This is a genomic window from Pseudomonas putida (assembly GCF_028682175.1).
Lineage (GTDB): Bacteria > Pseudomonadota > Gammaproteobacteria > Pseudomonadales > Pseudomonadaceae > Aquipseudomonas > Aquipseudomonas putida_AD.
In genome coordinates, this window is record NZ_JANHKS010000017.1 from 1 (window position 1) to 111,914 (window position 111,914).

A 111,914-nucleotide genomic window follows, 5' to 3' on the forward strand; every position below is an offset into this window, starting at 1 on the left:
CGATCTGGTTCGGGGTCAGGCACAGATACCCGACCCACCCGATACAGGTGGGTCTACAAGCCCGCTATCAGAGGTTGAACACCGTCACCAGCTTGGTGTTCAGGTACGCCTCGATGGCCTCGGTGCCGCCTTCGGAGCCGTAGCCGGAATCCTTGATCCCGCCGAACGGCACTTCGACAAGGCCAATGCCCTGGTGGTTGATCGACAGCATGCCCGCTTCGATGCGCGTGCTGAGGATGTGCGCGGTTTTCATCGAGGTGGTGAACGCATAGGAAGCCAGGCCGAATGGCACGCGGTTGGATTCCTTGACCGCGTCTTGGACCGTGTCGAACGGCACGATCAGCGCCAGCGGGCCAAAGGGTTCTTCGCTCATGGCGCGCATGTCGGTGGTCAGGCCACTGAGCACGGTCGGTTCGAAGAAGTAGCCAGGGCCGTCGATCGCCTTGCCACCGGTTTCCAGCTTCGCGCCCTTCTCGCAGGCATCCTTGACCAGCGCCGCCAGTGCCGGAGCACGGCGCTCGTTGGCCAGCGGGCCCATGGTCACGCCCTGCTCCAGACCGTTGCCCACGTTCACTTCACGGGCCAGACCGACGAACTGCTCGACGAACCGCTCATACACGCCACGTTGAACCAGGATACGGGTCGGCGACACGCACACCTGGCCTGCGTTACGGAACTTGGCGCCTGCCAGAGTACGGGCGGCCAGGTCGATGTCGGCGTCGTCGAACACCAGTGCCGGCGCATGACCGCCCAGCTCCATGGTGGCGCGCTTCATGTGCTGACCGGCCAGCGCGGCCAGTTGCTTGCCCACCGGGGTGGAGCCGGTGAAGGTCACTTTCTTGATGGTCGGATGGGCGATCAGGTAGCTGGAAATCTGCGCCGGGTCGCCGAACACCAGGCCGATCACACCGGCCGGAACGCCCGCATCGATGAACGCGCGGATCAGCTCTGCTGGGGACGCCGGGGTTTCTTCCGGGGCCTTGACGATGATCGAGCAACCGGCGGCCAGTGCCGACGACAGCTTGCGCACCACCTGGTTGATCGGGAAGTTCCAAGGCGTGAAGGCAGCCACTGGACCTACCGGCTCCTTGATGACTTTCTGCTCGACCGAAACATTGCGCGAGGGCACCAGGCGGCCATAGGCGCGACGGCCCTCTTCGGCCAGCCAGTCGACGATGTCGGCGGCGGACAGGGTTTCCATGCGCGCTTCGGCCAGTGGCTTGCCCTGCTCCTGCGTCATGATGCGAGCGATCTGGTCGGCGCGTTCACGCAGCAGGTTGGCGGCTTTTTGCATGATCTTGTAGCGATCGTAGGCCGGGGTGCTGCGCCAGGTTTCGAAACCGCGCTCGGCGGCGGCCAGCGCCTGGTCCAGGTCGGCAACGGAGGCATGGGCCACGGTGCCCAGGGTTTCGCCGGTGGCCGGGTTGAGCACGGCGATGGTGCGGCCATCTTCACTGGCGCGCCATTGGCCGTCGATGTACAGCTGAACGTCTGGGTACATAAAGAAGCTCCGAATGCGCCTGTCGCAGGCAGGAGAAGGAAGAAAAAGCGTAGGCCGGGCAATTTACTGGCGTATGCCGATAACGGTCAAGGACCTTTATATGATGACTGACCAGCTCGCCTCGGCAGAACTTCAGCAGAACTGCATCAACTGCTGCGCATAGGCGCGCAACACGTCGCGTTGCATGGCGAACCGGGCGTACTTGCCTTCGCGCAGGGTGTTGATCAGCCCGGCTCGCTCCAGCTCCTTGGTGTGGTGGGACACCGTGGCGGCACTGACCGGGTGCACCTTGAGCAGTTCGGCGCAAGGCACCGGCTCCGTGGACGCGCTGATCTGCAGCAGAATCTGATAGCGCCTGCTGTCCGCCAGCGCCCGGGAAATCAGCGCGATTTGCAGGTCTGTCAATGGAAATGGCTCTACAGTGCTCATCAAGATCGATACACCCCGTTTGAAACCTCCTTGTAGAGTCTGAATGCGGACGCGGCCCGAAACCGTGCGTCAGGTTGGACGCCCGAGTGCGGCTCAGGTTCAGTGCGACAGAATAAGCGGGTATCGCAGACCCGCGAAGCATTTTCTGGCATTCTGCGCGGCCTTTTCCTACGGCCCTGCTTCTCGCTCATGGCATCTTTTTGTACACAATCTGCAAATGAATTGTTTTTCAATGTGTCGACATGTTGTAGAGTCGCAAAACCTGACCCAGTAGACAGCTTTTGTATACAGGTCAGGCCAGCGTCAACTGCAAAGCCCACGACCGAATAAAAACAACAGGCAGGCTAACCATGACCACAGCTCACAGCACGCCCCCGACGCACCCTGCGTCCCGCAAGACAGACCTGATCTACGGCCTCAACGACCGACCGCACTTCACGGCGGCGATCTTCGCCGCGCTGCAACATGTTCTCGCGTCCTTCGTCGGCATCATCACCCCTACCCTGATCGTCGGCAGCGTTCTGGGGCTGGACAGTGAAGTGCCCTGCCTCATCAGCATGGCGCTGTTCGTCTCAGGCCTGGGCACCTTCGTCCAGGCCAAGCGTTTCGGACCCATCGGCTCGGGACTGTTGTGTCTGCAAGGCACCAGCTTCTCGTTTCTGAGCGTGATCCTCAGCGCCGGATTTCTGGTCAAGAGCCGCGGCGGCGGCACCGAGGAAATCCTCTCGACCATCTTCGGCGTGTGCTTCTGCGCGGCGTTCATCGAAGTCGCCCTGAGCCAGTTCATCGGCAAGCTGCGCAAGCTGATTACCCCGGTGGTGACCGGCACCATCATCACCCTGATGGGCCTGTCGCTGCTCAAGGTGGCGATGACTGACATGGCCGGCGGCTTCGGCGCCACCGACCTGGGCTCGGCCACCAACCTGGGGCTGGCCGGCCTTGTACTGGCTACCATCGTGATCCTCAATCGTTTCAATATTCCGTTGCTGCGCCTCTCGGCGATCATCATCGGCCTGACCTTGGGCTTCTTCGTGGCCTGGTATCTGGGCCGGGTGGATTTCGCCAAGATGCCGAATGTGCCGGTGATGAGCATTCCGGTGCCGTTCAAGTACGGTTTCTCGTTCGATCTGCTGGCCTTCATTCCGATTGCGGTGATTTTCCTGGTCTCGCCGCTGGAAGCTGCGGGCGACCTGACCGCCAACTCGATGATTTCCCAACAGCCGGTGAGCGGCCCGGTGTATATCCGCCGGATCAAATCGGGCTTGCTGGCCGACGGCCTCAACTCGGCGATGGCCGCCACCTTCAACAGCCTGCCGATGGTGACCTTCGCCCAGAACAACGGGGTGATTCAGCTCACGGGCGTGGCCAGCCGCTACGTGGCGTTCTTCATTGCCGGCATCCTGGTGTTGCTGGGGCTGTTCCCGATCATCGGCGCGGTGCTGCAATTGATGCCCAAACCGGTACTGGGCGGCGCCACGCTGATCATGTTCGGCACCGTGGCCGTGGCGGGGATCAAGATTCTGTCCGAGGCCGGCCTGCATCGGCGCAACATGCTGATCGTGGCGATCTCTTTGGGGATGGGCCTGGGCGTGGCGGCGGTGCCTGAGGTATTGCGCGAACTGCCCAAGGCGCTGCACAACATCTTCGAATCGCCCATCACGGTGGGCGCCTTCTGCGCGATCATCCTCAATATCTTCCTGCCCGAGGAATACCAGGATGAAGAGGAAGTCACCGAGTTCGACCCCGAGGCTTCCACCGTCAAGGTCCTGCAAGACCCGCAACAGCCGGGCGACGGCGAACCTCTGTCGGCGCGCGCGGTCGCAGAGTTGAACCGCTAGGCTCAATGGCAGGGGCGCAATCGCGCCTCTGCCACGCCTTGGCAACCGGAGCGCCGTCAATGCCGCGACACCCCTTCCGCACCCTGTGTACCTGTGTGCTGCTTCTGGCCCTGAGCGCCTGTGCGCTTTTTCCCAATCGCGATCCGTTGAACATCAACGTGGTGGGCATCGAGCCGCTGCAAGGGCAGGACCTGGAAGTGCGCTTCGCCGTGAAACTGCGCCTGCAGAACCCCAACGACGTGGACATCCAGTACGACGGCGTGGCACTGAACCTGGACGTCAACGGCAAGCTGCTGGCCTCCGGCGTTAGCGACCAGAAAGGCACCATCGGGCGTTTTTCCGAAGGCGTCCTCACCGTGCCGGTGACCGTTTCGGCGTTTGCCGCATTGCGTCAGGCAGTCGGGCTGACAGAACGCCAGAGCCTGGACAACCTGCCCTATGAACTGCACGGCAAGCTCGCGGGCGGGTTGTTTGGCACCATGCGTTTCTATGACAGCGGAACCCTGAGCCTGCCGCAGCCGGCGAGTGGGGAGTGGTGATCCGAGGCTTGGCGACAGACTCCCCCGTCCCTGCGGGATGGTGATCTGACACCTGGCGACAGGCTCCCTCGTCCCTGTGGGAGCGGGCTTGCCCGCGAAAGCGGCGGGTCAGACAACATCGGAGCGTCAGGCACGCCGCTTTCGCGGGCGAGCCCGCTCCCACGGCCTTCGGCCAGAAGCGCTCCCGTGGCAGAGGTTGGAAACCTATCAGTCCTTGACGAACCGCACCCCGGGCTTGGCCCGCTCATCTACCACCAATTCGAATACATCCGGCCGCGCGTAGTGGCCGACCACGTCAAAATCGTAGCGGGCGCGCACAAGTTCGTCGGTGTCGATCTCGGCGGTCAGCAGGCCGCGCTCGCCCAGCAGCGGCCCCGCCAGCACCTCGCCCATGGGGCTTACAATTACACTGCCGCCATTAATGAGCGGACGTTCGGCAGGCCAGTTGGCAACGTCGAGGCCCAGCGCCTGCGGCGAGTCCTGAACCTGGCAGGCGCTGATCAGAAACACCCGGCCTTCCTGGGCAATGTGGCGCATGGTGCACTGCCACATCTCCCGCTCGTCCACCGTCGGCGCACACCAGATCTGCACGCCCTTGGCGTACATCGCCGTGCGCAGCAGGGGCATCTGGTTTTCCCAGCAGACGGCAGCGCCGATCCGCCCGGCCTTCGCGTCGATGACCGGCAAGGTCGAACCGTCACCCTTGCCCCAGATCAGCCGCTCGGTGCCGGTGGGCATCAGCTTGCGGTGCTTGGCGACCAGCCCGCCGTCCGGCTCGAAGAACAGCACGGTGCAGAACAGGCTGCTGCCTGAACGCTCGATCACACCAATTACCAGGCTGGCTCCGGTACGCGCCGACAGCTCGCCGAGGGCGTCGGTTTCGGCACCCGGCACATCGATTGCGTTTTCAAAATAGCGAGCGAAAGCATCGCGCCCTTCAGGCAGGCGATAACCCAGTTGAGTGCCGAACGTCTCGCCCTTGGGGTAGCCGCCGAGCAAGGCTTCGGGCATCACCACAACACTGGCGCCCGCCTCGCGAATGGCCGACTCGTAAGACAGGATCTGCGCCAGGGTCTCGGCCTTGCCGCCGGGTAAGGCGCCGATCTGCAACGCAGCAACGATGGACTTGCTCATCAGGGGTACTCCTTGTGATGTGAATGCGGGATCTGTTGCCAATTCTCCGCCTCACCCTCAACATGAATAAACCCCTCGCCAGTTGTGAATGATATGAGCAGCATGAATATCGCCAGCGTCGACCTCAATCTGCTTAAAGTCTTCGAAGCCCTGCACGATGAGGCCAGCGCCAGCCGCGCGGCATTGCGCCTGGGCGTCACGCAATCGGCGGTCAGCGCCTCGTTGCGCCGACTGCGCGAGGTGTACGACGATCAACTGTTCGTGCGCACAGGCCGTGGGCTGGCGCCGACCCTGCGGGCCAACCAGCTCAAGCCGGTGGTCTCTGACGCGCTGAACAAGTGCCGGCAAAGCCTGGCGATGGTCGAGCCCGAGGGCAGTCATTTCGAAGGACGCTCGGTGGCGTTGGGCTGGTCGGATGATTTCGAGATCGCGTTCGGCAGGCGCCTCATGGCAGCGGTGCGGCACAGCGCGCCGGGGTTGCGCCTGATCTTTCGCCAGACCCACAGCCAGATCGTCGGCACGGCACTGATGGAGCGCAGCATCGACCTGGCGGTGGCATCGGGAGGATTCGCCGAACGGCTGCTGAGCCGCAGGGTGCTGGGGGAAGGCGGCTATCTGTGCCTGGCGGACCCGGCCAGCCTGGCGCCCGGCCAGCGCACATTGAGCCTTGAGGAGTTCATCGCCCGAGAGCAGATTCTGGTGTCGTCGGGCGGCTTCATCGGCATGGTCGACGAAGGCCTGTCGAGCCTGGGCCTGAGCCGCACGGTCTGCGCCTCGACCACCCATTTCGCGGCCTTGCCCTACCTGCTCAAGGGCACCGACGCGATTTCGACCATTCCGTCACACGCCGCGCAAGCGGTGGCGCAGATTGCCGGGCTGGCCCTGCTCGAATGCCCCCTGCCGATGCCGCGCTATCCTGTCGAGCTGGGCTGGCGCACCTCCACCCAACTGGACTCGGCGGTGCTCAAGGTGCGCGAGGCGATACAGGGGCTGTTCTGAATCAGCCGCGGGCGGCGGCCACCAGGCGGTTCACTTCGGCGCGCACCATGTTGGCGTACTCGGGCGGCGACATGGCGTCCAGCTCGGACCGCACCCACTCCGACCATTTGCCCTTGCGCTTGCTGCGCTCGCCCATCAGCCGGGCGGCTTCACCCTTGGACTTGCCCAGGTTGCTCTGCCACAGCTCGAACAGACGGGACTTTTCGTCCTCGATCTCTGCGCGCTCGGCAAGGGACTTGTTGGCCAGGTTGAAACTCATGACGTCTACCTCGATGTGCAAAAACAGAACGCTCGCTCGCCGTTGACTGACGATCGAAAAGCGACAGCATCTTACACCCGGGCGGACAGAAGCTTGCCTTCATTCGTCGCACTTTTTTCCTCGGGCTTGAAATGCCCTGCAACTTTTTCGAAGCGCCAGGACTCCATTGCTCACTGCCATTCTCAACTGAAAGGAAATAGCCATGGCTCGTAAAACCGCTTCCCAGACCGCCGCCGAACAGATCAAGGATCAGGCATTCAGCGAACTGGCGGCCCTGATCGAAGAGTCCGACAAACTGCTCAAGGACAGCGCCGCGCTGGTCGGCGAAGAGGCAGAAACCATGCGTGCGCAGTTGAGCCTGAAACTCAAGCAGGCGCTGGATTCGGTGGGCAGCGTGCGTGATCGCACCAAGCCTGCGGTCGAAGCTACCGAAACCTACATCGGCGGCCACCCATGGCAGACTGTGGCGATCTCGGCCGGCTTCGGCCTGGTGGTCGGTTTGTTGCTGGGCCGTCGTTGATACGACCCCGGACCATCCCTGTAGGAGCGCGCTTGCCCGCGAAGGCGGTGTGTCAGGTTACCAGTACATGGCTGACACACCGCCGTCGCGGGCAAGCGCGCTCCTACAAGTTACGGCGACCGGCCGGACAAGTAACGGTAATTGGTCGGACGATGATCCCCGGCGGAAGATTACGGCTTGGGCGGGATCACTTCCAGCTGCGACAAGCGATGCCCCTTGACCAGGGCGGCGTCGATGTCGGTCTTGGATTTTTCAGCGGCGTCCTTCGAGTCGAACGGACCGATCATCACCACTTCCTTGCCATCGACCTTGACCACATACATGGGGTAATGGTGCTCGACCAGCCAGTAGCTCATGTCGCTCAGGGCTTCTTTCAAATGAACGCGAATGGTCCACTGATCCGAGGCCGGGGTCGGTGCTTCCGCGACCGAGTCAGCGGCTGACACCTTGGGCGTCGGCGCTGGTTTTCCAGCATCGCAGCCTGCCAGCATCAACACCGCCACCATCATTGCCATCTTGCGCACGTCTGTCGCTCCTCATTTGAAGTGGCGCAAGTCTACCATCGCAGGTCATTTCAAGTTGTAACACGGCTGTGTAGCGGGCAGCGGACACCCGCCGACCGCCAGCCCTTGCGCCCTACACCTGCGACTTTCCGACGCGGGCAGTGACCACTGAATCGACGCGCTTGTCCCCCTTGGCCGAGCCTTCATTCATGGCGGCAATTTCACGGGCCGCCTGGGCCTTGTCGAACGAGCCGTCCCACTTGGCGATGGCAATCGTGCCGATGCCGTTACCGATCAGGTTGGTGACGGCTCGCGCCTCGTTGAGGAAGCGATCGACGCCGAGCAACAGCACCAGGCCGATCATCGGGATACCGTGGAACACCGACAGCGTCGCTGCCAGCGTCACGAAGCCGGCCCCGGCCACGCCCGCCGAGCCTTTGGAGGTCAGCAGCAACACGCCCAGCACCGTCAGTTGATCCCACAGGGTCAGTGGGGTGTTGGTGGCCTGGGCGACGAAAATCGCCGCCATGGTCAGGTAGATGCAGGTGCCGTCCGAGTTGAAGGTGTAACCGGTGGGCAGGACCATGCCGACCACGGATTTTTCGCAGCCCAGCTTCTCGAGCTTGACCATCATGCGCGGCAGCACCGCCTCGGTTGAGCAGGTACCGAGGGTGACCAGGATTTCATCCTTGAAGTAGCGCAGAAACTGCATCAGCGGCAGCCCCGACCAGCGCGCCACGGCGCCCAGGATCACCACGATGAAGATCAGTGTCGTGGCATACAGCGCCACCAGCAGTTGCCCCAGCGACAACAGCGTACCGATGCCGTACTTGCCGATGGTGAACGCCATGCCGGCCCCCGCACCCAGCGGAGCCAGGCGCATGACCATCGCCACCACCCGAAACAGGCTTTGCAGCAGCATGTCGATGACGTTGACCAGCGGTTTGACCGGCTCGCCGATCTGCACCAGCGCCACGCCCATCAGCACCGAGACCAGAATCACCTGCAGCATCGCACCCTTGGCAAAGGCGTCGAACAGCGTGGTGGGGATGATGTTCATGAAGAACTCGACCACCCCGCCCTGGGCCGCCGCAGCCTGGGTGTAGCCAGTGATCGCGCTGCCGTTGATGGTGTTGATGTCGATGTTCATGCCCACGCCGGGCTTGAGAATGTTGACCACCACCAGGCCGATCACCAGCGCCAGGGTCGAGAGGATTTCGAAATAGATCAGCGCCTTGGCACCGATGCGCCCCACTTCCTTGACGCTGCCCATCTTGGCGATGCCCACCACTACTGTGCCGAAAATGATCGGCGCCAGCAGCATCTTGATGAGTTTGATGAAGCCGTCGGCGAGGGGTTGCAGCTTGGCGCCAATATCGGGAAGAAAGAAGCCGACCGCACCGCCGATGACGATGCCGATCAGTACCTGAACGTAGAGCTGGCTGTACCAGCGTGTCGAAGCCTGTTCCATGGGATGCCTCACTGTTGTTTTTGTATGAGGGGAAAGGACTGGAGTAACCGAGAACTGATCTGTAGGAGTGAGCTTGCTCGCGATAGCGTTGTGTCAGTCGGCATATTCAGGGCAGACAGACCGCGATCGCGAGCAAGCTCACTCCTACAGGGGCGAGCAGGACCTAGGCGCCCTCACCCAACTCGCGCATCACCGCATACAGCGCCGACTTGGCTTCGAAGCCCACGCCCGGAATGTCCGGCAGGCCGACGTAGCCGTTCTCGACGCGTATGCCATCGGCAAAGCCGCCAAACGGCTGGAACACGTCGGGGTAGGATTCGTTGCCGCCCAGGTGCAGGCCGGCGGCGATGTTCAGCGACATCTGGTGACCGCCGTGGGGCACCACGCGGCGCGACGACCAGCCCAGTTCCTGCATCACATCCAGAGTGCGCAGGTACTCCACTAGCCCGTAGGAAAGTGCGCAGTCGAACTGCAGGAAGTCGCGGTCCGGGCGCATGCCGCCGTGGCGCAGCAGGTTGCGTGCGTCCTGATGGGAAAACAGGTTTTCGCCGGTGGCCATCGGCAGGTCGTAGTGGTTGGCCAGCTCTGCTTGCAGCGCGTAGTCCAGCGGATCACCCACTTCCTCGTACCAGAACAGGTTGTAGGGGCGAATCGCTTCGGCGTAGGCGATGCCGGTCTTGAGGTCGAAACGGCCGTTGGCGTCCACCGCCAGACGCTGACCGTCGCCCACCACTTCCAGCACCGCTTCGATACGGCGCAGGTCTTCGGCCAGCGGCACGGCGCCGATCTTCATCTTCACCACGTCGTAGCCACGGTCCAGATAGCTCTGCATTTCGGCCTTGAGTTTGCTCTGGTCCTTGCCGGGGTAGTAGTAACCGCCTGCGGCATACACCCAGACCTTGTCATCGGCCACGCCCTTGCGATAACGGTCAGCCAGCAGGCGATACAGCGGCTTGCCTTCGATCTTCGCAACCGCGTCCCACACCGCCATGTCGATGGTGCCCACAGCCACCGAACGCTCGCCGTGACCGCCAGGTTTTTCGTTGGTCATCAGGGTTTTCCAGATGGCGAACGGGTCCAGATTATTGTGTTCCTGGTCGATCAGCGATTCAGGGTCGGCTTCCAGCACCCGGGCCAGGAAACGGTCGCGCATCAGGGCGCCCTGGCCGTAGCGGCCATTGGAATTGAAGCCGTAGCCGATCACCGGTTTGCCGTCGCGAATCACATCCGTGACCACCGCCACCACCGAGCAGGTCATCTTGGAAAAGTCGATGTAGGCGTTGGCAATGGGCGAGGCAATGGAGACGGTTTTCTCGCGAATGTCGACGATGCGCATGGGTCACTCCTGTTATTTTCGAAAGAGGTGCAGCGATTGACGGGGCCACTCTAGGGCTGGACCTTTGCGCGCGGCCAATGCTAAAAACGCGGCACTCAATGCGCGGATGGCATCACGATGGAATTGGTTTGGCTGGAAGATTTCAACGCCCTGGCACAAAGCGGCAACTTCTCCCGTGCCGCCGAATTGCGCCATGTCACCCAGCCGGCTTTCAGCCGCAGGATCCGCGCGCTGGAGACCTGGGTCGGTGTCGATCTGTTCGAGCGCACGACTCAGGGCGCGACCCTGACCGAGGCCGGCAGGCACATGCTCGGCAGTGCCCAGGAGATGACCCGGCGCCTGTATCAAATGCGCCAGGAAGCCCGGGAAGTGGCCGGGAAGCAGGCGCGTTCGCTGCATTTCGCGGCCACCCACTCCCTTTCGTTCACGTTTTTCCCGGGCTGGGTGCGAGCGGCCGAACGGACCAGCCCCATCGAAGCGATCCGGCTGCATTCGGACAATATGCGGGTCTGCGAGCAGATGTTGCTGGGCGGCGAGGTACAGTTTTTGCTGTGTCACCAGCACCCGGAAGTGCCGCCGCAGTTTCCCGCCGAATCCTTTCATTCCAAGGTGGTGGGCAGCGATTTACTGATGCCATTGCAGGGGCAGCAGGTGCAGGCGATTGCCGCCGACACGCCGCTTTCACTGCTGGGCTACACCGCTGAATCGGGCCTGGGCCGCATCGTCTCGGCACGCCTGCGCAAGGAGCCTCAGCCGCCGAACGTGCACACGGTGTTCACCTCCCATTTGGCGGCGGTGTTGTTGTCGATGGCACTTGAAGGCAAAGGCATCGCCTGGCTGCCCAGGACCCTGGCTGAACCTGAAATCAGCAGCGGTAAACTGGTCCGGGCGCTGGATGAGCATTGGGACATTCCAGTGGAAATCCGCCTGTTCAGACCGACCATGGCGTTGAGTGATTTCGCCGAGGATTTCTGGGCCAGGCTCTAGTCGGCTGGCCGCGGGTCGATCTTGCGCACGCCCCCGCCGGCAAGCCGTGCTGCTACGGGCGGGGTCGGGCCTCATTCCTGTAGGAGCGCGCTTGCCCGCGACGGCGATCTTATGGGCGTCGGGTCACTTCATGAAACCTTCCATGAAATCCGCCACGCCCATGGCGATCTTGCGTCGCCAGGCCGGTGTCGCGGGGTCCGCCAGGGTCTGGTCTTCGCTGACGAAGCTGCGGATGATCGCGTTATAGCCCAGCCAGCGGCAGGGTTCCGGCTCCCAGGCTTTCAGGGCCTTGAGGCCACCTTCGCGAATCACCCAGGGCTGGTGAACCAGCGGCGTGTCGCGCTCAAGAATCAGGTCCGCCAGGGTGCGTCCGCCCAGGTTGCTCGCCGCCACACCCTCCCCGCCGTAACCGCCGGCCAGGGCAATCCCGCTTGACCGGTCACACAGCATGTGAGGGTGAAACCGCCGGGACATCCCCAGGTTGCCGCCCCATGAATGCGTAATACGGACCTTCTTCAACTGCGGGAACAACTCGCCGAACAGGTAGCGCCGCAGTTCGACTTCGCTGGTGCTCAGATCGAAGTTTTCCCGCAGGCGGCCCCCAAACTGATAGCCGCCACGGGCGCCGAAGATCAGCCGATTGTCCATCGAGCGCTGGCCGTAGGTGACCTGCCTGCTGCTCTCACCAAACGCTTGCCCCTGGTTCAGGCCGATTTCATCCCAGACGCTCGCAGGCAAGGGTTCGGTCGCGACAATCAGGCTCTGCACCGGCAATTGATAGCGGGCCAGAGCGGGCATACTGGCCGCATACCCCTCCACCGCAGGCACCACCCAACGGCAGCGAATCCGGCCATGGGCGGTTGTGACCTGCCCGGCCTGCCAGTCGGTGGCCGGGGTATTTTCATAGATCGGCACGCCCAGCGCCTCGACCGCCCGCGCCAGGCCTCGGACCAGTCTGGCCGGCTGAATGGTCGCCAGGTGGGAGAAATGAATGGCGCCATAGGCACGGGCAATCCGCAGCTGCGAACTCAATTGCTCAGGAGTGAGCCAGCGATAGTCGGCCTCGGTCAGTCCCTGTTTGTAGAGCTTGTCCAGATAGGCCCGCAGGCTGGCTTCCTGCTCGGGGTAACGCGCCGCGCAGTACAATGCGCCGCCTTTGCGATAATCACAGTCGATGCCCTCGCGGTCGATGACACTCTTGACCTCGTCGGGGATGCCGAACAGCAGGTCGTAGGAGGCGCGGCGATCCTCTGCCGTGAACCCCGCGAGCATCCGGTCATCGCCCAGCAGGTTGCCCATGACCCAGCCGCCGTTGCGCCCCGAGGCGCCAAAGCCTGCGGTCTGCGCCTCGACAATGGCGACGTTCAACTGCGGGGCGTGGCGCTTGAGATAGTAGGCCGTCCACAACCCGGTGTACCCGGCGCCGATGATCGCCACATCGACATCCAGGTCCTGTTGCAGCGATGCCCTGGGCGTCAGCGGCTCGTCCAGCTGGTCCATCCATAAACTGTTCAAACGCCATGCAGACATCACCCTACCCCACCGACCCTGGCTCAAGGCATCGATCCTAGTCGGTGCGGCGAGCGGATGTCCAATGTGCATCGGACGGAGCGCGCGGGGCCACAGCGCGGTACACTTGTCTGTCCCCGACCACACACACCGCAACAGCTCAACCACGGGCAGGGTGCGAAAACGTGCTTTGATTCACCAATACCGACAACTTGGCATCGAACCGGATGATGGCAATGTGGTCAATGTCTCAATCGAACCTATCAGCGTGCTGTCCATGTATCCAACGCCTCCACCAGTAGACGATCCCGCCCAGTGGATCATCTGCGAGCACTGCGACTCGCTCTATGAGGCCCCCCCCCTGAGCAAGGGCGAATCGGCCTATTGCCTGCGCTGCGCTGCGGTGCTCGATCGCGGCCATCGCATGAGCATCGAGCAGATGCTGGCGCTGAGCATCGCCGCCGGCATCCTGTTCATCTTCGCCAATGTGTTTCCGGTGATCAGCATCAGCATGAAAGGCCTGTACAACGAGGTCACGCTCTGGGGCTCGGTCGAGGCACTGGCCCAGGGGCAGATCACCCTGATCGCGCTGGTCGCGGGGCTGGCGATCATCCTGGCCCCGGCGCTGCAGATCGCCCTGCTGTTCTGGGTGCTGGTGCACGCCCATCGCAACGAGATCGCTCCAGGCTTCAAGACCTGCATGCGCACCCTGGAGCACCTGCGCCCCTGGAGCATGCTGGAGGTGTGTCTGCTGGGGATCCTGGTGGCCATCATCAAGCTGGCGGGCATGCTCGACGTGCATCCCGGCGTCGGGCTGTGGGCCATGGCGATGCTGATGGTGCTGATCGTGCTGATCGCCGGCAAGGACATCAGAAGGCTGTGGGACGAGCTGGGGGTGCAGCCCGAATGAACGGCATCCCTTTCGCCCGCGAGCGCAACGTGACCCTTTGCCATGTGTGCGGCTATGTCTGCCCGCAAGATACCCATGTCTGCCCGCGCTGCGAATCGGCGGTGCACACGCGCAAACCCAACAGCATGGTGCGCACCTGGGCGTTCCTGATCGCCGGGCTGATCTTCTATATTCCAGCCAATACCCTGCCCGTGATGTTCACCACCCTGCTGGGCCGGTCCAGTGAGAACACCATCATGAGCGGTGTGATCGAGTTCGCCGAGGGCGGCTCGTGGGACATTGCCATCCTGATTTTCATCGCCAGCGTGCTGGTGCCGTGCATCAAGTTCCTGGTGCTGGGCATGCTGCTCTACACCTGCCAGCGCCGCAGCCAGTGGGCCATGCGCGAGCGCTCCAGGCTTTATCGCTTCATCGAGCTGATCGGCTACTGGTCGATGCTCGATGTGCTGGTGGTCGCGCTGGTCGCGGCGCTGGTCCAGTTCCGCGGCTTGAGCACCATCGAGCCGCGGCTGGGCATCCTGTTTTTTGGTTTGGTGGTGGTGATGACGATGTTTGCCGCCATGAGTTTCGATCCCCGGTTGATCTGGGATGCAGAGGTTGAAGATGTCTGAGAACACCCTACCCCCGTCGGCGCAGGCCCCTGGGCGACCGCAAGTCAAGGCCCGCAAGGCGCGTATTTCCCTGGTCTGGCTGGTACCGATCGTGGCCGGGGTGATCGGCCTGTCGATGGTCATCCACGACTTCCTCAACGTCGGCCCCAAGGTGGTGGTCAGCTTCCTGACCGCCGAAGGCCTCGAAGCCAAGAAGACCCAGGTCAAGTACAAGAACGTGGTCATCGGCACCGTTTCCGATATCGCCCTGAGCGACGACCGTACTCACGTACTGGCCACCATCGATCTGAATCAGTCGGCCACCCCCTTCACCCGCGCCGACACGCAATACTGGGTGGTGCGCCCGCGCATCGGTGCCCACGGTGTTTCCGGGGTCGATACCCTGCTGTCCGGGGCCTTCATCGGCGCCGACGCGGGCAGCTCCGAGGAAACCAAAAAGGACTTCACCGGCCTTGAGACCCCGCCGCCGGTGACCTTTGGCGAAAAGGGCAAGCGCTTCATCCTGCACACCGATGACCTGGGGTCGCTGGACATCGGCTCGCCCATTTACTTCCGTCGCATCCAGGTAGGCCAGGTGGTGGCCTACGAACTGGCAAAAGACGGCAAGGGCGTGGACATCGAGATCTTCGTCAACTCGCCAAATGATCAGTACGTGCTGACCGACTCGCGCTTCTGGAACGCCAGCGGCGTGGACGTCAGCATCGGTGCGGCCGGTCTGAAGGTATCGACGCAGTCGCTGACCTCGATCATCTCCGGCGGCATCGCATTTCGCGAACCCAAGTACAGCCCGGACGCCAAGCCTGCCGACAGCAACGCCGAGTTCAAGCTGTTCGAAGACCAGGCCACCGCCCTGGCGCCGCCCGACGGCGATCCCAAATACATCCGCATGCGCTTCAACCAGTCCCTGCGCGGCCTGGTGGTCAATGCCCCGGTGGACTTCCTGGGGGTGAACATCGGCCGCGTGGTCTCGGTGGACCTGGACTACGACCCGGCCACCCGCACCTTCCCCGGCGTGGTCGGCGCGGTGATCTACCCGCAACGCCTGGGCGCGGCCAACGACAAACTGCGCGAGCAGGCCGGTGGCGGCGACGAAGAGGAACAGACCTCGAGAATCCTGGGCGGCTTTGTCGAGCGCGGTCTGCGGGCACAGATTCGTACCGGCAACCTGCTGACCGGCCAGCTTTACGTGGCCATGGATTTCGACCCCAAGGCACCGAAAATCGCCTATAACGCCAAGGCTCGTCCGCTGGAGATTCCAACCGTGGGCGGCAGCTTCGACAAGCTGCAGGAACAGTTGCAGGCCTTCGTCGACAAGCTCGGCAAGATTCCGATCGACGACCTGGCGAACAACCTCAATGGCAGCCTGATCGAACTGCAGAAGACCATGAAGAACGTCAACGGCCAGGTCCTGCCACAAGTCACCGGCACCCTGGCGCAGGCTCAGAAGACCATCGGCACGGCCAACGCTACGCTGTCGGATGATTCCCCGGCGCGGCTGCAACTGGGCCAGGCCATGGAAGAAGTCCAGCGCACCGCGCGCTCGGTCCGGGTCCTCACCGACTTCCTCAGCCGCCATCCCGAATCACTGATCCGCGGTCGATCCGGCGATGCTGCGCCCGGCTCGTACAAAGGTTCGTCCTCTTCCCGTGAAATTGCTCCGGAGCCTGCACAATGACCGTGCGTAACCACCTGCTGGCCCTGGCGTGCGCTCTGGGCCTTGGCGCCTGTTCGTCCACGCCCACCCATTACTATACTTTGATAGCCCCTGCGACCCAGACCCAGGCCACTCACGCACAGGCGCCGTTCCAGTTCGAAATGCAGCCGGTGCTGATGGCCGTTCAGGTCGATCAGCCCCCGTTGGTCGTGCGCCAGGGCGACGGCAGCCTGGCCATTCTGGAGAACGATCGCTGGGGCGCACCACTGGGCGATGAGTTCCATGACGCACTAACGGGAGAATTAGAACGTCGTTTCGGAGTTCGAGATCTGGCAGGATTACCCAAACAGAACGAACTACCTGTATTGTCCATTCGTACCGATGTTCGGCGCTTCGAATCGATCATCGGCCAATATGCGATGATCGATGTAGTCTGGAACTTGAGTATTCGCTCTAATCAAAACAATGGCCAACGCCAGACCCTGACGTGCAGTAGCGTGGTGCGCCAACCTGCGGGGCCGGGCATCGAAAATCTGGTGCTGGCCCACCAGAAAGCGCTTTCGTCGCTGGCGGGCATCATTGCCAAAACCGCGACCGACTGGGGCCGGCAGCCGGGCACCCGCTGCCCTTCGTGATGTTACTCAATAACTTATTGACACTCAAACGAGTGTCAATAAAGTATCTAATTGAATGAATAGTCTTTCTATTTAGATATAAACATCGAGAAAGCATGAATAAAGCTGCACATGTACGCGAACGAGTATAATTTACACCTCACCGCTGCCATACGCCCGTTTCATAAAAAAACCCTCCAAACGTTTGTATACATCAGGATCCAATCGAATACTTACACTTGTCTTGGAGCCGATAGACGGCTTTAATGCACCAATTCATGGCATATTCATGAAGTTGATTAATTAAACGTCCATACATCTTTAGCGTGATTGTAAATCGTGCGTGCTGCCGGCTTTTTGCGGGCGACACCGCCTGCAACACTGCCAGCGGGGAGAAACACATGACAGGGATTGGCCCGAGACTTCGCGAAGAACGCACTCGCCTGAAACTGTCGCAAAGCGCACTGGGCACCCTTGGTGGCGTCGAGACCAATGCCCAGGGCAACTATGAAAGCGGTGCCCGCTCTCCGAAAGCCGACTACCTGTTGCGAATCGCCGAAGCTGGCGTCGATATCTATTACGTATTGACCGGCACCCGCTCACGTCCCGGAGACACCATCGCCCAGGCGCTCATGCCGCCCCACGGAGCGTCCACGAATGAGCACATGAGCAAGGTCACGCATCAGCTGCATCGTAACCTGCACGGACTGATCGAGGCCCTGTTCCAGATCACGATTCTGATCGAATCCCAGGCAAACGACATTGACGACCATGCCGTGAAGACGGAACTCGATACCTTCCGCAACGAAGCCCAGGCCCTGGCCCAGGCGTCCATCCGGCTGATTTTCGAAACCTCACGGCTCAGCTGACCTCCCCTGCGTGCCCGGTGTACACCGCGCATTGCCTGCGGCATGATCCGGCTTCATCAGAACAACAACCGGACAGTGCCGCGCCCATGACTCCCCATGACCTGACCCAGCTCACCGCCAGCGAAGCCGCCCGCCTGCTGCAGACCCGGACGCTCAGCGCCGAGGCGCTGCTGGGCGCGTGCCTGGAGCGCATCGAGGCGCGCGAACCACAGGTTCTGGCGTGGCGCCAGTACGATGGGGCTAGCGCGATGGCGCAGGCACGGGCGCTGGATCGCGGCCCGTTGCGCGGCCCTCTGCACGGTTTGCCGCTGGGGGTGAAGGATCTGTTCGACACTCGGGATTTTCCCTCCGGCTACGGCTCGCCGATCTACCAGACGCACTGGCCGGATCATGACGCCGCAGCCGTCGCCCTGTGCCGGGACGCCGGCGCGCTCGTGCTGGGCAAGACCGTCACCAGCGAATTCGCGACCTTCAGCCCTGGCCCGACGCGCAATCCGCACAACCCGGATCACACACCCGGCGGTTCATCCAGCGGCTCGGCGGCCGCCGTCGGTGCGCACATGGTGCCGTTGGCGTTGGGGACGCAGACCGCAGCTTCGGTGATTCGGCCTGCGGCCTATTGTGGCGTGGTGGGTTTCAAACCCAGCTTCGGCCTGATCTCCCGCGCCGGGGTCAAGAGCCTGAGCGAATCGCTGGACACCGTGGGTGGATTCGGTCGCTGTGTGGATGACGTGGCCCTGCTGACGTCGGTGATGGCCAACGCGCCGCAGTGGCGTCAGTTGCCCGTTGATCGTAAGCCGCGTATCGGCGTGTGTCGCTCACCCTATTGGGACAAGGCCAGTGCGTCGGCGCAACAGGCGTTCGAATCCACGGTGCGGACGCTGGCAGCCAAAGGGGTGCACATGGTCGATGTGACCCTGGCCGATTCAGTGGCAGCCCTGGTCGAGGTGCACGATCAGGTGATGTGTGGCGAGGCATTCAAGGCGCTGGCCGATGAGCGTCTGAATCATGGCGAGCTGTTGAGCGACAGACTGGTCGCGATGCTTGAGCGTGGGTCGCGCGTGACCTTTGGACAGAGTGTGCAGCACCGGGCACAGGTGGCGTCGGCGCGGCATCAGTTGGGGCGGGGCTTTGCCGATTATGACCTGCTGCTCACACCCAGCGCCTGCGGCGAGGCCGACCTTGGGCTGGAGCGCACGGGGGATCCACTGTTCTCGCGGATCTGGAGCCTGCTGGGTTTGCCGAGCCTGAATCTGCCCGTTGGGGTTGGCGATCAGGGCTTGCCCCTGGGGATTCAACTCATCGGCCCGATGATGAGCGACACCGCGATGCTTGGGTTCTGCAGGTGGGTCGAGCAGAGCCTCGCCGCGTGATGTCAGCAACCTGACCCTAATCTGAAACCGCCCCCGCCGGCAAGCCGTGCTGCTACAGGACCGAGGTGAAACGCAAACCCCGGCAACACCGAATGACAATGTAGCAGCCGGGCTTGCCCGCGGGGACGATATTGAAACCGCCACCGCCAGCAAGCCGTGCTGCTACGGGTCAGGCGTCAGCGACGCTTCAACCGGTCGATGATCACCGCCAGCAACAGAATCGTCCCGCGAATCACGTACTGATAGAAGGTATCGATGTTTTTCAGGTTCATGGCGTTCTCGATGATCGCCAGGATCAACACCCCCGCGATCACATGACGAATCATCCCGATCCCGCCACTGAGCGATACCCCGCCCAGCACGCACGCGGAAATCACCGTCAGTTCGAAGCCCTGCCCGATCATCGGTTGCCCGGATGTCATCCGCGAGGCCAGGACCACGCCCGCCAGCGCGCCGATCAGGCCGTGCACCGCGAAGATGATGATCTTGGTGCGGTCCACGTGCACACCCGCCAGCAATGCAGCTTCCTGGTTGCCGCCGATCGCCAGCGAGTTGCGCCCGTAGGTGGTGTAGTTCAGCAACCAGCCAAAGAACACGAAGCAGACGATGGTGATCAGGATCGGCACCGGCACGCCGAACAACTGGCCATTACCAAATACGAAGAAGCCTTCATCACCCACCCCCACCGCTTTACCGTTGGAAAAGATGTAGGCCAGACCGCGCACGATCTGCATGGTCGCCAGGGTGGTAATCAACGCGTTGATCCGCAGCTTGGCGATCACGATGCCGTTGATCAGCCCCACCACCAGCCCCATGGCCAGGGCCGCAGAGACCCCGAAAAACACACTGTCGGTGTCACGAATCACGATCCCGGCGATCACCCCCGAGCAGGCCAGCACCGAGCCGACCGAGAGGTCGAAATGCCCGGACGCGAGACAGAACAGCATGGTGCAGGCAGCGATGCCGACCGTGGAAATGGCCAACCCAAGCCCGCGCATGTTCAGCGGAGACATGAAGTTGTCGATCAGCAAGGCACAGAGCACAAAGATGCCCAGTGCGGCGAGAAGCATGGCCCAGTCGTCGAAGAATCGACGCATGTTCATGCCCTGGCGGGGAGCCGTCAGGCTGGTTTCGGTAGACATACGCACCTCGTTTTTATTTTTCACTGTCTTGACCCGGTGTCAGCCGCGAGTGCGCGGCAGTGCCAGTTGCAACAACCGTTGTTCGTTGGCCTCGTCACGAGAAAGCTCGCCAGTGATGGCGCCTTCGCTCATGACCAGAATCCGGTCGGAAATGCCCATGACTTCCATCAGATCGCTGGACACCACTATCACCGCGATCCCCTCGGCGGCCAGGTTATGGATGATCTGATAGATCTCGGACTTGGCGCCGATGTCGATGCCGCGGGTCGGCTCGTCCAGCAACAGCACCTTCATCGGCATCGACAGCCAGCGACCCAGAATGGCCTTTTGCTGATTGCCGCCGGACAGGAACATGATCTGCTGCTCGGGTGATGGCGTCTTGACGTTCATCGAGCGGATCTGGGTCTTCGCGTTGTCCCGCTCCCAGCGCCCCTGGATCAGGCAACCCAGGTGCACATGCCGTGGGCGGGCGCCGATGTTGATGTTCTCGGCCACGCTGGAAAGCGGCACGATGCCCTCTTTCTTGCGGTCCTCGGGGCACAGCAACACCCCGGCGGCGATGGCGTCGCGCGGGGACCGGAGGTTCAGCGGCTTGCCGTCCAGTTGCAGGGTGCCGGCCTGGCTCCTGGTCAATCCGGAGAGGATGCGAAACAGCTCGGTGCGCCCAGCGCCGACCAGGCCGAAAAAGCCCAGCACTTCGCCTTTATCCACCGCGAAACTCACCGGCTCCTGCAAGCCAGGCCCCAACAGACCGGTGACACGCAGGCTTGGGCCCTGGTGCTGGCGCGGGCGGTAGTTGTAGATGTCCTGAATGTCGCGGCCGACCATGCAGGTCACCAGACGGTCGTGGTCCAGGTCGGCCATGTCCTCGAAAGTGCGTACGAAACGTCCGTCCTTGAAGACGGTAACTGCATCGCAGACGCGAAAGATTTCTTCCATGCGGTGGGAGACATACAGAATCACCCGACCCTCGTCCCGCAGCTTGACGATGATCGCCATCAGGCGGTCGATCTCGCGCGCCGAGAGGCTGCTGGTGGGTTCGTCGAACGCGATGACGTGGGCATTGCGCGACATGGCCTTGGCGATTTCCACCAGTTGCCGTTGTCCGAGGGACAGATCGCCCAGGCGCGTGCCCGGATCGATTTCATCGGCCAGGCCTTTGAGCAGTTCGCGCGCGCGACGCATCATGGCCCGCCGATTCACCAGCCCGAAACGATTGGGCATGTGCCCCAGCAGCAGGTTCTCCGCCACCGACATTTCCGGCACCAGGTGCAGTTCCTGGTGAATCACCGCGACACCGGCGGCAATGCTGTCAGCCGTGGACTTGAACGCCAGGTGTTGATCGCCGATCTGCAGGTCGCCGCTGTTGGGCTGGTACGAGCCGCCGAGAATCTTGAGCAGCGTCGATTTGCCCGCGCCGTTCTCGCCCATCAGCGCATGAACACTGCCGGGCCTGGCTTCGAAATTGATGTCGGACAGCGCCTTGACCCCCGGAAAGGTCTTGCCGATCCCGTTGAAACGCAGGCTGCCGCCCGCCTGTTGTTGCTGTACCTGTGGTGCAGAAGCCTGTTGCATGAACCACCTCCCACTCGCTCCACCCTGGGGTGAAGCGAGGCCTTGCAGATTGTCGCCAGGGATTACTTGTACAGACCGATCTTGGTCAGCACGTCCTTGAAGTTCTCACGGGTGATAAGCGTCACGTCGTCCATGGCGGTGTATTTAGGCGGCTCCTTGCCAGTGGTGACCCACTCGTACATCTGCAGGGCGGTGTTGTAGCCCTCTTTGTCCGGGCTTGGGAGCATCGAGCCGAAGAAGCCGCTCTTCGGCTTTTTCAGTTCGTCGATGGCGTCGGTGCCGTTGATGCCGATCCCGATCACGTTGTCCGGGGAAAAGCCTGCACCGGCGGTAGCACGCACGCCACCGAGAACGGTGTTGTCGTTCATGCCGCCGACGATCAGGTTTTTCGCGCCGCTTGGCAGTTTAGGCAAGGCCGCGTTGGTGGCGTCCATGCTGCCTGGTACATCGAGGGTTTTCTGCGGGGTAAAGAGGATGTGATCTTCCGGCAGGCCGGCTTTCTTCAGGGCATCGACCGAACCGTCTGTGCGCTTCTTGCCGGTGTCCAGTTCGTTGTAGGTGTTGATGATCGCGTAGGTTTCCTTCCAGTCCCACTTGCGATTCTGCGCCTCGGTCGCCATGGCAGCGCCCTGCTTCTGGCCCACTTCAAACGCGGCCATGCCCAGGTACGGCACGTCTTCCATGAACTTGCCCTTGGCGTCGACGAAGCGGTCGTCCACGGCCATGACCTTCAGATCGTTGGCCTTGGCCTTGGCGACGATGGCCGGGCCGAGGGACACGTCAGGCGGGCAGATGACAAAACCCTTGGCGCCGTTGGCAGCCAGGTTGTCGATGGCGGTGAGGGTTTTCTCGCCGTCGGGAACGGCGATCTTGATGACTTCGAAACCGTGATCCTTGCCGGCCTTTTCAGCGAACTGCCATTCGGTCTGGAACCATGGCTCTTCGGCCTGTTTGACCAGAAAGCCAATCTTGACCTTGTCGGCAGCGATGGCGCCGCCGCTCATTCCAACGATAGCGGTGGCAACAGCAGCACAGCACAGGGAGCGAATCCCGTGGCGACTCAACATAGCTAACTCCTTATTTTTATTGACTAGCTACAGCGTCCAGCAGTGAGTGTCGTGGCGACCGGAAAGCGTGAGGGCCTGACGGTCGTTTCGACTGAAAACAGTCATATCATATTATCAATGCAGTCTATGTAACCGAGTGTCACACTGCCCGTGACACTCGCTTGCAGTCCGAAATCCTCAGCCGGCGAAGCGCTGGCATGCCAGCCCCTGAATGCCGGTTTCAACGCTCAACACACAGCCATCGAGTTCAAGCGCTCCGCTGGAAGGCCTGGCGCTGGTGACGAACAGAATGGTCATGTCGGGACCACCGAACACGCAACTGGTGGGGTGACTGAGCGGCACTTCGACTATCCGGTCTATGCTGCCGTCAGGCGCGAAACGAATGATGCAATGCCCACCCCAGCGGGCATTCCAGACATAGCCCTGGGCATCCATCGCCGAGCCATCGGGCACGCCGCGCACATGCTGTGCTGCCCAGATGCGCCGCTCGCCCAGAGAGCCATCGGTCAGTATCGGGTAGCGGTAGATCACACCGTCAAGGCTGTCTGCGGTCAGCAGCGCGCTGTCGTCATCGGCCCAGAGCAGGGTGTTGACGATGCCCTGCCCGCCCAGCAGCGGGGTTGACTGGCCACGGGCATCGACCCTGAACAGCCCGCCGGAGCGGCGTTCCAGCGGTACGTCGCCGCCCTTGGCATCCAGATTGTTCTGCATGCTGCCCAGCCACAACCGCCCCTGGCTGTCGCAGCGGGCTTCGTTGGCGCGGTTGCCCGGCACCGGATCGGCCTCGCAGAACAGCGCCAGACCAGGCGCATCGGCGCTGGATTCAAGGTTGAGGCGGTACACGCCACTGGCCAGGGTGACCAGCGCATCGCCTTGAGTGGTGGGGATGAATGCCGAGACAGGCTCGTTGAATTGCCAGTGCCGCACCTGCCCCTGATGCAGGCGCAGGGCGCGAAACCCGGCGATGTCGACCCAGTACAGGCTCTGCCGGGATTGATCCCAGAACGGCCCTTCGGCCAATTTGAAACGCTGGTCACAGACCGCAAGCCACTTCATGCCAATGTCCTGTTTTTATTCTTGTCCAGGGCCGCAGCCCTTCTTGAACAGCTTTTGTCGCTCAGTCGCTCAGCGAGCGGGAAATCACCTCGCAGGCGTTCTCGATCAGGCTCATGCAGGCCCAGACCCCTCGCGCTGCATCCCGGCTGGCGATGGCGTCCGCCAGGTCCTTGTGCAGCGGTAGCGTGCGTCCCAATTCGCCCGGCACCGCCGAGGAAACCTCGAAAGAGATCGCCAGCAGCGCACCCAGCGCCGGCAGCATCTGCTCGATGAACTGGTTATGGCTGGCCGCCAGCACCGCCTCGTGGAAACGCTGGTCGGCATGGTTGTAATCGCCCATGTCCGCCACGCTGTCCGCCAGCAGGCCATACGCCGCCTGAACCTCGGCGATCTGCGCAGGGGTTGCCCGCTCACACGCCCAACGCACCGCCATCGGTTCGATGGCCCGACGCAGATCCAGCAGGTCCATCACAAAACTCTTTGGCAAACCCTTGGCTGCCAACCAGCCGACCACCTGCGGATCGAACAGGTTCCAACTGCGCACCGGTAACACCCGCGTCCCGACCTTCGGGCCGACTTCCAGCATGCCCTTGGCCACCAGCGTCTTGATGGCCTCGCGGATCACCGTACGACTGACCCCGAACTCCTCGCCCAACGCCGCTTCAACCTTCAGTGCCTGCCCCGGCGGCACACTGCCTTGAGCAATCCAGGCGCCGAGACGGTCTACGGTCGAGGCGTGAAAACTGTTGCTCATGCCCTACCCCTTTTTGCGGTGCTTTCCGCAGATCGAGGCTAATCATCATATGATTGACTGTCAAACGGCTGTACAAGTGGCGAAAGCTGGTCTACACCTGATTCGCGACTGAAGTCGAGCTTCAGTTGAGCTAAATAGTATTACAATTTATTTTTAAATCGAGTGTTTTTGATCTATAAAACAGAAATACCGTCACAGGAAGCCAAAATAGTATTACCAATGCAGGAATGAGCCTGCTCTCGATGGGGTCCGAGCCTGTAAACGGAGCCGACTGAACGAACGCCATCGCGAGCAAGCTCACTCCTACAGCCGTCGCTGCTCAATAACAAAAAAGGAAGGACGCAATGAGGAAGACGCTTATCCCTGCTATCGGACTGACCCTGCTGGCCGCCGCCCTGCAAGCCAACGGCGCAACGGGCCTCACCAGCGAACACGCAGCGTTCGGCAAGATGCCGGACGGCACCACGGTCGAGAAATACACCCTGCGCAACAGCCTGGGGATGCAGGCCACGGTGATCACCTATGGCGGCACGCTGCAGTCGTTGCTGGTACCGGACAAGAATGGCAAGACAGAAGACGTGGTGCTCGGTTTCGATGATCTGGATGGCTACCTCAAGGGCACGTCCTACTTTGGTGCCACGATTGGCCGTTTCGGCAACCGTCTGGCGGACGGCAAGTTCAGCCTGGACGGCAAATCCTATCAGGTGCCGCAGAACGACAAGACCAACGCCTTGCACGGCGGCACCAAGGGCTTCGACAAGCAGATCTGGAAGGCCGAACAGGTCAAGGACAAGGGCTGGGTCGGGGTCAAGCTGACCTATGTCTCGGCGGACGGCGAGATGGGCTTTCCCGGTACGCTGAAAACCGAGGTGACCTACAGCCTCAACGAGAAGAACGAACTGCGCATCCAGTACCACGCCACGACCGACAAACCGACGGTGCTCAACCTGACCAACCACAGTTACTTCAACCTGGCGGGTGCGGGTAACGGCGATATTCTGGATCAGGTGGCCATCGTTCACGCCAGCCATTACACGCCGGTCAACGAGAAGCTGATTCCAACCGGCGAGATCGCACCGGTGGCAGGCACGCCGATGGACTTCCTAAAGCCCGTGGCCTTTGGCAAGCGCATCCGCGAAGACCACCAGCAGCTGAAATTCGCCGAGCCTACCCAGGGCGGTTATGACCATAACTGGGTGCTGGACACCAAGGGCAAGGTGGCGGCGCTTGCTGCGGACGTGAGCGATCCGAAATCAGGGCGTCGTCTGCAACTCTTTACCAGCGAGCCGGGAGTACAGCTGTATACCGGCAACTTCCTGGATGGCACGGTCAAAGGCAAGGGCGGCAAGATCTATCCGCATTGGGGGGCATTCACGCTGGAGACGCAGCACTATCCGGACTCGCCAAACCAGAAGAACTTCCCGTCCACGCGGCTGGATCCGGGCAAGGCGTATAGCCAGACGACCGTGTTCAAGTTTTTGACCAAGTAAGGGCGTAGCAGTTGATCGTCTTGATCGTTCCCACGCTCTGCGTGGGAATGGCTTGTGCGACGCTCAGCGTCTTTGGGTGACTTTGGGATCGGGTGTATATCCGGTTTCGCAGGGGTTTTTGGCTTAGGGTTTCGCCCCTTACGGGCGACCTACTTTCTTTCGGGAAAGTAGGCAAACCATTTGCTCCTGGCTGGGGTCCTTCGGACTTCCCTCGACTCCGGCGCCGTTCCGGGGGCACGCTGTGATGGGCCGTCCCTGGCCCGCACAGCTTTCGCGGCTTCCTGCCGCTCATCCCCCTCCACGACGCCTGCGCTCGGCCTGGCGCCTTTACGTCGCGTTCGGCGGCGCCTGTGCCATCGCGTTCGAAGATCAAGATCAAAATCTAAAACACGCCACCTTCCCCTAGCAGTCCGGCTTGCCGGCGTCGGCGATATTGAGGCCGCTCCCGCCGGCAAGCCGTGCTGCTACGAGGCTTGGGGCAGCGTGGCCGACCATCCATTTGCCTGCATCTGCAACGCTTGCCCCCTTCGTCTGTACCAATACCCACCGTTTGCACCCCAACGGATCAATTCGAGTGAATTTTCCTGGCCCTGGCGACTCAGTGAAGTGTGAGCGACTGATAGGGAGGTTTACGAGAGTGGGACAGTACAAGCATTTCAGAATCGATTATCTGCTGCATGGAAAATACAAAAGCTTCTATATCAGCGCCGAAGCCATGGACAGCGCTTCTGCATGGCATTGGGCGTCAGTGGACGCAGGCTTTGGCCAGATCCCCAAATATCGTTCTGACAAGGTGCCTAAGGTCAGCAAACCCAAGGCCGAGCAACTGGGCCTCACGGATGTAGAGTGGGCCGAATCCTGAGCTGCGCTCGGAAAAACCCATGACGCCGATCAGCCTGGCGGAACAGTTTTCTGACAATTGACCGCCTGTATCGAGGCCATGGAAAGAGCTGTTCATTAATCGACCATATTGACCAAGCCCTTGCACCCAAGGGCTTACAGACAGTTATCCACAGAGATATTCACTATTTCCGTGGACAACTTTCTGAACCCTTTCCCGTTGACTATCAACGTCATATGGCGCTAGCACCCCTCCCTTCCTTTCGATCCTCCCATTTTTTTCGCACTGCCTGCGACGGATTTTTCCAGCGCCTGCGTTGAACCCTTCAGCTGCACTCATTTTCGCGTGCAGGCATGAAGGAGTTGTCATGAGAGTCCCACGATCTCTGGCCAGATTAGGTTACGCCCTGCTCATCCCGGTCGCACTCGCGGCACTGGCGAGCACCCCCTCCTACGCGCAGGAAATCATCATTCGCCAGGCGCCACCCCCCATGCGCATGGAGCCGGTTCCGGGCGGGCGGCCCGGATATGCCTGGGACCGCGGTCACTGGCGCTGGGAGGGCCGGGGCTATGTCTGGGCGCCCGGGCACTGGCAGCGCGTGCGACCCAATGCGCGCTGGCAGCCGGGCCACTGGGTGGCGCGCGGTCCGAACTGGTACTGGATAGAAGGTCGCTGGGTGCGGTGAACCATTGGCGGGGATGCGGTCAGTAGTAACAAGATATTTCAACGCCCTCCCCGCCAGCCTTGAACATGGCGTGGCTGCCCCAGTAACCGGACCGAGACACGCCATATTGAACGAAACTGATCCGGACCTTGAGTTGTTGGCCCGCGTCGGCAACAACGAACCGGAGGCCGTCAAGGAGATGGTGTCACGCAAGCTCCCTCGCCTTCTCGCCTTGGCCAGCCGCGTGTTGGGCGATGCCGAAGAAGCCAGGGATGTCGCCCAGGAAAGCTTTCTCAGGTTGTGGAAACATGCGGCGGGCTGGCGCACCGGCCAGGCGCGCTTCGACACCTGGCTGCACCGCGTCGTGTTGAACCTGTGCTACGACCGCCTGCGCAGCCGCAAGGGCATGCCGCTGCTCGAAGACGACTTCCTCGCCGAAGTCCCGGACAGCGCGCCGCTACCCGAGGAGCAGTTGCAAACCCAGGCGCAGCACGCACAAATGGCCGCAGCACTGGCCGCCTTGCCGGACCGCCAGCGTGAGGCCATCGTTTTGCAGTATTACCAGGAATTGCCCAACACCGAAGCCGCAGCGCTGATGCAGATCAGCGTCGAGGCGCTGGAAAGTCTTTTGTCACGAGGCCGGCGCAACTTGCGCACTTATTTAGCCGAGTCAGACCTTGCCCCGCAGCAGCGCAAGGCCAGCCCAGGGAGAGGAAAACCATGACGCCTGAACGCTTTGCCCATCTGGCCGACGCCTACGGGGCGGACCTGCGACACTGGCCGGCAGCCGAACAGGAAGATGCCCGTCGCCTGCTGGCTTCGGGGGAAACAAGCGTGCATGAAACGCTGCGGCAGGCGGCCTGGCTCGACCGGCAACTGGACACTCATCGCGCGGCCACCCCTGATCCGTTGCTGGTTCGCGCAGTGCTGGCAGCGGCCTTCACCCCGGCCTCGTCATCGTTCTGGCGTCGGCATTGGGAATGGCTGTCGAGCCTTGGCATCGTTGGCGTGGGCCTTGCCGGTGCAGCCGCGGGAATGCTGGTGGTTTCCCTCAGCCTGCCGCTCACCAGCACCCCCGAGGTATTGCCCAGCATCTTCGACCATGGCGATGTCGAGCTCTTCCAGGGCCTGGATGCCGAGGAGAACGATCAATGAGCCAGGCCCCCGCTCGCTTCAAAACCCTGCTGATCGCCTCGGTGCTGACCAACGTTTTCCTGATCGGCGGCCTTGCGGGCGGCTGGTATCAATGGTCCAACCGCCCGCACCCTCCCCGCAGCGTGGTGCAACACGGGCTGCATCAGGCGCTGGCGCAACTGCCCGAAGCCCGTCGCCATCAGTTGCGCCGCCTGCTGCGTGAAACCCGCGCGCAAAACCAGGCGCTGATCGTCGCCAGCCGTCAGGCCCACGCCGATGTCGTGCAGCGCCTGCAATCTGCAGCGCTGGATCGCGATGCGCTGGACGCCGACCTGGACCGCGCCCGCACCGCCGACATCAGCCTGCGCACCCGCGTTGACGCCACTCTGGCCGACTTCGCCGCCACCTTGCCGGCCGATGAACGCCAGAAACTGGCCGAGGCGATGGTCAACCGGCGTCAGGCGCTGCCACGCAACGCGATGAAAGAGTAAAAACCGGCGACGGATTCTGCGCCATGCAACGTTAAATCCCTGTACGCCCCACCAATCAGGTGCGGGCCAGGTCGACACAAGGATTTCCCATGTTGCGATTCACCAAGGCCGCCCTGCTGGCCACCGCCTTCACCCTCACATTGTCCGGCTGTGTCGTCGAGCCGGTTCACCCGCGCCGCCCACCGCCGCCTGTAGAGGTCGTGCCCGTGATGCCCGCCCCCGGCGCACAATGGGTGCCGGGACACTACCGCTGGGCTGGCAATCAATGGCTGTGGATGCCGGGGCACTGGCGCCGCTACTGACAGACTCTCTGTGCAGTGCATGCTAGGCTCGCGAATCGACTGAACGACAGCGCTTCATAAAAGGACAGCATGCATGCCAGAGCAGCACTCATTCGCCGCCTTCCTGTTCGACATGGATGGCACTCTGACCAACTCCACCGTGGCCGCCGAGCGGGTCTGGACGCAATGGGCGCTGAGCAAGGGCGTCAATGTCCAGGAGTTGCTCGCGACCATTCACGGGGTGCGCTGCATCGACACCCTGCGCCGTTTGAACCTGCCGGGGGTCGATCCGGAACTGGAAGCGCAGCGGCTGACCGAGGCGGAAATCGAGGATGTCGAGGGCGTGGTGGCCGTTGAGGGCGCCGCGCAGTTCCTCGCTGCGATCCCGGACAACCGCTGGGCCGTGGTCACTTCTGCTCCGCGCCAACTGGCCGAACGCAGGATCCTCGCGGCCGGCCTGCCGCTGCCGCAGGTGCTGGTCAGCGCCGAAGACGTCGAGAGAGGCAAACCCGCGCCGGACTGCTTTCTGCTGGGTGCCCAGCGCCTGGGCACGAAGGCAGAGGATTGCCTGGTATTCGAAGATGCGGCGGCGGGTATTGGAGCGGCCGAAGCGGCCGGGGCGCAAGTGATGGTGGTCACGGCGGCGCATACCCACAGCCTACAGACGCGGCATCCTTCACTGAACAGTTACGATGCCTACAAGGTAGTGGTCGATCAGCAGGGGCGCCTGCAACTGCGCCCCAACTGACCCGGGTGAGGCTCAGTCGATCAACTGGGCGTCACGCAGCGCACCCAGCGCGGCCTGCCAGCGCGGGTGCTGACGGTATTCGGTGGTCGCCAGCCCCTGTCCACGCATCCGGGCAATTCGCGCAGGGGCGGTGATTTTCATCCGCTGCGCAGCACTGAGGGCCAGCTCTGCGGCAGCGCGATCGTTGCACACCAGACCCATGTCGCAACCGGCCGTCAGGGCCGCCTCGATACGGCTGGCGGCATCGCCCACCACATGGGCACCGGCCATGGACAGGTCATCGCTGAAGATCACCCCGTCAAAGCCAAGCTCGCCGCGCAGAATGTCCTGCAGCCAGCGCCGAGAGAAACCTGCCGGTTGCGAATCCACCTGCGGATAGATGACGTGAGCCGGCATGACCGCCGCCAGTTGCTTGCTCAAGCGGGCAAAAGGCACCAGATCGTTGGCCCGGATGGTTTCCAGACTGCGTTCATCGTTGGGGATCGCCACATGGGAATCCGCTTCGGCCCAGCCGTGCCCCGGGAAATGCTTGCCGGTGGCGGCCATGCCAGCGTCGTTCATGCCGCGAATGAAAGCACCCGCCAGCAACGCCGCACGCTCGGGATCACCTTCGAACGAACGGCTGCCCACCACCGCGCTGCGCTGGTAATCCAGGTCCAGCACCGGCGCAAAGCTCAAGTCCAGCCCGACGGCCAGCACTTCGGCTGCCATCAGCCAGCCGCACTGCTCGGCGAGGAATTCGGCATTCGGGTTGTCGGCAATCGCGCGCATGGCTGGCAGACGCACGAAGCCCTGGCGCAGGCGCTGCACCCGCCCGCCCTCCTGATCGACCGCCAGCAGCAAGTCAGGACGAATGGCGCGGATAGACGCGCACAGCTCACGTACCTGGCGAGGGCTTTCGATGTTACGGGCAAAGATAATCAGGCCGCCCACTTCGGGCTGGCGCAGAAACTGACGGTCTTCGGCGGTCAGCCAGGTACCGGCGACGTCCACCATCAGGGAGCCTTGCAGGCCAGAATTCATACCAAGATCCTTCAACAACCAATGCTCAGACCGGCATGGTGAGGGATCGAGGGGTGCGATGCAAATTCACCGCACCGTACTGCGAGAGCGATCAGACTTTGGCGGGGGTCGGCGGCGTCGCGCTTTTGCTGCGTGGCTTGAGCTGGGCGCTGATCATGGCAGAGTCCGTCACCCCGGTTTCGGCGCGCATGCCAGCGGCCAGGAACGGCACCATCAGGCGCATGACCTGCTCGATGGAGGTATTGACGCCGAAATCGGTCTCGGCGATGGCGCGCAACGCCTTGATGCCGGACATGCTGAACGCTGCGGCGCCGAGCATGAAGTGCACGCGCCAGAACAGCTCGATAGGCGGGATACGCGGCGCGGCCTCGTTGACCAGCAGCATATAGCGGCGGAAAACCTTGCCGTACATGTCTTCCAGATAGCGGCGCAGGTGGCCCTGGCTCTGGCTGAACGCCAGGCCCAGCAGACGCATGAAAATCGACAAATCATTGCCGCTTCGAGGTTGCACCACCAAGGCTTGCTCGACGAGAATTTCCAGCAGCTCTTCAAGGGTCGGCTTGTGCTCGGGCTTGGCCTGGCGGCGCTCAAGCTCTTTGTCCAGGCTCAGGCAGAACGGCCCCAGGAAACGCGAGAACACAGCCTGGATCAGCGCCTTTTTCGAACCGAAGTGGTAGTTCACCGCTGCCAGGTTCACCGACGCCTTGCTGGTAATGAGCCGCAACGACGTTTCGGCAAAACCCTTCTCGGCGAACAGCTGTTCTGCAGCATCGAGAATTCGTTCAACTGTTTCCGACTGAGCCATGGTTCTTCGCCTGACAAACACTTGTTTGAAACATACGTTTCAAGCGATTTCCTGTCAACCCTGCCCGTTCGTTTTCTGCCCGTCCGGTCACGCCATTTAATCATACAAATCGGCACTTACAGCCACTGCCTGGCAAAGTCCGCGAGGGATCTTTGCACGGTCATCGGCTGCGCCGGATAAAAGGATGATTGCCAAGACGCGATCACTGTATATAATCCCAGTCACTGTATAAAAAGACAGAGCGACGTACATGATTAAACTGACAGCACGCCAAGCCGAGATTCTGGATTTCATCAAACGCTGTCTCGAAGACAACGGCTACCCGCCCACCCGTGCGGAAATCGCTCAGAAACTGGGGTTCAAATCCCCCAACGCTGCCGAAGAGCACCTCAAGGCCCTGGCACGCAAGGGCGCCATCGAGATGACCCCTGGCGCCTCCCGCGGCATCCGCATTCCGGGCTTCGAGGCCAAGAACGACGACACCGGCGGCCTGCCGATCATCGGCCGCGTCGCTGCCGGTGCACCGATCCTGGCCCAGCAACACGTCGAGGAATCCCTGGCCATCAACCCGGCGTTCTTCCACCCCAGCGCAGACTACCTGCTCCGGGTCCACGGCATGAGCATGAAGGATGTCGGCATCCTCGACGGCGACCTGCTGGCGGTCCACACCACCCGCGAAGCCCGCAACGGCCAGATCGTCGTGGCGCGCATCGGCGACGAAGTCACCGTCAAGCGCTTCAAGCGTGAAGGCAGCAAGGTCTGGCTGATCGCCGAGAACCCTGATTTCGCCCCCATCGAGGTCAACCTGAAAGATCAGGACCTGGTCATCGAAGGGCTGAGCGTCGGCGTGATTCGCCGCTAAGGAGAACGTCCATGCAGTTCCAGACACCGCAACAACATGCACAACTGCCCCTGTTCGAAGCCTTCATGGCTCCGGTCGGGCACCTGCTCGACGCGCCGCTGCTCAAGGTGCCGGTCCTGGACGATGTGGTCCAGAAGCCCTGGAACAACGATGCGGAAGTCTTCAGTGAATTGTCATTGCGCGGCGCTGCCGGGAACTGCCTGAACCTTCTGGCGCCTATCCTCCGGGATCTGAGCCAGGACTCCAACGACCGCTGGCTGACGCTCATCGCTCCGCCTTCGAGCGTCACCCAGGCCTGGCTGCGGGACGCCGGGCTGAACCGGGAGCGCATTATCCTGATGCAGCCCCGTGGCAATCAGAGCGCGCTGGAACTGACCCGCGAAGCCTTGCGCCTGGGCCGCAGTCATACCGTCGTCAGCTGGATCAACCCGATTTCGGGCACCGCCCGTCAGCAACTGATCAGCGCGGCGAGCATCGGAAATGCGCAAAGCCTGAACATCCGCCTGGGCTGAGTGACAGCGGCGGGTTCAGTCAGTATCGGAAAAGGTGTGTAGCCAGGCTTCTGCGAATGAGAAGCCTTGAAGCACGCATTTGACCCGGGCCGGATCAATGCAGGACGCGAGGCCCCTCTTCTTCCTTGGTCAGCTCGCCTTCAGCCAGGCGGCCAGCCATCTGCACGCCGACGCTCAGCATTGCCTTGGCGACTTCGACGTGTTGGCCTTGCAGAAATGCCTTGGCATCCTCGGAGAAATTCAAGGTCACCAACGACCCTTCATCCTCGGCACGGCGCAACTCGATGCGGCCGTCAGGCAATTCGACAATTTCCAGAAAAGAGGTTGGCATCAGGACAGTTCTCCACGAAAGACGACCATTGTAACAGCCTGATGACGCATGCCCTAGTCCATCGATCATTCAGACGTTTGGCTCAGCACTCGCTCAAGCCTTCGCGGAAGCGAATGGCCAGCCCCTTGAGCTGTTGCCGCCAGCTCTCCATCTCTTCACGGCTCAACTCAGGCTCCGGCTCATCCTCAGCCCCCACCGAAATGATCAACGGCTGGGTGACGTCGCCCTTGGGTTTGCTCGGGGCACGTGGCGGCTGGAACAGCGCGTTGTAGGACGCCAACAGCTGCGCCAGCCAGGTTTCGCGCTGCTGCGCCAATTCCACCAGCTCAGCCATCTCCGGGATCTGTATCGACTCCAGCACCTGCGGGGTCAGCAGCGCCTCGGCACGTGGCGAGCTGGCCTGGGGCAAACGATAGAAGCCGGCGATCTCGTGACACAGGCCCAGCAGCGCGCCGTACAGGTGAAACACCGCCGATTCACGTTCAGCCTGCTCCAGGCCCTGGGCGTTCATGGCGCCACTGGCCTTGGCCTTGGCCATGGCTTCCAGGGCAAGCCCTGCGAAAAAGATCTTCTGGTTGGTACGTGTATAGAGTTCGCGAGCCATGAACGTGGCCTCCACCTCGATGAATAGGGACAGGTCGCCTTGCGAAAAAAATCCCCCGCTACGCAAGCGCACCGGGGGACTGATTCAACGCATGGCGGGTGCGCCAGCCGACAGGCTCAGGCGCACGCGATCAACGCTTGTCTTCGACCTTCCAGGTGCCGCCGTCGTAGAACGCGCGCCAGCCGGTCGGCTTGCCGTCCACTTCGGTCTGCACATATTGCTCCTTGGACTTGCGGCTGTAACGGATCACTGCCGGACGGCCATCAGGATCCTTGGCCGGCGCTTCGCACAGGAAGTGGTACTTCGGATCGATCTCGGACTTGTGCGGCACGATTTCCAGCACCAGCGGCGCACGGGTCTCGCGGTTTTTCGGGAACTGGCTGGCCGCCAGGAACAGACCCGAGGCACCGTCACGCAGGATGTAGGTGTCGTCGACCTTCTCGCACTTGAGTTCCGGCATCTTCACCGGGTCCATTTTCGGCGGTGCAGCTTCGCCGTTCTTCAGCAGCTTGCGGGTGTTCTTGCAGTTGGTGCAGCCGAAGAACTTGCCGAAGCGGCCAGTCTTGAGCTGCATCTCGCCGCCACACTTGTCGCACTCCACGCTCGGGCCTTCGTAGCCCTTGATGCGATAGGTGCCCTCTTCGATCTCGTAGCCTGCGCAGTCCGGGTTGTTGCCGCAGATGTGCAGTTTGCGCTTCTCGTCGAGCAGGTAGGCGTCCATCGCGGTGCTGCAGATCGGGCAGCGATGCTTGCCACGCAACACGCGCGATTCCGATTCACCCTCGTCGTCCTCGGCGATTTCGTCGCCCGGCGTCAGGTTGACGGTGGCCTTGCAGCGTTCCTTGGGCGGCAGGCTGTAGCCCGAGCAACCGAGGAATACGCCCGTGGACGCGGTACGAATCTGCATCGGACGGCCGCAGACCTTGCAAGGGATGTCGGTCATCACCGGCTCGTTGGCACGCATGCCGCTGCCGGTCGCTTCGGCCACTTCGAGTTTCTTCTTGAAGTCGCCGTAGAACTCGTCGAGCACGTTTTTCCAGTCACGCTCGCCCTGAGCCACGTCGTCGAGGTTCTCTTCCATGCCGGCGGTGAAGCCGTAGTCCATCAGGTTCGAGAAGCTCTCGGACAGGCGCTCGGTAACGATGTCGCCCATCTTTTCCGAGTAGAAACGACGGTTGTGCAGCGCCACGTAGCCACGGTCCTGGATGGTCGAGATGATCGCAGCGTAGGTCGAAGGACGACCGATCCCGCGTTTTTCCATCTCCTTGACCAGGCTCGCTTCGGAGTAGCGCGCCGGCGGCTTGGTGAAGTGCTGGGTCGGGTCGAGCTTGATCAGCTTCATGCTGTCGCCCTGAGCCATGTCCGGCAGCACGTCGTCGTCGCCCGGCTTGCTCATCTGTGGCAGCACACGGGTGTAACCGTCGAACTTGAGGATGCGGCCCTTGGCGCGCAGCTCGAAGTCGCCGGCGGTGACGCTGACAGTGGTAGACAGGTATTGCGCAGGCGGCATCTGGCAGGCCACGAACTGGCGCCAGATCAGCTCGTACAGGCGCTCGGCGTCACGCTCCATGCCCGACAGCTTGCTCGGGTGGGTGTTGACGTCGGAAGGACGAATCGCTTCGTGAGCCTCTTGTGCCCCTTCCTTGCTGCTGTAGACGTTCGGCGAGTCGGGCAGGTATTTTTTGCCGAACTCGCTTTCGATGTAGGTGCGAGCCATGGCCACTGCGTCCGCCGACAGGTTGGTCGAGTCGGTACGCATATAGGTGATGTAACCCGCTTCGTAAAGACGCTGGGCCATCATCATGGTTTTCTTCACGCCGTAGCCCAGACGGTTACTGGCCGCCTGCTGCAGGGTGGAGGTGATGAACGGCGCCGACGGCTTGCTGCTGGTCGGCTTGTCTTCGCGCTTGGCGATGCTGTAGGCCGAAACCTTGAGCTTCTCCAGCGCCGCCATGGCCTGGGCTTCGTTCAGCGGCTTGAAGGCCTCGCCTTTCTCGCGGGCCACTTCGAAGCGCACCTTGGCGCCCTTGGCGGTCCCCAGGTCAGCGTGCACTTCCCAGTATTCTTCAGGGTTGAAGGCACGGATCTCACGCTCGCGCTCAACCACCAGCTTCACCGCAACCGACTGCACCCGGCCGGCCGACAGGCCACGGGCGATCTTCTGCCACAGCAGCGGCGAGACCATGTAACCCACGACGCGGTCCAGGAACCGGCGCGCCTGCTGGGCATTGACGCGGTCGATGTCCAGTTCGCCCGGCTGGGAGAACGCTTCCTGGATGGCTTTCTTGGTGATCTCGTTGAACACCACGCGCTTGTAGCGATCGTCGTCACCACCGATGGCTTCGCGCAGGTGCCAGGCGATGGCTTCCCCCTCGCGGTCCAAGTCCGTTGCCAGGTAGATGGTGTCGGCATCCTTGGCCAGGCGGCGCAGCTCCTCGATCACCTTTTCCTTGCCAGGCAGGATCTCGTACTTGGCTTTCCAGCCATGATCGGGATCGACGCCCATGCGGGCCACGAGCTGGCGCTTGGCCTTTTCCTTGGGCGACAGCGCAGGCGCTTCGGCCGCTGCCTTGCCGCGCTTGGCAGCAGGCTCTTTGGCGGCGCTCGCCGAACCGCTGGTGGGCAGGTCTCGGATATGGCCGATACTCGACTTCACCACGTACTGGCTGCCCAGATACTTGTTGATGGTCTTGGCCTTAGCCGGGGATTCCACAATGACCAGCGATTTGCCCATGGATCGGAAAATTCCTAATGCGAGAAAAAAAGACGTTGGAGCCTCAGAGGCCCCGCTATATATAGTGGCTACAAGGTGAGGTCAAGCACAGGCTACTGCAAGGCCTTGCCTCATGACCTCGGAAAAAGGTCAGGTTCGGCCGTGACCAAAGCAAAGCGCGGCACTTGCTCCCCGTCAACCTCGACCGACTCCAGAAACATGCTCAAGGGACGTACCCAGAGGCCGTATTCGCCATACAGCGCTTGGTAGAACACGACTTCCTCTTCAGTCTCCGAATGCTTCGCGACACCGAAAACACGGTACTCGGGGCCTTTGTAGTGACGGTAGAGACCTGGTTGTAGCTGCATGCTGCGAACCTCAGGTAATGACCCGAAAAAAACTTTCAAAAAACGTTTCGTAAAAAATACAAAAGCCGGGGCACCTGGCCCCGGCTTGCAACCTCACACCGCTTAGATGCGCTCAAAGACGGTCGAGATACCCTGACCCAGGCCGATACACATGGTGGCCACACCCAGGGTGCCGCCCTTCTGCTTCATGACGTTGAGCAAAGTGCCGGAAATCCGCGCTCCCGAGCAACCGAAAGGGTGACCCAAGGCGATGGCGCCGCCGTGCAGGTTAACCTTCTGGTCCATCTTGTCGAGCACTTTCAAATCTTTCAGCACCGGCAGGGCCTGTGCAGCGAAGGCTTCGTTGAGCTCGAAGTAGTCGATGTCGGCAATGCTCAGACCCGCGCGCTTGAGCGCTTTCTGGGTCGCCGGTACAGGCCCGTAACCCATGATTGCAGGGTCGACACCGGCCACTGCCATGGAGCGAATAACCGCCATCGGCGTGATGCCCAGATCCATGGCGCGCTGGCCCGACATCACGATCATGCACGAAGCACCGTCGGTGATCTGCGACGAAGTACCGGCCGTCACAGTACCACCTTTGGGGTTGAATGCAGGCTTCAACGCCGCCAGGCTTTCGAGGGTGGTCTCGGGACGAATGGTTTCGTCGAAGTCGTACATCTTCAGGAAGCCGTTCTCGTCATACCCTTGCATCGGGATGATTTCGTCCTTGAAGTTTCCTTCCACGGTCGCCTGGTGGGCCAGACGGTGCGAACGCACGCCGAACGCATCCTGGGCTTCACGGGTGATGCCGTGCATCTTGCCGAGCATTTCGGCGGTCAGGCCCATCATGCCCGAGGCCTTGGCCGCGTACAGCGACATGTGCGGGTTCGGGTCGACACCGTGCATCATGCCGACGTGGCCCATGTGCTCGACGCCGCCGATGACGAACACGTCACCGTTGTTGCTCATGATCGCCTGGGCGGCGGTGTGCAGCGCGCTCATGGACGAACCGCACAGGCGGCTGACGGTCTGCGCAGCGGAGGTGTGCGGGATCTGGGTCATCAGCGACGCCATGCGCGCGATGTTCCAGCCCTGCTCCAGGGTCTGGTTGACGCAGCCCCAGATCACATCCTCGACTTCCGAAGGATCGACCTTGGTGTTGCGTTCCAGCAGTTTGCTGATCAGGTGCGCCGACATGTCTTCGGCGCGGGTGTTACGGTGCATGCCACCCTTGGAGCGGCCCATCGGGGTGCGACCGAAGTCGACAATCACGACGTCTCTGGGATTCAAGCTCATATTCTCACCTGTTCGTTGGGCACTTAGCCGAAGAAGCGCTGGCCGTTCTTGGCCATTTCACGCAGCTTCGCAGTGGGGTGGTACAAAGCGCCCAGATCAGCGTATTGGTCCGCCAGGGCAACGAATTGGGCGACACCTATCGAGTCGATGTAACGCAGTGCACCGCCACGGAACGGAGGGAAACCGATGCCGTAGATCAGGCCCATGTCGGCCTCGGCTGCGGTTTCGACGATGCCGTCTTCCAGGCAGCGCACAGTTTCCAGGCACAGCGGGATCATCATCCAGTTGATGATGTCCTCGTCGCTGACTTCACGCTGTTCGTAGACCACCGGCTTGAGCACTTCGAGCACCGAGGCGTCGACCACTTTCTTCGGCTTGCCGTTCTTGTCGGTCTCGTAGGCGTAGAAGCCCTTGCCGTTCTTCTGGCCCAGACGATTGGCCTCGTACAGCGCGTCGACCGCGGAACGACGGTCGTCCTTCATGCGATCAGGGAAGCCTTCAGCCATGACGTCGCGACCGTGGTGGCCGGTGTCGATGCCGACCACGTCCATCAGGTAGGCCGGGCCCATGGGCCAGCCGAACTTTTCCATGACCTTGTCGATGCGCACGAAGTCGACACCGGCGCTGACCAGCTTGGCGAAACCGCCGAAGTACGGGAACAGGATGCGGTTGACCAGGAAGCCCGGGCAGTCGTTGACCACGATCGGGTTCTTGCCCATTTTCTTGGCGTAGGCCACGGTGGTCGCCACCGCGACTTCGCTGGACTTCTCGCCACGGATCACTTCCACCAGCGGCATCATGTGCACCGGGTTGAAGAAGTGCATGCCGACGAAGTTTTCCGGACGCTTGAGCGCCTTGGCCAGCAGGCTGATGGAGATGGTCGAGGTGTTGGAAGCCAGGATCGCGTCATCACGCACCTGCCCTTCCACTTCGGCCAGTACGGCCTGCTTGACCTTCGGATTCTCGACCACGGCTTCAACCACCAGATCGACATGGCCGAAATCGCCGTAGGACAGCGTAGGACGAATCGCGTTGAGCGCTTCGGCCATCTTCGCCGGGGTCAGGCGACCTTTCTCGACGCGCTTGCCCAGCAGCTTGGACGCTTCGCCCAGGCCCAGCTCGATGGCTTCTTCGCGGATGTCTTTCATCAGGATCGGGGTGCCCTTGACCGCCGACTGATAGGCGATACCGCCACCCATGATGCCGGCACCCAGTACGGCAGCCTGCTTCACGTCCTTGGCGACTTCGTCGTAGATCTTGGCTTTCTTTTTCAGTTCCTGGTCGTTCAGGAACAGGCCGATCAGACTCTCGGCAGCCGAGGTCTTGGCCATCTTCACGAAACCGGCAGCTTCGACTTCCAGCGCCTTGTCACGCCCGAAGTTGGCGGCTTTCTGGATGGTCTTGATCGCTTCGACCGGTGCCGGGTAGTTCGGGCCGGCCTGGCCTGCGACGAAACCTTTTGCGGTTTCGAAAGCCATCATCTGCTCGATGGCGTTGAGCTTGAGTTTGTCCAGCTTCGGCTGACGCTTGGCCTTGAAATCGAACTCGCCGGAGATGGCGCGCTTGATCAGGTCCAGCGCTGCGTCACGCAGCTTCTCGGGAGCAATCACGGCATCCACGGCGCCCACTTTCAGGGCGTCTTCGGCGCGGTTGTCCTTGCCCGAGGCGATCCACTCGACGGCGTTATCGACGCCGATCAGGCGTGGCAGGCGCACAGTGCCGCCAAAGCCCGGGTAGATGCCCAGCTTGACTTCCGGCAGACCGATCTTGGCGGTGGCGGACATGACACGAAAATCCGCGGCCAGACACATTTCCAGCCCGCCGCCCAGCGCGATGCCGTTGATGGCTGCCAGGGTCGGGACGCCCAAGTCTTCGAAGTCGCTGAAGATCTTGTTCGCTTCAAGGTTGCCAGCGACCAGTTCGGCCTCGGGCAGTTTGAAGTTGTCTACGAATTCGGTGATGTCGGCGCCGACGATGAACACGTCCTTGCCGCTGGTGACGATGACGCCCTTGATCGAACCGTCGGCCTTGATGGCCTCGATGGCCTGGCGCAGGTCGTTGAGGGTGAGGCGGTTGAATTTGTTGACGGACTCACCCTTGAGGTCGAAATTCAATTCGACGATGCCACTTTCAAGAGCCTTAACCGTGATGGCTTTACCTTCGTAAATCATCAACTGATCTCCACGATATGGAAGCTGAACAATACGCGTCAGACGCTGAAATCCGGCAAAAAACACGACGTTTCCGTCGGTGCGACCACCAAAAGCCAGGTACCCCGTCGACACGATTCGGGCGTCTGTAAGAGCGTTCCTACGGCAAACGCTCAATTCATACGGCCGTTTGATTTGGGTGCGCCTACCTTCTGCCATATTCCAGCAATTGTCAATTCGCCAGACAGCGGGCATAAGCGGCAAATCACAGGCAAAAGACACATTTGATAAACAAGCATTCAGAAAAATGATTGCGTTCAATGTTTGCAGACGTGACTAAACGCCGGAAGCGACGACCGGCGCGCAATTCTGGAAAAAATCTGGAGGGCCGCAGCAGACAAATGCACCAATAACGTCTACATTCAGCGCACTGCGCCTCAAGACGGGTCATTTTTGCGAAAGAGTGTGAAGCAAATCTGATCAGCAGCAGCGGCCTTGCACCGCTTCTGCACCGCGATCGGGGCACCCGGAATTATCGGCCTGCCTGGCCAAACCCCAGCCCGATGTTGTTATCGGGCTTTTTAATGCCTGCGATTTGTGTCGCGCAACCTGTCAGGCCAGCGCTTTCAACACCGCGGCAATGCGCTGCAACACTTCTGTTTCACCCTTCTCGGCCCAGTACAGGGCGATCAACTGCTTGCCTGCCTCGACCTTGTAGACGTCGCCGGGCAGCGTGCGCAGATGGGCCAGCAATTGCATATCCGCACAGGGCTCGCGCCATTGATTGACCCACTCCCCCGGCGTCATTTGCCAGTAGACCCAGCTGTCGGGCTCACGGCTCGAACGGGGCCGATGGTACTGCGCACAGGGGCTTGGCGGCTCCGTAGGCAGCCAGTGCGGCCACTCCTGGGGGATCAGTTGCATGGCCAGCCCCATGCGCCGCGCTTCCATGCGCATGGCCATCCGGCCGCTCTGGGAACGGGACGGTCGCAGCCAGACCAGAGGGCTTAAAACGACAGCAACGATTGACAGCACTATCCACACCGTCATATGTCTATGCCCCTGTCGCGGGGAGCGACGTGGAAAAAACAACGGCGTGCCATGAGGCGCGTGAAAAGAGCCATAATTAAAACCATCGCAAACCTCAGAAGGAACATCCCATGTCCTATGAACATATTCTGGTAGCCGTGGACCTCACTGAAGAGTGCGATCCGGTCATCAAGAAAGCCATCAAACTGGCGGTTGCCAGCGGCGCCAAGCTGTCTCTGGTGCACATCGTCGAACCCATGGCGATGGCCTTCGGTGGCGACGTCCCCATGGATCTTTCGCAACTGCAACAGCAGCAGTTCGACCAGGCCAAGGAAAAGCTCGAAGCCCTGAAACTCAAATACCCTGACGTGCACACCGGCGACAGCCACCTCACCTACGGCCAGCCACGCCAGGAAATCCATCAACTGGCCAAGCAGCACCATGTCGACCTGATCGTGGTTGGCAGCCATGGCCGTCACGGCCTGTCGCTGCTGCTGGGCTCCACCGCCAATGACGTCCTGCACGGCGCGCCGTGCGATGTGCTGGCGGTGCGCCTGGTCAAGCGCGTGGAGTAACCTGTTTGCCCTCGTAGCAGTCCGGCTTGCCGGCGACAACGATCCTCAGGACGCCGACGCCGGCAAGCGGAGCGCCGCCCGGCCGGACTGCTACATTGCTGAGCTATCGCAACAAAAAGCCCGAGCCCTTTAGGGGGATCGGGCTTTTTTATTGCTGCGCGCGAGCGTTACTCGTCCAGCTCCGCCCAGCGCTCAACCAGTGCATCCAGCGCTTTGTTCAGCGTTTCGAGGGATGCCAGCACCTTGGCGGTTTCAGCCGCAGGGCGCTGGTAGAAACCGGCGTCGGCGATTTCGGCCTCAACGGCAGCGATCTGCTGCTCCTTGGCGTCGATTTCACCCGGCAGTGCTTCCAGCTCGCGCTGAAGCTTGTAGCTGAGTTTCTTCTTCGCTGCCGGCGCTTCGGCCACTGGCGCCGGTGCGGGCGCTACAGGGGCGACCACCGCGGAGTTGAGCTCGGCCTTGCCGGACTTGCCTTCAGTCACGCCCAGCAGGCGCGGCGAGCCGCCCTGACGGATCCAGTCCTGATAGCCACCGACGAACTCGCGCACCTTGCCCTCGCCTTCGAACACCAGGGTGCTGGTGACCACGTTGTCGAGGAATGCCCGGTCGTGGCTGACCATCAGCACGGTGCCCTTGAAGTTGGAAAGGACCTCTTCGAGCAGCTCCAGGGTTTCGACGTCCAGATCGTTGGTCGGTTCGTCGAGTACCAGCAGGTTGGCAGGCTTGCTGAACAGCTTGGCCAGCAGCAACCGTGCGCGTTCGCCACCGGACAGCGCCTTGACCGGCGTGCGGGCACGCTGCGGGCTGAACAGGAAGTCCCCCAGGTAACTCAACACGTGACGGCTCTGGCCGTCGATCTCGATGAAGTCGCGACCTTCGGAAATGTTGTCGATCACGGTCTTTTCCAGATCCAGCTGATGACGCAACTGGTCGAAATAGGCCACTTCCAGATTGGTGCCGACTTCGACCTTGCCGGTGGTCGGCGTGAGGTTGTCGAGCATCAGCTTGAGCAGCGTGGTCTTGCCGGTGCCGTTGGCACCCAGCAGACCGATGCGGTCTTCGCGCTGCAGGACCATGGAAAAGTCCTTGATAAGGGTCGGGCCACCCGGGTGCGCGAAGCTGACGTTCTCCAGCACCATCACTTGCTTGCCGGACTTCTCGGCGGTATCCAGCTGAATGTTGGCCTTGCCGGTGCGCTCGCGACGCTCGCCACGCTCCACGCGCAGGGCCTTGAGGGCACGCACGCGGCCTTCGTTGCGGGTCCGACGGGCCTTGATGCCCTGGCGAATCCACACTTCTTCCTGGGCCAGACGCTTGTCGAACAGCGCGTTGGCGGTCTCTTCGGCGGCGAGCATCGCCTCCTTGTGGACCAGGAAGCTGGCGTAGTCGCCGTTCCAGTCGATCAGGCCGCCACGGTCCAGTTCCAGGATGCGGGTGGCCAGGTTCTGCAGGAAGGAACGGTCGTGGGTGATGAACAGCACCGCCCCCTGGAACTCCTTCAGGGCCTCTTCGAGCCAGGCGATCGCGCCGATGTCCAGGTGGTTGGTCGGCTCGTCGAGCAGCAGCAGATCGGGCTCGGCCACCAGCGCCTGGGCCAGCAGCACCCGACGGCGCCAGCCACCGGACAGCTCGGCCAGGGTCTTGTCCGCCGGCAACTGCAGGCGGCTCAGGGTGCTGTCGACCAGTTGCTGCAGGCGCCAGCCGTCGCGGGCCTCGAGGTCCGACTGCACGTGCATCAGCTTGTCGAGGTCTTCAGCGGTAACGATGTTCTGGCTCAGGTGGTGATATTCGGCCAACAGGGCGCCAACGCCGTCCAGGCCTTCGGCCACGACGTCGAACACGGTACGGCCATCGGCCACCGGCAACTCCTGGGGCAGTTCGCCTATCTTCAGCCCAGGCGCCCGCCAGACACTGCCGTCATCGGGCAATTGCACGCCCTTGACCAGCTTCATCATGCTGGACTTGCCAGTACCGTTACGACCGATGATGCAGACCCGCTCACCACGGGCGATCTGCCAGGACACCTTGTCCAACAACGGCATGGCGCCGAACGCAAGGGACACATCGCTTAATTTGAGCAGGGTCATGAGCTTCTCCAAAAACCGGGCGCGCATTCTACCTGAGATGGAGGGGTGATTGGGCGGGATTCGATGATGGGTTTGGGGGTAGGCTTGGAATCGGTACTTTGATGCCCTGCGGGCCTGATCGCGAGCAAGCTCACTCCTACATCTTTTGCAACGTACCATCGCCTGATAGACCGTGTTGCTAGCCCCGGCGCCCGGCGCGAGGTCTCCGGCATTTCACGAAGACTGCGCACTCGGTCCATCAGAATGCGGCACGTTGCAACAAATGTAGGAGTGAGCTTGCTCGCGATAAGGCCCAAAGGGCATCAGAGTAAGAATCCCAACCCATCACCTCATCCACACCCCCCAACTGCAAGCAATTGTTTCCACACCCCACCCTTCAACACCTTTGCCCTTCAACCCACGCTGGCAAAAGGCTAAGCTAGCGGCACTTTTCACGGTTCATCTGCACGGAAGTCTCATGCGCAGTCGTTTGTTCAGCCTTTTGTCCTGCCTGCTTCTGTCGGCCACCGCAGCCCAGTCTGTCCACGCGGTGGATCTTGCGACCCAACGCCAGTACTACGATCAAGCCAAACGTGCCCTGGCCAAGGGCGATGCCGGTCCGTACCGCATGTACGGCGCGGCGCTGGCCGATTACCCGCTGGAGCCTTACCTGGCCTATGACGAACTCACCGCGCGCCTGAACAGCGCCAGCAACGAGGAAGTCGAACGGTTCCTGGCCGAACACGGTGACCTGCCCCAGGCCAACTTCATGAAGTTGCGCTGGCTGCGCCTGCTGGCGTCCCGGGGTGACTGGCAGCCCTTCGTCAAGTACTACGACCCGAAACTCAATTTCGTCGAACTGGACTGCCTCAACGGCAGCTACCAACTCAGTCACAACCTGCGCTCGGAAGGCTACGCCAACGCCGAGCGCATCTGGATGACCGGCAAGACCCTGCCAACCGCCTGCGACACCTTCTTCACCCAGTGGGCGGTAGAGGGCCAGTTGACCGAGCAGAAACGCTGGCAGCGCGCCAAGCTGGCCGCCCAGGCACGCAACTACGCGCTGGCCAACCAACTGGTCAACAGCATGACCACCCTTGCGCCTCAGGGTCGCCTGCTGATCGCCGTCGCGCAAAAACCCGAAATGGTCAACAACCAGGCCCAGTTCCTGCCGGCTGACGAGGCCATGTCCGACGTGGTCGGCCTGGGCCTGCGCCGCCTGGCCAAACAGGACCCGCAGCGGGCGATGGAACTGCTCGACAGCTACTCGCCCGTGCTGCGTTTCTCCCATGAAGAGCAGGTGCAGATCGCCAAGGAAATCGGCCTGACCCTCGCCCGCAGCTACGATGACCGTGCCCTGGGCCTGATGACCAAGTACGACCCGGACCTGCGCGACAACACCGTCACCGAATGGCGCCTGCGCCTGTTGCTGCGCCTGGGCCGTTGGGGCGATGCCTACGAACTGACCCGGCGCCTGCCCCAGGACCTGGCCACCACCAACCGCTGGCGCTATTGGCAGGCTCGCTCCCTGGAGCTGTCGCAGCCCAACAACCCGCAGTTGCCGGCGCTGTACAAGGCCGTGTCCCGGGAGCGTGATTTCTACGGTTTCCTCGCCGCCGACCGTACCCAGACGCCGTACATGCTCAACAACAAGCCGTTGATGCTCAGCCAGGCCACCATCAACAAGGTGCGCAATACACCGGGCGTGCGCCGTGCGCTGGAGTTCTACGAGCGTGGCGAAGTGGTCAATGGCCGTCGCGAGTGGTATCACGTGACACGCCGTTTCACCCGTGACGAGATGGTCGCCCAGGCCAAGCTGGCCTACGACATGCGCTGGTACTTCCCGGCCATTCGCACCATCAGCCAGGCGCAGTACTGGGACGACCTGGACATCCGCTTCCCGATGGCCCACCGCGATACCCTGGTGCGCGAGGCGCAAGTGCGCGGCCTGCATTCGAGCTGGGTGTTCGCCATCACCCGTCAGGAAAGCGCCTTCATGGACGACGCCCGTTCAGGTGTCGGCGCAAGCGGTCTGATGCAGCTGATGCCGGCCACAGCCAAGGAAACTGCGCGCAAGTTCAGCATCCCGCTGGCCTCCCCGGCGCAGGTGCTGGATCCGGACAAGAACATCCAGTTGGGTGCGGCGTACCTGAGCCAGGTCCATGCGCAGTTCAACGGCAACCGGGTACTCGCCTCGGCCGCCTACAACGCCGGCCCCGGCCGCGTGCGGCAGTGGCTCAAGGGCGCCAACCACCTGGCGTTCGATGTCTGGGTCGAGAGCATCCCGTTCGACGAAACCCGCCAGTACGTGCAGAACGTGCTGTCGTATGCAGTGATCTACGGGCAGAAACTCAACGCGCCACAGCCGCTGGTTGACTGGCACGAGCGTTTTTTCGACGATTTGTAACGTCACTCTGTGGGAGCGGGCTAGCCCGCGAAAGCGATGGGTCAGACAACATCGCGGCGCAAGCCTCTCCCTCTTCGCGGGCTAGCCCGCTCCCACAGATGTTGGGCGCAAGCCAGGGACGTCAGCTACTCCAACACCTCAACCGGCATCCCCACCTCGAGCGTGCCGGGCCCGTCATTGACCATGTTCTGCCCAAACCACACCTCGCCCTCTTTCTCCCGATAGGTCTTGAGCGTGCTCAGCGGCTCACGGTCCTCGCTGCGCGCACCGGTGGCCGGGTCGATGGTGGTGAGGATGCAGCGCGAGCAGCCCTTGAGCAGACGAAACTCCATGTCACCGATGCGAATGCGTTTCCAGCCGTCTTCGGCGAAAGCTTCGCTGCCCTCGACCACCAGGTTCGGACGGAAACGCAGCATCTCCTGAGGTCGGCCGATTTTCGCCGACAGGTCGTCCAGCGAAGCCTGACCAATCAGCAGCAGCGGAAAACCATCGGCAAAGCCGACCTTGTCATCCACAGTGCCATAGCCTGAGGGCAGCCAGCGCGCACGTGCGTGGGGGATGTGCACCATGCGGGTCGGCTTGCCGATGAACTCGCTGACCCACTGCGCCGCTTCATCGCCGGCATCGGGCACGCGCAGGGTGTCGCGCCAGACGGTGACGCCGCGCAGGTTGGCCTCGACGTCGTCAGGCAGCGCGACGTCCAGTGGCGAGGTGCCCGGGGCCGAGAGGGTCACCCCGCCCCGAGCATTCCACAACACCGACAGCTGCGACATGTGCGGCAAGGCGCGCTGGGTGAAGAAGCGGCCAGTGGCTTCATCCACGAGCATCCAGCGTCGATCCCCGCTCAACCCCAGCTCGTCGAAACTGGCCTGTTGCAGAGGCTCCGCCTTGCAGGATTTGAGGGGATACCGATAGAGCGCGCTAAGGTGCAGCATGAAAGCGTCCTTGAAGTGACGAAGCGGGAAGCCCCCACTTTATACGAGCCATCACCTTCGCGAACGGTACAGATACAAAAAAGCCCCTCCATACAGCGAGGGGCCTGAAACCCTGGTGACTCAGTTGTCGAGCATCAGACGCTCGCGCACCACATCCACCAGCTTGTCCGGCTGGAACTTGGACAGGAAGTTGTCGCAGCCGACCTTCTTGACCATCGATTCGTTGAAGCTCCCCGACAACGACGTATGCAGCACCACATAGAGTCCGCGCAGCCGCGGGTCGTTGCGAATCTCGGTGGTCAGGCGGTAACCGTCCATTTCCGGCATCTCGGCATCGGTGAAGACCATCAGCAGCTTGTCGGTCACCACCTCGCCGCTGTCCGCCCAGCCCTTGAGCATGTTCAACGCCTTGAGGCCGTCACTGGCCACGTGCATTTTCACGCCCAACTGACCCAGCGTATCGCGCAACTGCGACAACGCCACATTGGAGTCATCGACCAGCAGGACTTCACGACCGCGAGCGCGCGCCAGCACCGGATCATCGAGCTTGTCGCGGGACACCTTGGCGCTGTAGGGCACGATCTCCGCGAGCACTTTCTCGACGTCGATGATTTCGACCAGTTGGTCGTCGACCTTGCTGATCGCCGTGAGGTAATGCTGGCGCCCGGCACTGCCCGGCGGCGGCAGGATCGCCTCCCAGTTCATGTTGACGATGCGGTCCACGCCGCCGACCAGGAACGCCTGGACCGAGCGGTTGTACTCGGTGACGATGATGGTGCTCGACGGGCCCGGAACCAGCGGGCGCATGCCGATCGCCTGGGACAGGTCGATCACCGGCAGCGTCTGGCCGCGCAGGTTGACCACGCCGCAGACGTACGGGTGGCGCTGCGGCATCAGGGTCAGCTTGGGCAGTTGCAGCACTTCCTGAACCTTGAACACGTTGATCGCGAACAGTTGTCGACCTGCCAGGCGAAACATGAGAATTTCCAGGCGGTTCTCACCCACCAGCTGTGTACGTTGATCTACCGTGTCGAGAATGCCAGCCATCTGTTGCTCCTGGAGCAGGGTTCAAGTGAGTCCGCATAGCCATTATCGGCAGCAGCTGCGCAAACCTGAGTCAGAAGATAAGCGCCTTACGCCGTATTTGATATCACATTAACATCATGTTCTACTGAGAAATATCCCGACCCGGGAAATCATCGACTATAGTGGCTCTTAGCCGCACTCTTTCTGCACCCTCGGAGAAACCCCTAGGGGCATTCCTTATCCGCCATCGGGGCAAACCTGATATTCGCGGTATCTAATTGCCATTATTGTGACGGCATTCTCATTGAATGAATGGAGTCAGATACGTGGTCGCGCTCGCGGAATCCCTCGATCCCCCCGTAAGAACAGTGATAACGGACCGCCAGATCCGACCTGCGACACGAGGAGTTGCGCAAGATCGCGTCTCGTTGGCTGCAAGAAAATTGAGAATTTCAGAAACGCCCTACAGACTTTTAATTGCCTTCAACATTAACTTTGGGCCACTCGCCCCCGGCGACTCTGGATCGCCCGCCATGAAGAGTGGAGATTTCACATGCTGAACGGCAATGAATGGCATCAACTGCACGGTGATTTTCTCAACGACGGCCAACGCCTGCTGGATCGCGCGGACGAATGCCTGAGCCACCTGGAACTGATCAACGACGACAAGGACGCCATCGAAGCCCTGCTCGGCGTCCTGCAACGCATCGCCGGCCTGGCCGACGCTGCCAGCGTGGCGCCGGTCGCGGGTTTCTCCCGACAGTTGCGCTATCTGCTGTATTTCGCAGGCGCCACCGGGCGTTTGCAGCCCAAGGCACTGGTGTCGCTGCGCCAGTGCCTGTCGCTGTTGTCGTGGCAGATCGAGCTGATCGACCCCGTCACGGGCCTCTTGCCGCTGGACGATCAGGAGCAGCACGAACTGCTTGAACAGTTTGGCTGCTGCTGCGGCATCGGTACCCTCGAAAACAGCAATACCGTCACCGTCGACTGGCCCGTTACCCTCAAATTAGTGCATCGCGAACCGCCCCCAGACGAGCACGTCGGCCACACCGGCGCACGCTGACCCTTTTCAGTCTCGACGCTGCCGGCATGTCACCAACCTGGACGACATGCCTGAAAACGACAATTGATCTTCACCATCACTGGAACATGGCCAAACGCGACATGCCTGCAACTTCCTCCTTGCCTCGCGACGCGGCAAGCGGCACGCTGAAGTTCTGAAGCAGGACACCCCTATTGTTGCCGGGCTTTTCCAACTCCAATAATTAGCACCATCGTTCCACCGTCAGATCCTGACTAATCGGACAAATACCTTGCTGGTCTTATTTACACTCAAGGCTTATTAACGTCAGCATTTAAGGTAAGATCGGCGCCCGCGAATGAACGCCGAAAGTGTTTACGCGCATTACCGTTGTTGAACGTCGACCCCAGATTTTTTGTATACACGTAACAGGCCAGCAGCTGTGCTTCATTCTGTTGACCTCCTTAAGTGGCCTGACAACTATTGCTCAGGTATCCGCAACAATAATCCGATGGCTTCATCCGCTATGCATGGCAGCAACAGTATTTCCAGGTCCTGGGCCTTGGGCTCGAACAAAGCATTACGATGGGCAGCACTCTCGTGCCTGGCAGCAAGCGCATGCAATGTCGGCGTTTACCTTTTCGGCAACGGCCTGCCATGGGGCCTGCTGGTGCTCAACGTCCTGGTTTTCCTGAGCATTGGCTACAGCATCAGCCGTCCCAGCCACACCATCGAGTTTCAGCCTCAGGAACTGGCGCAGCATATGCTCCAGGTCCAGGAGACCGAACGCCATCGCCTGAGCCGCGAGTTGCACGACGACATCGGCCAGATGCTGACCGCAGCGAAGATGCAGAGCGACTGGCTGCAACGCCGGGCCGCCCAGGACCTGCACCCTCAGTGCGCCATGCTCAACAACATTCTGGACGAGACCCTGGCCAAGGTTCGGGACGTGTCGGCCATTCTGAATCCGCGCCAACTGACCAGCCTGGGTCTTGAAGCCAGCCTGCGCGAACACCTGCTGCGCACGCTGGCCGACACCTCGATCCTCTGGAGCCTGGAGTGCCATCAGCGCCTGGCGGGAATCCCCGAGGAGATGGCCGTCGCGGCGTTTCGCATCACCCAGGAAGCCGTGACCAACATGCTGCGCCACGCCCAGGCCCGCAATCTGCTGGTGCGGATTCAGCGCCGTCCCGAAGGCCTGGCGTTGAGCGTATCGGACGATGGCCTGGGGTTCTCCCCGGCCAGCAACCCTGGCCAGCAAGGCCAGCGCGGCATGGCGGGCATGATCGAACGCGCGACGCTGCTGGGCGGCCACCTGACCGTAGACAGCCAGCCCGGCCACGGCACTCATATCCAAGCCCTGTTCCCCTGGGCGCCCCGCGCCCGCGAACGCGCTGACATAAGTAAGCATTCATGATCTGCAATCTTCTTCTGGTCGATGACCACGCCCTGATCCGCGCGGGGGTACGCGCACTGGTGTCTGACATTCCCGGTTACCAGGTCATCGGCGAAGCCGCCGATGGCGCGCAATTGCTGGAAATGACCCTGGACCTGAAACCCGACATCATCCTGCTGGACATCTCGATGCGAGACAGCAACGGCCTGGATGCGCTCGAACGCCTGCACAAGGCACTGCCGGACAGCAAGGTGCTGATCCTGTCGATGCACACCGATCCGCAGATGATCATGCGCGCACTGGAAAGCGGCGCCCACGGCTACCTGCTCAAGGATGCCACTGCCACCGAGATCGAGCAGGCACTGGAAGCGCTGCGCAACGACGAGCGCTACCTGAGCCCCGCCATTGCCCACACGGTGATCAACCAGGCACTGGTCAGCGCCCAGAACACCAGGGCGGAACCGGTGGAGAACCACAACCTCACGGCTCGCCAACTGGAGATCCTGCGCCTGATCGTGCGCGGCAAATCCACCCGCGAAATCGCCAACGGCCTGAGCCTGAGCGTCAAGACCGTCGAAACTCACCGCTCCCAGATCATGAAACGCCTGCAGATCTACGACGTTGCGGGCCTGGTCCTGTTCTGCGTCCGGGAACGCATCATCAGCCTGGACGATTGACCGGCCCGCACGCCGACACCGCCATCGTCCTGCCCTGTAGCAGCACGGCTTGCCGGCGGGCGATTTCAAGGACGCCGTCGCGGGCAAGCGCGCTCCTACAGGATTGGGGCCAGGCACAGAGACCGCGTTGCTACGGGAAGGTGGCGTGTTTTAGGTGTTGATTCAAGTGCGCGATGGCTCAGGCGGCGCAGAGTGCGACGTCAAGGCGCCAGCCGACGCGGAGCGTCAAAACCGGCATTCCCACGCGGAGCGTGGGAACGATCAAAACAACGATCAATAACAACTAATTGAGCAACCGCTGGATCTGCGCATGCAAGCTGTCCATTGTGAACGGCTTGGCCAGAATCGGCGCCTTGCGCGCAATCGGACTGCCTGACTCGACAATCTCCGCCGGATACCCACTGATGAAGATGACCTTGAGCTCCGGTCGCAGCTTGACCGCGGGCTCGGCGATCATCACACCCGACACACCGCCCGGCAGGCGATAGTCAGTGATCATCAGATCCAGGTGAGGTTTGGTGGCGAGGATTTCGAATGCCTGCTCACCGTTCTCCGCCTGCAACACCCGATACCCTTCTCCGGACAGATAGTCGGAGAGCAGCATCAGAATCAGCGGCTCGTCTTCGACGATCAGTACGACATTTTCTGCATCAGAGCTCATTGGGACGCCTTCGATCTTGTAAATAGCTGCCATTACGACCATGGCCCGCGCTGGAGGTTGCGCAGAAAAATCAGTTATTTACCTCAGCGGTCATGACAGATCGAAGCGAGCGCGCTGGCAACCTGACGGCAGCGCTCTGGCCCGATGTTTCCGGTGCCCGAAGGCGTTCAAAGCGGCAGGCTGATGCGGAACATCGAACCCTTGCCCTCTTCGCTTTCCACCGTGATCGAACCCCCGTGGGCGGCGACGATCTGATCAGAAATGAACAGGCCAAGCCCCAGCCCCGCAACCACATGGCTGGCCGACACCCGCTCGAATTGCTGAAAGATCCGTTTCTGGTTCTCGGGACTGATGCCGATGCCCTGGTCGCGAATTTCCACACGCGCCTCGTTACCCTCGCAGTACACCCGAACCTCGATGGGCTTATGGGCGCCGTATCGCAGGGCGTTGGTCAGCAGATTGGCCACCACTTGCTCAAGGCGGAACTCGTCCCACACCCCGATCACCGGCTCGCTGGCATGCAGGGTCACCACGCTTTCGGCGGCGGCGATCTGCGCCCCGTAGCTTTCCAGCAGGTTGACCACCAGCTCCGACAGGTCGAACGCGGTGGTGCGGATCGACAGTTTGCCGGTACGGATACGCGATACGTCGAGCATGTCCTCGATCAGGCGAATCAGGCTCTGGATCTGCCGTTCATCGCGCTCGACCATGGCCTTGAGCTTGTCCATGGTGAACGCCGACGCGTTGTCCTTGGCCAGGTGCAACTTGCGCAACTGGGTTTCGAGAATCAACCCGTTGAGCGGCGTACGCACTTCATGGGACACGATGGACATGAAATCGTCGCGCATGCGGATCGCGTGCTCGAGTTCATTCTGCGTCGACTTGAGCTCACGCAGCAGCGCCTCCTGCTCCTGGCGGCTGCGTTCCAGTTCCTCGACCTGTTGCTTCATGGCCTTGCGCTGGCGGTACAGGTCGACGAATACGTTGACCTTGCTCTTGACCGCATGGATATCCAGCGGCTTGTGCAGGAAGTCCACCGCGCCACTTTCATAACCCTTGAACGCGTAGTTGTACTCGCGTGCGGCGGCGCTGACGAAAATGATCGGGATACTCTTGGTCTTCTCGGTGCTGCGCATCAGCTCGGCCAGTTCGAAACCGTCCATGCCCGGCATCTGCACATCGAGAATCGCCATGGCGAATTCGTGCTCCAGCAGCAGCGACAACGCCTCGACGGCGGTCTGCGCCTTGAAGACCTGGCGGTCCTCGCGCTTGATGAGCGCTTCAAGGGCCAACAGGTTTTCCGGCAGATCGTCGACGATCAGCAGTTTGGCAGTGGTTTCAGTCAGCATGCAATTCGTTCCAGCTCAACCAACAACCGCCCGATATCGGGCAAGGGCAAGAGAAAATCAGGTGTGCGCAGGGCCAGCGCGGCATCAGGCATGGTACGTACCAGCGCGCTGGCCGGGTCCTGGACTACGGTAAGACCACCGTACTCCTTGATTCGTGCCATGCCCTGCGCACCATCGTTGTTGGCACCGGTCAGCAATACCCCCGCAAGCCTGGAATCGTAAGCATCGGCGGCCGATTCGAAGAGGATATCGATGCTCGGACGCGAGAAGAAAACCCGCTCTTCCTGGCTCAGCGACAGGCTCAGGTCGGCCTCCACAGAAAGGTGATAACCGGGCCCGGCGAAATAGAGTGTGCCCGGCGCGATGGGTTCCTTGTCGGCCGCTTCTTTTACCGGGATCGGCACATGGGCGCTGAACACATCGGCCAACAGGCTGCGGCGCTCATCGGGCAGGTGCAGGACGGTAATGATCGGCAAGCGATAGCCCTTGGGCAACAGGCGGAAAATCTTCAGCAAGGCCTCGACACCGCCAGCGGAGGCGCCTACCACGATGGCATCGACCGCTGGCAACGCGGGCCTGTCTACACCTGCATCGGCATCGGCGCCGGGAAAGGACGTTCTCATGATTTGCGGTAGATCCGTTCCTGCTTGACCAGAGGCTCGAACCGGTCCTTGAAGTCTGAAAAATCCAGAGTTTCCTTGCTGCCCAGCACCAGGAAGCCCCGGTGGCCCAGGGATTCGTGAAACAGCCCGAATGCCCGGTTCTGAAGCTTCTTGTTGAAGTAGATCAGCACATTGCGACACGAGATCAATTGTGTTTCGGAAAACACGCTGTCGGTGGCCAGGCTATGGTCGGCGAAGGTCACGTTTTCCCGCAGCGTCTTGTCGAAGATCGCATAGTCGTAAGCTTCAGTGTAGTACTCGGAAAACCGCCGCTTGCCGCCCGCCTTGAGGTAGTTCTCGTTGTACACGCGCACGTTCTCCATGGAGTAGATGCCTTGTTTGGCCTTCTCCAGGGACGCGGGGTTGATGTCGGTGGCATAGATGATGGTGCGGTCGAGCAGGCCTTCTTCGCGCAGCAGGATCGCCATCGAATAGACCTCCTCCCCGGTGCTGCACCCGGCAATCCAGATCTTCAACGACGGGTAGGTCTTGAGCAGCGGCACCACTTCGTGGCGGATCGCCAGGAAATGCGTCGGGTCGCGAAACATCTCGCTGACCGGAATCGTCAGGAATTGCAGCAGTTGCATGAACGCCGAAGGGTCGTGCAGCACCCGCTCCTGCAACGCCGAAATGGTCTTGACCTCGAACTGACGCAACGCATGGCCGACGCGTCGCTTGATCGACGCGCCGGAGTAGTCACGAAAGTCGTAGCTGTATTTCAGGTAGATCGCCTCGATCAGCAAGCGCAATTCAATGTCTATGTTTCGCTCAAGGGCCATCAGTAAAACCTGGTCTTTCTACGGGCGTGATCCAGTTGATCGAATCCATTCAGATACGTTCCATTTTTGGCAACCACACACGAATCAGCGAGAACAGCCGGTCCAGGTCGATGGGTTTGGCCAGGTAGTCATTGGAGCCTGCTGCCAGGCAGCGCTCCTGATCGTCCTTCATGGCCTTGGCGGTGACGGCGATGATCGGCAGTTTGCGCCAGCGCGGGTCCTTGCGGATTTCAATGGTGGCTTCGTAACCGTCCATTTCCGGCATCATCACGTCCATCAGCACCAGGTCGATGTCATCAACCGCCTTGAGCCTTTCGATGGCCTCAAGGCCGTTGCGGCCGACCTCGACCACGGCGCCCTTGTGCTCCAGCGCGCTGGTCAGGGCGAAGATGTTGCGCACGTCGTCGTCCACCACCAGGATCTTGCGCCCCTCGAACACGCGGTCGCGGCTGCGGGCGGTCTTGAGCATTTTCTGGCGCTCGTTGGACAACTGCGATTCGACCTTGTGCAGGAACAGCGTCACCTCGTCGAGCAGGCGCTCCGGTGAGCGCGCGCCCTTGATGATGATGGTGCGCGAATACTTGAGCAGCTCGGCCTCTTCCTCGCGGGTCAGGTTGCGACCGGTGTACACGATGACCGGCGGGAACGAGCAGATCTCGTCGGTGGACATGCGTTTGAGCAGGTCATTGCCGAGCATGTCCGGCAGTTTCAGGTCGATGATCATGCAGTCGTAGGCGTTTTCGCGCAGCAGCTCAAGGGCGTCCTGAGCGAAACCCACGGCGGTGATTTCGATGTCATCGTCGCCGATCAGCCGGGCAATGCTGTCGCGTTGCAGGGCATCGTCCTCCACCAGCAGGATGCGCTTGACCTTCTGCGTGAGCTTGGCTTCGAGACGTGCGAAGACGTCTTTCAACTCTTCACGGGTGGTCGGCTTGACCGCGTAGCCAATGGCGCCCATTTGCAGCGCCGCTTCCTGGCGATCCTCGACGGAAATCACGTGCACCGGAATGTGCCGGGTGCTTGGCATTTCCTTCAGGCGCTGCAGGACCGTCAGCCCGGAATGGTCAGGCAGGCGCATGTCCAGCAGGATGGCATCCGGCATGAAGGCCGACGCCAGCTCGAAGCCCTCGTCGGCGGCATGGGCCACCAAGCAGTGATAGCCCAGCTCGTGGGCCAGGTCGTAGAGGATATGGGCAAAACGCACCTCGTCCTCGATCACCAGAATGCAGCGCTTGGTGAACGGCACCTTGTCACGGTCATCGGCAAAGCGCGGGATCGGCTCGGCGTCCGGCGCGGCAGTGGCAACAACCTGCGCTTCGCGCGCAGGAGCAGCCGGCGCGGGAGCCGGCGCCGATGCCACAGGTGCAGTCTGCGCAGGCAGCGGCGTGGCGTCCTCGGCATACTGCTCAGGCATGACCAGGGTAAACACGCTGCCCTGCCCCGGCGTACTGGTGACGGAAATCGAACCGCCCAGCAGATGGGCAAGGTCACGGGAAATCGAAAGGCCCAGGCCGGTGCCGCCGAAACGCCGGTTGGTGGTGCCGTCGGCCTGGTGGAAGGCCTCGAAAATGATCTGCTGTTGATGCTCGGCGATGCCGATGCCCGAATCGCGCACGGTGAAGGCAATGCCCCCGCCCGGCTGGCCCGACACCGTCAGGCTGACGGCGCCGGTGTCGGTGAACTTGACGGCGTTGGACAGCAGGTTCTTGAGCACCTGCTCCAGACGCTGGCGGTCGGTGTACAGCGCAACCGGCGTGCCAGGCTGGACCTCCACCGAGAACTGCAGGTGCTTGTCGGCGGCCAGCGGTTCGAAGGTCATGCGCAGGCTGTCGACCAGGCGGCTGATGCTGGCGTTTTCCGGGCGTACGTCGAGCTTGCCGGCCTCGACCTTGGCGATGTCGAGAATGTCATTGATCAGATTCAGCAGGTCGTTGCCGGCCGAGTAGATCGACTCGGCGAACACCACCTGTTCGTTGGTGAGGTTTTCCTGCGGGTTTTCCGCCAGCAACTTGGCCAGGATCAACGAACTGTTGAGTGGCGTGCGCAGCTCGTGGGACATGTTGGCGAGGAATTCGGACTTGTACTTGCTCGAACGCTGAAGCTCGTCGGCACGGGCCTGGAGTTCGACCTGGGCGATGCTCAGCTCCTCATTGTTGCGATCCAGCGCATCACGCTGGTCGGCCAGCGCCCGGCTCTGTTCGGCCAGTTGCTCGTTGGTCTGTTCAAGCTCCACCTGCTGGGTTTCCAGATGGGCCTGAGACTCCTTGAGGATCCGCGACTGCTCTTCGAGCTCTTCGTTGGCGGTGCGCAGTTCTTCCTGCTGGACCTGCAATTCTTCGTTGAGCTGCTGGGTTTCGGCCAACACTTCCTGAAGACGTTGACGGTAGCGCGCCGCCTCGATCGAGGTGCCGACGTTTTCGGCCACCAGTTTCAGGAACTCGAGGTCGCGCGGCGTCAGCTCGCGCAGGAAGCCCAACTCCACCACACCATTGACCTGGTCATCGTTGCGGGTCGGGACCACGGCGACGCTGCGCGGCGAGCCTTCCCCCAGGCCGGACGTGACCTTGAAGTAATCGGGCGGGAGGTCGTCCAGGGTGATGATCTGGTTCTGCTCGGCGGCCTTGCCGACCATGCCTTCGCCGCTGAAGATCGACTGTTCCTGGAGTTCCTGCTGGCGGGAGAAACCATAGGAGGCAACGCGCAACAGCCCCCCGTGCTCCTGGCGAACGTAAACCGCCGCAACCACCGCGCCCAGGTAATGGGCAAAGAAATGCAGCACGTTGCGCCCCAGCAGGTTCAGGGTCAGTTGCCCGATCACCTGCTCGGCCAGCTCACTCTGCCCGTTGCGCAGCCAGGCCACGTGCGCCAGGCGCTCGGCGTCTTCCTGTTGGGCCTTGAAGTAAGCGGCGTAACTTTGCGAGAGCGCCGACATGTCGCGGCGACCGACCCAGGCCAACACCCCGCTGACCAGCAGGATGAAGGCGATGTACACCGATACGGTCCAGATCGTAGTGCGCGTCACGTCGGCGTTGCGGCTAAGACGCAACTGATGCTCCACCGCTTCGGCCTGGTCGTACTGCTCGCGAATTTCGTCGGTCAGGCGCTTGCCCTTGCGCGTCTGCACGGCGGTGATGTAATCGCCGTTGTTGCGCCGCAGGTCAATCATCTCTTGGGCGAAGTCATTCCAGGTGTTCTGCAGGGCGGCCAGGCGCTTGAGGCGGTCGACCTGATCCGGGTTGTCCGCCACCAGCTCTTCGAGCCCGATCAATTCTGCCGTGATCCCTGGTTTGGCGACTTCGTAGGGATCCAGGAAGCGCTCGTCGCCGGTCAGCAGGTAACCGCGCATGCCGGTTTCCATGTCAATCGACAGTTTGAGCGAGCGGTTGATGTTGTTGATGACCCGGTCGGTGTGCTCCACCCACTGGATGGCAGACAGCAGGTAGCTGATCAGGACGACGAAGAACACCGCACTCAGTACGCCGACCCCCAAGGGTAGACCGACGTTACGGCTCAACAGCTTGCGAAAACGTTGCTCATCGACTGCAGAGGTTTGGATCATCGCAAAAGGCCCGGGCAAATTCGTCTAAACGACGGAGTGTGCCGCAATCGTCGGCAAAAAACTCCAGTTTCTGACACACAAGGTAGAACATTCCCACCTTCGGTCAGGCGCAAAAGTATGACTACTATACGTTTGAATGATTTTATCTCGCCACCACACTCAATTGAATTGTGTCGTTGACGCTTAGAACTTGTCACAATCGCTGGCCTAATTGTTTAGCAGATCGGGCATCAATCGCCCGGTCCGGCGCCCTCATGCTCAAGGAAATTTTCATGTCCGACCCAGCCAGCACGATCCTGGTGGTTGAAGATGACAGCATCGTCCGCATGCTGATCGTCGACGTTCTCGAAGAGCTCGAATTCAATGTGCTCGAGGCCGCCGATGGCGGCGAAGCCCTGGCGTTTCTGCAAGACCAGACCAAGGCCATCGACCTGCTGATGACCGACCAGGGCCTGCCCGACATGCCGGGCACTGACCTGGCGCGCAAAGCGGCCGACCTGCGCCCTGCCCTGCCGATCCTGTTCGCCAGCGGCTACGCGGAAAACATCGACACTCCGCCAGGCACCCACCTGATCGGCAAACCCTTTTCCATCGACCAGTTGCGCGACAAAGTGAACAGCATCCTTGGCCAGTGACTCTCCCTCCCGGACCCGCCACACCCACGTCCTGATCATCGGCTACGTGTGGCCCGAACCTCGCTCGTCGGCGGCCAGCGGGCATGTCATGCAATTGATCGACTGTTTTCTCGCGCAAGGCTGGCAGATTACCTTCGCCAGCCCCGCCACCGAAGGCGAGCACAAGGCCGACCTTGCGGCACTGGGCATCACCGAAGTGGCGATCAAGCTCAATGACAGCAGCTTCGACACCTTCATCAGCGATCTTCAGCCTGATGTCGTGCTGTTCGATCAATACGTGATGCAGGAACAGTTCGGCTGGCGAGTGGAGACCCACTGCCCCAATGCCGTGCGGGTACTGGAAACCTCCGACCTGCAGAGCATGCGTCACACCCGCCACCAACTGGTCAAGGATCTGCTGCAAGGCAAGCCGGATGCCGAGCTGAACGATTACTTCGCGATGTCACGGGACAACCTGTTCTCGCACATGGCCGGGACCGACATCGCCCAGCGGGAAATCGCCGCCATCTACCGCAGCGACCTGAGCCTGATGGTCTCGGACATGGAGATCGAGCTTCTGACGCGGCAATTCGGCATGTCCGAGTCTTTGCTGCTCTGGGCCCCGCTGCTGGTGCACGATGTACCAAGCCAGGGCAAGCCGTTCGATGAGCGCGCGCACTTCCTGACCATCGGCAACTTTCGCCACGCGCCCAACTGGGACGCCGTTCTCTGGCTGAAAAACGCAATCTGGCCACTGATCCGCCAGCAATTGCCGACGGCCCAGGTGCACGTCTACGGTGCCTACACCCCGCCCAAGGCCACCGCGCTGCATAACGCCGCCCAGGGTTTCCACATCATGAACTGGGCCGAAGATGCGTTCCAGGTGATGTCCGCGGCCAGGGTGTCACTGGCGCCGATCCGTTTCGGTGCCGGCATCAAGGGCAAGATCATGGACGCCATGGCCTGCGGCACGCCAAGCGTCACCACGCCGATCGGCGCCGAAGCCATGTACGGCGACCTGCCATTCCCCGGCGCCATCGCCACCGACGCCCAGGGCCTGGCCGACGCAGCCGTACGCCTGTATCAGGACCAGACCCTGTGGGAACAGGCGCAACGCGCAGGCTGGCGAGTGCTCGACGAGCGATTCCGCTTCCAGCGCCACTGCGCAACGCTGATCGAGCGCATCGAACAGATCCGCGACAACCTGCAGGCCCACCGCACCGCCAACTTCACCGGCGCCATGCTGCGCCACCATCAGCACAAGAGCACGCAGTACATGGCGCAGTGGATCGAGGCGAAGAATCGCACCCACTGAGCCCGTCAGCGGGCCTGAAACACTCGCGCTTGCATCACGTAACAGTTCCCCAATGGCACTCATGACCCCAGCCCCGGATAGTCACCGTCCTGGGCTGTCGTCGTGACCGCGACAGGTTGACTTGATACCCATATAGGTATAATTCAATCATAATCATGGCCGCGCAATCCCATTGGGAAGGACTGAAACATGACTGAAATCGAACACGGCAGCGGCAATGTCTACGCCGACCTGGGCCTGCCCGACGCAGGCGAAATGCTGGTCAAGGCCCAACTGGCGGCGAAGATCGGCAGTATTCTCAAGGCCAGGCACCTGACCCAGGCGCAGGCCGCCGAAATCCTCGGGATGCCGCAGCCCAAAGTGTCGGGGATGCTCCGGGGGCAGTTTCGCGGAATCAGTGAAACGAAAATGATCGACTGTCTGGCCCGTCTGGGCCGTGATGTGCAGATCGTGGTGAAGGCGGCGCCACGCTCACGCAAGGAAGGTCGGGTCCAGGTGGTGTTCGTTTGAGAACCCGACTGTTCTCGATCCTGTAAATGGTGCACATTAAGGCCTTGGCAATTCCCGGACTCCCGGCACCCGCATGACCAAAACAACAAGAGTCACCGACCCTTCCTATGAGCTGATGGACGACCACAACGGTCTGTCGATCATCTACCGCGAGCATGGCTTTCCCTGCCCGCTGGTGCGCTGGCACTTCCACAAGGAGTACGAGCTGCACCTGATCGTGGCCAGTTCCGGCAAGGTGTTCGTCGGGGACTACATCGGCAACTTCTACCCGGAGACGCTGTTTCTGACCGGCCCCAACCTGCCGCATAACTGGATCAGCCAGGTCGAGGAGGATGAGGTGGTGCCCAAGCGCGACATGCTGGTCAACTTCACCGAGGAGTTGCTGGAAAGCGGCAACCAAGTGTTCGCCGAGCTCAAGACCCTGGCTCCGTTACTGGAGCGGGCGCAGTACGGCATCGAATTTCGCTGTAAGCGCACGATTCGCCAGGCCATGAAATTGATGCAAAAAATTGCAGACTCCAACGGCATGACCCGCCTGGGGCACTTCTTCATTCTGCTGGAACTGCTGGCGGCCAGTGATGATTTCCAGTTGCTGTCGGGCACCACCGCTTCGCAACTCTCGGACGACCATGCCGTGGAGCGCACCAACAAGGCGGTGGACTACATCTTCACCCACTACGCCCGCGAGCTGACCCTGGAAGAAGTGGCGGACTATCTGGGGATGAAGCCCACCTATTTCTCCCGCGTGTTCAAGCAGGCTACCGGCCGCACCTTCGTCGAATTCGTCAACCGGCTGCGTATCAGCAAGTCATGCGAATTGCTGGCCGACGGCGACAAACCGGTGACCGATGTCTGCTTCGAGTCCGGCTTCAACAACATTTCCAACTTCAACCGGCGCTTCCAGCAACTCAAGGGCATGACCCCCTCCCACTATCGGCGCCTGGCCGTGCAGCGCCTGACCGAGCAAAACCTGTACTGATTCGCTTCGTTACAGGCCCTCCCCTGAATACGCTTATCCCGTAGCAGCACGGCTTGCCGGCGGGAGCGATTCTGATGACGCCCCCGCCGGCAAGTCGTGCTGCTACGGATGCGAGGGCCTGTGCCAGAGCGGTTCCCAAGGTGGCGGGCTGGCGCTGATCGTCTACGCTGGAACTGCGTCGCATTCTGCCGAATCGAAGTTCGGGTGCGTTGTCGCCTGAACTCCGAGTGCAAGAAAGTATCAGTTCAAGTGTGCCGCAGGATTTGTCATAGGTCCCGCGCAACGTTGTAATCAACGGACATTCTTCCTGGTCTTTGGAAGGAACAAAAACAATAACCAAGCTTCTGTCGCCTCCCGGCGAAGAAGAGGAGAGATACATGAAGACCTCTGCAAAAGTTCTCCTTGCTGGCACCTGTCTCACTCTCAGCACCCTTGCCGCCGCGGGCGACGTGACCATCGCCACCGTCAACAACAGCGACATGATCCGCATGCAGCGGCTGTCGAAAACCTTCGAAGAACAACACCCGGACATCAAGCTCAAGTGGGTCGTGCTCGAAGAAAACGTCCTGCGTCAGCGCCTGACCACCGACATCGCCACCAAGGGCGGCCAGTTCGACGTGCTGACCATCGGCATGTACGAAGCCTCTCTCTGGGGTGCCAAGGGCTGGCTGAAGGAAATGAACGACCTGCCTGCTTCCTACGCACTGGACGACGTTTTCCCTTCGGTGCGCGACGGTCTGTCGGTTGACGGCAAGCTCTTCGCCCTGCCGTTCTACGCCGAAAGCTCGATCACCTACTACCGCAAGGACCTGTTCAAGGCGGCCGGCCTGACCATGCCGGAGCGTCCGACCTGGACACAGATTTCCGAATTCGCCGACAAACTCACTGACAAATCGAAAGAACAGTACGGCATCTGCCTGCGCGGCAAGGCCGGCTGGGGCGAGAACATGGCGCTGATCACCACTGTCGCCAACTCCTTCGGTGCGCGCTGGTTCGACGAACAGTGGAAGCCGCAATTCGACCAGCCTGAGTGGAAAAATGCGCTGACCTTCTACACCAACGTGATGAAGAAAGACGGCCCTCCTGGCGCGTCCAGCAACGGTTTCAACGAGAACCTGGCGCTGTTCAACAGCGGCAAGTGCGCCATCTGGGTCGACGCCAGCGTCGCCGGCTCCTTCGTCACCGACAAATCCCAGAGCAAGGTGGCCGACGACGTAGGCTTCACCTACGCGCCGCATGAAGTCACCGACAAAGGCTCGGCGTGGCTGTACTCCTGGGCCCTGGCGATTCCGACCAGCGCCAAGAACGACAAGGACGCGCGCGCCTTCACCGAGTGGGCGACCTCCAAAGAGTACGCAGCCCTGGTTGCCGAGAAAGACGGCGTGTCCAACGTACCGCCAGGCACTCGCGCTTCGACCTACACCGACGCCTACAAGAAAGCCGCGCCGTTCGCCGACATCACCCTGGAATCGCTCAAGGCCGTGACGCCGAAAGCACCGACGTTGAAGCCCGTGCCGTACGTGGGCATCCAACTGGTGACCATCCCCGAGTTCCAGTCGATCGGCACCTCGGTGGGCCAGCAGTTCTCTGCGGCACTGGTCGGCACCTCTTCGGTCGATCAGGCACTGACCAACGCGCAAAGCGTTTCCGAGCGTGAGATGAAGCGCGCGGGCTACCCGAAAAAGGGTTGATCCCCGCCGTTTCCAGGCAGCAGTCGGCGTCCTGCCGCTGCTGCCCCGCTCAGGCTTTTGCTCAGGTTCGGAGTCACCATGAACACCTCAACCATTCCCCCTCGTGCGGCTTCGGTCGACGAAAAAGACCATAAAAAAGGCAGCGTGACCAAACCCGGCTGGTTTCTGGTCAGCCCTTCGGTGCTGTTGCTGCTGGTCTGGATGATCGTCCCGCTGGGCATGACCATCTATTTCTCGCTGATTCGCTACAACCTGCTCAATCCCGGCGAGAACGAATTCGTCGGACTTGAGAACTTCGAATTCTTCGTCACCGATTCGGGGTTTTTCCCTGGCGCCATGAACACCCTGCTGCTGGTCGGCAGCGTGCTGGCCATCAGCGTGATCCTCGGTGTGCTGATTTCCGCCCTGCTGGAGGCCAGTGAATTTCTTGGCCGCGGCATCGTGCGCGTGTTGCTGATTTCGCCGTTCTTCATCATGCCCACCGTCAGTGCGCTGATCTGGAAGAACCTGATTTTCCACCCGGTGTCCGGCATCCTCGCCTCGGTCTGGAAGCTGTTCGGCGCCCAGCCCATCGACTGGCTGGCCAACTACCCGATGCTGTCGATCATCATTATCGTGTCCTGGCAGTGGCTGCCGTTCGCCATCCTGATCCTGATGACCGCCATGCAGTCCCTGGACCAGGAACAGAAGGAAGCCGCGCGGCTGGATGGCGCAGGCCCCATCGCGATCTTCTGGCACCTGACCCTGCCGCACCTGGCGCGGCCAATCGCCGTGGTGGTGATGATCGAGACGATCTTCCTGCTCTCGGTATTCGCGGAAATCTTCACCACCACCAACGGTGGCCCGGGCTTCGCATCGACCAACCTGGCGTACCTGATCTACAACCAGGCGCTGTTGCAGTTCGACGTGGGCATGGCCTCGGCCGGCGGCTTGATTGCCGTGGTCATCGCCAATATTGCCGCCATCATCCTGATCCGGATGATCGGCAAAAACCTCACCGACAAGTCCTGAGGGCCCGATCATGATGACGCTCAAACAATCCCGACGCCTGCAAAGCGTCTTGCTCGGTGGCCTGTCGTGGCTGATCGCGGCGCTGATTTTCTTCCCGATCTTCTGGATGGTGCTGACCAGCTTCAAGACCGAGATCGACGCGTTCGCCACGCCGCCGCAGTTCATTTTCACCCCGACGCTGGAAAACTACCTGCACATCCAGGAACGCAGCGATTACTTCCACTTCGCCTGGAACTCGATCCTGATTTCCTTCAGCGCGACGATCCTCTGCCTGCTGATCGCAGTCCCGGCGGCCTACTCCATGGCCTTCTTCGAGACCAAACGCACCAAGAGCACGCTGCTGTGGATGCTCTCGACCAAGATGCTGCCGCCGGTGGGCGTGCTGATGCCGATCTACCTGCTGGCCAAGACCTTTGGCCTGCTGGACTCGCGCATCGCGCTGATCGTGATCTACACGCTGATCAACCTGCCGATCGTGGTCTGGATGATTTACACCTACTTCAAGGACATCCCCGGAGAAATCCTCGAAGCCTCGCGGCTGGACGGCGCCACCACGCGCCAGGAAATCTTCAGGGTGCTGATTCCGATCTGCAAGGGCGGACTGGCGTCCACCGCGCTGCTGTCATTGATCCTGTGCTGGAACGAGGCGTTCTGGTCGCTGAACCTGACCTCCTCCAACGCAGCGCCCCTGACTGCGCTGATCGCTTCGTATTCGAGTCCCGAGGGGCTGTTCTGGGCCAAGTTGTCGGCGGTGTCGACCCTGGCCTGTGCGCCGATCCTGATCTTCGGCTGGATCAGCCAGAAACAACTGGTGCGCGGCCTGTCGTTTGGTGCCGTGAAGTAAATCGAGCATAGCGAATGATGGTTCCCACGCTCCGCGTGGTAACCGTGACCCGGACGCTCCGCGTCCAACGGCCGACGCACAGCGTCAAGGGCGGCGTTCCCACGCAGAGCGTGGGAACGATCCCGCAACTGATGTATTTGAAGAATAAGACTGGAGCCCCACATGGCTAACCTGACAATCAGAAATCTGCAAAAAGGCTTCGACGGCCACCAGATCATCAAAGGCATCGACCTGGACGTCAAAGACCGTGAATTCGTGGTCTTCGTCGGCCCGTCCGGCTGCGGCAAATCCACCCTGCTGCGCCTGATCGCAGGCCTCGAAGACGTCACCAGCGGCAGCATCGAACTCGACGGCCGCGAGATCACCCAGGTCACCCCGGCCAAACGCGACCTGGCCATGGTGTTCCAGACCTACGCCCTGTACCCGCACATGACCGTGGGCAAGAACCTGTCCTTCGCCCTGGACCTGGCCGGTACGCCCAAGGCCGAAGTCGAGAAGAAAGTCGCCGAAGCCGCCCGCATTCTGGAACTGGGCCCGCTGCTGGAACGCAAACCCAAGCAGTTGTCGGGCGGTCAGCGCCAGCGCGTCGCCATCGGCCGCGCCATCGTGCGCAACCCGAAGATCTTCCTTTTCGACGAACCGCTGTCCAACCTCGACGCCGCCCTTCGCGTACAGACCCGCCTTGAGCTGTCGCGCCTGCACAAGGAACTGGAAGCGACCATGATCTACGTCACCCACGATCAGGTCGAAGCCATGACCCTGGCCGACAAGGTGGTGGTGCTCAATGGCGGTCGCGTCGAGCAGGTCGGCTCGCCCCTTGAGCTGTATCACCACCCGGCCAACCTGTTCGTGGCAGGCTTCCTGGGCACGCCAAAAATGGGCTTTCTCAAAGGCAAGGTCAGCGGCGTGACGTCCACGGGTTGCGAAGTCACCCTCGACGCAGGGACCAAAATCAACCTGCCCTTCACCAACGCCCAGCAGAGCGTCGGCGATGCCGTGACCCTGGGGATCCGCCCGGAGCATCTGGAACTGGCCAAGCCCGGCGACTGCCAGTTGCAGGTGGTGGCGGACGTCAGCGAGCGCTTGGGCAGCGACACCTACTGCCACGTGCGCACCCAGTCCGGCGAAGCCCTGACCATGCGGATTCGCGGCGACCTGGCCAGCCAGTACGGCGAAACCCTGAACCTGCACCTGGACAGCGCCCATTGCCACCTGTTCGACGCACAGGGCCAGGTCATTCGTAAAGCCTTGCAGGCCGCTGCCTGAGCAGGCGGCCTCACAGAATCGGGAATGCAGTCATGAAACTGAACAAACAGAACCTGTCGAATCTTGGCGATGGCATTAACCTGCCCGCCTACACCCTCGAAGAGCGCCGCCAGGGCATCGCCCACATCGGCGTCGGCGGTTTTCACCGTGCGCATCAGGCGTTCTACACCGACGCGCTCATGAACAAAGGCGAAGGCCTGGACTGGGCCATCTGCGGCGTCAGCCTGCGTGAAGAAGACCGTGCCAATTTCGAAGCCTTGAAGGGCCAGGACTTCCTCTACACCCTGTTCGAACTGGGTGACACCCCGGACACCGAAACACGCATCATCGGCGCCATGAGCCAGATGCTGATGTCCACCGACAACGACCTGGCGCTGATCGACAAACTGGCCAGCCCTGACATCAAGATCGTCTCGCTGACCATCACCGAAGGCGGCTACTGCATCGACGACAGCACCGGCGAATTCATGAGCCACCTGCCGCAGATCCAGCACGACCTGGCCCACCCCGCCACGCCGAAAACCGTGTTCGGCTACCTGTGCGCCGCGCTGGCCAAACGCCGCGCCCAAGGCACGCCTGCGTTCACCCTGATGTCCTGCGATAACCTGCCGCACAACGGCGCCGTGACTCGCAAGGCGCTGCTGGCCTTCGCCAAGCTGCGCGACGCCGAGCTGCACGACTGGATCGCCGCCAACGTCAGCTTCCCCAATGCCATGGTCGACCGCATCACGCCGATGACCAGCACCGCCCACCGCCTGCAATTGCACGACGCCAAGGGCATCGACGACGCCTGGCCGGTCGTCTGCGAACCCTTCGTGCAATGGGTGCTGGAAGACAAGTTCGTCAACGGCCGCCCGGCCTGGGAAAAGGTCGGTGTACAGTTCACCGACGACGTCACCCCCTACGAAGAAATGAAGATCAAGCTGCTCAACGGCAGCCACCTGGCCCTGACCTACCTGGGTGCGCTCAAGGGCTATCGCTTCGTTCACGAAACCATGAACGATCCGCTGTTCGTCGACTACATCCGCACCTACATGGACCTGGATGTAACGCCACAACTGGCGCCGGTGCCGGGCATCGACCTTGCCGACTACAAGCAGACGCTGATCGACCGCTTCTCCAACCAGGCCATCGCCGACCAACTGGAGCGCGTGTGCTCGGACGGCTCGTCGAAGTTTCCGAAATTCACCGTGCCTACCATCAACCGGCTGATCGTCGACAGCGGCAACATGGACCGCGCCTCCCTGGTGGTCGCGGCCTGGGCGCTGTACTTGCAAGGCAATCGCAACGGCGACTTCAAGGGCGAGAATGGCGTCGAGTACAAGGTGGTCGACCCACGCGCCGACTTCTGCAAGGCGCTGGTGGCCGATGACGTGCTCATCACCCAGCGCTTGCTGGAAGTGGAAGAAATCTTCGGTGCGGCGATTCCGAAATCAGCCGAATTCGTGGCATCGTTCGAACACAACCTGAACAGCCTCAAGCAATTGGGCGTCAGCAAAACCCTGGAAAACCTGTTGGCGAAAGCCGTCTGAGGTGGACATGTTTCTCGGCATCGATTGCGGCACCCAAGGCACCAAGGCGATTGTCCTGGATGCCGTCAGTGGCAAGGTTCTGGGCGAAGGCTCAGGCGCACATCATATGATCAGCGGCGCCAACGGGCGTCGCGAGCAGGATGTGCAGGAATGGCTTACGGCATTCGAGCAGGCGACCGCGGCAGCACTGGCGCAGGCCGGTGTGTCCGGTGCCGAGATTCAGGGCATCGGCGTGTCGGGCCAGCAACATGGCCTGGTGATGATCGACGAGCTGGGCCACGTGCTGCGCCCGGCCAAACTGTGGTGCGACACCGAGTCGGCGCCCGAGAACGATCGCCTGTTGCAGTATCTGGGCGGCGAAGCGGGCTCGCTGGAGCGTCTGGGCATCGCCATCGCGCCGGGCTACACCGTGTCGAAACTGCTGTGGACCAAGGAGCAGTTCCCGGAGCTGTTCGCGCGGATCGACAGGATCCTGCTGCCCCACGACTTTCTCAATTACTGGCTGACCGGGCGCTGCTGCAGTGAATTCGGCGACTCGTCCGGCACCGGTTACTTCAATGTACGCACCCGTGAATGGGACCTCGACATCCTCAACCACATCGACCCGACGGGACGACTGGTCAAGGCCTTGCCCGAGTTGCTTGAAGCCCATGAACCGGTGGGCAGGATCCTCCCGGCCATCGCCGAGCGCCTGGGCCTGAACCCTGACGCCATCGTCTCCAGCGGTGGCGGCGACAACATGATGGGCGCCATCGGCACCGGCAACATCGCACCGGGCTCGATCACCATGAGCCTGGGCTCGTCCGGCACCGTGTACGCCTACGCTGGTGAGGCGAACGTCAGCGCGCAGCCTTCGGTGGCGACCTTCTGTTCATCGTCCGGCGGCTGGCTGCCGCTGATCTGCACGATGAACCTGACCAACGCCACCAGCGCGATTCGCGAGCTGTTCGCGCTGGACATCGGTGCGTTCAACGCCGCCATCGCCTCCTCGCCCATCGGCGCACAAGGGGTGTTGATGTTGCCGTTCCTCAACGGCGAACGCGTGCCCGCCCTGCCCCACGCCACCGGCAGCATCCTGGGGCTGGACAGCACCAACCTGAATCAGGCCAACTTGTGCCGCGCCGTGGTCGAGGGCACCACCTTCGGCCTGCGTTACGGCCTGGATCTGCTGCGCGACAGCGGCATCAAGAGCGCCAACATTCGCCTGATCGGCGGCGGCGCAAAAAGCGCGATCTGGCGGCAGATCGTTGCCGACATCATGGACACCCCGGTGATCTGCACCACCGGCACTGAAGCGGCGGCCTTGGGCGCAGCGATTCAGGCGGCCTGGTGTCACTCCCATGCCAGTGGCCAGAAAGAATCGCTGCAGGCCCTGAGCGAGCGCTGCGTCAGCCTGGACCCGCAGAGCGAAACCCGCCCTGTGGCAGAGCACGTGGCTGCGTATCAAACGGTTTATCAGCACTACCGCAATCAATTGCAGGGTATTTGAAAGAAACCCTTAGGGAGCACCTATGTATCTGGTCTGTGGCGAAGCACTGTTCGACTTTTTCAGTCAGCCGGACGGCGCCCAACTCAACAAAATCGGCTATCAGGCCATTGCCGGCGGCTCGCCGTTCAACGTCGCCGTGGGCCTGCGCAGGCTTGGGGTGGATGCCGGTTTCTTCGCCGGGATTTCCACCGACTACCTGGGCAAGCGCTTGGCGACGGTGCTGGAAGAAGAAGGCGTGCGCGATGACTTTCTGATTCACTTCGATGCACCGACCACCCTGTCGATGGTTGCGGTGGGCGCCGATGGCTCGCCACAGTACAGCTTCCGTGGCGAAGGCTGCGCCGACCGCCTGCTGACCGTCGATCACCTGCCAACGCTGGACTCCAGCGTGCGCGGCCTGCACGTCGGTTCGTTCTCGCTGGTGGTGCAACCGGTCGCCGACGCGTTGCTGGCACTGGTGCAGAGGGAAAGCGGCAAACGCCTGATCACCTTCGACCCCAACGTGCGCCTGAACCCGGCGCCGAGCATCGAGTTGTGGCGCAACCAGGTGGCGAAATTCGCTGAGCACGCGCATATCATCAAGGTCAGCGACGAAGACCTGCACCTGCTTTACCCCGACCGCGACGCCGAGACCGTCGCCAAAGGCTGGCTGCAACACAATTGCCAGCTGGTGATCATGACCCGAGGCCGCCAAGGCGCGACGGTCTTCACCCGTGAGCACGGCCACTGGTCAGTGCCGGCCCGCGAGGTGAAAACCGCTGACACCGTGGGTGCCGGCGACACTTTCCAGGCGGCGCTGATTACTTTCCTCACCGAACGCGAACTCGACAACCCGGCCAGCTTGCCCGGCCTCGATCGCCAGACCTTGACCCAGATGCTCGAATTCGCCGTCGCCGCGGCCGCAGTGACCTGCACCCGCGTGGGGCCGGATCTGCCGTATCGGGATCAGGTGGTCTGACAGGCAAATTTATACCTCTGGATACATCTTCGCGCTTGATCTACCATCACCCCCTGCCCACCATCAGCGCCCTTGTACATCAAAGGGATGTTGGTGGTGAACAGCAGAGAACTGATAGCAGAACTTGAAGCGGCGGGATGGACGCTGCAACGGATTCGAGGAAGTCATCACATCTTCACTCATCCGCGCAGCGCTTACTCGATCCCGGTACCGCGTCCCAAAAAGGACCTACCCCTGGGAACCGTAAAAAGCATCAGGAGGCGCGCATGGCTAATCCCACCCGAGCAGGCCTGATTCTTTCGCAGGAGCACACTATGCAATATCCCATCGCCATCGAATGGGGCGACGAGACCACCGCAATTGGCATCCAGATTCCGGACATTCCGGGTGCGGTGACAGCAGGCGACAGCTTTGAGGACGCCTACAACTGTGCCATCGAGATCGCCCACATCATGCTCGAAGAACTCGTGACCAGCGGGCAATCGGTGCCCATGCCAACCTCTGCCAGGAACCATCATGACCACCCCGACTACGCAGGTATGGGTTGGGGAATGCTGGAGGTCGACATCACGCCGTATCTGGGCAAGACCGAAAAGGTCAACGTCACCCTGCCCGGTTTCGTCATCCAGCGTATCGATCGCTATGTGCGGGATCACAATATCAAGAGTCGGTCATCGTTCCTGGCCGATGCAGCACTTGAAAAACTGACGCGCCTTTAATCGCCCACGCGCAAGGTTCAGCCTGAAGATTCAGCCCAAAAAAAGGGGCAGCCGGTCAACACCGCTGCCCCTTCTTCATTGACACCGCACATCACCTCAGGCCATTTCCGCCTTGGCCATGGCGATTTTCGTCTTCACCTCTTGCTCGGCGATTTGCTGCTCGGATTTCTGTTTCTGCAGATCCGCGACTTTCTTGTCCACCGCCGCCTGCTGCTCCGGCGTCATGTTGTCGTACTCTTCCTTCGAAACACCGGTCAGTTGCTGACGCACTTTCTCGGCATCGCTCTGGTTCATGTAGGCCAGGAACTGATCCTTCGCCGACTGGCCGACGGTCGATCCCGCGTCACTGTCGCTGACCTTGGCGATGTCTTTCTCCACCGTCTCGGTCACGCTGTCAGACGCCGCTACCTGCTTGTCACTGCTGGCAGAGAACGCCGCGGCAGCCGCTGCCTTGTCGTCATCTGTCACCTGTGCGGTGGTATTGGCCATGGCCGCCTTGAGGTTCACCATCATTTTGGCGAAGGACTCGTCATAGCCCTGTTTGTCTTCGGTACTGCTCTGGGTGGAGCTGTCGGTACTGCCCGCGATAGCGGCGACCGGCGCCGAGGCACCTGCCATTGCGCTGGTGTACGCATCCTTGTCCGTTGTGTCGAAATGCGTGTGGGTCACGGCTTTGGACACAAAGTGCTGGATGGCATTGTTGCCAATGATCATCTTTCACCTCCTTCATTCAGGTTCGATGCATCGTCGAGAACAGCAAAAGCAATGCCATAACCTGAAACATCTCCTGTAGGCCGCGTCCTACAAGGCTTTGACGCGGCTGCCCGTTCCCGCAGCCCAAGGCTGCAGCGGCTCGCCCTTGCCGCCAACGGCAGCCTCTGGCCGCCTGTTCACTTGAGAAAGGTCTTGAGCGCCTCATCGACCTTGCCCATCTCGCACACCGGCGCCATGTGCCCGCAGTCGTTGTCGAGCACCAGCAGTTGCGCACGCTTCTGTCGGCCCAGCGCCTTGGACGGCGCGGGATCCACCAGCCGATCCTGCTCGGAGGTGACGATCAGCATCCGCGCCTTGATCTTGCTCGCCAGGGTGGCCATGTCGCCATCACGCACCAGATCGAAGGTGGTCATGGCCTGCAGTTGCCGATACCAGTCCACCGCATTGAAGCTCTGGCTGGTCTGAGTGCCGTGCAGCCGATCCTCGGTGGCACGCTTGCCGGCCACGGTCCTGGCGGCCTGATGCTCGGGGGTCCACAGGGATTCGGTGTGCAGGGCGGCAAGGTTCTTGAACGGCGTGCCCGATGCGTAGTTGCCGCCGTTCCAGCCAGGGTTGCGCTCGATGGCGTTCATTTCGGCCTTCCACACTTGCAGGTCGCGGGCGGTGGGTTGCGGCGTGCCGACGATGGTCACGATTTTGCTCGCGTAATCGGGGTACATTACCGCCCATTGCAGGGCCTGCATGCCGCCCATGGAAATGCCGACGATGGCGTGTACATGATCGATGCCCAGGGTCAGCGCCAGCAGGCGATGCTGGGCCTTGACCATGTCGCGGATGCCGAACTCGGGAAACTTGAGCCGTGGATGGGTCTTGCTGTTGGAGGGTGAACAGGACACCCCGTTGCCCACCGCGTCCAGCGCCACCACGTACCAGCGGTCGGTGTCGATCAGCTTGCCGGGGCCGATCAGGTCGATCTGGTCGGCGGTGCGCCCGGTCAGCCAGGTGGGCACCAGCACCACATTGGATTGATCGGCGGCCAGGGTGCCGTAGGTTCGATACCCCAGCGAGCATTGCCTGATCTTGCCGCCCACCATGTTCAGCGAGCCGATGCTCGCCAGTTGCTGCTCGGCGGCCAGGGCCACGCACGCACTGCTCATGGCCAGCAACGCACACAGCGTCTGGCCCGCATATCGATACAGGTTCATGGTCTTCCCCCAGAAGATCAGACTTCAGTTCTGCGGCCGAGGAAAACCATGTACTTCACGGAACATGCCGTCGTGCTGCAGGCTGAGCGTAGACGCTGGGTCGAGCGGCGTTGAACCAGGGGATGAAATGCCTGTCGTGACCAACGCAGCCGCCTACTGCGGCGGGTCCTGTTCCTGCAGGCGCAGGCCCCAGTCGCGAAGCGACGCCACCACCGGGCCGACTTCACGGCCCTTGGCCGTCAGCAAGTATTCCAGGCGCGGCGGGTGCTGTTCGTAGAGGCGCCGTTCGATCAGACCGTTGGCCTCCAGCGACTTGAGCCGGGTCGACAGTGTGCTCGGCGCACAGCCCTTGAGGGAATCCTGCAGATCCTGGAAGCGGCGACTGGGATTGCGCAGCAGGTCGCGCAGGATGAGGATCACCCAGCGCTCACCGATCACCTCGAGCGCGGTGATGACCGGGCAGAAGGCGTAGGTGGGGAAAGCTTCTGGTCGTTCGGGCTTGGATTCGGACATGTGCGCGAGTCTAGCAAGGGGTGGCAGGGCTGGAAAGCGGACTCAACCGCCTCTGCCCCGCCCCCTTCAGCCGGTCAATCCGCCAGACGCCACGCCTGCGGGCTGTCGAAGAACGCCGTGGCGTTGCTCTCCAGGGTTTCCAGATGGTAGCCGCCTTCCTGCACGATCACGCAGGGCAACCCCAGGCTGCGGATCCGCTCACCCAGCCTGGCAAAGCCTTCGCGGGTCACGGCCACCTTGCTCTGTGGGTCCAGCTCATAGATGTCGAAGCCCAGGGACAGCACCAGTGCGTCAGCCTGAAAATCCTTCACGGCGGCCAGTGACTGCTCCAGCTTGTCCATGAACAGCGCTTCGCTGGCGCCATGGGGCATCGGCAGGTTGAGGTTGAACCCCTCGCCCTCGCCTTCGCCGCGTTCATCGTCGAAACCGGCGACACCCGGATAGAAGTTGGTTGGATCGCCGTGAATCGATACGTACAGCACATCGTTGCGGGTGTAGAAGATTTCCTGGATACCCTGGCCGTGGTGCATGTCGGTGTCGAGCACGGCCACGCGATGGAAGCGCTCGCGCAGCACCTGAGCCGCCACGGCAGCGTTGTTCACGTAACAGAAGCCACCGGCGGCTTCTGCGCGGGCGTGGTGCCCCGGCGGGCGGCACAGCGCATAGGCAGCCGGCTCGCCATCGACAATAGCCTTGGCCGCAGCCACTGCGCTTTGCGCCGACCAGTACGCCGAGCGCCAGGTCAGCTCGCCCACCGGGCAACTGCCGTCGGCCAGGTAGCGCCCGGCCTGGGCCAGTATTCCGCGCAAGGCGTTGGGCTCACGCACGAAGATGTTGGACATGACCTCATCGCCCCAGTCTTCCGGCACTTCCTTCCAGCGCAGCCAGGCCTCTTCGAGAAATGCCAGATACGGCGCGCCATGCACGGCCAGCAATGGGTCGAGACCGAAATCCGTCGGTTGCTCGATGGCAAAACCCAGTGCCTTGGCGGCTTTCAGCAGATTCTGCGCACGCTCGGGGACTTCCTGCGGCGTGCGCATCTGGCCCCGGGAGTAGTAGCTGCGAGGATGGTGCAAGAGTTGTTCAGGATGGAAAAAGCTGCGCATCACAGGTCTCCTTGATCGACTTGCCCGGCGCGGGTCAGCACGGCGTTGAGCAATACATCGCTGCCCTGGCGAACGTCATCGGGCAACGCGTCTTCGGCTTCGTTGTGGCTCAGGCCACCTACGCAGGGGATGAAAATCATCGCGGTCGGACAGAACCGTGCGAGGTGAATCGCATCGTGCCCGGCACCACTGACGATGCGCTGCTGGTCGTATCCGAGCCCATCGACCGCCTGCTGCACCGCCGCCACGCACTCGCCATCGAACGGCGTGGCAGGGCTGATCCAGTGCGGGTCGATGCTCACGCTCAGGCCACGCTGCGTGCCGATCTCCTGCAACCGCTGACGCACCTGCTGCTCCATTGCGTCGATGGCCTCGTCGCGGTGGTGACGCAGGTCCACGGTGAAATTCACCAGGCCCGGGATGGTGTTGCGCGAGGACTTGGCGATGCTCAGTTCGCCCACCGTGGTCAGGCCTTCAGGGGCGAAATCCCCGGCCAGTTCTTCCAGCGCCTGAATCATCCGGGCGGCGCCGTACAGGGCGTCCTTGCGCAGCTTCATCGGTGTGGTGCCGGCATGAGCGGCCATGCCCTCGACGCGTACGTCCAGCCAGCGAATGGCCTGCCCGCCGGTGACCACGCCGATGCTCTTGCCGTTGTCCTCAAGGATCGGGCCCTGCTCGATGTGCGCCTCGAAGTACGCATCCACCGCACCGCCCAACGGGCGCTCGCCGTCATAGCCGGTGCTGGCCAACGCCTGAGCGACGCTGACGCCTTCGGCATCCGTGGATGCCAGGCCTTTTTCCAGCGACAGGCTGCCGGTGAACACTGCCGAGCCGAGCATCGCCGGGGTGAAGCGCGCGCCCTCCTCGTTGGTCCAGACCGCAACTTCCAGCGGCTTGCGGGTCTGGATGTTCAGGTCGTTGAGGCGACGAATCACCTCAAGCCCGGCCAGCACGCCGTACACGCCGTCGAAGCGGCCACCTTCGGGTTGGGTGTCCAGATGGCTGCCCATCATCACCGGCGCAGCCTCGGGGTCGGTGCCTGCGCGGCAAGCAAACAGGTTGCCGATGCGATCGACGCTCAGGGTCAGCCCGGCTTCGCGGCACCAGTGGGCGAACAGCTCGCGTCCGGCCTTGTCTTCTTCGCTCAGGGCCAGCCGGCAGCTGCCACCGCGAGCCGTGGCACCGATTTCGGCCATGGCCATGAGGCTTTGCCAGAGGCGCTCGCCATTGATTTTCAACATCGTCAGACTCCTTGAATCGTAGAGCGGATCACGCCATTTCCAGGCGATGGGCCGTGGCGTGGCGGCGCGAGAGGGCCAGCACGCAGACCAGCGACAGTGCGGCGATCAGGCTGTAGAACACTGCCATCGGCCACCACTGACCGGTGTATTGGTGGGCCAGCCAGGTGCCGATCAGCGGCGTCAGGCCACCGGCGATGGCGCCGCACACCTGATAGGCAAGGGAGATCGCGGTGTAGCGCACGCGGGTTTCGAACATGCCGCTGACGTACCCGGCGATCACCGCATAGAACGACGCCATGCACACCACCGCCAGGGCGATGCCGGCAATGATCAGCGGCGCCTGGGCGGTGCTGACCAGCACGAACATCGGGTATGGCGAGGCCATGGCCAGCACGGCCATGATGCACAGGAAACGCGTGGCGCCGATCTTCTCGGCCACCCAGGCGGCCACCGGCTGAATGCAGAACTGGATGATCGCCACGAAGAACAGGCACTCCAGGATCAGCGAACGCGGCAGGCCCAGTTGTTGAGTGCTGTAGGCGATCATGAAGGTGTTGGTGAAATACACCCCGGCGATGCCCAGGGTATTGGCGCCGATGCACAGCAGCAGTGGGCGCCATGAGGTTTTCAGCACCTCGAGCACAGGGGCCTGCTCCTTGCGCACGGACTTGGCGCGCTGGTCCTTCTCGGCGAGAAACTCGGGGGATTCGCTCACGCCCAGACGAATCGCCAGCCCCACGACCAGCAGCAAGGCGCTGGCCAGGAACGGCAGGCGCCAGCCCCAGCTCATCAGGTCGGCCTCGGGCAGCCGGGTCACGGCGCTGAACGCCAGCAGCGACAGAATCAGGCCCGCCGGGCTGCCCAGTTGGGCGAAGGATGCAAAGAAATTGCGGCGGCCCTTGGGCGCGTGCTCACCGGCCATCAAGACCGCACCGCCCCATTCGCCGCCGACCGCAATGCCCTGCACCACTCGCAGCAGAATCAACAGCACTGGCGCGGCGGTGCCGATCTGCGCGAAGGTCGGCAGCAGGCCGATGCAGACGGTGACCACGCCCATCATCACCAGGGTGATGACCAGCGACTTCTTGCGGCCGATCCGGTCGCCGATATGGCCGAACACCACGCCACCCAGCGGCCGGGCGAAGAAGCCCACGGCGAAGGTGCCGAATGCCGCCATGGTGCTGAAGAGTTTGTCGTCGGAGGGAAAGAACAGCTGGCCGAACACCAGCGCGGCGGCGGTGGCATAGATGTAAAAGTCGTACCACTCGATCATGGTGCCGATGAAGGCGGCAGCCGCCGCGCGGCGTGGCTGGGGCGAAGCGATGGGCTTCATGGATCAGGCTCCTTTGGGTTTGTTTTTCTGGCAGGAGAAAGCAGTCGCATGTGCGCTCTGATGGCGCTTTGTGTGAGGTGATTTTTCGGCTCGGGGCTATGATTAGTCAATTTTCTATTTATTATTCGAATTATAAATTCTGCTTATTATCGAGCCCTGCCCTGTGTCCGACCTTCGCCGCGACGTGCACCCTTTGCTCAACGACCGCCTGGACTGGAACCTGCTGCGCACCTTTCGGGTGATCGGTCAGGAACGCAGCATCAGCCGCGCCGCCGCCCGCCTGCACCTGACGCAGCCAGCCATCAGCCAGGCCCTCAAGCGACTGGAAGAGCAACTGGGCTGCCAGCTGATTGCCCGGCGCGGGCCGCGTTTCGACCTCACCGAGGCCGGGGAACAGATTTTCGCCATTGCCGGCGAGATGTATGGGCAGGTTTCGCAACTGAGCAGCGCCCTGCAACAGCCGGGAGACGAGGTAATCGGCAAGGTACGCTTGCTGATGATCAGCCGGATCGTCTCCGAACGCTTCGACCGTTTTCTTGCCGACTTCCATCGCGAACACCCCAGGGTCGACCTGGAAATCGATGTGATGCGCAGCTCCGACATCGTCGCTGCCTTGCTGGAGAAGACCGCGTCCCTGGGGCTGAGCCTCAACCGTCGGCCACAGCCAAGGCTGGAGCAACGGCTGTTCCTGCGTCAGCGCTACGGGTTCTATTGCGGCAGGCACCACGCCTTGTTTGGCCGGGACAGGCTCAACGAGAGCGACCTGCAATCGGAGAATTTCGTGAGTTTCACCAGCGATCAGATCGGCGGAATGCTCTCGCCGCTGACCATTTTCCGCGACCAGCAGGGCTTCAGCGGCCGCATCGTCGCCTCATCGCCCAGCCTTGAAGAAGTGCGCCGGTTGGTGATCGCAGGTTATGGCCTGGGCTGCCTGCCCGAGCACGTGGTGGCCGAGGATGAAAGAAACGGCCTGCTGTGGCGCCTGCCGCCCCATGAGGGAATCGCCGACGTGGACATTCACCTGCTGTGGAACCGCGAACAGAAAATGAGCCGCGCCGAAAGCGTGTTCATCGAAAGCCTCGGCCAGCGTTTGCAGGAAGCCCCGTAGCAGTCCGGCTCCCGGCGTCAGCGGTCTCAAGGCCGCCCCGCCGGCAAGCCGTGCTGCTACGGGACCGGTGGTGACCACAATTGTGAGGGCCGCACCGATAGCTGTGGGAGCGGGCGTGCCCGCGAAGGCGCCGGGCCTGACGCCTCGGGGATGCCTGAGCCACCGCTTTCGCGGGCAAGCCCGCTCCCACGGATCCTGACCAATCAATGATTGAAGACATCCCTCAAACCCGTAGCAGTCCGGCTTGCCGGCGTAAGCGATCTGAAGGCCGCCCCGCCGGCAAGCCGTGCTGCTACGGGACCGGTGGTGACCACAATTGTGAGGGCCGCACCGATAGCTGTGGGAGCGGGCTTGCCCGCGAAGGCGCCGGCCCTGACGCCTCGGGGGTGCCTGAGCCACCGCTTTCGCAGGCAGACCCGCTCCCACGGATCCGGAGCAATCAATGATGGAAGGCATCCCTCAATCCCGTAGCAGCACGGCTTGCCGGCGGGGGCGGCCTTGAGATCGCTAACGCTGGCAAGCCGGACTGCTGCGGGGGATTCAGACCAGCCCGCTCAAATCCAGCTTCTCCTGAGGCACCGGCATCGAGAAGTAGTACCCCTGCGCCTGGCCTGCGCCCATTTCACGCAGCAGTTGCAAAGTGTCGGCATCTTCCACGCCCTCTGCCACCACTGTCAGGCCCAGGGATTCGGCCATGCGCACGATGGCGCGGACGATGGCACGGCTGCGTGAGCTGGTGGTCAGTTCCAGGGTGAAGGACTTGTCGATCTTCAAGCCGCTGAAACGGTACTGGTGCACGTAGCTCAGCGACGAGAACCCAGCGCCGAAGTCATCGAGCACCACCGACACGCCATTGGTGGCCAGGCGTTCCATGGTCTGGCGTGCCAGTTCAGGCTCGGCCACCAGTGCGCCTTCTGTCAGCTCCAGGCAGATTCGCGATGGCGCCACGCCGTGCTGGCTGAGCAGCCCGAGCACCTCATTGGCGAATTCTGGGCGGCTGATGCTGTAGCTGGAACAGTTCACATGCACCGTCGGCCAGTGCGCGTGCTCGGGCTGGGCGAGCAAGGCCACCACCTGCTGGAGCATGTAGAAATCCAGCCGGCCAATCAGGCGCAGGCCCTCCAGCGCGGGGAGGAACTGACCCGGTGCGATCACCCGGCCATCGGCCTGGCGCCAGCGAATCAGCGCCTCCAGCGCCAGGATCTGGCCGCTCTCCACGTCTATGATCGGCTGGAAATACGGCAGCAGCTCATCGGTACGTTTGAGCGCGTTGCGCAGCGCCGTCTCCTGCTCCATCTGGTCGGAAACCTCGCGGCGCACCTCCTGGTTGAACACCGCGTAACTGTCGCGCCCGGCATTCTTGACCCGGTACATCGCGGTGTCGGCATCGCGCAACAGGTCAGCCGGTTCGCTGTGGAATTGCAGGTCAGCCGCCACGACACCGATGCTGCACGAAGAAAACACCGCATGCCCGTCGATGTAGAACGGCACGTCAAAGGCCAGCAGGATGCGCTCGGCGATGGCAATGGCGACGTCCGGCGGCGCAGGATAAGCCAGCACCGCAAACTCGTCCCCGCCCAGGCGCGCCAGCAGGTCGCAATCGCGCATGCAACTGCGCAGACGGTCGGCCGCCTGGATCAACAGCTGATCGCCCGAATGGTGCCCCAGGCTGTCGTTGACCATCTTGAAGCGGTCCAGATCGATGAACATCACCGCCAGCTCCTGGCCGTGATCGCAGAATTCGCCCCAGGCACCGTGCAGGCTCTGTTGCAGATGGCTGCGGTTAGGCAGGCCGGTGAGCGAGTCGTGGGCGTTTTCATGCTGCAACTTGGCGTTGGCGTAATCCAGCTCGCGGGTGCGGTCCTGCACCCGGGCTTCCAGTCGCAGATTGGCGGTCTGAATGGCTTCGGCCGCGCTGCGGCGGGACAGTGCGGTGTCGATATGCCGGGAAACGAAGGTCAACAGGTCCTGATCGCGCAGCGAATAGCTGACATGTGGCGAGTAACTCTGCACCGCCAGCACGCCGCGCACGACGTCGCCGTCGAACAACGGAATTCCCAGCCAGGAACAGGACCGGTTGATTTCATTCTGGATGGTGATTTCACCGGTGGTCTCCAGCCGCCGCGCCTCGGCGCTGTCGATCAGGCAGGGCCGGCGTTGACGAATCACGTATTCGGTAAAGCCCCGCTCGCCCCGCCGCGGGTCAGGCCGGCGCACCAGACGCTCGTCCACGTAATAGGGGAAGGTCACCTCCCCTGTGTCATCGTCGAACAGGGCGATGTAGAAGTTCAGCGCGAACAGCAACTCGCCGACAATGCCGTGCAGGCGTTCGAACAGGTCGGCCATGTCCCCCGGCTGGCTGGACAGCTCGGTGATCTGGAACAGCGCGCTCTGCAGATGCTCGGCCCGTTCGCGGTCGGCCACTTCGCTACGCAGTGCGTCGTTGAGCCGGGACAGCTCCAGCGTGCGACGGACCACGGTTTCTTCAAGGTGCACCCGGTGCAGGATACGGTCCAGCGCCATGGCCACGTGACGGGCCACCACCAGGAACAGTTCCTGATCTTCGACGCTGTACACCCTAGACAGGTCGTAGACCTGCATCGCCAGCATGCCGAACACATCATCGGATGCGTTCTTGAGCGGCGCCCCCATCCAGAATTCCGGACGGTGCCCCACGCAATGGAAGCGCTCCTGAGCCTGGGCGCGCTCGATGTCCGCGGCGTTGACGAACAGCGGCTGCTCGGTGGTCAGCACGTAGCCGGTCATGGACAGGCGTTCGGGATCGAGAAACTCCTGAGTTTCGGCCTCCAGAGCGTCCACGTCAGTAATGTCGATGTAATAGGGGTAGGTTATCTTGCCGCTGTGGCTCTCGTAGAGCGCCAGGTAGAAGTTTTCCGCGTCGATCAGCGTCGACAACTGCTCATGCACGCCCTGCAGGAACGCCGATCGATCCCGCGTCGAGCTGGCCAAATAGGTGATTTCATACAGCACCCGCTGGGTCGCCTGGGCCCGGGCCAGTGCGTCGGCCTGCAAACGCAACCCCAGTTTGCTCGCCAGCGCATGCAGGAACGGATTGCCCGATTCGCGCTCCGGCGTCAGCAACCATCCCAGCGCAGATTCACCCTGCCCTGTCGCCCAGCGCTGCAAGCCGTGGTCGCGACAAAAGGCATCGAAGCCTTCACGGGGGATGAGCCTGGGCCATTCGGTGGTCTGTGCCCCCTGGGCCAGCAAATGCATGTGCTGGTTGGCGCGATAGGCCGCCCAGCTGAGGTCGGGAGCGGCCTCCTGCGCGGCACGCAGCAACGCGTCGAGCGGCTGCTCGTCACTCAGCGAGACAAGACGTTGGGCCCCATCGCCAGGCTGTTGCGCCACCTGTTCATTGGAGGATGGCGAGCGCTGCGGCGGGTTCGATACATGAAAATTCACAGGCGCTCCATTGCCAGCGTGGGACTGGTCTATCTTCATGGGGTCTGACAGAGGGATGCAAGCGCCATATCGGTAATTGCTGCCTGTAAACGACGAAAAATCCGCATTTCACGACATTTCATGGAATGCCCTACTTCGTTATCGGCAGACGACCACTGAAATGAAAGAATTTTCACGCACGCTTGTCAGCTGAACTGCCACTTGCGACCCCTGTCCCTTGTTGACCTGTTTACGCACCGCGCCTCTGTGCGGATGCGGATATCCGAAGCCCTTTTGCCCAACTGGAGATGATCGAACATGATCAAGACTTACAGCTATGCCGCGCAAAAACCCACCGACCGCCTGGCGCCTTTCCAGATCGAACGTCGTGACCCGGGCGCCGACGACGTGCAGATCGACATTCTGTTCTGCGGCGTCTGCCACTCGGACCTGCACACCGCCCGCAACGAGTGGAACAACACGCTGTACCCGTCGGTACCAGGGCATGAAATCGTCGGCAAGGTCACGGCCGTCGGCGCCAACGTGAAGAACTTCAAGGTCGGCGATCTGGCGGGCGTCGGCTGCATGGTCGACAGTTGCCAGCACTGCGCGTCCTGCGCCGAAGGCGATGAGCAGTATTGCGAGAGCGGCTTTACCGGCACCTACAACGGGCCAGTGTTCGGTGGCGAGAACACCTTCGGTGGCTATTCGGACAAGATCGTGGTCAAGGAAAAGTTCGTCCTGAAGATTTCCCACAGCGACAACCTGGCCGCCGTCGCTCCGCTGCTGTGCGCCGGCATCACCACCTACTCGCCCCTGCACCACTGGAAGGTCGGCCCCGGCAAGAAGGTCGGTGTCGTGGGACTCGGCGGGCTGGGGCACATGGCGGTGAAGATCGCCCACGCCATGGGCGCCCACGTGGTGCTGTTCACCACCTCGCCCAACAAGCGTGAGGACGGCTTGCGCCTGGGCGCCGATGAAGTGGTGGTGTCCAAGGATCCGCAGGAGATGGCGACCCAGACCAACAAGCTGGATTTCATCCTCAACACCGTGGCCGCCCCCCATGACCTGGATGCGTTCCTGAACCTGCTCAAGCGCGACGGCACCATGACCCTGGTCGGCGCGCCGGACCATCCGCACCCGTCGCCCTCGGTGTTCAACCTGATCTTCAAGCGCCGCAGCCTGGCCGGATCCTTGATCGGCGGCGTGAAAGAGACCCAGGAGATGCTGGATTTCTGTGCCAAGCACGGGATTGTGTCGGACATCGAAATGATCCACATGAAAGACATCAACGAAGCCTACGAGCGCATGGTCAAGGGCGATGTGAAGTACCGCTTCGTGATCGACATGGCGACCCTCAAGGAAGAAGCGTCGGCCGCCTGACGCAGAAACTTCATCCGGCCCGTAGCAGCACGGCTTGCCGGCGGGGACGTCCTCAAGATCGCTCCCGCCGGCGAGCCGTGCTGCTACGGGTCGTGTTCGCACGATAACTGGTCGGAACTTTCCCGCAACCATCCCCGCCCACACGGGTCACAACCTTTACCCCTGCGCTCATGCCTCCCACTCCAAGACGCCATTCACAGGCGCGCCGTGGATTAGAGAAAAACGCTCATGAGTACATGCAGATATTCGAATCAATGCGCAGGCCAATGATTGTTTATCGTTGATCGCTTCACGCAACCCCTGCCGTAGACGCCTGCCCACTCGCCCACCGTCGGGTGCCAGGTTTGACTCCATGCTGACGAGGAACCTGTCCATGACCGATCAGCCTGAAACGAACCCGAACGAATCCGACCTCAAGCCGTTCACCGCGCCTTCGCGGCGCAACTTCCTGAAATCCATCGGCGTGACCAGCCTGGCCGCTGCCACGGCACCGATCTGGACCCAGGCGCTGGAAGCCCAGGCAGCCGTGTCGGACGATACGGACCCGCCCGCTGCTGACGAGCGGCGCATGACGCTCAAGGTCAATGGCCAGACCCACGCCCTCAACCTGCCCGCCAATGCCGCCCTCCTCGATGTGCTGCGCGACCGCCTGCACCTCACCGGCACCAAGAAAGGTTGCGACCACGGGCAATGCGGCGCCTGCACCGTGCACGTCAACGGCACGGCGATCAACTCGTGCCTGTCGCTCGCGGCGATGCACGAAGGCGACGAAATCACCACCATCGAAGGCCTGGCCAACGACGGCAAGCTGCACCCGGTGCAGGAAGCCTTCTGGGAACACGACGCCTACCAGTGCGGCTACTGCACCAGCGGCCAGATCATGAGCGCCGTCGCCATGCTGCAAGACCCGCACATCGGCAAGGATGACCACAGCGTGCGCGAAGCCATGAGCGGCAACATCTGCCGCTGTGGCGCCTACAAGAACATCCTGGCGGCGATACAGAGCGCGCGGATCAAGTTGCAGGAGGTGAGCTGATGAGAGCCCTTGATTATGTCCGTGCAAGCAGCGTCGAGCAGGCGGTTGCCAGCCATTCGAAGAGCCCGTCAGCGTTTTTCCTTGCAGGCGGCACCACCCTGCTGGACCTGGTCAAGCTTGACGTGATGCCCGCCGACCAGGTGATCGACGTCAATCATCTGTCCCTCAAGCAGATCGAAGTGCAGAAAGACGGCAGCGTGCGAGTTGGCGCGCTGGTGACCAACACCGCCCTCGCCCAGCACGACTACATCGTCGAGCATTACCCGGTGCTGTCCCAGGCGTTGCTGTCCGGGGCCACTACCCAGTTGCGCAACAAGGCCACCACCGGCGGCAACGTGATGCAGCGGGTGCGTTGCAACTATTTCCGTGACGGCCATTCGGCCTGCAACAAGCGTGAGCCCGGCTCCGGTTGCGCCGCCATCGACGGCCATAACCGCAGCGTGCATGCAGTGCTGGGTACCAGCGAACAGTGCATCGCCACCCACCCCTCGGACATGTGCGTGGCCATGGCGGCAATTGGCGCGAAGGTTCAGGTGCAGGGTGCGAAAGGCTCGCGCAGCATCGACTTTCTCGACTTCCACCTGCTGCCCGGGACCACGCCGTGGAAAGAACACGCCCTGCTCGATGACGAGCTGATCACCCACATCGTTCTGGACGCGCCGCTGGCGGGCAGCAAATCGGGCTACCTGAAGCTTCGCGATCGCGCCTCGTACCAGTTCGCCCTGGCGTCCAGCGCCGTGATCGTGCAGATGGACGGTGACACCGTGCGTGAGGTCCGTATCGCCATGGGCGGCGTGGGCACCAAACCGTGGCGGGCAGTGGAAGCCGAGCGCTCGCTCAAGGGCACAACGCTCACACCGCAGAACATCGAAAAGGCCGCGGCGCTTGCGCTGCAAGGTGCCAGACCCTACCGCCACAACGCCTACAAGATTGCCCTGGGGCAACAGGCGATCGTGCGCAACCTCAGCACCCTGAGCGCCTGACAGGAGCATTTCACATGACTGATCCCATCATAGGTTCGGCGCCGCGCCGCATCGACGGCCGACGCAAGGTCACGGGCAGCGCGATGTACGCCTCCGACCATCACCTCAAGAACATGGCCTACGGCTACGGCGTGTTCAGCACCATTGCCAGCGGCAAGATCACCGGCCTTGAACTGGACGCCGCGCGTAAATCCCCGGGCGTGCTGGAGGTTTTCCACCACGGCAACTTCCCCGAGCTGTACCACAACTCGGCGTTGCCGATGTCCTTCGCGCAGATTTTGAAAGCGGCAAAGTCCGATGAAAGCCGCCTGCCGTTCGAAGACGAGACGGTCTACTACGCCGGCCAGTTCGTCGCGCTGGTGGTGGCCGACACCTTCGAGCACGCCCGCGCTGCGGCCTACAAGATCAAGGTCAGCTACAGCAAGACCTCAGCCGTGGCCAACCTGGACCAGGGCATGAAAGCCGGCAAGCTTCAGGACGGCAGCCCCGGCCACACGCGAGGCGATGCAGGCGCAGCGTTCGACAGCGCGGCCCACAGCATCGATGCGACCTACACCACCCCGGTGGAAACCCACAACCCGATGGAAATGCACGCCACCGTCGCCAGTTGGGAAGACGGCCGGCTGATTGTCTACGAGGCGAGCCAGGGCGTGGTCGCCCACCGCAATTCGCTGGCGAAGATCTTTGGCCTGGTGCCGGAAAAGGTCGAAGTGCGTGCGCCCTTCATCGGCTCGGGATTCGGCAGCAAGCTGTGGATCTGGCCCCATTCGGTGGCGGCCTGCGGCGCGGCCAGAGTGCTCCAGCGCCCTGTGCAACTGGTGGTGCCGCGTCCGCAGATGTTCACCACCACAGGGCACCGGCCCGAGACGCAACAGCGCCTGCGGCTGGCGACTGACGACAAAGGCAAGCTGGTGTCGGTGCGTCACGAGTCGATCAACACCACCTCCTTCACTGACCCGTACAAGGAAAACTGCGGCACCTCGACCAAGAGTCTCTACAGTTGCGCCAATGTGCAGGTGACCCACAAGACCATCGAGGTCAATCGCGGCACGCCCACTTCCATGCGCGCACCGGGCGCGGCACCGGGGCTGTTCGCGCTGGAGTCGGCGATGGATGAGATGGCCGACAAGCTCGGCATGGACCCGCTGGCCTTTCGCAAGCTCAACGTCTCCGAACGCGACGAAAGCCAGGACCTGCCGTGGTCGAGCAACCATCTGCAGGAATGCATCGACCAGGCCGCCGAACGTTTCGGCTGGAGCAAGCGCGATCCCAAGCCGGGCTCGATGAAAGACGGCCACGAAATCATTGGCTACGGCATGGCCGCGTGCAACTGGGACGCCTATCGCACTCCCGCCGAGGCCCAGGTTTCATTGCGCGCCGACGGCACCGCCTACGCCATCTGCGGCGTGCAGGACATCGGCACCGGCACCTACACCATCGTCGCCCAGGTGGTCAGCAGCATTACCGGCATCCCCTTGGACAAGATCGAAGTCGAACTGGGCAACTCGTCGTTTCCGCCGGCGCCGGTGTCGGGTGGTTCATGGGCAACCGCCAGTGTGTTGCCAGCCATCGCCGAAGCCACGCGCCAGGCGGTGGAGCAATTGAAAGCCTTTTCCGCCGCACCCAAGGGCGTGTTCGCCGGGACCAAGGTCGATCAGATCAGCTTCGAGCAAGGCCAGTTGAAGAGCGGCGAGAAATCGTTCGCCATCGCCGACGTGCTCAAGGCGCAGAAACAGTCCAGCGCCTTCGGCGAGGCCAAGACCGGGATGAACGACACCAGCAAGCATTCGTTCCGCTCCTTTGGCGTGCACTTCGTCGAGGTACGCTGGGATCCGGGCATCTCCCGGCTGCGGGTTTCGCGGGTGGTCAGCGCGATCGATGTCGGCAAGGTGATCAACCACAAGACCTCGCTCAACCAGGTCGAGGGGGCGATCGTCATGGGCGTGGGCATGGCGCTGTTCGAAGCCACGGACTATGACGAACGCGACGGCATGCCGGTCAACAACAACTACGCCGAATACGTGGTGCCCGTGCATGCGGATCAGCCGGAGATCGATGTGATCCTGCTGGATTACCCGGATTACGAACTCAACGAATTCGGCGCCCGGGGCATCGGCGAAATCGGCATCACCGGCCTTGCCGCCGCCGTCGCCAACGCCGTCGCCCACGCCACCGGCAAGCGAATCCGTGACCTGCCCATCAGCCTGGACAAATTGATGGAATTGCCGCCGACCATGAGTGCGTGAAACCGGTCTTGCCGGCGGGGGCGGCCGCAGGATCGCCGACGCCGGCAAGCCGTGCTGCTACGGGTGTGGTCACCTCAACCCCGTAGGAGCGCGCTTGCCCGCGACCGCGTCCTCAAGATCGCCGACGCCGGCAAGCCGGACGGCTACGGGTTTGTCACCTCAACCCCGTAGGAGTGAGCTTGCTCGCGATGGCGTCCGCAAAATCGCTCCCGCCGGCAAGCCGTGCTGCTACGGGACGGTGTACAACCAAAGATCTTGATCTTGATCTTGATCTTCGTGCGCGATGGCACAGACGCCGCAGAACGCGACGTCAAGGCGCCAGGCCGAGCGCAGGTGTCGTGGAGGGGGATGAGCGGCAGGGATGCCGCGAAAGCCGTGCGGGCCATGGATGGCCCATCATGGCGTGCCCCCGGAACGGCGCCGGAGTCGAGGGAAGTCCGAAGGACCCCAGCCTGTCGCAAAGCCCTTTTGGTTACTTTTGGGGCGAATGCCAAAAGTGACCCGCCGTAAGGGCGGAAGGCGCCCTCAGCACCACCACAAACAACGGATACACACCGGATCCAAACGTCACCCAGCGACGCGGAGCGTCAAGAAACCCGTTACCACGCAGAGCGTGGGAACGATCATCACCAGCAATCAAAGCAACTCCGGCTCGATCCTGTCACGCCCCGCCATCTTCGCCGCATACACCCCCGAATCCGCCCGCAGCAGCAACGAATCCCCACCCTCACCCTTGCGCCAACTGGCAATCCCGAAACTGGCCGTCACCCTGCCCACCCCGTCCACCGGCTCCGCCCGCAACGCCGCCCACAACTCCGAAGCCAGCCCATAAGCCTGGTCGCCATCGGTATCCGGGCACAGCACCATGAACTCCTCCCCGCCCAACCGACAGAACACATCACTACGCCGCAACCGGTGACACAGCCGCTTGCAGATCGCCTGCAGAACGTGGTCGCCCACCGCATGCCCCAACTGATCGTTGATGCGCTTGAAGTGATCGACGTCCAGCATCACCACCGCGAACACCCCACCATGCCGTTCGACCCGCAGCAGCTCCGCCTGCAGCCGCTCCTGGAAATAACGGCGGTTGTAGACCCCGGTCAGCGCATCGGTCACCGACATGGTGCGCAACTCTTCCTCCACGCGCTTGCGCTCGGTGATGTCCAGGCACACCGCCAGATAACCAATCCACTGATCGTGCTCGTCCAGCACCGGACTGACCTGCATGTTGACCCGCAGCTTGCTGCCGTCCTGCCGCACGAAGGTCCAGTCGTGGGCCTGATGACCGTGCTCTTCCACCGCCTCCACCAGCATCGCCTCGCAGGCCTTGATCGAGCGCCCGTAGCGCAGGCTCAACTCGCACACGTGCTCGGCCAGTTCGCTGGGCAGGTGCAACTGGCGCAGGGTCAACTGCCCGCACACATGGGCGCTGCTGTAACCGAGCATTTTCTCGGCGCCAATGTTGAACGTGGTGATGACCCCCTCCAGGTCAGTGGCGATGATCGCCACCTGGGTCGCGGCGTCCAGCACGTTGCGCAACTGGCCGTGGGCATTGCGCAGTTGCTGTTCGCGCTGGCGCAGCATCAGCGTGCGCTGCTCCACCAGGCGCAGGGCACGCTGGCGCTGGCTGATCAGCGCGTAAAGCAAGGCACTGAGCATGAAGCTCAACAACGCGCCGAGCACCACCACGCTGTCGTTCGATGAGGGGTTGGTGCCGATGAACAGCGCGGTCGGACGAATCATCAGCCGATAATCGCGCCCGGCGAAGGTCAGCGTCTGACTGACATGCAGCTCATCGCCCACAGCCTGGGCGGTGGATTCGTACAAGAGGTCCGGCGGTTGCCCTGCAGTAATGTCCTCCAGAGTCAGGGCCAGATTGTCCTGATCGGTGGGCGGCAGGCCCTCGGTCAACATCTTGCGCAGGCTGATCACCGCCATCAGAAACCCTTGCAGGGTTCCCGCCCCCGGCACGCCGATGTGCGGGCGGCTCATCACCGGCGCCACCAACAGCACGCCCTTGCGGTTTTCCTCTTCCAGCCCGACCAGCTCCATGCGCGGCGATGCCGCCATGCCGTTCGCGCGGATGGCTTGCTCAAGGGTGGCCTGGCGCCGGCTTTCGGAGTTCACGTCAAACCCCAACGGCAGTGCCACCGTGCTACGGCTTTGGGTGTAGCGCACGGGGAAGTACACCGGACGCGGCTGGGCGGTCTTCAGGCGCTGCTGGTCGTCGAGGTCGCGGATGGAAAAATCCCGCAGCCCCGATTGCTGCGCAGTGCTTTCGAATTGCGGGCGGTCGGCATCGATCACTCTGGGCGCCCAGGAATAGGCCTGAGTGAGGATCAGCAAGGGGTGGGCGAAACCGTTGAATTCTTCTTCGGAGACATCGTCGGAATACACGAAAAACCGTCGCAGACCATCCAGACGGCGAATCTGGCCTTCGAGCCGGTCCTGCACGCGGCTGACCCGTTCGCTGGCAAGCCATTCGAAGCGTTGGCGCAACTGGTGCTGATAGACCTGGACATTGGCCAGTGCCAGCATCGCAGTGAGCAGCACGCCGGCTGCAAACACAAGCGAAGCCACCACCCAGGACGAGGTGTCCACTTTGATCAGACCTAGGATCTTGGCGCTTGCCTGGTTTGACGACATACGCAGAACTCATGACGCCACAGAGCTGCCGCAACGCGCGGCCAGAGTTCACTTATAGCTATTTGCCACTAATTTGCCTAGGCTCTGTACGAAAAGTCCTGATACTCGGTCATGCTGCGTTGAAAACAGCCTCAGAATGCTCATTTACAACCAGTAAAGTCGGGCGCGACCCCGGCCGTTCCTCGGCTGTTTTCGCCTTGCCTTACCTTCGTCTCAAGACATTTCGTACGGAGCCTAGTGCTGTGTGTCGCTCTGTCTGGAAGCTGCGATGCGCTGACCGGGCCGGTCAGCGCATCGATGGGCATCACCGGGCGGTGATTTTCCAGGCGCGGTGGATTTTCCCGTTGCGGGCGAAATCCGGGTCGATGGTCTGCTGGGTGATTTCCTCGACCGAATAGCGCTCGGCAAGGTTTTCTTCCAGCTGGAACTTGCGGAAGTTGTTGGAGAAATACAGCACGCCGCCACTGGCCAGGCGCGCCATGGCCAGGTCGATCAGTTGCACCTGGTCACGCTGCACGTCGAATACTCCTTCCATGCGCTTGGAGTTGGAGAAGGTCGGCGGGTCGATGAAGATCAGGTCGTACTCGTCGCGGCTGGCTTCCAGCCATGCCATGACGTCGCCCTGCTCCAGGCGGTTCTTGTCGGAGAAACCGTTGAGCGACAGGTTGCGCCGCGCCCAGTCCAGGTAGGTTTTCGACAGGTCGACGCTGGTGGTGCTGCGCGCGCCGCCCTTGGCCGCGTGCACGCTGGCGGTGGCCGTATAGCTGAACAGGTTGAGGAAACGCTTGCCCGCCGCTTCGCGCTGGATACGCATGCGCATCGGGCGATGGTCCAGGAACAGGCCGGTATCCAGGTAGTCAGTCAGGTTGACCAGCAGCTTGATGCCGCCTTCCTGGACTTCCTGGAACTTGCCCTGGGCGCTCTGGCGTTCGTACTGCTTGGTGCCGCTCTGACGCTCGCGACGCTTGACCACCACACGGCTCTTGTCGATGTTCAGCGCCTGGGGGATGGCCGCCAGCGCGTCGAACATGCGGATCGACGCCTTCTGCGGGTCGATGGACTTGGGCGCGGCGTACTCCTGGACGTGGACCCAGTCGTGGTACAGGTCGATGGCCATGGCGTACTCGGGCATGTCGGCATCGTAGACGCGGTAGCAGTCGATGCCCTCGCGCTTGACCCACTTGCCCAGTGCCTTGACGTTCTTTTGCAGACGATTGGCGAACATCTGCCCGCCTTCGCTCAGGCGCGGCTGCTCGATGACCGGCGCCGGAGCCGGCACTGGCTTGATCGGGTTGCCGTTCTTGTTGAACTTGCGCTCCTGCGGCTCGTCCGGGGTCTGGTCGTAGGCCGCCTGTTCGCGCTCGGCCTGACGCTCCTCGGGGGTGCGGCGCTCGCCGGTGACGAACTGGTCGGGCAACACCTTGATGAGCAGCAGCTTGCACGGCAAGGCGCCGTTCCAGAAGGCGTACTGTTTGTGGCTGCGAATGCCCATGCGCTTGCCCAGGTCCGGCGCGCCGGTGAACACCGCCGCTTCCCAGTTCAGGCAGGCCTGACGCAGGCGCTCGCCCAGGTTCTGGTAGAGGTACAACAGGCTCGCTTCGTCACCCAGGCGCTCACCGTATGGCGGGTTGCAGATGACCAGGCCTTTCTGGTTCTGGTCCGGGCGCGGCTCGAAGGTGCCGACCTCGCCCTGGTAGATCTTGATCCAGTCAGACAGGCCCGCACGCTCGACGTTATTGCGACCCGGCTGGATCAGGCGGGGATCGGCTTCGTAGCCGCGAATCCACAGCGGCGGTTTGGCAAGACCGGCTTCGGCCCGGGCCAGCGCTTCGTCATGCAACTTGCGCCACAGGGCCGGAACGTGACCCAGCCAGGCCGAGAAGCCCCAACGCTCGCGTTTGAGGTTCGGTGCAATATCGGCGGCAATCATCGCAGCTTCGACGAGGAAGGTCCCCACACCGCACATCGGGTCTGCCAGCGCGCCACCCTCGGCGGCAATGCGCGGCCAGCCGGCCCGGATCAACACCGCAGCGGCGAGGTTTTCCTTCAGCGGTGCCGCGCCTTGCTGCAGACGGTAGCCGCGCTGGTGCAGGCTGTGGCCGGACAGGTCCAGCGACAGGATCGCCTCGCCACGGTCCAGGCGCAAGTGCACGCGCAGATCCGGGTTCAGCTTGTCGATCGAAGGCCGGTCGCCCTCAGGCGTGCGCAGCTTGTCGACGATGGCGTCCTTGACCTTCAAGGCGCCGAAATGGGTGTTGTCGATCCCCGAGCCGTGGCCGCTGAATTCAACGGCCAGGGTGCCATCGGGTTCCAGGTGGTCGGCCCACTCGATGTCATTGACGCCGTGGTAGAGGTCTTCGGCGTTCTTCATCGGGAAACGCTTGAGCACCAACAGCACGCGGTTGGCCAGACGCGACCACAGGCACAGCCGATAGGCGGTTTCCATGTCGGCACTGCCACGGATGGTCGAGGTGTGTTCGCGGGTTTCGAGCAGGCCCAGTGCAGTGGCCTCCTCGGCGAGCAGACCTTCGAGGCCTTTGGGGCAGGTGAGAAAAAGTTCGAAACGGTCCGACATGAGTATTCCAGGCCTGTTGGCTGTGAGTGGCGGGACGACGCATCGTCCCGCCCGATTTACAACAGGCGTCTTTCGTGGAGAACGCCTGCGCGGCACACCGGTTGTGCCAATGCCGCGACGATACATTTCGTCTGCGGCGTTTATGCTCGCCAGAAACACCCGGCGCGCTTTTTGATATTAAAAAACCACTATTCAGCCCGACAACGGAAGTAATAAAAAGTCACATCCTTGACCCTTCGTCGTTTTAAATCTGACGTCAATCCGCCATCATTTGCACATGAGAACGACTCGCAAATTTCATCAAGACCCTCGTTTCAGGGCGCTTGGCTGAAAAAAACCACTCGAAACGATTCAGCACTTATGGCCTTTATGCTTCAAGGGTTACGTTCTTATGACAAAACGGTCATTCACAACGTCCCGCCCAATGGTTAGAAATCACCTCAGGCCGTCGCCGCAACGACGATGGCACCAAGGCCCGCGACGCCGGCAGCGGGCATTCAACGGCAGAAGATTTCTGCCCGACCTCGACCTGAGGTCTCCAGGGACATTACAGTCAACAAACGAGGGCAACACCCTATGAGAAGACTTAAGCGTGATCCGTTGGAAAGAGCTTTTTCGCGCGGATATCAATACGGCGTAACTGGTAAATCCCGTGAGCTTTGCCCCTTTACTCTACCGTCAGTACGTCAAGCCTGGATCAACGGCTGGCGCGAAGGACGCGGCGACAACTGGGACGGTATGACCGGCACTGCGGGTATACACAGACTCAACGAACTTCACGCGGTCGGCTGACACTCAACAATCGACGGTACAACCCGACTTATCAAGGTTTCTTCAAACAGAGAGATCGGAAAAAATCAGCTTCGTTTGCAAATAACCATGCACGTCCCATCCGGACGGCGGGCTAGCGCCCAAAGAGGGGCTCCATAGCGGAGCCCCTCTTTTTTGGGCTTGAAAAAACAGCGCTTAGCGGGACATCGCCGCGATGGCGTCAACCGACTCGCGAATCAGCGCCGGCCCCTTGTAGATGAAACCCGAATAGATCTGCACCAGGCTGGCACCGGCTGCGATCTTCTCGGCCGCATGACGGCCTTCGGTGATGCCGCCGGCCGCGATGATCGGCAACTTGCCGCCCAGTTCGCCCGCCAGCACCTTGACGATATGGGTGCTCTTCTCACGTACCGGCGCACCCGACAGGCCACCGGCCTCATCGGCATGGGGCAGCCCTTCAACGCCTTCACGGCTCAGGGTGGTGTTGGTGGCGATGACCGCGTCCATGCCCGACTCCAGCAAGGCGCTGGCCACCAGTACGGTTTCCTCGTCGCTCATGTCCGGGGCGATCTTGATCGCCAACGGAACGCGCTTGCCGTGGATCCCGGTCAGGGCTTCCTGGCGCACACGCAGCGCTTCGAGCAGTTGCTTGAGCGAATCGCCGAACTGCAGGCTGCGCAGGCCCGGGGTGTTGGGCGAACTGACATTGACGGTGATGTAGCTGGCGTGGGCATACACCTTGTCCAGGCAGATCAGGTAGTCGTCGACGGCGCGCTCGACCGGCGTGTCGAAATTCTTGCCGATGTTGATCCCGAGCACGCCGTTGTACTTGGCGGCCTGCACGCGGCTGACCAGGTTATCGACGCCCAGGTTGTTGAAGCCCATGCGATTGATGATGCCCTCGGCATGGGGCAGGCGGAAAATCCGCGGCTTGGGGTTGCCCGGCTGCGGACGCGGCGTGACGGTGCCGATCTCGACGAAACCGAAACCCAGTTGCGCGAAGCCGTCGATGGCCGCGCCGTTCTTGTCCAGGCCCGCGGCCAGGCCCACCGGGTTCGGAAACTGCAAGCCCATGACCGTCACCGGCAACCGCACGGGCGCCTTGTTGAACAGGCCATTGAGCCCCAGGCGACCGCCTGCACCGATCAGGTCGATGGACAGATCGTGGGAGGTTTCCGGGGAGAGTTTGAACAGTAACTGGCGGGCCAGGTTATACATGGGCGGGCGCGGCTCGATTGCGGCTGAAGTCAGCCGCCGATTATAGACGTGCACGGTGGTGAGTGCGAGGCATGTCGGCAACTTTGCGCGCAGGCCCGGCATCGCTGGCATATCGCTTGCTTGAGCCTGTACAGCCGGCGCGACCCAACGGCGGGTCCTGTCCGGGACAATGGCGTCGCGATCGTCCGGGCAGCGTTCGGAGGATGCGGCGTTTTTTTATGGAAGGCAGGCAGCCTTCAGGCGGAACCGACAATCATGACTGACAGCCTCAACAGCCCACTGGCCTGGATCAACGGCAGCGATGCACCGGAACTGAACAGCATCGGTGTCGGCTTCATGGCCCTGACCGACAGCGCCTCGTTGATCGTCGCCGCCACCCAGGGCTTCGCCCAGCCCTACGGCCTGAACATCAACCTGCGGCGCCAGCCTTCGTGGTCGGCGCTGCGGGACAAGCTGATCAATGGCGAACTGCACGCCGCACACAGCCTCTACGGCCTGATCTACGCCGCGCAACTGGGCATCGGTGGCCCCGCCACTGACATGGCCGTGCTCATGGGCCTGAACCAGAACGGCCAGAGCATCAACCTGTCCAGTGCGCTGAAGGATCAGGGCGTGGTCACTCCTGAGGCGCTGGAGCAACGCACGCACCAAAGCGAGACAAAACTCACCTTCGCCCAGACCCTGCCCACCGGCAACCACGCGATGTGGCTGTATTACTGGCTGGCGAGCCAGGGCATTCACCCGCTGCAGGACGTCGATAGCGTGGTGGTGCCGCCTGCGCGGATGGTCGATCACCTGGAGGCGCAGCGTATCGATGGCTTCTGCGTGGGCGAGCCCTGGGGTGCGCGGGCTGTGAGCCAGAACCTGGGGTTCACCCTGGCGACGTCCCAGACCATCTGGCCGGATCATCCGGAGAAGGTCCTGGGCTGCAGTCGCGAGTTCGTCCAGCAATACCCCAACACCGCGCGTGCGCTGGTGATGGCGGTGCTCGACGCCAGCCGTTTCATCGAAGAGAGCCTGGACAACCGCCGCAGCACCGCGCAGATGCTCAGCGGTGCCGATTATGTGAACGCCCCGGTCGAGGACATCGAGGCGCGCCTGCTGGGCGAATACAGCGACGGGCTGGGCAATCACTGGCAGGATCATCACGCCTTGAGTTTTCATCGCAAGGGCCAGGTGAACATGCCCTGGCTGTCGGACGGCATGTGGTTCATGACCCAGTTCCGCCGCTGGGGCCTGCTGCGCGAAGACCCTGATTACCTGGGCGTCGCCCGGCAGGTGCAGCAATTGGCGCTGTACCGCCAGGCCGCCGAAGCGATGGATATACGGGTGCCGAGCGATTCCATGCGCAGCAGCCAGTTGATCGATGGCAAGGTCTGGGATGGCAGCGATCCGGCCGGGTACGCCCGCAGCTTCACCCTGCACGCACTGGCCGATTGCGCGCCTGTCGCCGCTGATCACTGAGGAGACGCCTGCATGCTGCGAATCCTGTTGATCAACGACACGGCGAAGAAGGTCGGGCGTCTCAAGAACGCGCTGACCGAGGCGGGTTTCGAGGTGATCGACGAGTCCGGCCTGGTCATCGACCTGCCCAAGCGGGTCGAGGCCGTGCGCCCGGACGTGATTCTGATCGACACCGAATCCCCGAGCCGCGACGTGATGGAGCAGGTGGTGCTGGTCACCCGCGACCAGCCCCGCCCGATCGTGATGTTCACCGACGAGCATGACCCAGGAGTGATGCGTCAGGCGATCAAGTCCGGGGTCAGTGCCTACATCGTCGAAGGTATTTACGCCCAGCGTCTGCAGCCGATTCTCGACGTGGCCATGGCCCGCTTCGAAAGCGACCAGGACCTGCGCGCGCAGTTGCACGCCCGTGACCAGCAACTGGCCGAGCGCAAACGCATCGAGACGGCCAAGGGCCTGTTGATGAAGATGAAGAGCTGCAACGAAGAAGAGGCCTACACCCTGATGCGGCGCCAGGCCATGAGTCGACAGCAGAAGCTGATCCAGGTCGCCGAGCAGATCATTGCCATGAGCGAGTTGCTGGGCTGACCTCAAGGGCCTCCCCGCGGGCAAGCCCGGCTGCTACGGGATTGGGGGTAGACCTGATGCCACGTCTTCCCGCTGACCGTAGCAGCACGGCTTGCCGGCGGGGCGATTTCGCGGGCGCTGACGCCGGCAAGCCGGACTGCTACGGGATTGGGGCGAGTACAACATCCGGGAATACACCCGATCCCCTGTGGGAGCGGGCTCGCCCGCGAAGGCGTCAGGCCTGACGCTTCGATGTCGCCTGGCACGCCGCCGTCGCGGGCAAGCGCGCTCCTACAGGTTCGGGCCAAGCGGTGGTGGCGGCAACCCCACAAAACCTACTCGGGTGCGCTGGCCCAGCTTTTGCTAGGTAGACCACACAGGTAGCCAACGGCGGTTGCCCCACTTTCGACAAAGACGTCGCACACCCCTTCGCCATGGGCGGACAGGGTTGCGACGTTTTTTCGTTCTGGTCCCGGAAACGGGCCGGGTGGAGCGCCGGGCTGGTGCTTCACCTGCAAGACCTGACCCGTGACGGTGCGCCGCACCCGGCACGCGCAACACATTCCTGCAGATGAGGTGTTAGATGAATACAAGCTTCTGGAAAGCCGGCCATAAACCCACGCTGTTTGCAGCCTTCCTCTACTTTGACCTGAGTTTCATGGTCTGGTACCTGCTGGGCCCTCTGGCGGTGCAGATCGCCACCGATCTGCACCTGACCACGCAACAACGCGGGCTGATGGTGGCCACGCCGATTCTGGCCGGCGCCATCCTGCGCTTCCTGATGGGCATGCTGGCCGATCAGTTGTCCCCCAAGACCGCCGGGATCATTGGCCAGGTCATCGTGATCGTCTCGCTGTTCTGCGCCTGGCAACTGGGGATCCACAGCTATGAACAGGCGCTGCTGCTGGGCGTTGGCCTGGGCATGGCAGGGGCCTCGTTCGCCGTCGCCCTGCCCCTGGCGTCCCAATGGTATCCGCCGCAGCACCAGGGCAAGGCCATGGGGATCGCCGGGGCCGGTAACTCGGGCACCGTATTCGCCGCACTGATCGCGCCGGTACTGGCCGCAAGCTTCGGCTGGAACAACGTGTTCGGCTTCGCCGTGGTGCCGCTGCTGTTGACCCTGCTGGCCTTCTCGCTGATGGCGAAAAACGCGCCGGAGCGCCCGAAGGCCAAGTCCATGGCGGACTACTTCAAGGCGCTGGGTGACCGCGACAGCTGGTGGTTCATGTTTTTCTACAGCGTGACCTTCGGCGGCTTCATCGGCCTTGCCAGCGCCCTGCCTGGCTACTTCAACGATCAATATGGCCTGAGCCCCGTGACCGCCGGCTACTACACCGCCGCCTGCGTGTTCGGCGGCAGCCTGATGCGTCCGCTGGGCGGCGCCCTGGCGGATCGCTTCGGCGGCATCCGCACCCTATCGGGCATGTACGCGGTGGCCGCGATCTGCATTGCCGCCGTGGGCTTCAACCTGCCCAGCTCATGGGCTGCCCTGGCATTGTTCGTCGCCGCGATGCTTGGCCTGGGTGCCGGCAACGGCGCGGTGTTCCAGTTGGTGCCCCAACGCTTTCACAAGGAAATCGGCGTCATGACCGGCCTGATCGGTATGGCAGGCGGCATCGGCGGCTTCCTGCTGGCCGCAGGCCTGGGCGCGATCAAACAGAACACCGGCGACTACCAACTGGGACTCTGGCTGTTCGCCCTGCTGGGTGTGCTGGCGTGGTTCGGCCTGATGAACGTCAAGCGCCGCTGGAGAACCACCTGGGGTTCGGCCGCCGTGACCGCAGCACGTGTCTGACGCCAACGAGTCTTGATGATGAATCAGCCACTGACCTTGAAACCCGAACCTGCGGTCGGCCTGCAACTGCGCTTCGCCGAATTCAGCGCCAGTGGCCCCAGGGCGGAAAACCAGGACGCCACCCGCCTGGTCACCCCTGCCCCGGCGCTTGCGGCCAGCAAAGGCTATGTCTTTGCGCTGGCCGACGGTGTGAGTCAGTGCGTCGATGGGGGTTTGGCGTCCCGCTCGACCCTCCAGGCACTGGCCATGGATTACTACTCCACGCCCGAAACCTGGGGCATCGCACAGGCGCTGGACCGCCTGCTCCTGGCGCAGAACCGCTGGCTGCAAGCCAATGGCCTGCTGACCACCCTCAGCGCGCTGGTCTTGCGCGGGCGCCGCTTCACCCTCGCCCACGTGGGCGACTGCCGCGTCTATCGCTGGCTGGATGGCACCTTGCAGCGCATCACCGAGGATCACGTCTGGGAGCAGCCGGACATGCAGCACGTGCTCAAACGCGCGCTGGGGCTGGATCAGTATGTGGTCATGGATTACCGGGACGCCGAACTACGTGAGGGCGAACGCTTGCTGCTGGTCAGCGACGGAGTCTGGGCCGTGCTGGGCGACGATCGCATCCGCTCGACTCTCAATGAGCAGAACGATCTGGACGCCGCTGTACGCACCTTGGTGCAGTCGGCGCACTTGGCGGGCAGCCAGGACAACGCCAGTGCAGTGCTGATCGAAGTCCTGCAACTGGGCAGCGACACGCTGGGGGACACGCTGCTGCAATTGCAGCAATGGCCAGTGCCCCCGCCGCTCAAGCCGGGCCAGCACTTCGAGGGCTGGAAGGTTCAGTCCCGCCTTGGCGACTCACGCCAGTCACAGCTGTATCGGGTCTACGACGGTCAGCAACAGCCCTGGCTGCTCAAGACACTGCCGGAGACCCGCCATGACGACAATAGCGCGGGACAGGCGCTGTTGCTGGAGGAATGGTTTCTGCGGCGTGTCGCGGGGCGTTTCTTTCCCGAGGTGCATCCATTGGCGGATCGTCAGCACCTGTATTACGTCATGCGCGAGTACCCGGGGCAAACCCTGGCGCAGACGTTCGCACGGCAAGGCCCGATGGCACTGACGCCCTGGCTGACACTTGCACGGGATCTGCTCAGTGCGCTGGGCCTTTTGCATCGACGCAACATCGTGCACCGGGACATCAAGCCGGAAAACCTGCTGATCGACGAAGACGGCGAATTACGCGTGCTGGACTTCGGTCTTGCTTTCTGCCCGGGCCTGTCGCCGGCAACGCTAGGCGATGTGCCTGGCACACCGAGCTACATCGCACCAGAAGCCTTCGAAGGCGCAGAGCCTGCAGCGTCCCTGGACCTGTATGCCGCGAGCGTCACCCTGTATTACCTGCTTACAGGGCATTATCCCTACGGTGAGATCGAGGCGTTCCAGCATCGGCGATTCGCCCGGCCCGTTCCTGCCAGCCGCTATCGTCCGGACGTGCCTGAGTGGATCGAACGGCATCTGGATCAGGCCTTGCAGGCAGAGCCCGGCAAGCGATTCGAGACGGCCGAGCACTGGCTTTCGCAATTGCAAAAGGGAGAAGTTGCCACGCTGAATATCCGCCCGAGGCCCTTGCTCGAGCGCGAGCCCGTCAAGGTCTGGAGAACGGTGGCATTGCTGTCATTGCTGTTGAATCTTGTGCTGTGGATCTGGTTATTCCGGCGCTGAACGGGCGTCGATTACACCTGGATATTCACCGAAGTTGGTGGCGACCGCAGGAATATTAAATTGCCACTAACCAGGCAGTTCATCGGTACATTCGCCGATACCTCACGGCTACATATCCGACATGGTCCCGGTAGTTCAGAACCCGAATCCAGAAAAAGAAAAACCCGGCCGGAGCCGGGTTTTTCGCAAAGCGTGGGCTAATTACTTAGCTTGAGCTTCGACTTGTGCTTCTACGCGACGGTTAACAGCGCGACCGGCTTCAGTAGCGTTGTCAGCCACTGGACGGGTTTCGCCGTAGCCAACCGAGTTCACGCGGTTAGCGCCAACACCGTACTGATTAACCAGAACTTGCTTGACGGCGCTAGCGCGACGCTCGGACAGTTTCTGGTTGTAAGCGTCAGGACCGACGGAGTCAGTGTGACCTTCAACAGTGGTGGTGGTTTGTGGGTACTGCTTCATGAAATCAGCCAGGTTCTTGATGTCACCGTAGCTGTTTGGCTTGACGACCGACTTGTCGAAGTCGAATTTCACGTCCAGCTCAACACGTACGACTTCAGCAACAGCCGGGCAACCGTTGGCATCAACGGTAACGTTGGCCGGGGTGTCAGGGCACTTGTCGACGTTGTCGCAGACGCCGTCGTTGTCGCTGTCGGAGCACACTTCAGCTACTGGGGCTGGTGCCGCTTCAACTTTCTTGGAGCCACCACCGAAGTTCACACCGATACCGACGCTAGGAGCCCACTCGGTGTCGCCCTTGTCGATGTTGTACTGAGCTTCAACGCCAGCACGGGCGTAGAAGTTGTCGGTGAAGTACAGCTTGGCACCGCCGCCCAGGTTGGCGAAGGTGGAGCGGTCACGACCGCCACGGCCGTTCTGGCCGATGCTCTGGTCGGAGAAACCAGCCGAGACGTACGGACGCAGCATGTCGCCCGGGTTGTTGAAGTGGTACAGAGCGTCCAGAGCGGTGTTCGCGCCCTTGATGTTACGACCGTCGTCGCTGCGAACGTTGTGTACTTCGTCGTAGCCCAGACGCAATTCAACGTCGTCGGTCAGGAAGTAGCCAACAGAACCGCCGAACAGGTTGCCGTTATTTTTGAAATTACGAGCGCTGTCGAACTGTTCTTTCTTGGCGAAGCCTTCGATTTCGACTGCGCCTTGGCCTTGTGCCAGCGCGCCGAACGAAGTTGCGGCAACAATAGTACCAATGGCCAAGCCCAAGGTGTTTTTCAGTTTCATCCGTTAAATCCCCATCTGGTGATTGTGAAGCAGTCCCCCTAATCGAGAGACAACTCATCGGCAAGTCTATCAGAACTTGCCTGCCCGTTAGAGATATTTGCTCCGAGTTAAGTTTCGGTAACGCCCGCAAATTTCTCACGTAATTTATCAAGTGCCCGTTTGTAGCGCATTTTCGTGGCACTCAGGCCCATGTGCATTATGTCTGCGATCTCCTGAAATTCCAGCTCTGCGACAAATCGAAGCACCAGAATCTCCCGGTCGATCGGGTTCACATGCACAAGCCAGCGATCGAGCCCACCCTTCTCTTCGGGTTTCGGCGTCTTGTCTTCCGACGCCTCCTCCAGAGGATCCAGGCTAAGGGCGTCCATCAACCGACGCTTTCGCCGCTCCTTTCGATACTGCGTGATGCATTCGTTGTAGGTGATGCTGTAGAGCCAGGTCTTGAACTTCGATTTTCCCTCGAAATTCTTCAAGCCATACAACACCTTAAGCATCACCTCCTGACAGACATCGTCAGCATCGCGATCGTTCCCTAAATAGCGCGCGCAGACGTTAAAAAGTGTCCGCTGGTAGCGCCGCATCAGCTCCTCGTACGCCCGAGTGACGTGAAACAGCTCGGCGTGCGAGCGCGCCACCAACTCCTCGTCGGAGAGCTCGCGGGGGTCGTAACGCAGTGAGTGCGATTGGGGCTTATTCAAAACAGGTCGTGCCGACAGTCAGTAAAATGTCCGCCAGATCCCGGCGTCCGGGATTTTGGGGCGGCATACATTAGCAGATTTGCCGGTTCAGCGGCTGCTCACTCGCTGCTCGAGCAGGATCCGGTTCGACAACGACACCAGTTCCCCCTCGTCAGTCAGCAGCGTGGTCTTCACCGTGCCAATCTCTTCGATCTGCCCTTCGACCTCTCCAATACGCACTTGTTGCCCTACCTGATACAGCTCCCGCACATAAATTCCTGCCAGGATCTGGCTCGCGATTTCGCGACTGCCAAGCCCCATGGCCAACGCAACTGCCAGACCAACGGTAATCAATCCAATCACGATCACATGGTTCAGCAGGTCGGTTTTGACCTCCAGCTGGCTGATCGCCACCGAAATGCTGATGATGATCACCAGCCATTGAGCGATGCGCCCCAGGCCTGCGGCGTAATCGAGCCCGACGCCTTCGGCCGCGCCACGCACAACGCCGTTGACCAGTTGCGCCAGCAAGACGCCCACCAGCAGCACCAGGGCTGCGCCGAACACCTTCGGCAAGTACAGCGCCAGCATGTCCAGTGTCGCCGAGACCCGCTCAAGGCCGAGGGATTCTGCCGCCGACACCAGGAAAATCAAGAGCACAAACCAATACACGATCTTTCCGATCAGCGTCGAAATCGGGACCTGGATCCCTGCGCGACTGATCAGTTTGGTCAGGCCCGTACCGCCCATCAGGCGATCCAGGCCCAGCTTGGCCAACAGCTTGGACAGCAGGGTATCGAGCAGCTTGGCCACCACGAAACCCAACAGAACAACCACCAGAGCGCCGAACAGGTTCGGGATGAAGTTCGCGACTTTGGTCCACAACGCAGTCATTGCGGTGACCAGGCTCTGTGTCCAGAGATCCAATTCCATATTCAATCAGCCTTGTTTTCTGTAGTGCCGGCAACCGTCGCCTTGCGACGCGAAACAGGTGAAACGTGAGCAGAGCCGTTGTTCACGGCAATCATCAATGCCTGGGTGCAGCGCCCGAGCAGACCGAACAGATCCCCTGCCCCGACCTGGCGATTGGCGGTCTTGAGGACGCGCCCCAGGACTGCGTCATCATCCCGGCTGGCGGACGATGAATTGAGCATGTCGCGCAGTGATTCTTCAAACGGGTCGTGCATAGGCACCTCACGTAATGTCACAGACAGACGCAGGCAATTTTGCACAAGTCACACATCCGCACGCCAATTTTCATCCGTCACATCCAGCGCAGACGCTTGAACCACCAGATCTGACCCACCCCCAGGACGATCATCACCAGGCACGCGATCATGAAACCCCAGGGGCTGTCGGCACCCGGCATACCGCCAACGTTGATGCCCAGCAAACCGGTAATGAAGCTCATCGGCAGGAAGATCCCGGTGATGATGCCGAACCGGTACATGGTCCGGTTCATGCGCTCGTTGAGGCGTCTGTCTTCGGCCTCGAGCACCAGCCCGACGCGCTCGCGGGTCAGTTCCAGCTCTTCGAGGTAGCGGGTCAGGCTGTTGTTCAATTCGTTCCAATAGTCCGAGTCGTCTTCGACGAACCAGGGCAAGCGGCTGCGGGTCAATTGCGCGTAGATTTCCCGCTGCGGCGCCAGGAATCGACGCATGCCTGCCGCCCTTCGACGGATGTGCACCATGTTGCCGTGCTCGGGCATATACCGTTCGTCGGCATCTATGCGATCTTCCATGTCATCGACCAGTTCGGTCAGCTCGCTGACCACTGCCTGCACCTTGTCGGTGAGCAGTTGCGCCAGGTAGACCAGCAGCTCGGAAGCGGTTTTCGGCCCCTTGCCCGCGTTCAACAGGTCGATCAGTTCGTCGGTCGCCCGCAGCGAGCGCAGACGCAGGGAAATCACCCGCTGGGCCGCGGCAAAGATGCGCACCGAGACCATGTCTTCCGGTTCAGCGCCCGGATTGAGGTTGACGCCGCGCAGGAACAACAGCATTTCATCGTCCGGCAGCGGCAGCAGCCGTGGCCGGGTGTTTTCCTCAAGCATGAGGTCGCAGACGAATTCACTCAGGCCGCTGGCCGTGCGCAGCCAGGTCTGGGTCTGCGGATGGCTGCGATCCCAGTGGAGCCACACGCTTTCCGTGGGCGCCAGTTGCAGGCTGTCAAGCTCGGTCCGAGCGATTGAACGCGCCCCGCCCTTCCCGTCCAGTACCAGGGCGTGTACCAGCCCCCACTGCGCGTTTGTTTCGTCGAACATCAGTTGTCCTTGCTTTCCTCGATGACGAAAAGGCCGGTCAGTCCGGCATTTTCAGAGGGCTTCTGGATACGATGATGCCGTTGTTGTCGGCATACACATACTCGCCCGGGCGAAAGGTCACGCCACCGAAGGCCACGACCACGTTCAGATCGCCAAGGCCGCGTTTCTCGGTCTTGAGCGGGTGACTGGCCAGTGCCTGCACACCCAGGTCGGTTTGCGCCAGGACGTCAACGTCACGCACGCAGCCATAGATGACCATGCCTTCCCAGCCATTCTTGGCCGCTTTCTCGGCCAGCATGTCCCCGAGCAACGCGCAACGCAGCGAACCGCCACCATCCACGACAAGCACCTTGCCCTTGCCGTTCTGGTCGGCCTGCTCGCGCACCTTCGAGTTGTCCTCGAAACATTTGAGCGTGACGATTTCTCCGCCAAACGAATCACGACCACCAAAATTGCTGAACATCGGTTCGACGACCTGAACCAGTTCAGGGTAGGCGTCACACAAATCCGGAGTGATGTAATGCATGCTGAACTCCTGTCAAAGGCTGGGTGTTCAAGGAAGACCTGCATCATGCAGGTTAATGTGGCACGCACGTCTGACCGCGCTCACCACCACAATGCTTCCTTATATAGAACAAAAACCTGACCGACGAGTATTGCCCTGCCTTGAAATCCGGCTACTGCTCATCAACTGGCGGCTAGCTTAGCGTCAAGTGATGGGCATAGGAATGGCCGCAAGGGCTCTATATCAGGGAGTTGCCACCGTGTTCAGCGTTGATTCAGGCTCAGTGACGCCCACCTGCCGGTTCAACCAGTCCGCGACCTGCGGCCAGACCTGCGCCTGTGCGCCTTTGCTGACCAGCATCTGCACGTGGCCGAAGTCTTCGGCAAAACCCTGCTCACGTCCAAGGCACCAGAACTCCTTGCGCTCGCCGCCGAACTGCTCGAAGAGTTCACGACAGGCCCACTGAGGGTCCTGGTGATCGCCTGCACCGGCGACACACAGCAACGGCACGTCCACATGACGCAGGCCTGACCACCAGTCGTCCTTCTTGTCACCGAAACGGCCGAACAGGGTCTGCCAGCCCATGGCTTCGAGCACGATCCCCATGGGCTCGTCTTCGGGGCCGCGCTTGAAACGCGCGCCGGACACATGATCGAAACGCTTGAGCAGCAAGCGCGTGCTCCACTGCACGGGCGGCACTTTCAGCGGCCAGTAGGTGCGGCTGACCTGGCTGCCGAACAATGCTGCCGAGGCCACCAGGCCCGCGTCGAAGTAGTGCCCGCCCAACGCTGCGGCAAGGGTGGTGCCGCCCAGCGAATGGCCGATCCAGTGCGGCGCCTGCCCGCTCTGTTCACGAACGAATGCACCAATGGCCGGCAGGTCATACCTTGCGTAGTCAGCCACGCGATTGTGACGGTAGGCTTCATTGCGCGCCGACAAACCGTGACCGCGCATTTCTGCAATCCACACGTCGAAACCCGCCCGGGCCAAGTAGGCGCCCAGGCCAATGCCTTTGGGCGAGTACCAGAAACGCCGGTTGGAAAAGCTGCCATGCAGCAGGATCACCGGCACGCCGCGCACGTCGGGGTTGGCGACCAGGCCCAGGCGAGTCACGGCCAGCTCGACGGTGAAGTCCATGCTGTTGCCGGGTTTGAGGCGGTACACGTCCTCGATCAGGTCGCCACGCCGCTCGGCGCTGATCAAGGCCACAGGAAAGAGATTGCTGCTGCTTTGCATAGAACTCGTGCTTGATTCTGAATTGGCGCGAAAACGGCCCATGAAAAAAGGGCGGACTCATCAAGGCCGCCCTTCCCAAGAGAACCGGCCCGCCGAAACGGGCCCGCATCTTACATCATTTTGGCGCTTCTTCTTCAGAGAGGAAGAACCAGGTTTCCAGTACCGAGTCCGGGTTCAGGGAAACGCTCTCGATGCCCTGCTCCATCAGCCAGCGCGCCAGATCCGGGTGGTCGGACGGGCCCTGGCCGCAGATGCCGATGTACTTGCCAGCCTTGTTACAGGCCTGGATGGCATTGGACAACAGCTTCTTGACCGCAGGGTTACGCTCGTCGAACAGGTGCGCGATGATGCCCGAGTCACGGTCCAGGCCCAGGGTCAGCTGGGTCAGGTCGTTGGAACCGATGGAGAAACCGTCGAAGAACTCGAGGAACTCATCGGCCAGCAAGGCGTTGGACGGCAGCTCGCACATCATGATGACGCGCAGGCCGTTGTCGCCACGGGCCAGACCGTTTTCGGCGAGCAAGTCGACCACCTGGCTCGCTTCGCCCAGGGTGCGCACGAACGGCACCATGATTTCGACGTTGGTCAGGCCCATCTCGTTGCGCACGCGCTTGAGGGCACGGCATTCCAGCTCGAAGCAGTCGCGGAAGTTTTCGCTGATGTAACGCGAAGCACCACGGAAGCCCAGCATCGGGTTCTCTTCTTCCGGCTCGTACAGCTTGCCGCCGATCAGGTTGGCGTACTCGTTGGACTTGAAGTCCGACAGGCGCACGATGACCTTTTTCGGGTAGAAAGCCGCCGCCAGGGTGCTGATACCCTCGACCAGCTTCTCGACGTAGAAACCGACCGGGTCGTTGTAACCGGCGATACGCTTGTCGACGCTTTCCTTGATGTCCAGCGGCAGGTTCGGGTAGTTCAGCAGCGCTTTGGGGTGCACGCCGATCATGCGGTTGATGATGAACTCCAGACGCGCCAGGCCGATACCAGCGTTCGGCAACTGGGCGAAATCGAATGCGCGGTCGGGGTTGCCGACGTTCATCATGATCTTGAACGGCAGTTCCGGCATGGCATCGACGGAGTTCTGCTTGATGTCGAAGCCCAGCTCGCCTTCGAAGATGTAGCCGGTGTCGCCTTCGGCACAGGAAACGGTCACGCCCTGGCCATCCTTCAGCAGCTCGGTGGCGTTGCCGCAACCGACCACTGCCGGGATACCCAGCTCGCGGGCGATGATCGCCGCGTGGCAGGTACGGCCGCCACGGTTGGTGACGATGGCGCTGGCGCGTTTCATCACCGGTTCCCAGTCAGGGTCGGTCATGTCGGAGACCAGCACGTCGCCTGGCTGGACCTTATCCATCTCGGACACGTCCTTGATGATCCGCACCTTGCCCGCGCCGATGCGCTGGCCAATGGCACGGCCTTCGGCCAGAACGGTGCCCTTCTCTTTGAGCAGGTAGCGCTCCATGACGTTGGCGGAGCTGCGGCTCTTCACGGTTTCAGGACGCGCCTGAACGATGTAGAGCTTGCCGTCGTCACCGTCCTTGGCCCACTCGATGTCCATCGGGCAGCCGTAGTGCTTCTCGATGATCATCGCCTGGCGGGCCAGGTTGCTGACTTCTTCATCGGACAGGCAGAAACGCGCGCGCTCGGCGGCATCGACGTCGACGGTTTTCACCGAACGACCGGCCTTGGCCTCGTCGCCGTAGATCATCTTGATGGCCTTGCTGCCCAGGTTGCGGCGCAGGATCGCAGGACGACCGGCTTCAAGGGTGCCCTTGTGAACGTAGAACTCGTCCGGGTTGACCGCGCCTTGTACGACGGTTTCGCCCAGGCCGTAGGCGCCGGTGATGAAGACGACGTCACGAAAGCCCGATTCGGTGTCCAGGGTGAACATCACGCCAGCGGTTCCGGTCTCGGAACGCACCATGCGCTGCACGCCAGCGGACAACGCCACCAGCTTGTGGTCGAAACCCTGGTGCACGCGGTAGGAAATGGCGCGGTCGTTGAACAGCGAGGCGAAGACTTCCTTCGCTGCGCGGATCACGTTGTCGACGCCACGGATGTTGAGGAAGGTTTCCTGCTGACCGGCAAAAGAAGCGTCAGGCAGGTCTTCTGCGGTGGCGGAAGAACGCACGGCCACGGCGACGTCCGGATTGCCAGCCGACAGGGTCGCGAAGGCTGCGCGGATTTCGGCGTTGAGCTGCTCGGGAAATTCAGCCTCCATGATCCACTGACGAATCTGCGCGCCGGTCTTGGCCAGGGCGTTGACGTCGTCGACGTTCAGGGCATCGAGTGCTTTGTGAATCTGATCATTGAGGCCGCTTTGCTCAAGAAAATCACGGTAGGCCTGAGCTGTAGTGGCGAAGCCACCAGGGACGGACACGCCTGCGCCCGCCAGGTTGCTGATCATCTCTCCGAGGGATGCGTTCTTGCCCCCCACGTGCTCAACATCATGTTTGCCGAGCTTATCGAGGGAAACTACGTACTCTACCAAGGTGATCTCTCCACTAACCAATTTGTTGTTGGGAAAAGCGTTGGTGCGTAAATCACAGAAAAACCGATTCAGCGCACTTGAAGCCTGGGTTTGGAAAATCTGCATCTTGAAAAAACGGGTAGAATGCGGCCAGGTCATGGCGCGCAAGCCGGCCTATCATATCCAAGAATCGTCACCAGCTTAAGGCCCAAGGCGCAAATGAAACGATCCGCTTTCTTTATCTCCGACGGCACCGGCATTACTGCCGAGACACTAGGCCAGAGTCTGCTAGCGCAATTTGAAACCATAACGTTCAACAAGTTCACCAGGCCCTATATCGACAGCGTCGAGAAAGCCCGGGCCATGGTTGCGCAAATCAACAAGGCCGCGGAGAAGGACGAGGCGCGTCCGATCATCTTCGACACCATCGTCAACCAGGACATCCGCGAGATCCTGGCCACGTCTGACGGCTTCATGATCGACATCTTTTCGACCTTCCTGGCCCCGCTGGAACAGGAGCTTAGTTCACACTCCTCCTACTCGGTGGGCAAATCGCATTCCATCGGCCATAACTCCAATTACATGGAGCGGATCGAGGCGGTGAACTTCGCGCTGGACAACGACGACGGCGCCCGGACCCATTATTACGACAAGGCCGATATCATCCTGGTGGGCGTTTCGCGCTGCGGGAAGACACCTACCTGTCTGTACATGGCAATGCAATTCGGGATTCGGGCGGCCAACTATCCGCTGACCGAAGAAGACATGGAACGCCTGCAGTTGCCCGCCGCACTCAAACAGCACCGCAGCAAGTTGTTCGGCCTGACCATCGACCCGGACCGACTGACTGCGATCCGCCATGAACGCAAGCCCAACAGCCGTTATTCGAGCTTTGCCCAGTGCGAGTTCGAAGTGCGGGAAGTGGAGAATCTGTTCCGGCGCGAGAACATTCCGAATATTAATTCCACGCACTTTTCGGTCGAGGAAATCTCGGCGAAAGTGTTGGTGGAGAAAGGGGTTGAGCGGCGGTTCAAGTAGAGCAGCAGCTGCAAGCTTTAAGCTTCAAGCCGCAAGCTGGCGCGCACCCGATCCCCTCAGGCTGAACGCAGACTCTGTAGGAGTGAGCTTGCTCGCGATAGCGGTGGCTCAGGCACGTTGATAGTGACTGAAACTACCGGATCGCGAGCAAGCTCACTCCTACAGGTCATTCGTCATGAGGCAAGAGGTCGGTAGGTGGATCAGAAACTCTCGCCTGGCACCCTGACCCACCCTTCCATCAACACCCGCGCGCTGCGGCTCATGATGGCTTTCTTCACCTGCCATTCCCCCTCGACCAGCACCGCCTCGGCGCCCACGCGCAGGGTTCCCGATGGGTGGCCGAAACGCACCGCGCTGCGTTCGCCGCCACCGGCCGCCAGGTTGACCAACGTCCCCGGAATCGCCGCCGCCGTGCCGATGGCCACCGCTGCCGTGCCCATCATGGCGTGGTGCAGCTTGCCCATGGACATGGCACGCACCAGAAGATCGGTGTCGCCTGACGACACGCGCTTGCCGCTCGAAGACACGTAGGCCTCGGGTTTTGCGACAAAAGCGACCTTGGGCGTGTGCTGGCGCCTGGCAGCTTCATCGACATGAGCGATCAGGCCCATGCACACGGCACCATGGGCGCGGATGGTCTCGAACATGCTCAGGGCCTTCGGATCACTGTTGATCGCGTCCTGCAATTCAGTGCCGGTGTAGCCGATGTCCCGGGCGTTGACGAAGATGGTCGGGATGCCGGCATTGATCATGGTCGCCCTGAACGTGCCGACACCCGGCACCTCCAGCTCATCCACCAGATTGCCCGTGGGGAACATCGAGCCGCCTGCGCCCTCCTCTTCGGCTGCCGGGTCCATGAACTCCAGTTGTACCTCAGCGGCCGGAAAGGTCACGCCATCGAGTTCGAAGTCGCCGGTTTCCTGCACCTGCCCGTCGGTCATCGGCACGTGGGCGATGATGGTCTTGCCTATGTTGGCCTGCCAGATGCGCACCACCGCCATGCCGTCGCGAGGGATCAGGCTGGGGTCGACCAGGCCGTTGCTGATGGCGAACGGCCCGACCGCTGCGGACAGGTTGCCGCAGTTGCCGCTCCAGTCCACGAACGGCGTGTCTATGGAAACCTGACCGAACAGGTAATCCACGTCGTGGTCGGGCCGGGTGCTTTTCGACAGGATCACCGTCTTGCTGGTGCTCGACGTCGCGCCGCCCATGCCGTCGATCTGCTTGGCGTAGGGGTCGGGACTGCCGATGACGCGCAGCAACAGGGCGTCACGGACAGCGCCCGGAACCTGCGCCGCTTCGGGCAGGTCCTGCAGGCGGAAGAACACACCCTTGCTGGTGCCGCCGCGCATGTAGGTCGCGGGGATCTTGATTTGTGCGGTGTGGGCCATTGGATCGCATCCTTTTATGTAACGTCTAACACATCCCGTAGCAGCACGGCTTGCCGGCGGGGGC

At 61.9% G+C, this 111,914-nt stretch carries 99 protein-coding genes; 50 read left to right on the plus strand and 49 right to left on the minus strand.

All coding sequences use genetic code 11. From position 1 onward, the window contains the following. Positions 1-67 precede the first annotated feature (67 nt). Positions 68-1,501 (minus strand): NAD-dependent succinate-semialdehyde dehydrogenase, encoded by a 1,434-nt coding sequence (locus NPS29_RS13985; RefSeq protein ID WP_274133281.1) that lies wholly within the window; start codon positions 1,499-1,501, stop codon positions 68-70. Positions 1,502-1,633: 132 nt separating this feature from the next. Beyond that, positions 1,634-1,906, minus strand: a complete 273-nt coding sequence (locus tag NPS29_RS13990; protein WP_274133283.1) for an ArsR/SmtB family transcription factor — start codon at positions 1,904-1,906, stop codon at positions 1,634-1,636. Positions 1,907-2,280: 374 nt separating this feature from the next. Between NPS29_RS13990 and NPS29_RS13995 the strand changes: the two genes are divergently transcribed. Both NPS29_RS13995 and NPS29_RS14000 read left to right on the plus strand, forming a co-directional pair. After that, on the plus strand, positions 2,281-3,768 hold the full coding sequence (locus NPS29_RS13995) for a nucleobase:cation symporter-2 family protein (RefSeq protein WP_274133284.1): 1,488 nt from the start codon (positions 2,281-2,283) through the stop codon (positions 3,766-3,768). Positions 3,769-3,827: 59 nt separating this feature from the next. Continuing rightward, on the plus strand, positions 3,828-4,307 hold the full coding sequence (locus tag NPS29_RS14000) for an LEA type 2 family protein (RefSeq protein ID WP_274133285.1): 480 nt from the start codon (positions 3,828-3,830) through the stop codon (positions 4,305-4,307). 207 nt (positions 4,308-4,514) lie between these two features. Here the strand turns inward: NPS29_RS14000 and NPS29_RS14005 are convergent, their stop codons facing one another. Then, positions 4,515-5,441: a carbon-nitrogen hydrolase family protein gene (locus NPS29_RS14005; protein WP_274133286.1), complete on the minus strand. Its 927-nt coding sequence runs from the start codon at positions 5,439-5,441 to the stop codon at positions 4,515-4,517. A 93-nt stretch (positions 5,442-5,534) separates the two neighbouring features. Here NPS29_RS14005 and NPS29_RS14010 point away from each other — a divergent pair, with 93 nt between their 5' ends. Further along, positions 5,535-6,440: a LysR family transcriptional regulator gene (locus tag NPS29_RS14010; RefSeq protein ID WP_274133288.1), complete on the plus strand. Its 906-nt coding sequence runs from the start codon at positions 5,535-5,537 to the stop codon at positions 6,438-6,440. Between the two features lies 1 nt (position 6,441). Here NPS29_RS14010 and NPS29_RS14015 read toward each other — a convergent pair whose 3' ends face one another. Next, positions 6,442-6,699, minus strand: coding sequence for a hypothetical protein (locus NPS29_RS14015; RefSeq protein WP_274133290.1), 258 nt, complete (start codon positions 6,697-6,699; stop codon positions 6,442-6,444). Positions 6,700-6,901: 202 nt separating this feature from the next. Between NPS29_RS14015 and NPS29_RS14020 the strand changes: the two genes are divergently transcribed. After that, positions 6,902-7,219, plus strand: coding sequence for a DUF883 family protein (locus NPS29_RS14020; RefSeq protein ID WP_274133292.1), 318 nt, complete (start codon positions 6,902-6,904; stop codon positions 7,217-7,219). A 170-nt stretch (positions 7,220-7,389) separates the two neighbouring features. Here NPS29_RS14020 and NPS29_RS14025 read toward each other — a convergent pair whose 3' ends face one another. The 3 genes from NPS29_RS14025 to NPS29_RS14035 form a co-directional block, all read right to left on the minus strand. Continuing rightward, a complete protein-coding gene (locus NPS29_RS14025) occupies positions 7,390-7,743 on the minus strand; it encodes an SPOR domain-containing protein (RefSeq protein WP_274133294.1) in 354 nt (117 codons plus the stop codon). Between the two features lie 112 nt (positions 7,744-7,855). Continuing rightward, the gene (gene dctA / locus NPS29_RS14030) at positions 7,856-9,193 is read right to left on the minus strand and encodes a C4-dicarboxylate transporter DctA (RefSeq protein WP_274133296.1); all 1,338 of its coding nucleotides are present in this window, start codon (positions 9,191-9,193) and stop codon (positions 7,856-7,858) included. A gap of 163 nt (positions 9,194-9,356) precedes the next feature. Further along, positions 9,357-10,529, minus strand: a complete 1,173-nt coding sequence (locus tag NPS29_RS14035) for a mandelate racemase/muconate lactonizing enzyme family protein (protein ID WP_274133298.1) — start codon at positions 10,527-10,529, stop codon at positions 9,357-9,359. Between the two features lie 117 nt (positions 10,530-10,646). On the opposite strand from NPS29_RS14035, the gene NPS29_RS14040 reads away from it, so the two are divergent. After that, entirely contained in the window at positions 10,647-11,516 is an 870-nt protein-coding gene (locus NPS29_RS14040) for a LysR family transcriptional regulator (RefSeq protein ID WP_274133300.1), read from the plus strand. Between the two features lie 123 nt (positions 11,517-11,639). On the opposite strand, the gene NPS29_RS14045 is transcribed toward NPS29_RS14040, so the two are convergent. Next, positions 11,640-13,046: an NAD(P)/FAD-dependent oxidoreductase gene (locus NPS29_RS14045; RefSeq protein WP_274133302.1), complete on the minus strand. Its 1,407-nt coding sequence runs from the start codon at positions 13,044-13,046 to the stop codon at positions 11,640-11,642. Positions 13,047-13,302: 256 nt separating this feature from the next. On the opposite strand from NPS29_RS14045, the gene NPS29_RS14050 reads away from it, so the two are divergent. The 6 genes from NPS29_RS14050 to NPS29_RS14075 all read left to right on the plus strand — a co-directional run bounded on the left by NPS29_RS14050 (position 13,303) and on the right by NPS29_RS14075 (position 19,056). Continuing rightward, positions 13,303-13,935: a paraquat-inducible protein A gene (locus NPS29_RS14050; protein ID WP_274133409.1), complete on the plus strand. Its 633-nt coding sequence runs from the start codon at positions 13,303-13,305 to the stop codon at positions 13,933-13,935. After that, a complete protein-coding gene (locus tag NPS29_RS14055) occupies positions 13,932-14,546 on the plus strand; it encodes a paraquat-inducible protein A (protein WP_274133304.1) in 615 nt (204 codons plus the stop codon). The genes NPS29_RS14050 and NPS29_RS14055 overlap by 4 nt, the downstream gene beginning before the upstream one ends. After that, on the plus strand, positions 14,539-16,221 hold the full coding sequence (locus NPS29_RS14060) for an intermembrane transport protein PqiB (protein WP_274133306.1): 1,683 nt from the start codon (positions 14,539-14,541) through the stop codon (positions 16,219-16,221). Before NPS29_RS14055 ends, NPS29_RS14060 begins: the two co-directional genes overlap by 8 nt. Continuing rightward, a complete protein-coding gene (locus NPS29_RS14065) occupies positions 16,218-16,835 on the plus strand; it encodes a PqiC family protein (protein ID WP_274133308.1) in 618 nt (205 codons plus the stop codon). The genes NPS29_RS14060 and NPS29_RS14065 overlap by 4 nt, the downstream gene beginning before the upstream one ends. A 380-nt stretch (positions 16,836-17,215) precedes the next feature. Continuing rightward, on the plus strand, positions 17,216-17,683 hold the full coding sequence (locus NPS29_RS14070; RefSeq protein ID WP_274133310.1) for a helix-turn-helix domain-containing protein: 468 nt from the start codon (positions 17,216-17,218) through the stop codon (positions 17,681-17,683). Between the two features lie 86 nt (positions 17,684-17,769). Beyond that, positions 17,770-19,056: an amidase gene (locus tag NPS29_RS14075; protein WP_274133312.1), complete on the plus strand. Its 1,287-nt coding sequence runs from the start codon at positions 17,770-17,772 to the stop codon at positions 19,054-19,056. 176 nt (positions 19,057-19,232) lie between these two features. On the opposite strand, the gene araH is transcribed toward NPS29_RS14075, so the two are convergent. The 5 genes from araH to NPS29_RS14100 form a co-directional block, all read right to left on the minus strand. After that, positions 19,233-20,198, minus strand: a complete 966-nt coding sequence (gene araH, locus NPS29_RS14080; RefSeq protein WP_274133314.1) for an L-arabinose ABC transporter permease AraH — start codon at positions 20,196-20,198, stop codon at positions 19,233-19,235. A gap of 39 nt (positions 20,199-20,237) precedes the next feature. Next, the gene (gene araG / locus NPS29_RS14085; RefSeq protein ID WP_274133316.1) at positions 20,238-21,773 is read right to left on the minus strand and encodes an L-arabinose ABC transporter ATP-binding protein AraG; all 1,536 of its coding nucleotides are present in this window, start codon (positions 21,771-21,773) and stop codon (positions 20,238-20,240) included. Between the two features lie 62 nt (positions 21,774-21,835). Next, positions 21,836-22,840: a substrate-binding domain-containing protein gene (locus NPS29_RS14090; protein ID WP_274133318.1), complete on the minus strand. Its 1,005-nt coding sequence runs from the start codon at positions 22,838-22,840 to the stop codon at positions 21,836-21,838. Positions 22,841-23,017: 177 nt separating this feature from the next. Further along, entirely contained in the window at positions 23,018-23,896 is an 879-nt protein-coding gene (locus NPS29_RS14095) for an SMP-30/gluconolactonase/LRE family protein (protein ID WP_274133320.1), read from the minus strand. Positions 23,897-23,957: 61 nt separating this feature from the next. Then, positions 23,958-24,650, minus strand: a complete 693-nt coding sequence (locus NPS29_RS14100; protein ID WP_274133322.1) for a FadR/GntR family transcriptional regulator — start codon at positions 24,648-24,650, stop codon at positions 23,958-23,960. Between the two features lie 344 nt (positions 24,651-24,994). Between NPS29_RS14100 and NPS29_RS14105 the strand changes: the two genes are divergently transcribed. From NPS29_RS14105 to NPS29_RS14140, 8 genes are all read left to right on the plus strand, one after another. After that, a complete protein-coding gene (locus NPS29_RS14105; protein WP_274133325.1) occupies positions 24,995-26,140 on the plus strand; it encodes an aldose epimerase family protein in 1,146 nt (381 codons plus the stop codon). Positions 26,141-26,777: 637 nt separating this feature from the next. Further along, the gene (locus NPS29_RS14110; RefSeq protein ID WP_274133327.1) at positions 26,778-27,002 is read left to right on the plus strand and encodes a DUF6555 family protein; all 225 of its coding nucleotides are present in this window, start codon (positions 26,778-26,780) and stop codon (positions 27,000-27,002) included. A gap of 346 nt (positions 27,003-27,348) precedes the next feature. After that, positions 27,349-27,666 carry a YXWGXW repeat-containing protein gene (locus tag NPS29_RS14115; protein ID WP_274133329.1) on the plus strand — a complete coding sequence of 106 codons (318 nt, stop codon included), beginning with the start codon at positions 27,349-27,351 and terminating at the stop codon, positions 27,664-27,666. Positions 27,667-27,772: 106 nt separating this feature from the next. Beyond that, positions 27,773-28,369, plus strand: coding sequence for an RNA polymerase sigma factor (locus NPS29_RS14120; protein ID WP_274133331.1), 597 nt, complete (start codon positions 27,773-27,775; stop codon positions 28,367-28,369). Beyond that, positions 28,366-28,800, plus strand: coding sequence for a hypothetical protein (locus tag NPS29_RS14125; protein WP_274133333.1), 435 nt, complete (start codon positions 28,366-28,368; stop codon positions 28,798-28,800). The genes NPS29_RS14120 and NPS29_RS14125 overlap by 4 nt, the downstream gene beginning before the upstream one ends. Continuing rightward, positions 28,797-29,270: a periplasmic heavy metal sensor gene (locus tag NPS29_RS14130; protein ID WP_274133335.1), complete on the plus strand. Its 474-nt coding sequence runs from the start codon at positions 28,797-28,799 to the stop codon at positions 29,268-29,270. The genes NPS29_RS14125 and NPS29_RS14130 overlap by 4 nt, the downstream gene beginning before the upstream one ends. An 89-nt stretch (positions 29,271-29,359) precedes the next feature. Next, positions 29,360-29,572, plus strand: a complete 213-nt coding sequence (locus NPS29_RS14135) for a hypothetical protein (protein ID WP_274133336.1) — start codon at positions 29,360-29,362, stop codon at positions 29,570-29,572. A gap of 73 nt (positions 29,573-29,645) precedes the next feature. After that, positions 29,646-30,299 (plus strand): HAD-IA family hydrolase, encoded by a 654-nt coding sequence (locus tag NPS29_RS14140; RefSeq protein WP_274133337.1) that lies wholly within the window; start codon positions 29,646-29,648, stop codon positions 30,297-30,299. A gap of 12 nt (positions 30,300-30,311) precedes the next feature. Here the strand turns inward: NPS29_RS14140 and nagZ are convergent, their stop codons facing one another. Together nagZ and NPS29_RS14150 are read right to left on the minus strand one after the other, a co-directional pair. Further along, on the minus strand, positions 30,312-31,310 hold the full coding sequence (nagZ, locus tag NPS29_RS14145) for a beta-N-acetylhexosaminidase (RefSeq protein WP_274133410.1): 999 nt from the start codon (positions 31,308-31,310) through the stop codon (positions 30,312-30,314). 103 nt (positions 31,311-31,413) lie between these two features. Continuing rightward, complete coding sequence (locus NPS29_RS14150; RefSeq protein ID WP_274133338.1) at positions 31,414-32,127, minus strand: TetR/AcrR family transcriptional regulator; 714 nt, start codon at positions 32,125-32,127, stop codon at positions 31,414-31,416. Between the two features lie 250 nt (positions 32,128-32,377). Here NPS29_RS14150 and lexA point away from each other — a divergent pair, with 250 nt between their 5' ends. Together lexA and sulA are read left to right on the plus strand one after the other, a co-directional pair. After that, on the plus strand, positions 32,378-32,989 hold the full coding sequence (gene lexA, locus NPS29_RS14155; protein WP_274133339.1) for a transcriptional repressor LexA: 612 nt from the start codon (positions 32,378-32,380) through the stop codon (positions 32,987-32,989). A gap of 11 nt (positions 32,990-33,000) precedes the next feature. After that, positions 33,001-33,501: an SOS-induced cell division inhibitor SulA gene (gene sulA, locus NPS29_RS14160; protein ID WP_274133340.1), complete on the plus strand. Its 501-nt coding sequence runs from the start codon at positions 33,001-33,003 to the stop codon at positions 33,499-33,501. 94 nt (positions 33,502-33,595) lie between these two features. Here the strand turns inward: sulA and NPS29_RS14165 are convergent, their stop codons facing one another. From NPS29_RS14165 to NPS29_RS14195, 7 genes are all read right to left on the minus strand, one after another. Further along, entirely contained in the window at positions 33,596-33,832 is a 237-nt protein-coding gene (locus tag NPS29_RS14165; RefSeq protein WP_093467610.1) for a hypothetical protein, read from the minus strand. An 82-nt stretch (positions 33,833-33,914) separates the two neighbouring features. After that, a complete protein-coding gene (locus tag NPS29_RS14170; protein WP_274133341.1) occupies positions 33,915-34,436 on the minus strand; it encodes a DUF6586 family protein in 522 nt (173 codons plus the stop codon). A gap of 130 nt (positions 34,437-34,566) precedes the next feature. Continuing rightward, a complete protein-coding gene (topA, locus tag NPS29_RS14175) occupies positions 34,567-37,170 on the minus strand; it encodes a type I DNA topoisomerase (RefSeq protein ID WP_274133343.1) in 2,604 nt (867 codons plus the stop codon). Between the two features lie 110 nt (positions 37,171-37,280). After that, positions 37,281-37,517 (minus strand): DUF1653 domain-containing protein, encoded by a 237-nt coding sequence (locus NPS29_RS14180; protein ID WP_274133345.1) that lies wholly within the window; start codon positions 37,515-37,517, stop codon positions 37,281-37,283. Positions 37,518-37,619: 102 nt separating this feature from the next. Then, positions 37,620-38,795: an acetyl-CoA C-acyltransferase FadA gene (gene fadA, locus NPS29_RS14185; RefSeq protein ID WP_274133346.1), complete on the minus strand. Its 1,176-nt coding sequence runs from the start codon at positions 38,793-38,795 to the stop codon at positions 37,620-37,622. 23 nt (positions 38,796-38,818) lie between these two features. Beyond that, on the minus strand, positions 38,819-40,966 hold the full coding sequence (fadB, locus tag NPS29_RS14190; RefSeq protein WP_274133347.1) for a fatty acid oxidation complex subunit alpha FadB: 2,148 nt from the start codon (positions 40,964-40,966) through the stop codon (positions 38,819-38,821). A 591-nt stretch (positions 40,967-41,557) separates the two neighbouring features. Then, entirely contained in the window at positions 41,558-41,995 is a 438-nt protein-coding gene (locus NPS29_RS14195) for a hypothetical protein (RefSeq protein ID WP_274133348.1), read from the minus strand. Between the two features lie 110 nt (positions 41,996-42,105). On the opposite strand from NPS29_RS14195, the gene NPS29_RS14200 reads away from it, so the two are divergent. Next, on the plus strand, positions 42,106-42,549 hold the full coding sequence (locus tag NPS29_RS14200; RefSeq protein WP_274133349.1) for a universal stress protein: 444 nt from the start codon (positions 42,106-42,108) through the stop codon (positions 42,547-42,549). Positions 42,550-42,716: 167 nt separating this feature from the next. Here NPS29_RS14200 and NPS29_RS14205 read toward each other — a convergent pair whose 3' ends face one another. Then, the gene (locus NPS29_RS14205) at positions 42,717-44,636 is read right to left on the minus strand and encodes an ATP-binding cassette domain-containing protein (RefSeq protein WP_274133350.1); all 1,920 of its coding nucleotides are present in this window, start codon (positions 44,634-44,636) and stop codon (positions 42,717-42,719) included. A 457-nt stretch (positions 44,637-45,093) separates the two neighbouring features. Between NPS29_RS14205 and NPS29_RS14210 the strand changes: the two genes are divergently transcribed. Then, a complete protein-coding gene (locus NPS29_RS14210) occupies positions 45,094-47,022 on the plus strand; it encodes a transglycosylase SLT domain-containing protein (protein WP_274133351.1) in 1,929 nt (642 codons plus the stop codon). 125 nt (positions 47,023-47,147) lie between these two features. Here the strand turns inward: NPS29_RS14210 and NPS29_RS14215 are convergent, their stop codons facing one another. Both NPS29_RS14215 and NPS29_RS14220 read right to left on the minus strand, forming a co-directional pair. After that, positions 47,148-47,957 (minus strand): MOSC domain-containing protein, encoded by an 810-nt coding sequence (locus tag NPS29_RS14215; protein WP_274133352.1) that lies wholly within the window; start codon positions 47,955-47,957, stop codon positions 47,148-47,150. Positions 47,958-48,077: 120 nt separating this feature from the next. Next, the gene (locus NPS29_RS14220) at positions 48,078-49,004 is read right to left on the minus strand and encodes a chemotaxis protein CheV (protein WP_274133353.1); all 927 of its coding nucleotides are present in this window, start codon (positions 49,002-49,004) and stop codon (positions 48,078-48,080) included. Positions 49,005-49,536: 532 nt separating this feature from the next. Between NPS29_RS14220 and NPS29_RS14225 the strand changes: the two genes are divergently transcribed. From NPS29_RS14225 to NPS29_RS14235, 3 genes are all read left to right on the plus strand, one after another. Continuing rightward, complete coding sequence (locus NPS29_RS14225; RefSeq protein ID WP_274133354.1) at positions 49,537-50,046, plus strand: hypothetical protein; 510 nt, start codon at positions 49,537-49,539, stop codon at positions 50,044-50,046. 484 nt (positions 50,047-50,530) lie between these two features. Then, positions 50,531-51,421 carry a sensor histidine kinase gene (locus tag NPS29_RS14230; protein WP_274133411.1) on the plus strand — a complete coding sequence of 297 codons (891 nt, stop codon included), beginning with the start codon at positions 50,531-50,533 and terminating at the stop codon, positions 51,419-51,421. Then, on the plus strand, positions 51,418-52,077 hold the full coding sequence (locus NPS29_RS14235; protein ID WP_274133355.1) for a response regulator transcription factor: 660 nt from the start codon (positions 51,418-51,420) through the stop codon (positions 52,075-52,077). Before NPS29_RS14230 ends, NPS29_RS14235 begins: the two co-directional genes overlap by 4 nt. 283 nt (positions 52,078-52,360) lie before the next feature. On the opposite strand, the gene NPS29_RS14240 is transcribed toward NPS29_RS14235, so the two are convergent. The 5 genes from NPS29_RS14240 to NPS29_RS14260 all read right to left on the minus strand — a co-directional run bounded on the left by NPS29_RS14240 (position 52,361) and on the right by NPS29_RS14260 (position 59,087). Next, on the minus strand, positions 52,361-52,738 hold the full coding sequence (locus tag NPS29_RS14240; protein WP_274133356.1) for a response regulator: 378 nt from the start codon (positions 52,736-52,738) through the stop codon (positions 52,361-52,363). Between the two features lie 167 nt (positions 52,739-52,905). After that, the gene (locus NPS29_RS14245) at positions 52,906-54,087 is read right to left on the minus strand and encodes a hybrid sensor histidine kinase/response regulator (RefSeq protein WP_274133357.1); all 1,182 of its coding nucleotides are present in this window, start codon (positions 54,085-54,087) and stop codon (positions 52,906-52,908) included. Beyond that, positions 54,081-54,710: a chemotaxis protein CheB gene (locus NPS29_RS14250; protein ID WP_274133358.1), complete on the minus strand. Its 630-nt coding sequence runs from the start codon at positions 54,708-54,710 to the stop codon at positions 54,081-54,083. Before NPS29_RS14250 ends, NPS29_RS14245 begins: the two co-directional genes overlap by 7 nt. After that, positions 54,707-55,528 (minus strand): CheR family methyltransferase, encoded by an 822-nt coding sequence (locus NPS29_RS14255; protein WP_274133359.1) that lies wholly within the window; start codon positions 55,526-55,528, stop codon positions 54,707-54,709. The genes NPS29_RS14250 and NPS29_RS14255 overlap by 4 nt, the downstream gene beginning before the upstream one ends. A 49-nt stretch (positions 55,529-55,577) precedes the next feature. Beyond that, a complete protein-coding gene (locus tag NPS29_RS14260) occupies positions 55,578-59,087 on the minus strand; it encodes a response regulator (RefSeq protein WP_274133360.1) in 3,510 nt (1,169 codons plus the stop codon). A gap of 272 nt (positions 59,088-59,359) precedes the next feature. Between NPS29_RS14260 and NPS29_RS14265 the strand changes: the two genes are divergently transcribed. From NPS29_RS14265 to NPS29_RS14325, 13 genes are all read left to right on the plus strand, one after another. Further along, on the plus strand, positions 59,360-59,722 hold the full coding sequence (locus NPS29_RS14265; RefSeq protein WP_274133361.1) for a response regulator: 363 nt from the start codon (positions 59,360-59,362) through the stop codon (positions 59,720-59,722). Beyond that, positions 59,712-61,016 (plus strand): glycosyltransferase, encoded by a 1,305-nt coding sequence (locus NPS29_RS14270; protein ID WP_400780577.1) that lies wholly within the window; start codon positions 59,712-59,714, stop codon positions 61,014-61,016. The genes NPS29_RS14265 and NPS29_RS14270 overlap by 11 nt, the downstream gene beginning before the upstream one ends. A gap of 189 nt (positions 61,017-61,205) precedes the next feature. After that, on the plus strand, positions 61,206-61,526 hold the full coding sequence (locus tag NPS29_RS14275; RefSeq protein WP_274133362.1) for a helix-turn-helix domain-containing protein: 321 nt from the start codon (positions 61,206-61,208) through the stop codon (positions 61,524-61,526). Between the two features lie 73 nt (positions 61,527-61,599). Beyond that, positions 61,600-62,505 carry an AraC family transcriptional regulator gene (locus NPS29_RS14280; protein ID WP_274133363.1) on the plus strand — a complete coding sequence of 302 codons (906 nt, stop codon included), beginning with the start codon at positions 61,600-61,602 and terminating at the stop codon, positions 62,503-62,505. A 377-nt stretch (positions 62,506-62,882) separates the two neighbouring features. Further along, on the plus strand, positions 62,883-64,196 hold the full coding sequence (locus NPS29_RS14285; protein WP_274133365.1) for an ABC transporter substrate-binding protein: 1,314 nt from the start codon (positions 62,883-62,885) through the stop codon (positions 64,194-64,196). Positions 64,197-64,274: 78 nt separating this feature from the next. Beyond that, the gene (locus tag NPS29_RS14290; protein ID WP_274133367.1) at positions 64,275-65,207 is read left to right on the plus strand and encodes a carbohydrate ABC transporter permease; all 933 of its coding nucleotides are present in this window, start codon (positions 64,275-64,277) and stop codon (positions 65,205-65,207) included. A gap of 10 nt (positions 65,208-65,217) precedes the next feature. Next, on the plus strand, positions 65,218-66,051 hold the full coding sequence (locus NPS29_RS14295) for a carbohydrate ABC transporter permease (protein WP_274133369.1): 834 nt from the start codon (positions 65,218-65,220) through the stop codon (positions 66,049-66,051). Positions 66,052-66,213: 162 nt separating this feature from the next. Then, complete coding sequence (locus NPS29_RS14300) at positions 66,214-67,317, plus strand: ABC transporter ATP-binding protein (protein WP_274133371.1); 1,104 nt, start codon at positions 66,214-66,216, stop codon at positions 67,315-67,317. Between the two features lie 32 nt (positions 67,318-67,349). Then, a complete protein-coding gene (locus NPS29_RS14305; RefSeq protein WP_274133373.1) occupies positions 67,350-68,849 on the plus strand; it encodes a mannitol dehydrogenase family protein in 1,500 nt (499 codons plus the stop codon). A gap of 7 nt (positions 68,850-68,856) precedes the next feature. Further along, positions 68,857-70,338: a xylulokinase gene (gene xylB, locus NPS29_RS14310; RefSeq protein ID WP_274133374.1), complete on the plus strand. Its 1,482-nt coding sequence runs from the start codon at positions 68,857-68,859 to the stop codon at positions 70,336-70,338. A 22-nt stretch (positions 70,339-70,360) separates the two neighbouring features. Beyond that, a complete protein-coding gene (locus tag NPS29_RS14315; RefSeq protein WP_274133375.1) occupies positions 70,361-71,296 on the plus strand; it encodes a carbohydrate kinase family protein in 936 nt (311 codons plus the stop codon). A 96-nt stretch (positions 71,297-71,392) separates the two neighbouring features. Beyond that, on the plus strand, positions 71,393-71,590 hold the full coding sequence (locus tag NPS29_RS14320) for a type II toxin-antitoxin system HicA family toxin (RefSeq protein WP_274133376.1): 198 nt from the start codon (positions 71,393-71,395) through the stop codon (positions 71,588-71,590). A gap of 20 nt (positions 71,591-71,610) precedes the next feature. Next, positions 71,611-72,015 carry a type II toxin-antitoxin system HicB family antitoxin gene (locus NPS29_RS14325; RefSeq protein WP_274133413.1) on the plus strand — a complete coding sequence of 135 codons (405 nt, stop codon included), beginning with the start codon at positions 71,611-71,613 and terminating at the stop codon, positions 72,013-72,015. Between the two features lie 96 nt (positions 72,016-72,111). Here the strand turns inward: NPS29_RS14325 and NPS29_RS14330 are convergent, their stop codons facing one another. From NPS29_RS14330 to NPS29_RS14355, 6 genes are all read right to left on the minus strand, one after another. Continuing rightward, positions 72,112-72,729, minus strand: coding sequence for a hypothetical protein (locus tag NPS29_RS14330; RefSeq protein WP_274133378.1), 618 nt, complete (start codon positions 72,727-72,729; stop codon positions 72,112-72,114). A 176-nt stretch (positions 72,730-72,905) separates the two neighbouring features. Continuing rightward, the gene (locus tag NPS29_RS14335) at positions 72,906-73,934 is read right to left on the minus strand and encodes an alpha/beta fold hydrolase (protein ID WP_274133379.1); all 1,029 of its coding nucleotides are present in this window, start codon (positions 73,932-73,934) and stop codon (positions 72,906-72,908) included. Positions 73,935-74,087: 153 nt separating this feature from the next. After that, positions 74,088-74,447, minus strand: a complete 360-nt coding sequence (locus NPS29_RS14340; protein WP_274133380.1) for a winged helix-turn-helix transcriptional regulator — start codon at positions 74,445-74,447, stop codon at positions 74,088-74,090. A 74-nt stretch (positions 74,448-74,521) separates the two neighbouring features. After that, positions 74,522-75,553, minus strand: a complete 1,032-nt coding sequence (locus NPS29_RS14345) for a histone deacetylase family protein (protein WP_274133381.1) — start codon at positions 75,551-75,553, stop codon at positions 74,522-74,524. Continuing rightward, the gene (locus tag NPS29_RS14350) at positions 75,553-76,794 is read right to left on the minus strand and encodes a Zn-dependent hydrolase (protein WP_274133382.1); all 1,242 of its coding nucleotides are present in this window, start codon (positions 76,792-76,794) and stop codon (positions 75,553-75,555) included. The genes NPS29_RS14345 and NPS29_RS14350 overlap by 1 nt, the downstream gene beginning before the upstream one ends. Positions 76,795-76,822: 28 nt before the next feature. Beyond that, positions 76,823-78,127 carry an MFS transporter gene (locus NPS29_RS14355; RefSeq protein WP_274133383.1) on the minus strand — a complete coding sequence of 435 codons (1,305 nt, stop codon included), beginning with the start codon at positions 78,125-78,127 and terminating at the stop codon, positions 76,823-76,825. Between the two features lie 163 nt (positions 78,128-78,290). On the opposite strand from NPS29_RS14355, the gene NPS29_RS14360 reads away from it, so the two are divergent. Then, entirely contained in the window at positions 78,291-79,235 is a 945-nt protein-coding gene (locus tag NPS29_RS14360) for a LysR family transcriptional regulator (RefSeq protein ID WP_274133384.1), read from the plus strand. 540 nt (positions 79,236-79,775) lie between these two features. Here NPS29_RS14360 and NPS29_RS14365 read toward each other — a convergent pair. Beyond that, positions 79,776-82,661, minus strand: coding sequence for a sensor domain-containing phosphodiesterase (locus tag NPS29_RS14365; protein WP_400611111.1), 2,886 nt, complete (start codon positions 82,659-82,661; stop codon positions 79,776-79,778). Positions 82,662-82,958: 297 nt separating this feature from the next. On the opposite strand from NPS29_RS14365, the gene NPS29_RS14370 reads away from it, so the two are divergent. The 4 genes from NPS29_RS14370 to NPS29_RS14385 all read left to right on the plus strand — a co-directional run bounded on the left by NPS29_RS14370 (position 82,959) and on the right by NPS29_RS14385 (position 88,288). Further along, a complete protein-coding gene (locus NPS29_RS14370) occupies positions 82,959-84,023 on the plus strand; it encodes an NAD(P)-dependent alcohol dehydrogenase (RefSeq protein WP_274133385.1) in 1,065 nt (354 codons plus the stop codon). A gap of 373 nt (positions 84,024-84,396) precedes the next feature. Then, complete coding sequence (locus NPS29_RS14375) at positions 84,397-85,059, plus strand: (2Fe-2S)-binding protein (RefSeq protein WP_274133386.1); 663 nt, start codon at positions 84,397-84,399, stop codon at positions 85,057-85,059. Beyond that, the gene (locus NPS29_RS14380; RefSeq protein ID WP_274133387.1) at positions 85,059-86,042 is read left to right on the plus strand and encodes an FAD binding domain-containing protein; all 984 of its coding nucleotides are present in this window, start codon (positions 85,059-85,061) and stop codon (positions 86,040-86,042) included. Before NPS29_RS14375 ends, NPS29_RS14380 begins: the two co-directional genes overlap by 1 nt. A gap of 14 nt (positions 86,043-86,056) precedes the next feature. After that, a complete protein-coding gene (locus tag NPS29_RS14385; protein ID WP_274133388.1) occupies positions 86,057-88,288 on the plus strand; it encodes a xanthine dehydrogenase family protein molybdopterin-binding subunit in 2,232 nt (743 codons plus the stop codon). A 636-nt stretch (positions 88,289-88,924) separates the two neighbouring features. Here the strand turns inward: NPS29_RS14385 and NPS29_RS14390 are convergent. Continuing rightward, positions 88,925-90,934: a sensor domain-containing diguanylate cyclase gene (locus NPS29_RS14390; RefSeq protein WP_274133389.1), complete on the minus strand. Its 2,010-nt coding sequence runs from the start codon at positions 90,932-90,934 to the stop codon at positions 88,925-88,927. A 304-nt stretch (positions 90,935-91,238) separates the two neighbouring features. After that, positions 91,239-93,509 carry a bifunctional 23S rRNA (guanine(2069)-N(7))-methyltransferase RlmK/23S rRNA (guanine(2445)-N(2))-methyltransferase RlmL gene (gene rlmKL / locus NPS29_RS14395; protein ID WP_274133390.1) on the minus strand — a complete coding sequence of 757 codons (2,271 nt, stop codon included), beginning with the start codon at positions 93,507-93,509 and terminating at the stop codon, positions 91,239-91,241. A 576-nt stretch (positions 93,510-94,085) separates the two neighbouring features. On the opposite strand from rlmKL, the gene rmf reads away from it, so the two are divergent. Next, positions 94,086-94,301 (plus strand): ribosome modulation factor, encoded by a 216-nt coding sequence (gene rmf, locus NPS29_RS14400; RefSeq protein ID WP_010223328.1) that lies wholly within the window; start codon positions 94,086-94,088, stop codon positions 94,299-94,301. A gap of 174 nt (positions 94,302-94,475) precedes the next feature. On the opposite strand, the gene NPS29_RS14405 is transcribed toward rmf, so the two are convergent. After that, the gene (locus NPS29_RS14405; RefSeq protein WP_274133392.1) at positions 94,476-95,498 is read right to left on the minus strand and encodes a quinone-dependent dihydroorotate dehydrogenase; all 1,023 of its coding nucleotides are present in this window, start codon (positions 95,496-95,498) and stop codon (positions 94,476-94,478) included. A 255-nt stretch (positions 95,499-95,753) separates the two neighbouring features. On the opposite strand from NPS29_RS14405, the gene NPS29_RS14410 reads away from it, so the two are divergent. From NPS29_RS14410 to NPS29_RS14425, 4 genes are all read left to right on the plus strand, one after another. After that, positions 95,754-96,962, plus strand: coding sequence for a CmpA/NrtA family ABC transporter substrate-binding protein (locus tag NPS29_RS14410; RefSeq protein WP_274133393.1), 1,209 nt, complete (start codon positions 95,754-95,756; stop codon positions 96,960-96,962). Positions 96,963-96,974: 12 nt separating this feature from the next. Further along, positions 96,975-97,550: an ANTAR domain-containing response regulator gene (locus NPS29_RS14415; RefSeq protein ID WP_274133395.1), complete on the plus strand. Its 576-nt coding sequence runs from the start codon at positions 96,975-96,977 to the stop codon at positions 97,548-97,550. Positions 97,551-98,112: 562 nt separating this feature from the next. Then, positions 98,113-99,324 (plus strand): nitrate/nitrite transporter, encoded by a 1,212-nt coding sequence (locus NPS29_RS14420; RefSeq protein WP_274133396.1) that lies wholly within the window; start codon positions 98,113-98,115, stop codon positions 99,322-99,324. An 18-nt stretch (positions 99,325-99,342) separates the two neighbouring features. Beyond that, positions 99,343-101,037: a bifunctional protein-serine/threonine kinase/phosphatase gene (locus NPS29_RS14425; protein ID WP_274133397.1), complete on the plus strand. Its 1,695-nt coding sequence runs from the start codon at positions 99,343-99,345 to the stop codon at positions 101,035-101,037. 201 nt (positions 101,038-101,238) lie between these two features. Here the strand turns inward: NPS29_RS14425 and NPS29_RS14430 are convergent, their stop codons facing one another. The 8 genes from NPS29_RS14430 to ppsA all read right to left on the minus strand — a co-directional run bounded on the left by NPS29_RS14430 (position 101,239) and on the right by ppsA (position 109,442). Continuing rightward, positions 101,239-102,273, minus strand: coding sequence for an OmpA family protein (locus NPS29_RS14430; protein WP_274133398.1), 1,035 nt, complete (start codon positions 102,271-102,273; stop codon positions 101,239-101,241). Positions 102,274-102,380: 107 nt separating this feature from the next. Then, the gene (gene sigX, locus NPS29_RS14435) at positions 102,381-102,971 is read right to left on the minus strand and encodes an RNA polymerase sigma factor SigX (RefSeq protein WP_274133399.1); all 591 of its coding nucleotides are present in this window, start codon (positions 102,969-102,971) and stop codon (positions 102,381-102,383) included. 87 nt (positions 102,972-103,058) lie between these two features. Continuing rightward, on the minus strand, positions 103,059-103,883 hold the full coding sequence (locus NPS29_RS14440) for a mechanosensitive ion channel family protein (protein WP_274133401.1): 825 nt from the start codon (positions 103,881-103,883) through the stop codon (positions 103,059-103,061). Between the two features lie 2 nt (positions 103,884-103,885). Next, positions 103,886-104,137 (minus strand): CrfX protein, encoded by a 252-nt coding sequence (locus NPS29_RS14445; protein ID WP_274133402.1) that lies wholly within the window; start codon positions 104,135-104,137, stop codon positions 103,886-103,888. Positions 104,138-104,214: 77 nt separating this feature from the next. Next, complete coding sequence (locus NPS29_RS14450; RefSeq protein ID WP_274133403.1) at positions 104,215-105,210, minus strand: zinc transporter ZntB; 996 nt, start codon at positions 105,208-105,210, stop codon at positions 104,215-104,217. A 37-nt stretch (positions 105,211-105,247) separates the two neighbouring features. Then, positions 105,248-105,736 carry a ribonuclease E activity regulator RraA gene (gene rraA, locus NPS29_RS14455; RefSeq protein WP_274133404.1) on the minus strand — a complete coding sequence of 163 codons (489 nt, stop codon included), beginning with the start codon at positions 105,734-105,736 and terminating at the stop codon, positions 105,248-105,250. Between the two features lie 222 nt (positions 105,737-105,958). Beyond that, entirely contained in the window at positions 105,959-106,951 is a 993-nt protein-coding gene (locus NPS29_RS14460) for an alpha/beta fold hydrolase (protein ID WP_274133405.1), read from the minus strand. Between the two features lie 115 nt (positions 106,952-107,066). Further along, the gene (gene ppsA / locus NPS29_RS14465) at positions 107,067-109,442 is read right to left on the minus strand and encodes a phosphoenolpyruvate synthase (protein WP_274133406.1); all 2,376 of its coding nucleotides are present in this window, start codon (positions 109,440-109,442) and stop codon (positions 107,067-107,069) included. Positions 109,443-109,640: 198 nt separating this feature from the next. Between ppsA and ppsR the strand changes: the two genes are divergently transcribed. After that, positions 109,641-110,459, plus strand: a complete 819-nt coding sequence (gene ppsR / locus NPS29_RS14470) for a posphoenolpyruvate synthetase regulatory kinase/phosphorylase PpsR (protein ID WP_274133407.1) — start codon at positions 109,641-109,643, stop codon at positions 110,457-110,459. A gap of 200 nt (positions 110,460-110,659) precedes the next feature. Here the strand turns inward: ppsR and prpF are convergent, their stop codons facing one another. Next, the gene (gene prpF / locus NPS29_RS14475) at positions 110,660-111,850 is read right to left on the minus strand and encodes a 2-methylaconitate cis-trans isomerase PrpF (protein WP_274133408.1); all 1,191 of its coding nucleotides are present in this window, start codon (positions 111,848-111,850) and stop codon (positions 110,660-110,662) included. Between the last annotated feature and the right edge of the window lie 64 nt (positions 111,851-111,914).

Bases quoted from the DNA above. Each gene is read 5' to 3' on its own strand.
- NPS29_RS13985 (WP_274133281.1), bottom strand. From the start codon at position 1,501: ATGTACCCAGACGTTCAGCTGTACATCGACGGCCAATGGCGCGCCAGT.
- NPS29_RS13995 (WP_274133284.1), top strand. From the start codon at position 2,281: ATGACCACAGCTCACAGCACGCCCCCGACGCACCCTGCGTCCCGCAAG.
- NPS29_RS14000 (WP_274133285.1), top strand. From the start codon at position 3,828: ATGCCGCGACACCCCTTCCGCACCCTGTGTACCTGTGTGCTGCTTCTG.
- NPS29_RS14005 (WP_274133286.1), bottom strand. From the start codon at position 5,441: ATGAGCAAGTCCATCGTTGCTGCGTTGCAGATCGGCGCCTTACCCGGC.
- NPS29_RS14010 (WP_274133288.1), top strand. From the start codon at position 5,535: ATGAGCAGCATGAATATCGCCAGCGTCGACCTCAATCTGCTTAAAGTC.
- NPS29_RS14015 (WP_274133290.1), bottom strand. From the start codon at position 6,699: ATGAGTTTCAACCTGGCCAACAAGTCCCTTGCCGAGCGCGCAGAGATC.
- NPS29_RS14020 (WP_274133292.1), top strand. From the start codon at position 6,902: ATGGCTCGTAAAACCGCTTCCCAGACCGCCGCCGAACAGATCAAGGAT.
- dctA (WP_274133296.1), bottom strand. From the start codon at position 9,193: ATGGAACAGGCTTCGACACGCTGGTACAGCCAGCTCTACGTTCAGGTA.
- NPS29_RS14035 (WP_274133298.1), bottom strand. From the start codon at position 10,529: ATGCGCATCGTCGACATTCGCGAGAAAACCGTCTCCATTGCCTCGCCC.
- NPS29_RS14040 (WP_274133300.1), top strand. From the start codon at position 10,647: ATGGAATTGGTTTGGCTGGAAGATTTCAACGCCCTGGCACAAAGCGGC.
- NPS29_RS14045 (WP_274133302.1), bottom strand. From the start codon at position 13,046: ATGTCTGCATGGCGTTTGAACAGTTTATGGATGGACCAGCTGGACGAG.
- NPS29_RS14050 (WP_274133409.1), top strand. From the start codon at position 13,303: ATGTATCCAACGCCTCCACCAGTAGACGATCCCGCCCAGTGGATCATC.
- NPS29_RS14055 (WP_274133304.1), top strand. From the start codon at position 13,932: ATGAACGGCATCCCTTTCGCCCGCGAGCGCAACGTGACCCTTTGCCAT.
- NPS29_RS14060 (WP_274133306.1), top strand. From the start codon at position 14,539: ATGTCTGAGAACACCCTACCCCCGTCGGCGCAGGCCCCTGGGCGACCG.
- NPS29_RS14065 (WP_274133308.1), top strand. From the start codon at position 16,218: ATGACCGTGCGTAACCACCTGCTGGCCCTGGCGTGCGCTCTGGGCCTT.
- NPS29_RS14070 (WP_274133310.1), top strand. From the start codon at position 17,216: ATGACAGGGATTGGCCCGAGACTTCGCGAAGAACGCACTCGCCTGAAA.
- NPS29_RS14075 (WP_274133312.1), top strand. From the start codon at position 17,770: ATGACTCCCCATGACCTGACCCAGCTCACCGCCAGCGAAGCCGCCCGC.
- araH (WP_274133314.1), bottom strand. From the start codon at position 20,198: ATGTCTACCGAAACCAGCCTGACGGCTCCCCGCCAGGGCATGAACATG.
- araG (WP_274133316.1), bottom strand. From the start codon at position 21,773: ATGCAACAGGCTTCTGCACCACAGGTACAGCAACAACAGGCGGGCGGC.
- NPS29_RS14090 (WP_274133318.1), bottom strand. From the start codon at position 22,840: ATGTTGAGTCGCCACGGGATTCGCTCCCTGTGCTGTGCTGCTGTTGCC.
- NPS29_RS14095 (WP_274133320.1), bottom strand. From the start codon at position 23,896: ATGAAGTGGCTTGCGGTCTGTGACCAGCGTTTCAAATTGGCCGAAGGG.
- NPS29_RS14100 (WP_274133322.1), bottom strand. From the start codon at position 24,650: ATGAGCAACAGTTTTCACGCCTCGACCGTAGACCGTCTCGGCGCCTGG.
- NPS29_RS14105 (WP_274133325.1), top strand. From the start codon at position 24,995: ATGAGGAAGACGCTTATCCCTGCTATCGGACTGACCCTGCTGGCCGCC.
- NPS29_RS14115 (WP_274133329.1), top strand. From the start codon at position 27,349: ATGAGAGTCCCACGATCTCTGGCCAGATTAGGTTACGCCCTGCTCATC.
- NPS29_RS14125 (WP_274133333.1), top strand. From the start codon at position 28,366: ATGACGCCTGAACGCTTTGCCCATCTGGCCGACGCCTACGGGGCGGAC.
- NPS29_RS14130 (WP_274133335.1), top strand. From the start codon at position 28,797: ATGAGCCAGGCCCCCGCTCGCTTCAAAACCCTGCTGATCGCCTCGGTG.
- NPS29_RS14135 (WP_274133336.1), top strand. From the start codon at position 29,360: ATGTTGCGATTCACCAAGGCCGCCCTGCTGGCCACCGCCTTCACCCTC.
- NPS29_RS14140 (WP_274133337.1), top strand. From the start codon at position 29,646: ATGCCAGAGCAGCACTCATTCGCCGCCTTCCTGTTCGACATGGATGGC.
- NPS29_RS14150 (WP_274133338.1), bottom strand. From the start codon at position 32,127: ATGGCTCAGTCGGAAACAGTTGAACGAATTCTCGATGCTGCAGAACAG.
- lexA (WP_274133339.1), top strand. From the start codon at position 32,378: ATGATTAAACTGACAGCACGCCAAGCCGAGATTCTGGATTTCATCAAA.
- sulA (WP_274133340.1), top strand. From the start codon at position 33,001: ATGCAGTTCCAGACACCGCAACAACATGCACAACTGCCCCTGTTCGAA.
- NPS29_RS14165 (WP_093467610.1), bottom strand. From the start codon at position 33,832: ATGCCAACCTCTTTTCTGGAAATTGTCGAATTGCCTGACGGCCGCATC.
- NPS29_RS14170 (WP_274133341.1), bottom strand. From the start codon at position 34,436: ATGGCTCGCGAACTCTATACACGTACCAACCAGAAGATCTTTTTCGCA.
- topA (WP_274133343.1), bottom strand. From the start codon at position 37,170: ATGGGCAAATCGCTGGTCATTGTGGAATCCCCGGCTAAGGCCAAGACC.
- NPS29_RS14180 (WP_274133345.1), bottom strand. From the start codon at position 37,517: ATGCAGCTACAACCAGGTCTCTACCGTCACTACAAAGGCCCCGAGTAC.
- fadA (WP_274133346.1), bottom strand. From the start codon at position 38,795: ATGAGCTTGAATCCCAGAGACGTCGTGATTGTCGACTTCGGTCGCACC.
- fadB (WP_274133347.1), bottom strand. From the start codon at position 40,966: ATGATTTACGAAGGTAAAGCCATCACGGTTAAGGCTCTTGAAAGTGGC.
- NPS29_RS14195 (WP_274133348.1), bottom strand. From the start codon at position 41,995: ATGACGGTGTGGATAGTGCTGTCAATCGTTGCTGTCGTTTTAAGCCCT.
- NPS29_RS14200 (WP_274133349.1), top strand. From the start codon at position 42,106: ATGTCCTATGAACATATTCTGGTAGCCGTGGACCTCACTGAAGAGTGC.
- NPS29_RS14205 (WP_274133350.1), bottom strand. From the start codon at position 44,636: ATGACCCTGCTCAAATTAAGCGATGTGTCCCTTGCGTTCGGCGCCATG.
- NPS29_RS14210 (WP_274133351.1), top strand. From the start codon at position 45,094: ATGCGCAGTCGTTTGTTCAGCCTTTTGTCCTGCCTGCTTCTGTCGGCC.
- NPS29_RS14215 (WP_274133352.1), bottom strand. From the start codon at position 47,957: ATGCTGCACCTTAGCGCGCTCTATCGGTATCCCCTCAAATCCTGCAAG.
- NPS29_RS14220 (WP_274133353.1), bottom strand. From the start codon at position 49,004: ATGGCTGGCATTCTCGACACGGTAGATCAACGTACACAGCTGGTGGGT.
- NPS29_RS14225 (WP_274133354.1), top strand. From the start codon at position 49,537: ATGCTGAACGGCAATGAATGGCATCAACTGCACGGTGATTTTCTCAAC.
- NPS29_RS14230 (WP_274133411.1), top strand. From the start codon at position 50,531: ATGCATGGCAGCAACAGTATTTCCAGGTCCTGGGCCTTGGGCTCGAAC.
- NPS29_RS14235 (WP_274133355.1), top strand. From the start codon at position 51,418: ATGATCTGCAATCTTCTTCTGGTCGATGACCACGCCCTGATCCGCGCG.
- NPS29_RS14240 (WP_274133356.1), bottom strand. From the start codon at position 52,738: ATGAGCTCTGATGCAGAAAATGTCGTACTGATCGTCGAAGACGAGCCG.
- NPS29_RS14245 (WP_274133357.1), bottom strand. From the start codon at position 54,087: ATGCTGACTGAAACCACTGCCAAACTGCTGATCGTCGACGATCTGCCG.
- NPS29_RS14250 (WP_274133358.1), bottom strand. From the start codon at position 54,710: ATGAGAACGTCCTTTCCCGGCGCCGATGCCGATGCAGGTGTAGACAGG.
- NPS29_RS14255 (WP_274133359.1), bottom strand. From the start codon at position 55,528: ATGGCCCTTGAGCGAAACATAGACATTGAATTGCGCTTGCTGATCGAG.
- NPS29_RS14260 (WP_274133360.1), bottom strand. From the start codon at position 59,087: ATGATCCAAACCTCTGCAGTCGATGAGCAACGTTTTCGCAAGCTGTTG.
- NPS29_RS14265 (WP_274133361.1), top strand. From the start codon at position 59,360: ATGTCCGACCCAGCCAGCACGATCCTGGTGGTTGAAGATGACAGCATC.
- NPS29_RS14275 (WP_274133362.1), top strand. From the start codon at position 61,206: ATGACTGAAATCGAACACGGCAGCGGCAATGTCTACGCCGACCTGGGC.
- NPS29_RS14280 (WP_274133363.1), top strand. From the start codon at position 61,600: ATGACCAAAACAACAAGAGTCACCGACCCTTCCTATGAGCTGATGGAC.
- NPS29_RS14285 (WP_274133365.1), top strand. From the start codon at position 62,883: ATGAAGACCTCTGCAAAAGTTCTCCTTGCTGGCACCTGTCTCACTCTC.
- NPS29_RS14290 (WP_274133367.1), top strand. From the start codon at position 64,275: ATGAACACCTCAACCATTCCCCCTCGTGCGGCTTCGGTCGACGAAAAA.
- NPS29_RS14295 (WP_274133369.1), top strand. From the start codon at position 65,218: ATGATGACGCTCAAACAATCCCGACGCCTGCAAAGCGTCTTGCTCGGT.
- NPS29_RS14300 (WP_274133371.1), top strand. From the start codon at position 66,214: ATGGCTAACCTGACAATCAGAAATCTGCAAAAAGGCTTCGACGGCCAC.
- NPS29_RS14305 (WP_274133373.1), top strand. From the start codon at position 67,350: ATGAAACTGAACAAACAGAACCTGTCGAATCTTGGCGATGGCATTAAC.
- xylB (WP_274133374.1), top strand. From the start codon at position 68,857: ATGTTTCTCGGCATCGATTGCGGCACCCAAGGCACCAAGGCGATTGTC.
- NPS29_RS14315 (WP_274133375.1), top strand. From the start codon at position 70,361: ATGTATCTGGTCTGTGGCGAAGCACTGTTCGACTTTTTCAGTCAGCCG.
- NPS29_RS14325 (WP_274133413.1), top strand. From the start codon at position 71,611: ATGCAATATCCCATCGCCATCGAATGGGGCGACGAGACCACCGCAATT.
- NPS29_RS14330 (WP_274133378.1), bottom strand. From the start codon at position 72,729: ATGATCATTGGCAACAATGCCATCCAGCACTTTGTGTCCAAAGCCGTG.
- NPS29_RS14335 (WP_274133379.1), bottom strand. From the start codon at position 73,934: ATGAACCTGTATCGATATGCGGGCCAGACGCTGTGTGCGTTGCTGGCC.
- NPS29_RS14340 (WP_274133380.1), bottom strand. From the start codon at position 74,447: ATGTCCGAATCCAAGCCCGAACGACCAGAAGCTTTCCCCACCTACGCC.
- NPS29_RS14345 (WP_274133381.1), bottom strand. From the start codon at position 75,553: ATGCGCAGCTTTTTCCATCCTGAACAACTCTTGCACCATCCTCGCAGC.
- NPS29_RS14350 (WP_274133382.1), bottom strand. From the start codon at position 76,794: ATGTTGAAAATCAATGGCGAGCGCCTCTGGCAAAGCCTCATGGCCATG.
- NPS29_RS14355 (WP_274133383.1), bottom strand. From the start codon at position 78,127: ATGAAGCCCATCGCTTCGCCCCAGCCACGCCGCGCGGCGGCTGCCGCC.
- NPS29_RS14370 (WP_274133385.1), top strand. From the start codon at position 82,959: ATGATCAAGACTTACAGCTATGCCGCGCAAAAACCCACCGACCGCCTG.
- NPS29_RS14375 (WP_274133386.1), top strand. From the start codon at position 84,397: ATGACCGATCAGCCTGAAACGAACCCGAACGAATCCGACCTCAAGCCG.
- NPS29_RS14380 (WP_274133387.1), top strand. From the start codon at position 85,059: ATGAGAGCCCTTGATTATGTCCGTGCAAGCAGCGTCGAGCAGGCGGTT.
- NPS29_RS14385 (WP_274133388.1), top strand. From the start codon at position 86,057: ATGACTGATCCCATCATAGGTTCGGCGCCGCGCCGCATCGACGGCCGA.
- NPS29_RS14390 (WP_274133389.1), bottom strand. From the start codon at position 90,934: ATGTCGTCAAACCAGGCAAGCGCCAAGATCCTAGGTCTGATCAAAGTG.
- rlmKL (WP_274133390.1), bottom strand. From the start codon at position 93,509: ATGTCGGACCGTTTCGAACTTTTTCTCACCTGCCCCAAAGGCCTCGAA.
- rmf (WP_010223328.1), top strand. From the start codon at position 94,086: ATGAGAAGACTTAAGCGTGATCCGTTGGAAAGAGCTTTTTCGCGCGGA.
- NPS29_RS14405 (WP_274133392.1), bottom strand. From the start codon at position 95,498: ATGTATAACCTGGCCCGCCAGTTACTGTTCAAACTCTCCCCGGAAACC.
- NPS29_RS14410 (WP_274133393.1), top strand. From the start codon at position 95,754: ATGACTGACAGCCTCAACAGCCCACTGGCCTGGATCAACGGCAGCGAT.
- NPS29_RS14415 (WP_274133395.1), top strand. From the start codon at position 96,975: ATGCTGCGAATCCTGTTGATCAACGACACGGCGAAGAAGGTCGGGCGT.
- NPS29_RS14420 (WP_274133396.1), top strand. From the start codon at position 98,113: ATGAATACAAGCTTCTGGAAAGCCGGCCATAAACCCACGCTGTTTGCA.
- NPS29_RS14425 (WP_274133397.1), top strand. From the start codon at position 99,343: ATGAATCAGCCACTGACCTTGAAACCCGAACCTGCGGTCGGCCTGCAA.
- NPS29_RS14430 (WP_274133398.1), bottom strand. From the start codon at position 102,273: ATGAAACTGAAAAACACCTTGGGCTTGGCCATTGGTACTATTGTTGCC.
- NPS29_RS14440 (WP_274133401.1), bottom strand. From the start codon at position 103,883: ATGGAATTGGATCTCTGGACACAGAGCCTGGTCACCGCAATGACTGCG.
- NPS29_RS14445 (WP_274133402.1), bottom strand. From the start codon at position 104,137: ATGCACGACCCGTTTGAAGAATCACTGCGCGACATGCTCAATTCATCG.
- NPS29_RS14450 (WP_274133403.1), bottom strand. From the start codon at position 105,210: ATGTTCGACGAAACAAACGCGCAGTGGGGGCTGGTACACGCCCTGGTA.
- rraA (WP_274133404.1), bottom strand. From the start codon at position 105,736: ATGCATTACATCACTCCGGATTTGTGTGACGCCTACCCTGAACTGGTT.
- NPS29_RS14460 (WP_274133405.1), bottom strand. From the start codon at position 106,951: ATGCAAAGCAGCAGCAATCTCTTTCCTGTGGCCTTGATCAGCGCCGAG.
- ppsR (WP_274133407.1), top strand. From the start codon at position 109,641: ATGAAACGATCCGCTTTCTTTATCTCCGACGGCACCGGCATTACTGCC.
- prpF (WP_274133408.1), bottom strand. From the start codon at position 111,850: ATGGCCCACACCGCACAAATCAAGATCCCCGCGACCTACATGCGCGGC.